Genomic DNA, 107,396 nt, shown 5'->3' with positions numbered 1-107,396 from the left:
CGACGCCACCAAGGAGGCGATCATCTCCGAGGCGGCGCGAGTGCTGCGCCCCGGCGGCCGGTACGCAATCCACGAATTGGCGCTGACGCCGAACACCATCGACGAGGCCACCAAGACCGACATCAAGCAGACGCTGGCCACCACCTTGAAGGTCAACGCACGCCCGCTGACGGTGTCGGAGTGGATGGGGCTGCTGGCCAAGCACGAACTGGTGGTGGATGCGGTCAACACCACCCCGATGGCCCTGCTGGAGCGCAAACGCCTCATCGCCGACGAGGGGTTCTTCGGGGCGCTGCGGTTCGCCAAGAACCTGCTGCTGCATCCCGAGGGACGCCGACGGGTGCTGTCGATGCGCCGGATGTTCCGCGAGCACCAGGAGGATCTGGCCGCGGTCGGGATTCTGGCGCACAAGCCAGGCGGCGGGGCGAACCCAGCGGTGTCGAAGGGCAAGGGTTGCTGCTGACCGGTTGATCGACGGCCGGTCACGCTGGCGCTGCGGCGCCGAAAACCGTTCGCACAGCGGCAATGTCGCCCTGGATGTCGACGAGCCCGAGGACGTCGTCAATTGCAAGCATACCCGCTGCCATGCCGAGAATTATTTGAACATCACCGCTGATCACGGCGTCGAGTTCTCGGCCGTCTCGAGGGCCCACCTCGATGCCGGTCGGCGTGGCAAGGACCTGTACGTCGTGTCCCCCACCGCTCACGCCGACGCCCACCGCCGCAGATCGGTCCGCTGACACCCGACCACTGAACAGAGCGGGCAACGCGACCAGGAGCCCACCGGCCGGGAAGACATCGCCTTCAGGCCCGCGGATCATCAGCGGCGTGGACCACCGGATGAGACCCTCGATCGGCTCGCGCAGTTGCGCGCCCCATGGCGTGAGCGCGTACGTGGTGGCCCTGCTCTCGTCGGCTAGTCGCCGTTCGATGACGCCGGCCGCTTCCAGATCACGGAGCCGATCGACAAGGAGATTGGTGGCGACACCGGGGAGTCCGTCACGCAACTCCTGATAGCGGGCTGGCGCAACCAGCAACTGGCGGACGATGAGCAGATTCCACCGGTCGCCGACTACATCGAGCGCACGGGCCAGCCCGCAGTACTGACTGTAGCTTCGACTCACGTTATCCCTTGATATTTTAAAGTCCACTTGATTATATCAAGCGAATGAATTCGAAGGGGGCATGATGACCGTCACCGAACGGCCCGCATGGGTCGACGACAAACTGTTCCCGTTCCAGAGTCGGTTCATCACCGTCGACGGGCACACCATCCACTACATCGATGAGGGTTCGGGGCCTACGCTGCTGTTTCTGCACGGCAACCCGACCTGGTCGTTCGACTATCGCGATGTGATCCGTTCGCTGCGCGGCGATTTTCGTTGCATCGCAGTCGACTACCCCGGCTTCGGATTGTCCTCCGCGGCGCCGGGCTACCGATACCTTCCCGAGGAACACGCCCGGGCAATCGGAGCCTTCGTCGACTCCCTCGACCTGAGCGGGGCCACCCTGGTGGCGCACGACTGGGGCGGCCCCATCGGCCTAGCCGCCGTCGAAGCACGCCCCGCAGCCTTCGACCGATTGGTGCTGACCAATACCTGGGCCTGGCCAATCGACGCTCTGCCCATCCAGGCGCTCTCCCACATTTTGGGTGGACCTGTTGGACGGCTGCTGATCAGACAGTTCAATCTGTTCGTCAACGTGATGATCCCCATCGGGCATCGGTTGAAGAAACCCACCGACGCCGAGATGACGCACTACCGCCAGGCTCTCGCCGGCACCGCACGGCGTGAAGCATCGGCGGTCTTCCCGCGGGAGATCACCGCCAGCCGTGCTTTTCTCGCGCGGGTTGAGGCCGGACTCGCCCGCCTCGCCGACCTGCCGGCGCTCATCATCTGGGGCGACGCCGACTTCGCGTTCGGCACCGCAGAACTGCGGCGCTGGGAACAGATCCTTCCCCACCATCAGACCGTCGTCGTCGAAGGCGCCGGCCACTTCGTGCCGTCCGATGCACCGGAACAGTTCGCGGCGGCGATCCGGGACTGGAACACCGCGCAGGCATAGTGGCCTACGACACCTACCTCGCAGACCGGATTCGGGAGCAGTTGGCCGGCAATCGCGGAGTGCATGAACAGCCGATGTTCGGTGGACTCGACTTCCTGGTAGCCGGACGGATAGCGGTCGCGGCCAGCGGCCAGGGCGGACTGATGGTGCGCGTCGACCCGGCGGATGCCGACCGTCTGCTGGTGACCGGGGCCGCAGAACCCATGCGGATGAAGGGACGTGCAGTGCGAGGATGGCTGCACGTCGAGACGGACCACCTGCGCACCACACGTCAGCTCGCCAAGTGGGTCGCCATCGGAACCGCGACTGCCGAGCGCATCCCCCGGTGAACCCCGTCGATGCACCACAATGTGTATCGTGGTGTCATGTCGCGGACCAACATCGAGATCGACGACGAGCTGATCGCGACCGCACAGCGCATCTATCGCCTGGACTCGAAACGCAGCGCGGTCGAACTAGCGCTTCGACGACTGGTCGGTGAGGCACTCAGTGTCGATGAAGCACTGGCACTGCAGGGCACCGGTTTCGACTTCAGCAATGAACAGATCGAGGCTTTCTCAGCACCGGATCACAACGCTGCAGACGCCGTGGAATGATTGTCGACACCTCTGTTTGGATCGAATTTCTGCAGTCCGCCGACTCAACCGCCAGCCACTGGGTCGCCGACCGCATCGTGGACAAGACACGATTGGTCGTACCCGAAGTCGTTCTGATGGAACTGATGATCGGCACCACCGACGAGCGGGCCGCGGCAACCCGACGGCGATTCCTCCGCCGATTCAGCATCGAACCCTTGGCGCCGGTGCGCGATTCCGAGGACGCGGCGGCGATCCACCGACGTTGTCGCCGCGGCGGAGATACCGTCCGCAGCCTGATCGACTGCCAGATCGCCGCCATGGCGTTGCGAATGAACCTCGCCGTGGCGCATCGCGACCGCGACTTCGAGGTCATCGCAACCCACTGCGGGTTGCAAACGCTGCCGTTGTTCTGACGGATTCGTCACACCGGCCACACCGGCACCGTCTCTGAACCATGAGGGTCTACTGGAAAACGATGTCGCATCCGCTATCACCGATGGGTGATATCGCCGGCGATAGCTATTTCCAGTAGACCCTCATGGTCCAGACCAGGGGCCGAAGTGACGAATGAGACGCCCGGGTCACACCCCGGCGATCGCCTGCTCCTTGGCCCACCGGTAGTCGGCCTTGCCCGACGGTGAACGCTGCAGTTTCGCCCGGAACACCACGTCCTTGGGCAGCTTGTAGCGCGCGACGTGCTTGGCCGCCTCGGCGACGATCGAGTCGCTGTCGGCCTGCGCACCGTCGGCCAACTGCACCACCGCCACGACCTCGTTGCCCCAGCGTTCGCTGGGCCGGCCGACCACGATCACGTCGTACACCGCCGGGTGATGGGCGACCGCGGCCTCGACCTCCTCGGCGAAGATCTTCTCCCCGCCGGAGTTGATCGTCACCGAGTCGCGGCCCAGCAGTTCGATGCCACCGTCGGCGTCCCAGTGCGCGCGGTCACCGGGCACCGAGTGCCGGATGCCCTCGATCACCGGGAAGGTGGCCGCGGTCTTCGCGGCGTCGCCGAGGTAGCCCAGTGGCACGTAACCCTGCTGCGCCAGCCAGCCGATCTCGTCGTCACCGGGCGCCAGCACCCGGGTCAGGTCCTCGCTGACCACCACTGCACCCGGGTTGGGGGCGAACCGGCCGCTGGCCGCCTGGCTCTTGCTGGACGCCTGCCCCATCTGCGCGCCGGCCTCCGACGAGCCGGCCCCGTCGAGGATGGTCAGGTGCGGCAGCAGTTCGTGGAACCGCTCCTTGAGCGGCGCGGTGAGCGCGGCGCCGCCGTTGGCCAGCACGAACAGCCCGGACAGGTCGTAATCCCCGGCCTCCAACTCGTCGGCCAGCGGCCGGCCGAACGCGTCGCCGACGATCGACAGTGAGATCGCCCGCTCCCGGGCACACAGCGTCCACGTCTCGGCCGCGTCGAACCGGTCGGTGGTGGCCGACATGATGAACGGCCGGCCGGCCAGCAGCGAGGTGAACGCCGCCCACTGCGCAGCACCGTGCATCAGCGGCGCCACCGTCATCGAACCGGGCCCGCCGTACTGCGCCCGGGTGACCACCTCGTCGAGCGTGGTCGGCACCTCGGTGGTGCCGAACGCCCGGCCGCCCATCGCATTGATGAAGATGTCGTGCTGACGCCAGAGCACGCCCTTGGGCATGCCGGTGGTGCCGCCGGTGTAGAGCACGTACAGGTCGTCCGGCGACAGGGGCAGTCCGAGCGGTTCGGCGGACGCCGCGGCCAGCAGTTCCTCGTAGCGCACCGCGCCAGGCAGCGGCTCGTTGCCGGAGGCGTCGTCGACGTGGATCAGCTTCGGCGACGGCAGCTTGTCACCGGCCAACTCCAGCGCCTCGGCCAGCGTCGGCGCGTAGCGGGCGTGGTACATGATCGCCTCGGTACCGGCGTTGGTCAGCAAGTAGACCAGTTCGTCGGCGACGTAGCGGTAGTTGACGTTGAATGGCGCGACCCGGGCGTTGTAGGCGCCGAGCATGCCCTCCAGGTATTCGTTGCCGTTGGCCAGGTACAGCGCCAGCAGGCTCTGCCCCGACTCGTGGCCGGCCAGCTCGGACCGCTCCCGGCGCACCCCCAGACCCCAGTCGTGCAGCGCCCGCGCCAATCGCTGGGCGCGGTCCTCGGTTTGCGCATAGGTGAATCGCTGGTCACCGAAGACAATGCATTCGCGGTCCGGGTAGGCCGCTGCCATCGCCGAGAACACCTGGGCGAGGTTGAATTCCACGAGATCTCCTTACCGGCTCTGCCCCCGGTACGGTACCCGGCCGATATCCGGCGGGCAGCGGGTGGCTCCGGGCACCGGTCGGGCATGCTTGAGCGCATGTCAGTGGACGTCCTGCTCCAATCGATCCCACCCGTCCTGGTCTACCTGATGGTCGGCGGTGTGATCGGGCTGGAGAGCCTGGGCATCCCGCTGCCCGGGGAGATCATGCTCGTCGGCGCAGCACTGATGTCGTCGCGGCACGACCTCGCGGTCAATCCGGTCGGGGTCGGTGCGGCGGCGGTGGTCGGCGCGGTGATCGGCGACTCGATCGGGTACTCCATCGGCCGCCGGTTCGGCATGCCGCTGTTCGACCGGTTGGGCCAGCGATTCCCGCGGCACTTCGGCCCGGGGCATGTCGCGTACGCCGAGCACCTGTTCACCCGCTGGGGCACGCTCGCGGTGTTCTTCGGCCGGTTCATCGCGCTGCTGCGCATCCTGGCCGGGCCGCTGGCAGGGGCGCTGAAGATGCCCTACCCCCAGTTCCTGGCGGCCAATGTGACCGGCGCGGTGTGCTGGGCCGGCGGCACCACGGCGCTGGTGTACTACGCCGGGATGGCCGCCGAGCACTGGCTGGCCCGGTTCTCCTGGGTGGCGCTGCTGGTCGCGGTGCTCGGCGGGGTGATCGGCACCATCGCGCTGCGCGGACGGATCTCCAATCAGATCGCCGAACTGGCGGCCCAGCACGACCGGGAACCCGACCCCGTCACCGAGTGACGGAGTTTGAACCTAACCGGCCGGTAACCGTTGTGGTCGGCGCGGCATCGGAGCATCGTGGAAGGTATCCGGTGGCGCCGCCGGGGCGTCGCCCCCGATCTTGACGGAGGCCGACATGTTCGCGCGCTCATTCACCATCCACGCCCACCCGTCGTTCCTCGACGAGGGCATCACCCACGTCCGCGACGTCCTCATGCCCACCCTGGCCGACATGGACGGCTGCGCCGGACTGTCCATGCTGGTCGACCGGGACGCCGGCCGCTGCATCGTCACGTCATCCTGGCTGGACGAGGACACGCTGCGCGCCAGCGAGGAGCGCACAGCGCCGCTGCGTGACCACGTCACCGAGATCTTCCATGCCACCACCGACACCGCGCACTGGGAGATCGCCGCGGTGCGGCGCGACCGCCGCTCCCGCCGGCATGCCGGGGTACGCGCCACCTGGCTGCGCACCGACCCGGCCGGCGTCGACCGAATGATCGACACCTACAAGCTGGCGCTGATGCCGGAGATGGCGGACCTCGACGGGTTCTGCAGCACCACGCTGCTGGTGGACCGGGACTCCGGACGTGCCGTGTCCTCGATCAGCTTCGACGACCGGGCAGCGATGGTCGCCAGCCGGCAGGCCGAGCAGGTCCTCTGGGCCAAGGCGGTCAACGACGCCGCTGCCAAGGTGCTGGAGACCAGGGAGTTCGACCTGGCGATCGCACACCTGAACGCCCCCGAGATGGTCTGAGGCGGCTCAGCGCGCCACCAGCGCGTCAGCCTGTTCATACGGCACGTCGGCACACAGCAGGTGCCGGCCGTCGTGCAGGAGTGCGGGGCGGCGCTGTTGGGTACCGAGGTAGACCTGCACGTGTTCGGCGGGCTGACCGGATTCCAGCAGCACTGGGTCGTTGTGGCGGGTACGGCAGTAGGTGTTCGGGTGGCGTTCCCAGTCGTCCATGACCGCCAGTTGGTGCTCGGTCAGCCCGAGGATCGGGTGGACCTCGACACGGCCGGGGGCCGGCACCAGTGTGGCGACGACGCTGCCCTCGTCGCGGCGAGCGTCGCACCAGGCGGCGGCCCACCCGATGATCGCCGCCCGTAGCGCGATGACGCTGTCGCCACCGAGGAATCCGTCCTTCTCCAGCAACTTCAGCGGGTCGGCGTTCGATCCGTACGCCAGCACCCAGATGCGATCCGCCGTCTCGACCGACTCACCTGTCGTGCGGTTTTGCCAGCCCGACTCGACTGCGTCCAGACCGTGCACTTGCCGGTCCGGGGTCAGCAGCCACGAACCGGTGGGCCGCAGTCCCGGGTAGGGGGCATCAGCACCCGCCGCCCAGTCGTAGTGCAGCCAGTCGGCCGGCGGGAACAACTGAACGGACCGCTCGGCGCCGAGACTGGTCACGATCGGTGCCCGTCGGAGTCCGCCCCGGCCGCGATCTCGACTACCTCGACGTCAACGCCGGCTTCGCGAGCCCGGTCGACCTCCGCATCGGTCAGCACGCATCCCGGGTAACGCAGCACGGTCACCCGACGGCCCGTCCACTCCGCGAAACCCTCCCCGGTGTCCGAATCAGCCAGTGACAGGCCTGTGGCCAGCGCGTTCTCCGACGCCAAGAGCACCGCCGACACGCGACGCCCCGCCCGTCGTCCCAGCCAATACGGGCGGAAATGCTCCACCAGTTCCAGCACTGCTCCCCCGTGGCCGCAGTCCTTCGGCCACACGATCATCGTTGCGGTTTGTTCGGCAGGCATGGCCCGACCTCGATCCTCGGCACCGCTGTGGTACCGACGAATCCAGTCTCTCAACGGGCTACGACAGAAAGGGACCGAGACATACCGGACCGGTGGGCGAATAGCCCTGAAACGAGAAAAGCCACCCGTTTCCAGGTGGCTTCCTTGTGGTCCCGGCTGGGATCGAACTAGCCGGGTATAATCTCCCCACGGTCGCCGCTACCAGCGGATATGGCGCTAAACTTGCTGGTAGACCCGGTGATCGGTCTCTAGCGTCCGTTAGGTTCCGTTAGGGTCTGTAAGGTTCTATTCGGCCCGCATTCGGCCCGAAATGATTCCGTGAGGAGACCCGCTGATGCCCCCGACCAAGACCACCGACACCGCCCGGACCCGGCGAGGGTTCGGCCAGCTCCGCAAGCGCGACTCGGGGCGATGGGCCGTCAACTACACGCACAACGGGCAGCTGTGGCGGGCACCGGCCACGTTCCCGAACAAAGACAGCGCGACGGCGTGGCTGGCCGGTGAACGCAAGCTGATCGACCTCGGGACGTGGACCCCGCCCGCCGACCGGGTGGCGAAGGCGACGGCGAAGAAGCTCACCCTGCGGGACTACGCGGTGCGGTGGCTGGAGCAGCGCACCAACATCGCGCCGCGCACCAGGGAGACCTACTACTGGCACCTGGAGGACAACATTCTGCCGGTGCTGGGCGACACTCCCGTGACCGAGCTGACGACCGACGACGTGCGCGCCTGGTTCGCCGGGCTGGGCACCGAACGCGAGACCCGGAACGCGAGGGCGTACGGGGTGCTGACGGCGGTGCTGAACACCGCCGTCGATGACGGGCTGATCGACCGCTCCCCCGCCCGCATCAAGGGTGCAAGCACGGTCAAGCACCGCCGTACGGTGGTGCTGCTGGAGCCGGGAGAGCTGTCGGCCCTCGCCGACAAGATGCCCGGCCCGCTGCGGCTGGCGGTGCTGCTGGCGGGCTGGTGCGGGCTGCGGCGGGGTGAGCTGCTGGCGCTGACCCGTGCCGACATCGCCGCCGACGGGTCGACGCTGCGGATCAACAAGGGCGTGACCGTGGTGGCCCGGAAGATGGTCGTCGGCCCTCCCAAGACCAAGGAGTCGAACCGGACGGTGACCGTCCCGACGCATCTGCGCCCGGTGGTCATCGAGCACCTGGCGCAGTACGTCGGCCCGGCCAAGACCGCGCTGCTGTTCCCCGACCCGGTGACCGGCAGCCACTACACCGAGGGTCGGTTCCGGGTGCCGTTCTTCGCCGCCCGCGCAGCCATCGGCAAGGAGGAGCTGCATTTCCACGACCTGCGGCACTTCGGCGGGGTGATGGCGGCGGTGGCCGGGGCGACCACGAAGGAAGTCATGGACCGCCTCGGGCACACGACCAGTACCGCCGCGATGCGCTACCAGCACGTGGCGGCTGGGCGGGCCGACCTGCTGGCTGATCGGCTGTCGGCGTTGGCACACCCTCCGGCGGGCGGCGCGCCGACGGAACATTGAAATCGGCTGGACGGCAACGACTCTCGGCTACCCAACGAGACTCTAACGCGCCTATAGCGGCCATCGGCTAAACTAGCGGTCGGTCGCAGCCCCCGGACCAACTCACACTCACACTCGCCGCCGCCTCCGCACTCGCACTCTCACCCCCTCCACATTTCGCGGGGAACGTCTTCTACGACGGAGAGAACCGTGAGTGCGAAGAAATCCATTACACCCCAGTACGTCGGCCTCACCGACGCCGCCGCCTACAGCGGGTACTCGGTATTCACCCTGCGGGAGAAGGTCGCCAGCGGCGAGCTGCCCGCCTATCGGATCAGCGACAAGCCCGGCAGCCGTATCAAGGTCAAGCTGTCCGACATCGACGCGCTGATGAAGCCGGTCATCCCGGCGGAGATCGCAGCGTCCAAGGCGGTGCTGGCATGAGCACCGCCGCCCAGCTCGTTGATGCGGTGGTTCTCGACCAGCCGCCCCGGTCGATGCCGCCGTGGCGGGCCGTCGTTGCGTTCTGGATGGAAAACGAGGGCAAGTGGTTGAAGTCCTGGTACATCGGTTGGGGGGAGCCGTTCTGCTTCCGGTGCGGATGGCTGGCCCCGGTCAGTGACCACGGCATCCCCCACGATGACCCCACCACCTACGTCTATGCGATGTGGGACAGGGCATCGTGCTGGCTCGACCGCGCACACCTGCGGGACCGGGTGTACGGAGGCCCGGACACAGCCGACAACATGGTCGCCCTGTGCCACCTGTGCCACGACCAGATGACGCGAGGGTGGGACGCACCGACCCGCGATAAGGGCCTGGAGTTCGTGCAGGCCGGGGAGCCTTGCGACATGCTCTGGCAGGTCTACACCGACGACCGCCTGATGGGTAAGCGCGCCAGCCGCTCAACGCTGTTCAAGGCGCGGACGCAGTTCGTGGAACTGATGCTCCGCGCCCATACCGCCGGGCCGACGGAAGGCGGTGCGGCATGACCGTTATCTCGCAACAACTCACCGATGATGTGCCGCCGATGGCCGAGGCCGATGCCCGGAAATTGGACATGCGTATCCGCAATCTGGCGACTCAGGTCGGCGGGCAGCTCGTCACCATCGGGCGTCTGCTCGATGAAGCGCGAGCCGGGCAGATTCACCGCACGCTCGGATACCCGTCGTGGCCCGCCTATGTTGCCGACGCCCTGGGCGGTCACTTGGAGCTGTCCTCCGATGCCCGGCTCGACGTGGTGGAGCTGATGGCTGGTGCCGGAATGTCGGTGCGCGCCATCGCGGAGGCAACAGGGGCGTCGAAGTCGACGGTCCAGCGCGATATGCAGGTGTCCCGCAATGGGACGCCTGCAACAGCCGACGTGGTGCGCGATGCCCCCGAGCAGATGGCGACGACCGGAGTCGACGGCAAGACCTACCCCCGCAAGCCGAAGGCACCGAAGAAGCCGCCGCCCAGCGACACCAAGCGCCGCAGACGGTACCGCGAGGACATGACTCGCAAGGCATTCGCCGCTGCCGATGCGGTGGAGAAACTCAGTCGGCACGCTAGCGGCGACCAGTTCACCGACTACGCCAGCCGCCCGACGGTAGCCGCCCGCAACGTACGGAAGCGTCTGCAACGGAGCGTCGACTACTTGCAAGAGCTGCTTGCCCGGCTGCCCGAAACTCGCCACGCCGACAATCCCGACTAGGGCGGAAACACCTTGCGCCGCAAGCGATTCTGCACCCGACACCCGTAACGTATTGGCATAGCCCGTGAAAGGGGTAAACATGACCACCACCGCCCCCGACGTGCAGCTGTGGGACGAGCACCGCACCGCCGACGAGACGGGTATCCCGGTCGGCACGCTGCGACAGGACCGCCACCGTGGCACCGGATTGCCGTACGTCCGTCTTGGGCGGCGCATCCGCTATCGGCCCGCCGACGTGGCCGCGTGGCTCGACGCGCACACCGTAATGCCTGGAGCTGGCCCGTAATCGGCAGCGCCGCCGGGTGAATGGCCTCGACCCGGCGGCGCTCTACCGACTCAACCCAAGAACCCCGAGGGCTGATCCACCAGCCCCACCAAGAAAGGCTGACATGAGCCACGTTACCAAGACGGACGGCACCGAGGCCCGTGCTGCTGCGCTGAGTGCGCTGCTGGCCGAAGCCCCCGACAACACCGATCACGAAGCCGTGCGGAAGTTCATGCACCGGCTCGCCGAGGCCGGGTGCGCGGTGCTGATGATCTACCCGGACTCGAAGCTGCCCGCCGACATGCGGACGCCCCGCAAGCGCAGCGCCGATGACAAGGCTGCCCGTGAGGCGGCGGAAGCGGCGGGTAATCGGCTGTGGGCCAAAGTCAAGAGTGCGGCAGGGGTGGCGCTGGCGACCACGGACACCGCCGTACTGGACGGGTACCTGGACAAGTACCTGACCGACCTCGCCGACCAGTGGACCGACGGGGTGCCGGTGAACCTCGCCGTGGCCGCTGGCTCGTCGCGGCTGGTGGTGGTCGACGCCGACACCCCGGAACAGGTCGCGGCGTTCGGGGCCGACGGCCCGCCGACCGTCGCCACGCCCGGCCAGCTCGACCCGGCGACCGGCGAGATGGCGCACCGCGACGGCGGGCATTGGTGGTTCACCGTGCCGGACGGTGTGGAGCTGCCCGCCGCCGCCGGGGCGGGCTTCACGTCGGGCGGCGATGACGCCTACGCGGTCAAGTACGGCAACGGCTACGTGCTCATCCCGCCGTCGACCCGGCCCGAAGGCGCGTACACCGTCACCGGCACCGTCGCACCGCTGCCCAACTGGCTGGCTGAGGCGATCACCGCCCACGGACGGGCACGGGCGCAGCGGGCACAACGCACGGTCTCCGGCCTGAACGGCGACGTGGTGGCGGCGTGGGGCGCGTCGACCAGCTGGGCCGAGATTCTGGCCGGTGTGCCGGGGTGGCAGCCCACCGGCAAGGCCGACACCTGCGGCTGTGCGACGTGGACCGCGCCGGGCGTTCACGCCAGCCCGAAATCGGCCACCGCGCATGAGGCCGGGTGTCCCGAGTACCCCGGCTCGCCTGACCCGTGCCTGCACATCTGGACCGACGGCGAAATTGAGCCGTTCGGGCCGAAGGTGGCCGAGTTCGGGCCTCACCTGACCCGGCTGCGGGCGGTCGCGGCCATCTACTACGACAACGACGAAGGGGCCGCGATGACCGAGCTGCGGGACACCGAGCACGGCGAAGCGGAGTTCGCAGCGCTGGTCGCCGAGGGCATGGAGGACTTCGACGCCGAAGGCCACCCCGCCCAGCGGGCCGACGGTGCCCGCTCCGTGCCCCGCGACGTTACGTTGCCCTCGTCGTTCTGGGAGGCCCGCGAGTCGCTTAGGCACGTGCGCGACGCCGCGCTCAAGGACCGGGCTGCGCCCGACGCGACGCTGGCGGCGGCGCTGGCCCGCATCTCCGCGTGGACACCGCCCCGCGTCACTGTCGACACCGGCATCATGTCGCCGGTCTCGCTGAACTTCTACGCGGCGGCGGTGTCGTGGTCGGGTAAGGGCAAGACTTCGGCGACCGAGGCCGCAGACCGGGTGCTCCGGCTGGTCCCGAGCTGGTCGACCGACCCGATGGACAGCCACGACGAGGAGCACTGCCCCGTCATGGTTCCCGACGGTGAGCCGTTCCCTCGGGTCGGGAAAATCCGGTCGGGTGAGGGTATCGCCGAGGCGTTCTGGGGCGACGCGACTGTGCCCGACCTCAAGGGCAAGCCGGTCAAGGTGCGGCGGCGCATCCGTTCCAACGTGCTCATGCACACCGACGAAGCATCGAGCCTGGTCAAGTACATCCTCGACGCGAAGCAGACCGTTGGCGAGACGTTGCGCGAAGGGTGGTCCGGTCAGCACATCGGGCAGAGCAACGGCGAGGCTGCCCGGTACAGGTTCGTGGAGCGCGGCAGCTACCGGCTGGCGCTGAGCGTCGGGTTTCACCTGTCGGTGCTGGCGGAGATTCTGACCGCCGAGCAGGTTCTCGTCGGAACCCCGCAACGGTTCTATGCGGCGTGGTCGAAGCCCGACCCGAAACAGGTGTCTCGGGAGATGCTGAAGGCTCTCCCCGACCGCGACCCGCTCACGGTGAGCGTTCCCGCCGTCGGTATGCGGCTGTGCGCTTCGCTGCGGGAGAAGGTGGACGAGGAGCGGATTACTGAGTGGCTGCGTGACGACGACGCCGACGACGAACCCGACCTGAAATCGCAGCGCGTCGCGATGGTCGCCCGGCTGGCGGGGCTGCTGGCGATCCTCGATGGCCGCACCGAGACCGACGATACGGGGCTGTTGGTGCTCAACGAGGACGACTGGCAGCTGGCCGAGGTCATGTTCTCCACGTCGGTCGCTATCGCCCAGCTCGCCGCCGCCGACCACCGCCGCCGGGGGACCAAGGCCAAACGGGAAGAACGCAGGCGGCTGCTCGGTGAGGCCATTGAGGACGAGGACGCCCGCGCCACCCCCGTCGGTCGCGCCAAGGCCCGGATCGTCGGCTACCTGACCGAACTCGGGGCGGGCGAGCACAGGTGGTCGGGAGAGAAGGGAATCGTGCGCCGTTTCAACCAGACTGACGCCGAGCACGCCGCCGTCGCGCTGGAGGAACTGGCCCGCGAGTCGCGGGTGAGGCTGCGCGACGGTGCCCGCAAGTCGAAGTTCGTGGAGCTGATCGACTGAGACGGAGCAGTCGGTGAGTCACCGACGACCCACCGACTCACCGACTCACCGACTGCCCGGACCCACCGACTCTGGGTTAGACGGACCCCGCCGTCGTCTAAAACCCTTAATAATCGTTTGTTTTACCAGGTAGACGAGTTCCCCGACGTTAGTAGGGATTCTCTCGGGGACCGATTCCGGGCCGTCGGCGTAGTCGGTGAGTCGGTGGGTCGGTGGATGGCGCGGTCGGAGGAAAGTGAGCGGTGGAGCCGTGTGGCAGGCGGCGTAATCCCCAGCAGCGCAGTCACTTACCCGACAAAGGGCATGTTTCTCGATCACATTGGAATGTACGCATAATGGGCGCATGGCACCGACGATGAACCGTCAGCTGACCCGGCACCGCGCCGAGCAGGCCGAGCGGATGCACGCGACCGGGGCGAGCTGGCAGGAGATCGCCGACGCGCTCGGCTTCGCCAGCCGGGGCGGTGCCATCAAGGCGGTGCAGCGGCTCCGCAACACCACCCCGCCCGAGACCGTCGAACAGGCGCGGGCCAAGCACGACAGCACCCTTCGCCTGCTGCAGCAGCGGATGTTCTCGGGGTTCCTCCGGGCGGACCAGGCCCGCGACGACGAGACGGCGATCAAGTACGCGAAGGAGATTCGGGGCATCGTCGGCGAGCGCGCCAAGCTGCACGGCTCGTATGCGCCGCAGCGCGCCGAGGTCGACGTGACCGTGACCGAGACCCCGGCGGCGTTGCTGGCCGAGACGCGGCAGCGGCTCATGGCTGCCATCGACGCCGAAGTGATCGAGACGAGGGAGATCGAGCAGTGACCACGATGACGAAGCGCGACGCCGCCGACGCGGCGCTGTCGGTGGCCGAGGACATCGCCGCCGGGCGGCTGGACCCCGCCGACCTCGAAGCCGAGCTTGTCGCCGAGCTGTCGGCACTGATCGACGCCGACCACGAACCCGGCTCACCGTTGGCCGACCTCCAGGTGGCCGTCGCCCGGCGGGTGCTGGCTCGCGGCGACCTGCCCGCCGACGAGATCGCAGAATGGCTCTCCGTGGCCCGCTCCCGCGTTGGGGGCACCGACGCCCCGGCCCCGGCCTGATCGTCGGCCCTGCGGCCAGCGAGGCGGCGCAGCGGCGGCGTCCCGCTGACCCACGGCGTCACCGTCCGTTCGGCCACCCCGACCAGGCCAGCCATAACCGTCTCGAAACTAAAGATTAGAGACGACCCCTGTCGCCTACGCAGCTCACAGTGTCGCCGCCGGTCGTGAGTCTCGTTAGTTGTCTCGTATCGGAATAGCGATACGCGACGTTTCGAGATAGGGTTAGGCATAAGGCGGGACCGGCCCGCCGGGAGAGGTCAAGATGAGCAACCCATTCGCCGCCAACGCCGACCACCTTCGCCTCGATGCCGAGAGCCACCGTCGGCGCGCCGATGAGCTGCGCGTGGACGCCGCCGAGCTGGACGACCTCGCCGCCGACCTGGACCGCCAGGCGGCGCGGCTCGACCTCGACGCCGTGCTGGCCGACGCCCGGCGGAAGCACGACGCCCAGCGCGGCATCCTGCCGCGTGCCTGGTAAGCACGACCTACGAGACGGGAGACCCCACGATGACCGCGAACGCCGACCACGACGCCGGAGGCCAACCCGCCACCCCGCCCGGCGGCGGTGCCCTGCTCGGGTACGCCCGCGTGTCGACCGGCCACCAGAGCCTTGACGCCCAGGCCGACGCGCTGACCGTCGCCGGGGTCGACCCGGCCCGCGTCTACAGCGACAAGCTCACCGGCACGTCGACCAAAGAGCAGCGCCCCGGCCTGGCCGCGCTACTGGACTACGCCCGGCCCGGCGACGTGATCGTGGTCGCCGGTATCGACCGGCTGGGCCGCAACGCCGCCGAGGTCATGCTGACGATCCGCGACCTGATCGCCGAGGGCATCGTCATTCGGTCGCTGCGCGAGGGAGTCGACACGTCGACCGCGACCGGGCGCATGGTCGCCGGGGTCATGGCGTCGCTTGCCGAGCTGGAGCTGGAGCTGGGCCGCGAGCGCCGGGCAGCGGCCAAGGCAGCCCGCAAGGCCCGCGACCTGCCCATCGGTCGGCCCCGCAAGCTCACCAAAGAGCAGGTGCGCCAAGCCGAGACGCTGCACGCCAACGGCGAGCCGGTGCCATCCATCGCCGCGACGCTGGGCGTCAGCCGGGCCGTGATGTACCGCTACCTCAACGGCGAGCACGACGCGGGCGCCAAGTAACCGGCTCGACGGACTTCGCCTGTCGGGAGGATCGTGCATCATCACCTGATCGACGCCCGTCGCAACGCAGGGAGACCACCACCATGAGGCATCGCACCATCGGGATCATCGCCACCGTGGCGGCGTCCGCGGCGACCATCGCCGCCCTGTCTGCCGCACCAGTGGCCGTCGCCTACCCCGGCGACCCCAACCCCGGCTGTGAGTCGGGCGGGTTCATGAACGCGACCCTGTACTGCGATGGGCCGATCCGCCCCGACGGCACCTGGCAGCGGTGCTGGCAGTGGCAGGCCAACTACGTGCCCGGCGTCGGCGGCAACCCCGGCGGCTACTCGCCCGGCGGCAACATGTGCGCGGTCATCAGCGAGGACAACATCCAGCCCGCCATCAGCCCGCGCTACCACATCGGCGACTGACCCGCCCCGACATCCACACCCGCCCCGGTTCGCCCCGTCGACCGGGGCGGGGTGGCCTTCGGCGTCGTTTCACGGGCTCGCTGGGCCGCTCCAGGCCTATCGGCCCGTCGTCGGCTAATCGGGCCACCCCAACGGGTCTCGCCCCATCTACGGGCCGCAGGGCCGCGACCTCGCCCTACCCGCCCGACGCCCCAACGGCTCTCGCCCGAAGTTCGCCCGCGACTGTCGGGGAACTCAGTTCCACGTGAAACGTCGACTGTCTGAAACACCTTGCTATTCCCCGACTTTGACGGGATTTAAGACTCGCCGATAGCGCCGCTGCGCCGCTGCGTTTGCACGGTCGCCCATTAACGTCGGGGCCATGCCTCAAGCACCTGTGGTCGACCCGGCCAGCCGCACCGCGTCATCGTGGTCGGCTCGCCTGGCCGCGCTCAAGTCCCGTCACGTACCCGACGACGACCCTCGGATCATCGAGTGCCGCGAAGGTCTCGCGTATTGGCGCGTGCGGCGCTCCATCGACGCCGAGCGCGGCCAGCTGAGCCGGGCCGGGGTCGATCGTCTGCGGGGCCAGCTGTCGGGGGCGGTGGCGTCCTGATGGCACTTCCCGTCTACTACGGCCCGAAGGGCGCCCCGCCGCCGCCCGGCCCGAAGTTCAAGAAGCCGTCGCCGAAGGCCCCGCAGGGCGAGCAGCGCGACCGGCGGCGCGGTCAGCTGGCGCTGCACTACGGCGGCACGTTCAGCCTCGTTCAGGAGATCGCCGACATCTGCACGCCCTTGGCCGCAAAGGTCGCCGCCGCACCCGAACCGACGCCGTGCCGGTGCCGCGACGACGTGCAAGCCCTCGCCGAGGCGGTGCATGAGCTGGTCGGCTCGGTCGTCGGCTGGCTTGCCGAGGCCCAGGCGCAGAAGAAGGCAGCCAACGTCGCCCCCGGTGCCCGTGAGCGGTCGATCCGGCTCATGGTCGACCTGGCCGAACGGCCCAAGCTCCCCGAGATCACTGACACGGCGCTGGCGTCGGGTAGCTGGGCGACGGTGCTAGTCGAGATGGCCCGCCCGTACTCCGACCCGCTCGCTAAGCACCTTGGCCGCGCCAAACCGCCGGGTGTAGCAGAGCCGAACAGGTCGGCGTCTGAGCTGCTGGAGGCGGCGCTGCGCGAGGTCGACCACGCTGCGTTAGAGCTGACGCAGCGGCTCAAGTGGAACGCAGTCTGCGCCGAGGAATACCAGCACGTCCTTGCCGCACGGGCGGCGCGTGACCCCAAGGCGCAGGCCCGCGCCGAACTGGCACAGATGGGAATTGACGCATGACCGTTACCACCGAATCCTCGTTGCTCCCCGTGAGTTTCGAGGCCCCGCTGGTCAACCCCAGCCCCGGCGGGCTGTACGCGGCGACCAGCTGGACTGAGACCCCGCCGGATGAGCCGAGCCGGTTCATCACCAGCGGCGTGCAGATCAGGCCGCACAACTACGGCGGCGGGTCGGCGTTCGGCATCTGGACCGCCGACTGGTGCGCCCAGCCCGACGACCTCACCGAGGACGACCTGAAAGCCGGCACCCGGCCCACGGGCCTGGAAGCGTTCGACCCGGTGACGGTGTGGGCCTACGACGAGTGCGACATGACCTCGCCGTCGCAAGCCGAGGTCCAGACCCGCGTGCAGCAGAACTTGCGGCTGCTCGAATCGGTGGCGGTGGAGCGGGAGTTCAGCGCACGGATGAAGGCCGACGCGGGCACCGTGACCTCGGTAGTTGACGTGACTGCGGCTGTGGCGGCGCTCGAAGCGGAGTTCGCGGTGACGAACACCGTGGGCTTCATCCACGCCAACCCGGTGCTGGCGTCGGCGGCGGCTGCGGCGAACCTCATCACCAGAACCGGGGCTGCGCTGCGGACCCCGTTGGGGCATCTCTGGGTGTTCGGCGGCGGGTACGTGGACGGGCTGGGTCAGACCTTGGTGGCGACCAGCCCGACGTACGGGTGGCGCGATCAGCCGACCGTGCGCCCCGCATTCGAGACCAAGCACAACACCTACGCCGCCATCGCCGAGCGGTCGGTAGTCGTCGGCTACGAGGCAGCGGTGGCGGCGGTGAAGATCGGCACCCCGTGACCGTCCACCCCGACGACTGGACCGGGCCGGAGGGAATGCCGCGTTGCCCGATCTGCGATCAGCCGTGCGTCCACTGGAAGGGCACCGTTCACGGCTACACCTGCTCGAAGTGCATCCGCGCCTACCTGGCCGACGGGGCGACGCGTCACGACGCCCGCGAGGCCAAGGATCGTGAGCGGCGGTCGAAGCAATTCAAATCGCAATCCGCGCAACATAAATCGTCGTCTCCTGTCGGCGAAGGTAACCGTCGGGACGGTGGGGGTCTGGCTCCGGGCCGCTCCACCGTCCCGGCGGTCACCGCACATCGTGATGTCGCCCGGCGTCACGGCAACCAACCCGCGAGAACGAGAGCGTGAACAGCATGACCAAAATCGACCCCGCCAAGATCAGGGCAGCGGTAGCTGCGCGTCGCCGTCGTGCGCCACTACGTGCGGCGGCGCTACCTCCGGCGCTACCCGCCACCACGTCGATGTCGCTGCGGGCCGACGCTGACCGGGCCGTGACGGCATCGAAGCTCACGGGGCTGCGAGACCGGCTGGCGCTCACCGTGGCCGAGCTGACCGCAGAACGCTTCGCCCTGGCCGGGAACCTGACTCACGAAGCGGCGCACGCCGTCGTCGGCACGATCTACGGCGGCGAGGTCCGCACCGCGACGGCAAACCCCGCCCGTGCCACCGAGATCGGCGGCGAGCACTTCGAGGCTGAACTGAACGGCGTGGTCGCGTTCGCGGTTCAGCCCACCCGGCCCGAGCTGATGCACTTGGCCGGCCCTGTCGCTCACGCCCGGTTCAACGCGGGCGGGCGGCGGATGCCCACCGGGCGCGAGGTCGACAGAATCTTGGAGGGCAGCGGCGGTCACGACCTCGACGCCATCACCGCGAGCGGTGCGACGGTGACCAACGTGTTCGCCGAGGTCAACGCACTCGTTGACCGCTGCTGGGGGTCAATCGTCGCCCTGGCGCAGCGGATTCACGCTGACGGCGAGGTCGGCCACACGACCGTGCTGGACGTGCTCGGCGTGCCCGAGACCGGCGGCGAGATGGCACTGTCGCTGATCCGGGGCGGCGCGAGACCCGGAACCTTCACCGTCACCCCGGCGGCGGTGTGACCGATGACCAGTACCGATGAGCTGCGATTCGCGGCGTTCGTGGCGGCGTTCGAGGAGGACTCGCCCAGCCCGACCGCCGAACAGCGCGCCGAGCTGGAGCGGTGCATCCTGTCGGCCATCGCCGCTGATGGCCGGGAGGTCGTCGCCTGGTCCCGCATCGTGCGGTCGATCCCGCCTGAGCTGCGCGACCTCGCTCCCGATGTGGTGACCGCGATGTGGACCGACGGCACGCTGTGGATGTGCTCGGTCAAGGGCCAGTGGATGCTCGCCAAGGGTGACGCCGCCGACCGGGCACGGGCCGACCGCGACCGTTTCCACCGCTCGGTGACCGCTCCGCTGGCGGTCTGACGATGGCCCGTCGCATAGCCCGCACCGCAGGGAGTGGTCCCCTCCTCCCTGCGGTGCGCCTACTGACGGCAGCGCGCGGTGCTGGTGCTGTTGCCCGGCGTCGCCGCCCGGCCTCGCCCGCCGACCTCGCCCGGCGGCTGATCCCCGGCTACCGGGTGACCCCGGCCATCGCGCTCATCTCCGATGCGCTGCGGCGTGCGGTGACCGAACCGGACCAGCGCATCATCATCAGCTGCCCACCACGCACCGGGAAGTCGGTGCTGGTGTCGCAGATCGGCCCCGTGTTCGCCCTCGCCGATGACCCCGACCTCAAGATCATCTTGGCGAGCTACGCAGACTCGTTGGCCGAGGAACACTCCAGGGAGGCCCGGCGGCACATCACCGAACGCGCCGACGTGCTCGGATTCGCGCTGAGCGCCGAGAAGCAGGCCGTGGGGCGGTGGCGGGTCGCCGACCGCGACGGCGGGCTGCTGGCGGCGGGCATCCTGAGCGGGATCACCGGCCACGGGGCCGGGCTGCTGCTGCTCGATGATGTCGTGAAGAACCAGCAGGAGGCAGACTCCACCGCGCACCGCCGCCGCATCCTCGGTGAGTTCCGCTCGACCCTGATGACGCGGTTACACCCGAACGGGTCCGTCGTCGTCATCGGCACCCGCTGGCACGAACAGGACTTGATCGGAACCCTGCTCGAAGAAGGCGGCTGGGAGCACATCAATATTCCGGCCATCGCCGAGGCCGGAATACCCGACGCGCTGGACCGGCCCGTCGGCGTCGCCATGACATCGGCGCTCGGACGCACCGCCGAGGGGTTCGCCGACATCAAGAAGTCCATCGGGTCGCGCAGCTGGTACGCGCTGTTCCAGGGAGTGCCGACCTCACCCGAAGGCGGTCTCATCAAGCGCGATTGGCTCGACGGGCACCGGCTCATCGCCGCCCCGCGTGGCCCGACGCTGACAGTGGTCGGGGTCGACCCGGCAGACAGCGGCGAGGGCGATCAGACCGGCATCGTGGCGGGGTCGCTGGGCCGCGACGGGCGGATCGTCCTCACCCACGATGTCTCCGCGCACCTGACCTCGGACCAGTGGTCGAATCGCGCCGTGGAGCTGGCGGTGACCATCGGCGCGAGCCGGATCGTGGTGGAGGGCTACAGCGCCGCCGAGACCTACCGCCGCCTGCTGGTGGAGGCGGTGGAGCGAGCCGCGCCGCCGTACCCGATTGCCGTGTCCACCTGGCCCCCGAAAGGCTCGCCCCGGCTGGGTGATTCGCTGGCCCGGTCGCAAGGACTCATCGCGGCGCTGGAAACGGGCAAGTGCCGCATCGCCGGTCGCCTCGACAACCTGGAGGCCGACATGGCGACCTGGCAGGCCGGGCAGCACCAGCCCGACTCGGTTGCCGCCGCCACCATCGCTTTCGAGACGCTGGCCGCTGCGGCGGGTGCCCGCATCACGTTCGGCATCCCCGGCGTCGGCGACAGCGCCAGCGTCGTCAGCATCGCCGCGTACCTGGGCAGGAGGATCGGATGACGAACTTCACCCGCCCGCTGGTGGACGCGATGGTGGCGGAAGCCGCCGCCCGCCGTCGCGCCACCGAACGCGGCGACGACCCGGAGACCTGCCCCGAGGTCGCCGCACTCAAGGCACAGCTCAAGGTCCAGCGGCAGCTCGCCCAGCGCGTCAACGGGCCGCGCCGCGACGGGTACGACCCGCTGCGCGGTCTCCAGCACACGCGGGTGCTCTACCCGTGAGCACCGGGACTGTCGCTGCGCCACCCGAGTGCCCCGGAGCCGCGCATTCTCCCCGTGGAGGGGCATTGGCCCGCACAGGTCGGCGACGGCTGCGGGAGGAGCTGACGACACCCGCCCCGGCGACGACGACCGACGGCTGCGACTGCGGCAAGTGCGCCCCGGCGGCACCGCTCACCGACATCGAGGCGCAGCGCGCCGTGCGTCACGTGACGAGTCAGCAGGCCGTCGCCTACGCGACCGGGCGGGTGGAGTTCGTGAGTTGCATCGACTGCCAGAGCTGCGGGGCATGGATGCCGCAGTTCGTGGAGACCGACCCCTGACCCTCAGCGAGCGGCAGCACGCGGCCAGCGCGGCGGTGTCTAGTCGTCGTCAGTCTCGGTGCGCTGTCGGTATGCGAGGGCCTTCTGAAAACCATCGGCGTGCGGCTCTGCTCCGTTGGGGCGGTCGGCCAGCCACTCATTTACCTCAACGACGGCATTACATATCTGGTCCTCTGACGCCACGATCATGTAGGTCTCGCGGTCGTCGTCGGTGACGTAGCCAGGTGCTGGTTCAACGGGCGCTTTGATGCGGCCATTGAGCGCGTCGCCGAGGCCATGGACCTCGGGGTGGGCGAGACCCCACTTCAGCTCACTGGATCGCCAGCGCACCGCCACGGGAGGAACATTTGCGCCGTCAGTCATGGCCGGTCTACCACCCTCCGGTCGCGCCGCCGGGCCAGGCTCCGGGGCGATACTTCACGGCATAGCGGCCACCCACCAGGAAGGAGATCGTGACCTCAACGCAGCGTCGGGCGCTGTCCGCCAACAGGAAAGGTAGATCAGGCTCGTAATGCCAAGTCTCGGGGCCTCCGGTGATGGAGTCTCCCGTCGCCTTCGCGTACTCGCCGTTGTCGGTCATGGCTGTGAAGTACTGGCGTCCGCCCGCTACGTTGTCGCGACGCGGATTGATCCGACCGAACCCCGGCATGTCGATCCAGCCGGTTCCCTCCACGACCTGCTCGTTGTTGTCGTCCATCCCGCTCCTTCGCTCGGTTAGTGCGATGGCCCATCATTCGCAGGATCGTAGCGATTGGCAGCGACACAGAGCGCAGGGTTCGTGCGTCGAGATGCGCTGCACTGGAGCCGATTCCGATGTGACCGCGCAGGTCAACCGCCCGCGCCTATCCGGCCCGTATTCGGCCCGCCGATCTAAAAACCATCATCTACCAGGTGGTCCCGGCTGGGATCGAACCAGCGACCTTCCGCGTGTGAGGCGGACGCTCTCCCCCTGAGCTACGAGACCGGGTGGACGAGGACGAACACTAGCACGCCCACTGGCGGGAGCCTCAATGCCAGGCCGGTTTTCGCGCGAATCGCCCGTCTGACAGGCCAAGTTGTGTCGTCTCACATGTTTGGGCTAATGTTCTGTCTCGCACCGGATGACGATCTCATCCGTTGCACGCGGATGTAGCGCAGTTGGTAGCGCATCACCTTGCCAAGGTGAGGGTCGCGGGTTCGAATCCCGTCATCCGCTCGAGGGTGTCAAGTGGCATCAACCCCTTGCGGTGGAGTGGCCGAGTGGTGAGGCAACGGCCTGCAAAGCCGTGCACACGGGTTCGATTCCCGTCTCCACCTCCATACAGCAGCATCAAGCGCGGTTAGCTCAGCGGGAGAGCGCTTCCCTGACACGGAAGAGGTCGCTGGTTCAATCCCAGTACTGCGCACAACAGTTTCACCAGGTACGACTCGGTAGCTAGATCAACTAGCAATCGCCTCCGCCGGAGCCCGGCCGAGACCGCCGTCGTTACCCCAACGCATCGATCAACGTCGGGCGACACCCCGCGGCGGTCCAAGGCGACAGGCCCGGGCTGCAGCACCGCAAGCGTGGTGCAGAGTGGTCCGCATGGTTTTCGCGGAACCGACGCTGGGGCGGAGAAATGCCCCACAGGTCGAAAAGGTGTCGGCGCAGATTCTGCAGGACTGTTTGATCAGCGACGGGTCCCTGCTGACACCGGGTGCATCCATCTGGAATCTGGACACCGCCACCGAACTCCAACTCTTCTTCGCCAAGACACCGGATGCCCCGGTTTCAGTATCCGAAGCCAGGGTGCAGGAACTTCCAGCTGCATCACCTGCCGCCCGGCAGCTCTACGCGGAGATCGACATCCTGTACCTGCTGCCGCACACCCTCGACCGGGCGGCAAAAATCCAGGAGGTCGAGAAGCTGCTGGACCAGCTCGACACGCCGGTCGATCTGACCTCGGACGTGCTGGACGCGTTCGCCGAAGGGGTGCTGTACAAGGGCCAGGGCCTGCACCGGCAGCGTTGGCAGTACCTGTCATTCCTCGTCGAGTTCGTCACACACGTCAAGCAGCAGGACACCGATGTCCGCTGCAGATCCGCCAGCGACCACCACGCGCTCAGTTCCCTGGTACGCGACGCACCCGGACCGAAGGCGCAAGTGCAGCGCCACGCCCTGCTGTACCTGTTCCAGCCGCGGCACTTTCCCCCGATCGTCAGTGACGACCACCGGAGCCGACTACGTAATCGACTGTCGGAATACCTGTTTCGCGACGATGTTGACGCCGGAATCCGGGAGATCATCCTCAGCATCGAGGCGCAGGCCGGTGGCCCGGTCGACCTCTACGACGCGACATGGCGCCCGCGTTGGCTGGATGAACCACTCAGCGATGGCGAGGACTCCGATCCCGTTGAGTCCTCCCGGTATTCGATCGATGACATCGTCGGCGACGGTTGCTTCCACGATCGGAATCGGCTGCAGGACATCCTGACCCGCTGGCAGGAGAAGAAGAATCTGGTTCTTCAAGGGGCGCCGGGCACCGGGAAGACGTGGCTCGCCAAACGACTGGCACAGGCCCTGATCGGCTCTCCGTCGACCGAGGCGATCCGCATCGTCCAGTTCCACCCGAACACCTCCTACGAGGACTTCGTGCGGGGCTGGCGACCAGACGCAGACGGGCGGTTGAAACTCATCGACGGCGCACTCATCGAGCATGCCGGCCTCGCCGAGAAGTCCGCTGGCGTTCCGCATGTGCTGATCATCGAGGAGATCAACCGGGGTAACCCGGCACAGGCGTTCGGCGAGATGCTGACCCTGATCGAGGCGAGCAAACGATCCGCACGCGACGCGCTGACCCTGAGCTACCGGCACTTCGACGACGAGCAGTTCCACCTCCCCGAGAATCTCTACATCATCGGGACGATGAACGTCGCCGACCGATCCCTGGCCCTGGTTGATTTCGCACTGCGACGACGGTTCGCGTTCGAGACTCTGGAACCCGCTCTGACCGACGCGTGGGCGACGCACACCGCCGAGAAACTCGGTAACGATGCGGTGGCCACAAATGAGATCCGATTGCGGATAGAGACACTGAACCGCACCATCGCCGATGACCCGATGCTGGGCCCGCACTTTGCGGTCGGACACAGTTTCGTCACCCCGGTGACCCGGCACGACGACGCACGCGGCTGGTTCGACGGAGTTGTGCAGACGCAGATTGCACCCTTACTCGCCGAGTACTGGTTCGACAACCCCGACAAGGCGAAAGCCGAAGTCGGCAAGCTGCGACTCTGAGGAGGGACACCGTGACCCTGGTCGCCGGTGCGGGCAAGACGCGGATTCCCGTTCGCAGCCTGTGGTTTCTCCTTGTGTACGCATCGGACCTGCTCCCCCGGCTGCGCACCGCGCAGCAGGAGACGATCACCCAGGGCGAGCGTGACGACGATCTTGCCGACCTGATCGCCGAGGTACTCGCCGACGAGGTCGAAGCCCGACTGCGACGTGATCTCACGCTGCACTACCAGCCCCGGCGAGCCGATCTGTCGCGGGTCAGGGGTCGGATCGACCACCTTCGAACAGCCAGTCAGCGACTGTCCGAACGGGGACGCATCGCATGCCGGTTCGAAGAACTCACCATCGACTCTCCCCGCAATCGGTTCATCGCGGACTCGCTGCTGTTCGCGGTTCCAGCGGTCGGCACCGACATCGGGCAGCGGTGCCGTGCGGCGGCATTCCGGATGCACCGGCTCGGGGTCGGCCAGCAGCCGCCGTCGAGGGCAGCACTGGCGGCTGATCGCCTGAGCCGCAACGACATCGCCGACCAACGGATGCTGGATGCGGCTCGGCTGCTGCGGCAGATGACGCTTCCCGAGCACCGGGCGGGGTTGCCCCGAGCACCGTTGCTCAGCGATGACCCGCACCTGCACCGCCGGCTCTTCGAGCACGCGATGCGCGGGTTCTTCGCGCACACCCTGCACGGGCACGGCTGGCAAGTGTCCCGGCGGCAGCTGCACTGGACTCCGGACGGCCGGTCGGAGCCGCGCTTCGTGCCGCGGATGCAGACGGACCTCACCCTCGATCACGAAGTGCTGCAACGGCGCATCGTGATCGAGACCAAGTTCACCGACGCACTGGTCGAGCATCACGGCAGTACGACGATCAAGCCTGCGTACCTCTACCAGCTCTACGCCTACCTCGCCTCACAGTCCGGCCGTGGTGACCACCGAGCCGACACCGCCGAAGGCGTCCTGCTGTTCGTGCGGACAGACGGCCGTGACGTCTTCGACGGTGCGGTGACCGTCCAGGGGCATCGAATTCGCTTCCTGTCGATCGACCTCGCAGAAGCACCGAGCAGCATCCGGCAACGGTTGCTGAACTGCGTCGACGATCGGCCCTGACCCGCCGGCAGCTCACCGCGCCGGTTGCGTGTAGTATCCGCACACCCGGCCGTGCCTAGACCAGTCCGGCTCCGGCTGCTCACCGTCGATCCGGGCGGTGAAACCACGACGCATCACCACCACCAGCCGCCCCTGAGCGGGCAGGTCGCCCATCGTCGCACCGGCGGTGTTGACCCACTGCCAGCCCAGCGCCGTCATCAGCGAGCGCATCTGATGCCCGTTGATGTGCACCTGGCCGAACCGCTCGACCAGCAGCCGTCGTACGTCCGGCGCGTCTCGCTGCAGCGCGTAGACCAATGCCTGTAGTCCACACTCCCGTTGAACTGTCTCACTCATCATCAAAGGCTACGGGCGCAGCAGCCGGTGACCAGGCCAGGCGGCTCCATCCGCTCGCCGGCGATTCACCCATACGTCACACCGCACCGGAATGTCGACATAGCCTTGACCCAGGGCAAGACTTGCGAAGAAGACGTCGTCGACGCCCGTGAACGGATTGCGAAAGGTCACCCATGAATCGTTCTGTCGTCGCCCTGTCCGTGCTCGCCCTGCTGTCCGCCGGCCCGGCGGCGGCGTGCTCGAAGAACAGCGCCCCGACGGCCGAATCGGCGTCCAGCACGGCGCCGGCCGCCTCCAGCGCGCCACAGACTGCTGCGGCGGCGAAGCCGAAGGGGCACACCGGCGACAGTCTGACCCTGACCCGCGCGGACGGCAGCACGATCACCGTCACCCTGGAGCAGATCATCAGCCCGGCGACCGTCACCGGCGGCGGCGGTGACCCGACCAAGACGTATCTGGCGACCAAACTCAAGATCACCGACCCGGGGACCGCCGCCATCGACGGTGACGTCAACATCAACGTCTCGGTCGTCGGCTCCGACGATCAGAGCTACACGGCGGATCTCAACGACGTCTCCGAGTGCACGAACTTCGAATCGGGGGCGTTCCACCTGAGCCCGGGCGAGTCGGCCACCGGCTGCGTCGTCTTCGCACTGCCGCACGGGGTCAGCCCGGCCCGGGTCAAGTACCTGCCGTCGGCCGGCTTCGCCGACGACTTCGGCGAATGGGTGCTCTCTTAAGCCGGAGGGCATCTCACGAAACAGCCCGCCGCGCCGTCTACCTGATATGGGATCGGTGAAACCGCCGTTCGAGGCCTTCGAGGCCTTCGAGGCCGTGGTGGCCGAACACGGTGCGACGGTACTGCGGGTCTGCCGGGCGGTCCTGGGCGCCCAAAACACCCAGGACGCCGAAGACGCCTGGTCGGAGACCTTCCTGTCGGCGCTGCGGGCCTACCCGCGACTGCCGGCGGACGCCAATGTGCAGGCCTGGCTGGTGACGATCGCCCACCGCCGCGCGCTGGACGCCGCCCGGTCCCGGACGCGGCGGCCCGTCCCCACCCCGGACATCGCCGATCAACCGGCACCGCACACCGACCCGGCGACGACGGACGTGTGGGACGCGCTGGCCCGGCTGCCCGACAAGCAGCGTCGCGCACTGGCTTATCACCACATCGCCGGGCTGCCGTACGCCGACATCGCCGAACTGCTGGGCAACTCCCCCGAGGCCGCTCGCCGGGCCGCCGCCGACGGACTCAAAACACTGCGCAGGATCTACCGGAAAGCCAAAACACCATGAGTTTCAACATCTTCCCTGCCAACCCCGACGATTCCGACACCCTGGACCGGTTGCACGCCCGACTGGAACGCGCCGCCGACACCGGCGGGCTGCTCGACGTCGCCTACCGCACCGTCGACACCCCGGTCGGTGCGCTGCTGCTGGCGGCCACCCCGATCGGGCTGGTACGGGTCGCGTTCGGCGCCGAGGACTCCGCCGACGGGCAGGCCGCGCTCGCCGAGCTGGCCGCATCGGTCAGCCCGCGCATCCTGCGCTCCCCGGCCCGGCTCGATGAGACCGCCCACCAGCTCGACGAGTACTTCCAGCACCGGCGGCAGCGGTTTAGCGTCCCGGTCGATCTGCGGCTGGCGCACGGCTTCCGCCGGGCCGTCGTCGAACACCTGCAGCACATCGGCTACGGGCAGCGGGAGAGCTACGCGACGGTGGCCGCCGCGGTCGGCAGTCCCCGGGCGGTGCGCGCCGTCGGCACCGCGTGCGCCCGCAACCCGCTGCCGGTCGTCATCGGCTGCCACCGGGTGGTCCGCTCGGACGGCTCGATCGGCCAGTATGCCGGCGGTCCCGAGGCCAAGTCGGCGCTGCTGCGCCTGGAGGCGGCGTGACGGCGGGAGCGGGTGACCCGGCTGCACCCGCAGCACCGGTGTGTAATCATGCCCACAGGCAATCGAAGAAGGACATGATGCACCGCTGGCTTCTCGCTCTGATCACTTCCATCACCTCCGTGCTGGCCGTTCTGACGGTCCCGGTGGCGCACGCCACGCCCACCACCACCCCGGAGGCGCCGATCGGGCGGATCGGCGACACGCTGCGGATCCAGTACGAGGACGAGGCGTTCGGCAAGATCGTCGCCGACGTGACCCTGCACGATGTGGTGCCCAGCGAGATCCCGCCAGGCTGGGGCTGGAACGGCGCACCGCGCTGGCGTGCCCAGGGCGCACCGTGGCGGGCGAACATCACCGTCCACCCGATCTCGGTGCCCAACCCGTACATCATGGCGGCCTCGGTCACCTTCGACGGCGTCACGCCCGGTGCCGACGCCTACGTCTCCAAGCACACCGACGACCCGACTTCGCTGGATGCCGCGCTGACCAACGCCCCGCAGGGCTCCACCGTCAGCGGCCCGGTGTACTGGGACGTCTACCGCGGGCTGGTCACCCATGTCGTCATGCTGAGCCGCACCACCGGCCTGCACCTGGCCCAGTGGAACCTCTGAGCTAACCGGCGGCGCTGAGCGCCAGCAGTCGCGACGTGGCCCGCAGGTACTTCTTGCGGTACCCGCCGGCCAGCATGTCCGCGCCGAAGAGGTCGTCCAGCTTCACCCCGGACGCCACCACCGGGACGCCGGCGTCGTAGAGCCGGTCGACCAGCGCCACCAGGCGCAGCGCCACGTTCTGATCGTCGATGCGGTGCGCCCCGGTGAGGAACACCTCGCTCACCCCTTCGATCAGGGTCAGGTACCGCGACGGGTGCATGGTCGCCAGGTGCGCGCACAGCGCGTCGAAGTCGTCCAGGGTGGCGTTCGGGACGGCGACCGCCTGCGCGGTGACCTGCTCGTCGGACGGCGGCTGCGGCGCGGGCGGCAGATCCCGGTGCCGGTAGTCCGGGCCGTCGACCCGGACGGTGGTGAAAATCGTTGCCAGCGTGTTGATCTCACGCAGAAAGTCCTGGACCGCGAACCGGCCCTCGCCCAGCTGCTCGGGCAGCGTGTTCGAGGTGGCCGCCACCGACACCCCACGGGCCACCAGTTCCGACAGCAGCCGCGACACCAGCGTGATGTTGCCCGGGTCGTCGAGTTCGAACTCGTCGATGCAGACCACGGTGTAGTCGCCCAGCAGATCGACGCACTCGGTGAACCCGAACACCCCGGCGAGCTGGGTGAGCTCCATGAACGTCGCGAACGCCCGCGGATGCTCAGCCGAGTCCGGCAGGTCGCGGTACACCGATGCCAGCAGGTGTGTCTTGCCGACCCCGAAACCGCCGTCCAGGTACAGACCCACCCCGGGCAGCACCTCGCGTTTGCCCAGCAGCTTGCGCCGGCCCGCGCGCCGCTCGGCGGCCTGCCGGCAGAAGTTCGTGCAGGCCACCACCGCGGCGGCCTGGGTGGGTTGCGCGGGATCGGGCCGGTAACTGGCGAAACTCGCGTCGGCGAACGTCGGCGGCGGCTTGAGCTGCGCGATCAATCGCTCCGGGGAGACCGCCGGCTGCCGGTCCACCAGATGGGCCACCGCCGGATTACCGTCGCCGTCTGGGTTATGCACTCAGGAACTGTAGCCAGATGGTGCAATCGTGGTCATGCCCGAACTGCCTGCTGAGACACGATTCACGCTGCTGAACCCGGCGGGCCGCGCCGACGACGACGAACTGGCCCGGCTCTACGCCTACCCGGAGACCGGCACCTGGGTGCGGGCCAACTTCATCGGCAGCGTCGACGGCGGCGCGACGGTGGCCGGCCGGTCCGGCGGACTCGCGGGGCCCGGCGACCGGAGCCTGTTCATGCTGCTGCGCGCGCTCGCCGACGTCGTCGTGGTCGGAGCCGGCACGGTGCGCGCCGAGAACTACGGCGGCGCCCACCTGGGCGTCGCGGCCCGCCAGCAGCGGCGCGAGGCCGGGCAGACCGAGGTGCCACCGCTGGCGATCGTCACCCGGTCGGGCCGGCTGGATCCGGGCCTGCGGGTGTTCACCGAGACCGAACTGCCGCCGCTGGTGCTGACCTGCCGGGCCTCCGCCGACGACACCCGCCGGCGGCTGGCCGGGCTCGCCGAGGTCCTCGACTGCTCCGGCGACGCCCCCGATCAGGTCGACGAGGCCGCGGCCCTGGCCGCACTCGCCGGCCGCGGGCTGCACCGGGTGCTCACCGAAGGCGGCCCGTCACTGCTGGGATCGTTCATCGAGGCCGGCCTGCTCGACGAGTTGTGCCTGACCATCGCGCCGTACCTGGTCGCCGGCGACGCCCGGCGGATCGCCACCGGCACCGGCAGCGCCCGCACCCCGATGCGCTGCGCGCACCTGCTCACCGACGAATCCGGCTATCTCTACACCCGCTACGTCCGGGACGTCTGAGGCACCGCGGTCACGGTGGTCGCTTAAGGTGGGGGCCATGCGCCGGCCCACGATTCTGCTTGCGGTGGCCTTCGCCACGATGCTGGCCGGCTGCGCGCCCGGCCTGGCGGCGAACCCGCGGTTCGCCACCGATTCCGGTGCCGGGCCGCAGGGGCAACCGGTTTCCACCGCGGATGCGGCCGGACCGCCGCCGATCGAGACACCGCACGGCGACCTGCCCTGGCATGACTGCACCGCGCGGGTGTTCAGCGACGCCGCGGTGCCCGCCACCCCGGGCGTGCGCCTGGACTGCGGCAGCTATGACGCCGACCTGGACCCGCTGGGCGGCGGCTCCACGTCGGTGAGCATCGGGGTGGTGCGCGCCCGGTCGGTGCAGACCCCGGCCGACGCGGGTCCGGTGGTGTTCACCACCGGCTGGGACATGCCGTCGTCGCTGCAGTTGCCGGTCTGGTTGTCGCGGGCCGGGGCCGATGTGCTCAAGAGCCACCCGATCGTCGCGGTGGACCGGCGCGGCACCGGGCTGTCCAGCGCGATCGACTGCCGGGATCGCACCCAGCGCGACCAGATCTGGAACCAGGCGCAGTTCACCCCCGGCGACGACCCGGTGGCCAAGCTCGGCACGGTCGTCACGAACGCCACCACCGACTGCACCGACTCCATCTCCCCCGGCGAGTCGTCCTACGACAACACGCACGCCGCCACCGACCTGGAGCGGCTGCGCAGCATCTGGGACGTGCCGGCGCTGGCCCTGATCGGGATCGGCAACGGCGCCCAGATCGCGATGGCCTACGCCGGATCGCATCCCGGCAAGGTCGCCCGGCTGGCGCTGGACTCGCCGATCCCGCTGGGGGTGGCCGCCGAGACCGCGGCCGAACAGCGGGTGAAGGGGCAGCAGGACGCCTTCAACGCGTTCGTCGCGCAGTGCGTCGCGGTGAACTGCCCGCTGGGTCCCGACCCGAAGGCCGCCGTCGACGACCTGCTGGCCGCTGCCCGCGGCGGGCGCGGGCCGGGCGGCGCCTCGGTGGCCGCGGTGACCCGTGCCATCGTCACCGCCCTGGGCTACCCCACCGCCGACCGGGTCAGCAACACCAACGCGCTGGCCGGGGCACTGGCGGCGGCGCGCACCGGCGACACCAACCTCCTGACCAACCTGATCAACCGGTCCCAGACCATCACGGGCAGCGACGGTCGCTTCATCAACTCGTGCGCCGACGCCCTGAATCGCCCGACGCCGGACCGGATCCGGGAGTTGGTGGTGGCCTGGGGCAAGCTGTACCCGGAGTTCGGCACCGTCGCGGCGCTGGACATGGCGCAGTGCCTGAGCTGGCCGAGCAGTGCCACACCGGAACCGCCGAAGGACCTCAAGATCGAGGTGCTGCTGTTCGGTGTGCAGAACGACCCGATCGTCGGCGAGGAGGGCGTGGCCGCGACCGCCGCCGCCGTCATCAACGCCGACTCGGCCAGCAAGCGGGTGATGTGGCAGGGCATCGGCCACGGCGCCACGATCTACTCGGCGTGCGCGGTGCCGCCACTGGTGGGTTATCTGGACAGCGGCGAACTGCCCGACACCGACGTCTACTGCCCGGCCTGACCCGGCCCCGGTGTACGGTTCGCACGTGACGGCAGCCGACTCCATCCGCACCGCCCTGCTGGCCGCGTTCCGGCCACCCACCAGCCCGCCCAGCACCGCGACCGTGCTGCGGTCGGTGCTCTGGCCGGTGGCGATCATGTCGATGATCCACCGCGTCGTGGTGCTTCCGCTGAACGGCAACATCACCGACGACTTCAAACCGGTGTACCGCGCGGTGCTGAACTTCCGTCACCACCTGGACCTGTACAACGAGCACTTCGACTACGTCGACCCGCACTACCTGTACCCGCCCGGCGGCACGCTGCTGCTGTCCCCGTTCGGGTATCTGTCGGAGCAACTGTCACGGTTGGCGTTCATCAGCGCCAACGCGATCGCGATCGTGCTCGCCGCCTACCTGCTGCTGCGCCTGTTCGACTTCACCCTGTCCTCGGTGGCGGCGCCGGCACTGCTGGCGACCATGTTCTTGACCGAAAGCGTTTCCAGCACCCTGGTTTTCACCAACATCAACGGCGTCATCCTGCTGGCCGAGGTGGCGTTCTTCCGGTGGTTGCTGGACGGCCGGGAGAGCCGGCAGTGGTGGGCCGGCGTCGCGATCGGGCTGACGCTGGTGGTCAAACCGGTGCTGGGAGTGCTGCTTCTGCTGCCACTGCTGAGCCGGCAGTGGCGCACGCTGGTCACCGCGTTCGCGGTGCCGGTCGTCTTCAACCTCGCCGCCCTGCCCCTGGTCGCCGACCCGAAGGACTTCTTCACCGGCACCCTGCCCTACATGCTGGGCACCCGCGACTACTTCAACTCCTCGATCCTCGGCAACGGGGTGTTCTTCGGCCTGCCGCCCGCACTGATCCTGTTCATGCGGGTGGGGTTCACCGCGCTCGCGGCGATCAGCCTGTGGCTGCTGTACCGCTACTACCGGGAGCGCGACCCCCGGTTCTGGATGCTGACATCCTCGGGTGCGCTGCTGCTGGCGTCGTTCCTGGTGCTGTCGCTGGGCCAGGGCTACTACTCCATCGTGCTGTTCCCGTTCCTGATGACGGTGGTACTGCCGAACTCGGTGCTGCGCAACTGGCCGGCCTGGTTGGGCATCTACGGCTTCATGACCCTGGACAAGTGGCTGATCTTCCGGTGGATGGTGGTCGGACGACCGCTGGACTACCTGAAGATCACCTACGGCTGGTCGCTGGTGCTGATCGTCACCACCACCGTGCTGATCTACCGCTACCTGGACGCCCGCGAGGAGAACCGGCTGGCCGACGGCATCGATCCGGCCTGGCTGCCGAGCGAACCGCGGCGCGCTAGCGTGGAGGCATGACGTCTCCGCAGGTCTCACGCACCGACGACGAATGGCGACAGCAGCTCACCCCGCAGGAGTTCGCGGTGCTGCGTCGTGCCGGCACCGAACCGCCGCACACCGGTGAGTACACCGACACCACCACCGAGGGCGTCTACTGCTGCCGGGCGTGCGGCGCCGAATTGTTCCGCAGCACCGAGAAGTTCCACTCGCACTGCGGGTGGCCGTCGTTCTTCGACCCGGCCTCGACGGACGCGGTGATCCTGCGCCACGACGACTCGCTGGGGATGCGCCGCACCGAGGTGCTGTGCGCGGCCTGCCACAGCCACCTGGGCCACGTGTTCGAAGGCGAGGGCTACCCCACCCCGACCGATCAGCGGTACTGCATCAACTCGATCTGCCTGCGGCTGACGCCGGCGACGTAATCGGCCCGCCTCGGACCACTGAGATCAACGCCACCGTGCTGCCCTCTCGCGGTTTTCCGCGCTGCCGTCGATCTGGGCTGCTGTCTGGGCGAACCTAGTCCACCCGGGTGGCATGCACTTCCCAGAACGGGGCGTGCACCAGCTGACCGTCCAGGAACGGCTCGACCGCGCCGAGCCGCTCCGCGATCTGTCGGATCCGCGGCGGCGCAGCCGGATTCGCCTCGATCATCGCCTCGAAACCGGCGGCGCTGACGTTGACCAGATAGCTGGTCGGCCCCAGGTAGCTGATCTCCCAGCCGGCCGCCGGCAGCCCGCGCCGGAAGTCCTCGACCGACATCTTCGGCGGCATGAAGAAGCCGTTGATGTTGTAGTCGCCGGCCTCGATCAGATACAGCCGCGCCCCCGGCTTCGTGGCCCGATGCAGCGCCTGCAGGTAGGCGTGCTGGGCGTCGTGCTCACCGGCGAACGTGTTGTAGAACGCGACGTCGACGACGGTGTCGAAGCGGTCGACAAAACCGTCGAGCGTCTTGGCGTTGCCGACCTCGAAGTTCACCGACACTCCGGCCGCCGCGGCGTTCTCCTTCGCCCGTTCGATCGCCGCACCGGAGATGTCGACGCCGGTCGCGGCGAACCCGTGCTCGGCGTAGTGGATCGCGTGGTATCCCGGCCCGGTGCCCGGGTCCAGCACCTCGCCGCGGATCGCGCCGAGTGCGACCAGCCGTCGCACCGCCGGCTGCGGGCCGCCGATGTCCCACGGGGTGGACGACGGCAGCCCGCGCATGGCCGCGTCGTCGCGGTAGACCTTCTCGAAGCGCTCCGCGTCACCGGTCACGGCAGCGACGCCACCAGCTGCTCGACGCTGACCCGCGGACCGGTGAAGAACGGGGTCTCCTCGCGGGTGTGCAACCGCGCCTGGGTGTTGCGCAGTTCGCGCATCAGGTCGACGATCTCCTCGAGTTCCGGGCCTTCGAAGCCCAGCAGCCACTCGTAGTCGCCGAGCGCGAACCCGTACACCGTGTTGGGTTTGACGCCCGGGAACTGCCGGGCCTTGCTGCCGTGTTCAGCGAGCATCTTGCGGCGGTCCGCCTCCGGCAGCAGGTACCACTCGTGGGAGCGCACGAACGGGTAGACGCACAGGTAGGCCAGCGGCTCCTCACCGAGGATGAACGCCGGGATGCGGCTCTTGTTGAATTCGGCGGGCCGGTGCAGCCCGATGGTGCTCCACACCGGTTCGCTGGCGCGGCCCAGCACCGTGGTGCGCCGAAAATCCGAGTAGGTGGCCTGCAGCTGCTCGGCGGTCTCGGCGTGGGTGAACACCAGGAAGTCCGCGTCGGCCCGGAAGCCGGCCAGGTCGTAGAGCCCACGGACCGTCACACCGCGGTCCGCCTGCTGTTTGAAGAAGGTCGCCGCCTCGGCGGTCACCTCCTCGCGGGTCTGCCCGTCGTCGAGGGCGCCCGGCTCGACCGAGAACACCGAGTACATCAAGTACTGCTTGGTGGCATTGAGTGCTTCGTAGTCGAGTTTGGCCATGGCGCACATCGTGCCACGGAACCGCACAGTCCGCTCTAGCCGGTGACGGTGGCGCTGATCACCTTGGCGACCGCCGAATCGGCGGCGGCGAGGCAGGCCGGCACGCCGATCCCGTCCAGGAAGTTCCCGGCGACGGCCGCGGTCGCCGGCAGCCCGGCGCGCAGCTCCGCGGCCACCTCGGCGTGCCCCGGCCGGTACTGCGGCAGCGCCGCGTCCCAGCGCTGCACCCGCACGTCCACCGGCTCGACCGCCACGCCGAAGACGGTCTTCAGATCGGCCAGCGCCCAGGCGGTCAGTTCGGCGTCGGAGACCCCGGCCAGCGACTCCCCGAACCGGCCGAACGACAGCCGCAGCAGTTCCGGCCCGCCGGCCCAGCCCCATTTGCGCGACGACAGCGTGATCGCCTTGGCGTGCAGCCGCTCACCACCGGCCACCAGCACCCCGGAGTTATCGGGGAACGCCGCACCGGCGGGCACCGCCAGCGCCACCACCACCGACGATGCGCTGGGGATCCGGGCGGCGGCGCCCGCACAGCGGGGTGCGAAGCCGCGGGTCAGCTCGACCAGCCGGGCCGGCGGCAGCGCCAGCACCAGGCCGTCGGCGGCATGCCGCCCACCGGCGGCGTCCGTCAGCACCCAGCCGCCTCGGTCGGGCTCGATGCCGGTGATCGCGGTCTGATGCCAGCGCAGCCCGCTGCTGCCGACCAGCGCGTCGAGCAGCACCGCGTACCCGCCGCTGATCGCCCCGAACACCGGTGCGTCGGTGGCCGTCGGCAGCGCCCGGCGCACCGCGTCGGTGAGGCTGGTGGCCCCGGCGTCCAGGGCGGCGGCCAGACCCGGCACCGCCGCGCGCACCCCGACCGACCCCGCCGACCCGGCGTACACCCCGCCGATCAGCGGATCCACCGAGCGGGCCACCACCTGCTCACCGAACCGGTCGACGACGAGTGCGCCCAGGGTCGGGTCGTCGCCCGGCGTCCAAGACAGCGGGCGATCGGGTTCGGCGGCGATCCGGGCCAGGGTCGCCTCGTCGACCAGGCCGCGCAGCGATTCCGGCGCCGCCGGGATACCGGCCAGGGTGCCGGCCGGCAGCGGGTGCAGCCGCCCGTCGCTGTAGATCAGCGGCCGCACCCCGGTCGGCGTGCACTGCCGATCGGCCAGGCCCAGTTCGGCCAGCAGCGCCGGCACCTCCGGCCGGCGGGCGATGAACGCCTCGGCGCCGACGTCCGCCGGGACACCGGCGATGGTCTCGGTGCGCAGCACCCCGCCGAGCCGGTCCGCCGGGTCGAACAGCGTGATGTCGGCGGTGTCGCCGAGCGTCGCCCGCAGTCGGTGGGCGGCGGCCAGACCGGAGATCCCGCCCCCGACGACGCAGTACGACAGTGTCACAGCGAGTGGACCAGCGAAACCAGGTCGGTGAGTATCCCCGGGTCGGTCTCGGGCAGCACCCCGTGGCCGAGGTTGAACACGTGCCCGGTCGCCCCGGCGGCCAGCGCCCGGCGACCGTCGTCGACCACGGCGCGGGCGGCGCGTTCCACCACCGGCCAGCCGGCCAGCAACACCGTCGGGTCCAGGTTGCCCTGCAGTGCCTTGCCGGCGCCGACCCGGCCTGCGGCGTCGGTCAGCGAGGTGCGCCAGTCCACCCCCACCACGGTGGCTCCGGCTTCACCCATCGCGCCGAGCAGTTCCGCGGTCCCCACCCCGAAGTGCGTCATCGGCACGCCGCGATCGGCCAGCGTCGCGAACACCCGGGAACTGTGCGGCAGCACATGGCTGCGGTAGGTGGCCAGCGACAGTGTCCCGGCCCACGAGTCGAACAGCTGGACGGCGTCCACCCCGGCGTCGAGCTGCACGGTCAGGAACGCGATGGTCAGGTCGGTCAGCGTGGCCATCAGGGCATGCCAGCTGTCCGGGTCGGCCAGCATCATCGCCTTGGTGCGGGCGTGGGTGCGGCTCGGCCCGCCCTCCACCAGGTAGGAGGCCAGCGTGAACGGGGCGCCGGCGAAACCGATCAGCGGCACCTCACCGAGCGCGCCGACCAGCAGTTTCACCGCCTCGGCAACCGGGGCGACCCGGTCCGGGTCCAGCGCGGGCAGGGCGGCGACGTCGGCGGCGGTGCGCACCGGATTCGCGATCACCGGCCCGACGTCGGGAACGATGTCCAGGTCCACCCCGGCGCCGCGCAGCGGCACCACGATGTCGGAGAACAGGATCGCCGCGTCGACGTCGTGGCGGCGGACCGGCTGCAGGGTGATCTCGCAGACCAGTTTGGGGTCGAAGCAGGCCGCCAGCATGCTGTGCTGGGCGCGTAGTTCCCGGTATTCCGGTAGCGAGCGGCCGGCCTGGCGCATGAACCACACCGGGGTGCGGCTGGGGGTGCGACCGCAGGCGGCGGCCAGGTAGGGCGAATCGGGCAGTTCACGACGGGCGTTCATCGCGGTCAATGCTGCCATGACCGGTTCGGCGCGCCTGTCGCCACCGGCGGCCCGGGCGGGTTAGCGTGGCATCCTGCGACCCGCACCGCAGCGGCGCACAACAGCAATCGGGGGGCCCGTCAGCTGCGACGCGACGCGAAGCGATGAGTTAAAGGAGCGGCATCCGTGACATCAGCCGAGCCTGCCCCGTTCCGGGAAGCGGTGGCGACCATGCACACCGCAGCCGTGCGATCCGAGATCGAGCTGGGGCCGATCCGCCCGCCGCAGCGGCTGGCGCCGTACAGCTACGCGCTGGGCGCGGAGGTCAAGCACCCCGAGACCGACATCATCCCGGAGGATTCCGACGGCGACGCGTTCGGCCGGCTGATCCTGCTCTACGACCCGGACGGCACCGACGCCTGGGACGGCACCATGCGACTGGTGGCGTTCATCCAGGCCGACCTGGACTCCCATGAGGCGATCGATCCGCTGCTGCCGGAGGTGGCGTGGAGTTGGCTGGTGGAGGCGCTGAACTCCCGCACCGAGCACGTCACCGCGCTGGGCGGCACCGTCACCGCCACCACGTCGGTCCGCTACGGCGACATCTCCGGGCCGCCCCGCGGCCATCAGCTGGAGCTGCGGGCGTCCTGGACGGCGACCACCCCGGAGCTCGGCGCACACGTCCAGGCGTTCTGCGAGGTACTCGAACACGCCGCCGGACTGCCGCCCGTCGGGATCACCGACCTGAGTTCGCGAACCCGCGTCTGAGATGACATCCGACGCACCCGACCAGCCCGACCCGCAGGCCGGCGAACTCGCCGACGACCAGGCGGAACCGACCCCACTGACGCACCCGGCCGACGGTGTCCCGGAGGTGTCGGTCAGCCGCGGGCAGATCGACGCCGCGGCCGCACTACTCGCAGCGGGGCACGGTCCGTTCGCGGTCGACGCCGAGCGGGCGTCCGGTTTCCGCTACTCCAACCGCGCCTATCTGATCCAGATCCGGCGGGCCGGGGCCGGCACGGTGCTGCTCGACCCGGTCGGCGCCGGCGAGGACCCGGCAGCGCTGCTGCGCCCGGTCGCCGAGGTGCTCGACGACGACGAGTGGATCCTGCACGCCGCCGACCAGGACCTGGCCTGCCTGGCCGAGGTCGGTATGTGGCCGAAGACGCTGTACGACACCGAACTCGCCGGGCGGCTGGCCGGCTTCGACCGGGTCAACCTGGCTGCGATGGTGCAGCGGCTGCTGGGCCTGGGGCTGGCCAAGGGCCACGGTGCGGCCGACTGGTCGAAACGGCCGCTGCCCCCGGACTGGTTGAACTACGCCGCACTGGACGTCGAGGTACTGATCGAACTGCGCCACGCGATCGCCGGGGTCCTGGCTGAGCAGGGCAAAAGCGATTGGGCGGCACAGGAATTCAACCATGTGCGGGTCACCGATTTCACCACCTCGACCCGCCGGGACCGGTGGCGCCGGGTGTCGGGCATTCACAAGGTGAAGGACCGGCGCGGCCTGGCGGCGGTGCGGGAACTGTGGCTGATGCGCGACCAGATCGCCCAGCGACGCGACATCGCGCCGGGGCGGATCCTGCCGGATTCGGCGATCATCGCCGCCGCGATCGCCGACCCGCGCACCGTCGACGACCTTGTGGCACTGCCGGTGTTCGGCGGGCCGAGGCAGCGGCGCAGCGCGCAGACGTGGCTCGGCGCGCTGGCCGCCGCCCGGGAGAACCCGAATCCGCCGGACGCCGCCGAATCCAACGGCGGCCCGCCGCCGCCGGCCCGCTGGGCGCGGCGCAAACCGGAGGCCGCCGCCCGACTGGAGGCCGCGCGCGCCGCGCTCGGTGAAGTGTCGCAACGAGTTTCGGTGCCGACGGAGAACCTGCTGACACCGGATCTGCTGCGCCGGTTGTGCTGGGACTGGGCGGGTGCCACCGACGCCGGTGCGGCCATCGAGGAATTCCTGACCGCCGGCGCCGCACGGCCGTGGCAACGGGAGCTGACGGTGCCGGCACTGGCCATAGCACTGACGCGGTCTTGACCGCCGAGATCGACGTCAGCGCGAGGTTTTCCAAGTAGGGTTCGCGCTCACGTCGATCTCGCGTCTAGTCCAGTGTCTCGCTGACCTCGGTCATGCAGTCGCAACTGTTCATCGCCGCGACCCAGCCGGTGATCTGGCGGGCCACATTCTGGTCGGTCAACCCCACCTCGGCCAGCACCTGACCGCGCGAGGCGTGATCGTAAAACCGTTGCGGCACACCGACGTCACGGCACGGCACGTCGATCTCGGCGGACCGCAGCGCCGCCGACACCGCGGAGCCGACTCCCCCGTTCACCCCGTTGTCCTCGCAGGTGACCACCAGCTTGTGGGTGCGCGCCAGCTCACCGATGAGCGGGTTGACCGGCAGCACCCAGCGCGGGTCGATCACCGTCACGCCGATGCCCTGGTTGTGCAACCGATCAGCGACCGCCAGCGCCATGCCCGCGAACGCACCGACCGCGACCAGCAGCACGTCGTCTCCCAGCCCCTCGGCCGGGACCGCCAGCACGTCCACGCCGGAACGCCGCTCGATCGCCGGAATATCTTCGCCGACATCGCCCTTGGGGAACCGGATCGCGGTCGGGCCGTCGTCGACGCCCAGCGCCTCGCCCAGTTCCTCGCGCAGCCGGGCGCCATCCCGCGGGGCAGCCACCCGCATTCCCGGCACGATCCCCAGCACCGACAGATCCCACATGCCGTTGTGGCTGGCACCATCGGGCCCGGTGATCCCGGAGCGGTCCAGCACCAGCGTCACCGGCAGCTTGTGCAGGGCGACGTCCATCAGCACCTGGTCGAACGCGCGGTTGAGGAACGTCGAGTAGATCGCCACCACCGGGTGCAGGCCGCCCATCGCCAGACCGGCCGCCGAGGTCACCGCATGCTGCTCGGCGATGCCGACGTCGAACATCCGGTCCGGGTAGCGCTCCCCGAAAGCCTTGAGCCCGGTCGGGCCCGGCATCGCGGCGGTGATCGCCACCACGTCCCGGCGGGCCGCGCCGTACTCGATCAGCACGTCGGAGAACGTCGCCGTCCAGCCCCGCCCGCCGGTCTCGGCCGCACACCCGGTGACCGGATCGATCACCCCGCAGGCGTGCATCTGCTCCGCCTCGTCGTTCTCGGCCGGGTCGTAGCCCTTCCCCTTGCGGGTGACCACGTGCACGATCACCGGGGCGCCGAAGCCGCGGGCCCGGCGCAGCGCGGACTCCACCGCGGCCTCGTCGTGACCGTCGATCGGCCCGAGATATTTCAGCCCCAGGTCGGTGAAGAGCGGCTGCGGGGCCAGCGCGTCCTTGATACCGACCTTGATGCCGTGGATGACCTGGTAGCCGAGTTCGCCGATGACCGGCATCCCGCGCACCGCGCTGCGCCCGCGCTCCAGCAGTCGCTCGTAGGCGGGCTGCAACCGCAGCGCCGCCAGGTGGTCGGCGAACCCGCCGATGGTCGGCGCGTAGCTGCGGCCGTTGTCGTTGACGACGATGATCACCGGCCGGTTCGCCGCGGCGATGTTGTTCAGCGCCTCCCAGCACATGCCGCCGGTCAGCGCACCGTCACCGACGACGGCGACCACGTGCCGGTTGCGGTGCCCGGTCAACTCGAACGCCTTCGCCAGCCCGTCGGCGTAGGACAGCGCAGCACTGGCGTGGCTGGACTCCACCCAGTCGTGCTGACTCTCGGCGCGCGACGGATACCCCGACAGCCCGCCCTTGCTCCGCAGCGTGTCGAAGTCCGGGGCCCGCCCGGTCAGCATCTTGTGCACGTACGCCTGGTGGCCGGTGTCGAAGATGATCGGGTCGTGCGGCGAGTCGAAGACCCGGTGCAGCGCCAGCGTCAACTCCACCACGCCCAGGTTGGGTCCCAGGTGGCCGCCGGTGGCGGCGACCTTGTGGATGAGGAACTCCCGGATCTCGGCGGCCAAGTCGGTCAACTGCCGCTGGGAGAGGCGCTGCAGATCGGCGGGGCCGCGGATCCCTTCAAGCATCCGGCCAGTCTACGCACCCGGGTACCGCCGTCCCCGGCGTTGCCGACGTAGGGTCATGCGCATGCACGCCGAGGAGATCGCCGAAGAGTTTCCGGTGGTGACGATCGACTCCGATGCACTGGACGCGGCCCGGATGGTGGCCGACAACCGGTTGCCCGGGATCGTCGTCACCGACGGGTCGGGCAGGCCGTACGCGGTACTGCCGGCCTCCGAGGTGGTGCGGTTCATCGTGCCGGGCTACATCCAGGACGACCCGTCACTGGCCGGGGTGCTGGGCGAGGCCACCGCGGACCGGGCGGCGGAGAAGTTGCGTGGCAAGACGGTTCGCGACGTGCTGCCCGAACGGCTGCAGAACGTCCCGGCCGCCGACGCCTCCGACACGATCATCGAGGTGGCCGCCGCGATGGCCCGGCTGCGCACCTCGCTGATCGCGGTCGTCAAAGACGGTGAGCTGCACGGGGTGATCACCGCATCGCGGTTGCTGGCTGCGGCGCTGAAGGTCTGAGCGGCATGCTGACATTCCTCGCGGTCGCGATCTTCGTGATCGCCTACCTGTTCATCGCCGCCGACCGGATCAACAAGACACTGGTGGCGCTGACCGGCGCCGCGGTGGTCGCGTGCCTGCCGGTGATCAGCTCCGACGACATGTTCTACTCCCGCGAGACCGGGATCGACTGGGACGTCATCTTCCTGCTGCTCGGCATGATGATCATCGTCAGCGTGCTGCGCCAGACCGGCGTGTTCGAGTACGTGGCGATCTGGGCGGCCAAGCGCGCCAACGGTTCCCCGCTGCGCATCATGATCCTGCTGGTGCTGGTCACGGCGGTCGCCTCGGCGCTGCTGGACAACGTCACCACCGTGCTGCTGATCGCACCGGTCACCCTGCTGGTCTGCGACCGGCTGGCGATCAACGCGGCGCCGTTCCTGATGGCGGAGGTGTTCGCCTCCAACATCGGCGGCGCGGCCACCCTGGTCGGCGACCCGCCGAACATCATCATCGCCAGCCGGGCGGGGTTGTCGTTCAACGCTTTCCTGGTGCACATGACACCGATCGTCGTCATCGTGATGGCGGTGTTCGTGGTGCTGCTGCCCCGGCTGTTCCCCGGATCGTTTCACGTCGACGCCGACCGGGTCGCCGAGGTGATGTCGCTGGAGGAGGGCGAGGCGATCCGCGACCGCGGACTGCTGATCAAGTGCGGGGCGGTGCTGGCCGCGGTGTTCACCGCGTTCGTCTCGCATTCGGTACTGCACATCGAGCCGTCGACGGTGGCGCTCCTCGGCGCCGGGCTGCTGATCGTGATCTCACGGTTGGAGCGCTCCGATTACCTGTCCGGGGTGGAGTGGGAGACGCTGCTGTTCTTCGCCGGGCTGTTCATCATGGTCGGCGCGCTGGTCAAGACCGGGGTCATCGCCGACCTGGCGAAGGCGGCCACCGAGGCCACCGGCGGTAACGCGCTGCTGGCGACGATGGCGATCCTCGGGGCGTCCGCGCCGGTGTCGGGGATCATCGACAACATCCCCTACGTGGCGACGATGACGCCGATCGTGGCGGAACTCTCCGCGTCGATCCCCGGCCAGCACCACCCGGACACGCTGTGGTGGGCGCTGGCGCTAGGTGCGGACTTCGGCGGGAACCTGACCGCGGTCGGGGCGTCGGCGAACGTGGTGATGCTCGGGATCGCCCGCCGCGCCGGCAATCCGATCTCGTTCTGGGAGTTCACCCGTAAGGGCATCGTGGTGACGACGGTGTCGGTGGCACTGTCGGCGGTGTATCTGTGGCTGCGGTATTTCGTGCTGGGCTGATCTGCGGCGACGATGATGACGACAGCTTCCCGTCGATGGTACCGTGAGATGGTACCACTTAAGGATTGGAGCCGTCGGTGTCGATCACTGCCAGCGAAGCTCGTCGAAACCTCTTTCCCCTCATCGAGCAGGTCAACGACGACCGCATTGCGGTCGAGATCGTCTCCCGGCGCGGCAACGCCGTCCTGATCTCGGCCGACGATTACGCGGCACTGCAGGAGACCGCCCATCTGCTCCGCGCCCCGGCGAACGCACGTCGCCTGCTCACGGCGTACACCGACGCGCTTGCCGACCGCAACCTCATCGAACACACGCTTTCAGAACTCCAGGCGATGGTCGACCCAGAGTGAGGCGACTCGCCTTCCACGCACAGGGTTGGGAAGACGTCACCCACTGGCTCCTGAATGATCGGACGACGGCCAAGCGGATACTCCGACTGCTCTCCGAGATTCAGCGCGATCCGTTCGTCGGAATCGGGAAGCCCGAACCTCTGAGGCATTCCCTGCCGGGAACCTGGTCACGGCGAATCACCGACGAACACCGCCTCGTCTACCTGGTTACCGACGAGCCGATCGTCGTGCTGCAGGCGCGCTACCACTACTGACGGCCGTCGGCACGTCGGCGGAGTGTGGAGCGCCTACCGCGTCAGCAGTGCCACGCACTCCACGTGGTGGGTGAGCGGGAACGCGTCGAACACCCGGATCGCCTCGACGGTGTAGCCCTGCCGCCGGTACAGCCCGATGTCGCGCGCGAACGACGCTGCCTCGCAACCGATGTGCACCACTCGCGGCACCTCGGCACTGCCGAGCGCCTCGATCACGTCGCGGCCGGCGCCGGTGCGCGGCGGGTCCAGCACCGCCACGTCGGCGGCGCCGGACTGCGCGGCCAGCACCCGGCGCACCGAGTCGGTCACCACCTTCACCTGCGGCAGATCGGCCAGCGCCACTCGCGCCGCACCGGAAGCGGCCCGTGAGGTGTCGGCGGTCAGCACCCGACCGGACTCCCCCACCGCCGCCGCCAGCGCCGCGGCGAACACCCCGGCGCCGCCGTAGAGGTCCCACGCGGTCCCGCCGGACTCCACTGCGGCCCACTCGGTCACCAGATCGCTGTAGAACGCGGCCGCACCGCGGTGCGCCTGCCAGAACGCGGTCACCGGAATCTGCCAGCGCCGCCGGTTGACCCACTGGGTGGCGTGGTAGTCGCCCTCGACGATGTAGGGCCGGTGTTCCCGCCCGGTGCTCACCACGTGGCGCACGCCGTCGTCGTCGAGCACCACGTGCACGTGGTCGCCGGCCCGGAACTCCTCGGGCAGCCCCTTGGTCATCCCGGTCGGCAACTGCCCGCAGCTCAGGTCGGTGACCAGCGCGTCGGAATGGTAGCGATGGAACCCGGCCCGCCCGTCAGCGCCGACGTCCAGCCGGATCCGGCTGCGCCAACCGGTGGCACCACCGTCGGGCAGCGGCTCGGCCGCACCCTCCCAGGCGAAATCCCCCAGCCGGGCAAGCTGATTGGCCACCACCTCACCCTTCAAAGCGCGCGCCGCAGCCGGGTCGGCGAACGCCAGATCGCAGCAGCCCGCGCCGTCGACCCCGGCGATCGGGCACAGTGAATCCACCCGGTCCGCCGAGGCGGTGAGCACCTCGACGCACTCCGCCTGCCAGTAGGAGTCGCGCTGCGCGGTCACCCGGGCCCGTACCCGCTCCCCGGGCAGCGCGTAGCGCACGAACACCACCCGGCCGTCATGCCGGGCGATGCAGCTGCCGCCGTTGGCGGGCGGGCCGACGTCCAGAATCAGTTCGGTCATTCCATGAATCCCCGTCGTGTGTCGCCAGGCGCATGGTGCGGTGCCAGCACCTTGCGCCGCTCTGCCGAATTGAGCTGCCACGGAACCGAAGTCACCATCACCCCGGGCATGAACAGCAGCCGGGTCTTCAGACGCAGCGCACTCTGGTTGTGCAGCAACTGCTCCCACCAGTGACCCACCACGTATTCGGGGATGTAGACGGTCACCACGGCTCGCGGCGACTCCTTGCTGATCCGTTTGACGTAGTCCAGTACCGGCCGGGTGACCTCCCGGTACGGGGAGGCGATCACCTTCAGCGGCACCGTGATATCGCTGTCCTCCCATTCCCGGACCAGGGTTCGGGTCTCGGCATCGTCGACGCTGACAGTGATCGCCTCCAGGGAGTCCGGCCGGGTCGCCCGCGCGTAGGCCAGCGCGCGCCGGGTCGGCAGGTGCAGCTTGGACACCAGGATCACCGCATGGTTGCGGCTGGGCAGCACCATCTGGTCCTCCTCCGCCGCGGACTGCTCGTCCAACTCGCGGGTGACCGCGTCGTAGTGCCGGCGGATCAGCTTCATCAGGGCGAACAGCGCTCCCATCGCCACGATCGCGATCCACGCGCCGAGCAGGAACTTGGTGACGATCACCACGATCAGCACGGTCCCGGTGCAGATGAACCCGACGGTGTTGACCGCCCGGGAGCGCATCATCGTGATCCGCGCCGCCCGGTCGGTTTCGGTGCGCAGCAACCGGTTCCAGTGCCGCACCATGCCGATCTGACTCAGCGTGAACGAGACGAACACCCCGACGATGTAGAGCTGGATCAGCGCGGTGACCTCGGCGCGGAACGCCACGATGAACGCGATCGCCACCACCGCCAGGAACACGATGCCGTTGGAGAACGCCAGCCGATCACCACGGGTGTGCAACTGGCGCGGCAGATACGAGTCCTGGGCCAGAATCGATCCGAGCACCGGGAAGCCGTTGAACGCGGTGTTGGCGGCCAACGCCAGGATCAGCGCGGTCACCCCGGCGATCAGCCACAGGCCGGGCGGAAACCCGTGGAACACCGTCTCGGCCAGCTGCGCCAGCAGTGTCTTCTGGTCGTAGTCGGCCGGGGCGCCGATCAGCTGGTCGGCCGGGCGGGCGGCCATCTTCACCCCGGTCTGCCGGGCCAGCACGATGATCCCCATCATCAGCGTCACCGCGATCACCCCGAGCATCAGCAGCGTGGTGGCGGCGTTCTTCGACTTCGGTTTGCGAAACGCCGGAACGCCGTTGCTGATCGCCTCCACCCCGGTCAGCGCCGCACAGCCCGAGGAGAACGATCGGGCCACCAGGAACACCAGTGCGAAGCCGACCAGTTCGCCGTTGGTCGAGGAGATCTTGAACTCCGCCGACTCCGCGCGCAGCGGATGGCCCAGCACGAAGATCTGGAACAGCCCCCAGCCCAGCATGATGTAGATGCCGACCATGAACGCGTACGTCGGGAACGCGAACGCCGTGCCGGACTCCCGGATGCCGCGCAGGTTGATGGCGGCGACGACGATGACGGTGCCGACCGCGAACACCACCTTGTGCGCGGAGATGAACGGCACCGCCGAGCCGATGTTGGCGATCCCCGACGAGATCGAAACCGCAACCGTGAGCACGTAATCCACCATCAGCGCGCTGGCCACGGTCAGCCCCGCGGTGGAACCGAGGTTGGTGGTGACCACCTCGTAGTCGCCGCCGCCCGATGGGTAGGCGTGCACGTTCTGCCGGTAGCTGGCCACCACGGTGACGAACACGAACGCCACCGCGACGCCGACCCAGGGTGTCAGCCGGTAGGCCGCGATCCCCGCCACCGACAGGACCAGAAAGATCTCCTCCGGCCCGTAGGCCACCGAGGACAGTGCGTCGGAGGCGAACACCGGCAGCGCGATCCGTTTCGGCAGCAGGGTGTGGCTCAGCCGATCGCTGCGAAACGGCCGGCCCAGGACGAGCCGCCGCGCAGCGGTGGAAAGTTTCGACACGAGAGCCAAGGGTAAGCCCAACCGGCGTTGGCGGTAGCGTGCACCGAAGACGAGCACGACGCCGGTCGAAGGGAACCTCAACGTGCGGGTAGTGGTGATGGGCTGCGGCCGGGTGGGCGCCTCGGTGGCCGACGGGCTGTCCCGGATCGGTCATGAGGTTGCGATCATCGACCGCGACGGCACCGCGTTCAACCGGCTCAGCCCGGAATTCACCGGCGAGCGGGTGCTGGGGATGGGTTTCGACCGGGACGTGCTGCTGCGGGCCGGCATCGAGGAGGCCGGAGCGTTCGCGGCGGTGTCCTCCGGCGACAACTCCAACATCATCGCGGCCCGGCTGGCCCGGGAGACCTTCGGTGTGTCGCGGGTGGTGGCCCGCATCTACGACGCCAAGCGCGCCGCGGTCTACGAGCGGCTCGGCATCCCCACCATCGCCACCGTGCCGTGGACCACCGACCGACTGCTGGACGCGCTGACCCGCGAGGGCGAGATCACCAAGTGGCGGGACCCCACCGGCACCGTCGCCGTGGTCGAGGTCATCCTGCACGAGGGCTGGATCGGTCACCGCGTCACCGACCTGGAAACCGCCACCGGTGCCCGGGTGGCGTTCCTGACCCGATTCGGCACCGGGGTGCTGCCCGAACCGAAGACGATCATCCAGGCCAGCGATCAGGTGTACATCATCGCGGTGTCCGGCCGGGTCGGCGAGGCGATAGCGATCGCCGCGCTGCCGCCGAGCGAGGATCTGGACAAATGAAGGTCGCGGTAGCCGGCGCCGGTGCCGTCGGGCGGTCCATCGCCCGCGAACTGCTCGACAGCAACCATCAGGTCGCCCTGATCGAACGCAACCCCGAGCACATCGACTTCGACGCCATCCCCGCCGCCCAATGGCACCTCGGGGACGCCTGCGAGCTGAGTCTGCTGGAGTCGGTGCGGCTCGAGGACTTCGACGTGGTGATCGCCGCGACCGGTGACGACAAGGCCAACGTGGTGCTGTCGCTGCTGGCCAAGACGGAGTTCGCGGTGCCGCGGGTGGTGGCCCGGGTCAACGATCCGCGCAACGAATGGCTGTTCACCGACGCCTGGGGGGTGGACGTGGCGGTGTCCACCCCGCGGATGCTGGCCTCCATGGTCGAGGAGGCCGTCGCGGTCGGCGACCTGGTGCGGCTGATGGAGTTCCGCAAGGGCGAGGCCAACCTGCTGGAGATCACACTGCCCGACGACACGCCGTGGGGCGGCAAGCCGGTGCGCAAGCTGGCGCTGCCCAAAGACGCCGCGCTGGTGACGATCCTGCGCGGACCGCGGGTGATCGTGCCGCAGGACGACGAACCGCTGGAGGGCGGTGACGAACTGCTGTTCGTCGCGGTCGCCGGCGTCGAGGACGCGCTGCGCGAACTGCTGCTACCGACGCGCTGACCCCGGTTCGGCGACCTCGTCGGATGCGGGGTCGACCGGTGCGTCGGCCGAGGCCTGCAGGGTGCGCTGCACGTACTTGACCGCCAGGTAGGTCACCACCGCCGCCACCGCCGTCAGCGGCCAGCCCATCCCGATGCGCGCCACCCCGAGCCAGCCGGTCCGGTCGGCGTTGTACAGCAGGCCCTGCACGACGAACCGCGAGCCGAACACCAGCACCCAGGTCAGCGTCGCGAGGTCGTAGGCGTACACCGCCGCCCGGACGTCCCGCCAACTCCGATCCTGGCCGCTCGACCAGCTCCAGATGTAGCCGACCGCCGGACGCCGGATCACCATCGATGCCGCGAACACCACCGCCCAGGCCAGTGACGTCCAGATGCCGAGCAGGAAATAGCCTTTGGACTCCCCCATCAGGTAGGCGATCAGCGCGCAGACCGCCACCCCGAAGAAGCCGGAGAACGCCGGCTGGGTGGACTCTCGGCGGATCAGCCGCCAGACCAGCACCGCCGCGGCGACACTCAGTGCGGACAGGATCGCTGCGCGCAGCCCCCAGACCGTGGAGACCGGAACGAACACGACGATCGGCAGCGAGGAGTAGACCAGGCCGGCCACTCCGCCGATCTGTTCCAGCAGACGCTGGGCGCTGTAGTCACCGGACATGATTCACCGGCGAGGATAGCCGAAATCGGTCACTGCTGAATTTCGTAGTGCGGGTTGTAGATCGCCTTGGCGCCGCTCTCCAGCTTGCCGAGCCGGCCGTGCACTCGCAGCGTGCGACCGGATTCGATGCCGGGAATCCGGCGTTGCCCCATCCAGACCAGCGTGACGGTGTCGGTGCCGTCGAACAATTCGGCGCGGACGCCGCCCGAGCAGCCCTTCGCGCAGGCCTCCACGCTGCGCAGCACACCGACCATCGTGACCTCCTGGCCGCGCTCGCAGTCGATGACGCGCTGTGCACCGGTGTTGACGGCTTCGTCGGACAATTCCTCGACATCGCGCAGCTCGGGATCTTCGGTCAGCCGCTGAGTCAGCCGACGCAGATACCCTTTCGCTACCGCCATCACATCTCCCACTTCACATAACCCATCAGTGGCAACAACCCAGCTGTGGGATCTAGTCCGTTGTGTGCGCCCGCTACGCTAGACCTGTTGATTGCCTAATGCCACACGACCGGCCTCCGGGGTGCCCGTCGAGTTGCTGACAACACCCGGCACGATCATGTGGTGGCATTCGAATCACGCGGGCGCACCGCGGTCCTGCTGCCCGGGACCGGATCCGACGACGACTACGTCCACCGGGCTTTCGCCGAGCCGCTGGACCGTGCCGGCGTCCGGTTGATCACGCACCGGCCGCAGCCGGCACGCCTGATCGACGGGTATCTGGCCGCATTGGACGCAGCGGCCGAATCGGAGCCGATCATCGTCGGCGGCGTGTCGATCGGTGCCGCGGTGGCGACCGCATGGGCGCTGCACCACCCGGACCGGACCGTCGCCGTGCTGGCAGCTCTGCCGGCTTGGCTGGGGTCGCCGGACACCGCCCCGGCAGCACTGGCGGCCCGACACAGCGCCGCCGAACTGCGCCGTGACGGCCTGCCGGCGGTGGTGGCCCGGCTGCACGCGTCCAGCCCGACGTGGCTGGCCGCGGAGTTGACCCGGTCCTGGACCGCACAGTGGCCGCAGCTGCCCGACGCGCTGGAGCAGGCCGCGCAGTACGTGGCGCCGACCCGGGCCCAGTTGCAGAGCCTGACCCCACCGCTGGCCGTGGTGGCGGCCGTGGACGACGCGGTGCACCCACTGCAGGCGGCCGCCGACTGGGTGGCCGCCGCGCCGCGGGCCGCGCTGCACACGGTGACACTGGATCAGATCGGCGCCGATCCGGCCGCGCTCGGCGCCGCCTGCGTGGCGGCGCTGGCCGAGGCCGTTAACCGCCGGGTCTGATGCGGCGGTCCAGCTTCGCCTCTCCTCCGTCGAGGCTCGCTAACCGCCGGTGATAGTCCGCAACTGCTGCATCGCCGACCCATCCACGCTGCGACGTGCGGCGGGCTGCGGCGGCGGGACCTCACCGCCGTACGGCGCAGTGCCACCGCCCTCCTGGGCGGCGTTCTGCCGGGCGGCCTCCTGCGCCGCGGCGGCGGCGCGCAGCTGCTCGGCCATCGGCTCGGGCAGCCGCACCGGCAGCGGTGTGCGCACCGGCAGCGGGGTGTCGCCACGGCGAACCACGGTGTCGGCCAGCGCCTCCCGCGCTTGTTCGGTCAGGGCGTCCATCGTCTCGTGGGCGCCGTTGACGACGCAGCGCACCATCCAGCGGTACCCGTCGACACCGATGAACCGGACCGCCCCGGTCGCCGAGCCGACCACCTCACGACCCCAGGGGCCGTCGATGATGGCGACGTTCGCCGAGTCCTTGCGCAACGCGTCAGCCAGTTCACCGGCCACCTCGCGCCACAACCCGGCCGACTTCGGCGCCGCGTAGGCGGCGATGTTGAACCGGCCGTTCGAGGTGACCAGCCACACCGCGCTGGGCACACCGGCGTCGGTGAGCTCGACCTGGACCTGCGCCCCCTCGGGCATCGGCACCAGCACCGACCCGAGGTCGAGTCGTGCCAGCGTCGCCTGTGCGGGGTCGTCGAAGTCCTCGATGTCGAACGGGCCCTCCAACTCCTCGTCCGAACCCGGCTCGTCGTAGTCGTCCACCATCACAATCGCCGCCCTTCGTCATCGCACCGCTTCGGCACCGTCACCGGTGCCCTCCCGGCACCATCATCTTCACAAACTCGCATGCCCACCGGAGGACCCGTGCCCGCCGGCACCCCGGGTCGTGTCGGCCAGCCCCGCCTCCTCGAACGACGCCACCTCGACCAGGTCGGGAAGTTCGACCCGCTGCACCACCAGCTGGGCGATGCGGTCGCCGCGGTGGATGATGATCGCCATCGCCGGGTCCAGGTTGATCAGCGCGACCTTGATCTCGCCGCGGTAGCCGGCGTCCACGGTCCCCGGACTGTTGACGATCGCCAGTCCCACCCGCGTCGCCAGGCCGGAGCGGGGATGGATCAGACCGACCATGCCGAACGGGATCGCCACGGCGATGCCGGTCGGCACCAGCGCCCGCTGTCCGGGCTCGAGTTCCAGGTCGACCGCGCTGTAGAGGTCCACACCCGCATCACCGGCGTGAGCTCGGGTGGGCAGCGGCAGGTCAGGGTCCAGGCGGACTACCGGGAGGCTGGTCGACACGAGCCAGAAGACTACTCTTAGCCGCGTGTCGGGACTGCGTGTGAACCACCGGGCATCGCAAACCGTGCGCTACCGCGAGCAGCTTCGGGTGCCGTGGTGGTGGTGGCCGCTGGGGTTCTTCGGGATGGGGCTACTGGCCTACGAGGTCCGGTTGGGCTTGCGGATGCTGCCGCCGTGGCTGCCGTTCGCGGTGGTGTTCGCGATCACGGTGGCGGCACTGCTGTGGCTGGGCCGGGTCCGGGTGCAGGTCACGTCGGGTGACAGTGGAGCCGAACTGTGGGCCGGGGACGCGCACCTGCCGGCGTCGGTGATCGCCCGCGCCGCGGAGGTGCCGCAGTCGGCCAAGTCGGCGGCACTGGGGCGTCAGCTCGACCCGGCCGCGTTCGTGGTGCATCGCGGTTGGGTGGGGCCGATGGTGCTGCTGGTTCTCGACGACCCCGACGACCCGACGCCCTACTGGCTGGTGAGCTGCCGGCACCCGGAGCGACTGCTGGCGGCCCTGCAGGACTGAGCGGCCGTCAGGCCGCGCAGTCCGTGCAGATCATCACGCCGTTCTTCTCACTGGCCAGCCGGCTCCGGTGCTGGACCAGGAAGCAGCTGGAGCAGGTGAACTCATCGGCCTGCTTGGGGATGACACGTACCGACAGCTCTTCGCCGGACAGGTCGGCGCCGGGCAGTTCGAAGGACTCCGCGGATTCCGATTCGTCGACGTCGACCACCGCCGACTGGGCCTCATTGCGCCGCGCCTTCAATTCCTCCAGCGAGTCCTCCGAAACGTCGTCCGTCTCGGTGCGCCGTGGAGCGTCATAGTCAGTAGCCATCGCGTTCTCCCCTCAACTCCCCTCGTAACCCTGCGCGAGCTTTGTACCAGCGTCGAACGCATCCACCAAATGATTCGTGCCCGCTTCGCAGCCAGATTAACTGTGATATGCGCCACATTTCATGTCTGACCACGGTTATCCGTGGCACGCGCGCCCTTTAGAGTGCCTACGTGGTCGCGCAAATCACTCAAGGCAGCGAGTTCGACAAGCATGGTCGGCCGTTCCGGAGACGCAACTTTCGACCCGCCGGTTACGCCCTCGCGTGCCTGGCATTGCTGACCGGCGCGGTGTGGGTGGTGGCACTCACCCGACCACCGGATGTCCATGAGATCGCCGCGTGCAACCCGCCGCCGGCGCCGACCGGACCGGACCAGCCACGACTCGGTGCCCAGGTGCCGCGCACGGCACTGGCCAGCACCACGCCGGCCAAACTGGCCGAGGTCAAAGCAACCGTGCTCAACGCCACCGGACGGGCCGGACAGGCCGCGGACGTCGCCGACGCGATGCGCGACGACGGCTTCGCCCAACCGGCCGCCGCCAACGACCCGGTCTACGACGGCGCCCGGTTGGACTGCCAGGGCCAGATCCGGTTCGGTGAGGCCGGGCGGGCGGCAGCGGCCGCCGTCTGGCTGGTGGCGCCGTGCACCGAACTGTTCCGCGACGACCGCACCGACGACTCCGTCGACCTGGCCATCGGAACCGATTTCACGTCGCTGGCCCACAGCAACGACATTCAGGCGGCCCTGGCCGGGTTGCGCCCGGACGCCACCGGGCTGCCCGACCCGGCGCTGCTGACCAAGATCCACTCCGGCACCTGCTGACCGCCAGCCGACCGCCAGGTTCCCCGGCTAGGGTGTGACGAGCATCCCGAGCCCGAGGAGACCCGATGACCGGCAGTACGGAATCGCCACACCGGAGTTTCGGCATCGACGTCGGCGGCAGCGGCATCAAGGGCGGCGTCGTCGATCTGGATACCGGCGCACTGGTCGGTGATCGGTACAAGCTGCCCACCCCGAGTCCGGCGACCCCCGCCGCGGTCGCCAAGACCGTCGCCGAGGTGGTCCGCCACTTCGACTGGACCGGCCCGCTGGGGGTGACCTACCCCGGCGTCGTGGTCGACGGCGTCGTCCGCACCGCCGCCAACGTCGACGACTCGTGGATCGGCGTCAACGCCCAGGAGGCGATCGCCGCCGAACTCGGCGGACAGCCCGTTGTCGTCCTCAACGACGCCGACGCCGCTGGACTCGCCGAAGAGCGCTACGGGGCCGGCCGGGACAAGACGGGCCTGGTGGTGCTGCTCACGTTCGGCACCGGGATCGGCTCCGCGGTGATCCACAACGGAAAGCTGCTGCCCAACACCGAACTCGGCCACCTCGAGGTCGACGGCAAGGAGGCCGAGCACCGGGCCGCCGCATCGGTCAAGGAGCGCAAGGGCTGGTCGATGAAGAAATGGGCCAAGCAGGTGACCAAGGTACTGGTGGCCATCGAGAATGCGCTCTGCCCGGACCTGATCGTCGCCGGCGGCGGGATCAGCCGCAAAGCCGACCAGTGGGTGCCGCTGCTGGACAACCGGACCCCGGTGGTCGCGGCGACGCTGCAGAACAGCGCGGGCATCGTCGGCGCGGCGATGGCGGCCGCCGCCGACGTCACGCGCTGAAATCCCCCGCTTGGCAGGAACACTCCCCGACTGTCGTTACAATGGTCCGCGGCGGCCGCCTGACCGATAGCGGCGACTATCCCAGCTGACTTCTCGGCTGATATAGAGCCGATATTCGACATACCCGACACTTGCGGTTGCGCACGACCCTGCGAACCGGAAGTAAGTCCGACCGAAGGGGTGGCCGTGGCAGCGACCAAGGCAAAGCCGGAGACCGACGAGCCGAAGAAGCGCACCGCCGCCAAAGCACCCGCCAAGGCCGCCGCCAAAGCACCCGCCAAGGCTGCCGCGAAGTCCGCCGCCAAGGCGCCGGCGAAGAAGGCCGCCAAGACCACCGCGAAGTCGGCCGCCAAGGCGCCGGCGAAGAAGGCCGCGGCCCGGGGCACCAAGGCCTCGGCGAAGAACACCGACCCCGATCTGGCCGGCGACGACCTGGACACCGACGTCGAACTCGACGGTGAGCCCGGCGACGACGACATCGACGACACCGACCTCGCCCTCGACGACGACACCGACGAGGCCGACGACGCCGCGCCCGGCCCCGCCGCCGTAGCCGCCGGCACCGCCGCCGACGAGGAAGACGAGGAGATCGCCGAGCCGTCCGAAAAGGACAAGGCCTCAGGTGATTTCGTCTGGGACGAGGAAGAGTCCGAGGCGCTGCGGCAGGCCCGCAAGGACGCCGAACTGACCGCCTCGGCGGACTCGGTGCGCGCCTACCTGAAGCAGATCGGCAAGGTGGCGCTGCTCAACGCCGAAGAGGAAGTCGAGCTGGCCAAGCGCATCGAAGCGGGCCTGTACGCCACCCAGAAGATGACCGAGCACACCGACAAGGGTGAGAAGCTGGCCGTCGCCTACCGGCGTGACATGGTGTGGATCTGCCGGGACGGCGACCGTGCCAAGAACCACCTGCTGGAGGCGAACCTGCGCCTGGTGGTGTCGCTGGCCAAGCGCTACACCGGCCGCGGCATGGCGTTCCTGGACCTGATCCAGGAGGGCAACCTGGGCTTGATCCGCGCGGTGGAGAAGTTCGACTACACCAAGGGTTACAAGTTCTCCACCTACGCCACCTGGTGGATCCGCCAGGCCATCACCCGAGCGATGGCCGACCAGGCCCGCACCATCCGCATCCCGGTGCACATGGTCGAGGTGATCAACAAGCTGGGCCGCATCCAGCGCGAGCTGTTGCAGGACCTGGGTCGCGAGCCCACGCCCGAGGAGCTCGCCAAGGAGATGGACATCACCCCGGAGAAGGTGCTGGAGATCCAGCAGTACGCCCGGGAGCCGATCTCGCTGGACCAGACCATCGGCGACGAGGGCGACTCGCAGCTCGGTGACTTCATCGAGGACTCCGAGGCCGTCGTGGCCGTCGACGCCGTCTCGTTCACCCTGCTGCAGGATCAGCTGCAGTCGGTGCTGGAGACGCTGTCCGAGCGCGAAGCCGGCGTGGTCCGGCTGCGGTTCGGACTCACCGACGGTCAGCCGCGGACTTTAGACGAGATCGGTCAGGTCTACGGGGTCACCCGCGAGCGGATCCGTCAGATCGAGTCGAAGACGATGAGCAAGCTGCGCCACCCCAGCCGCTCGCAGGTGCTGCGCGACTACCTGGACTAGGTAGTCGGCCCCCGACACCGTGTTCGCTACCGGCTGATCGCACCGAAAACACCGTCGGCGTCCGGGCGGTATTCGGTGACGGCGACCACCGCGGCGACCGGCAACGGGCCGTACAGGTGCGGAAACGTCATTCCGTCCGGGTCGGAGTCGGTCCCCGGCTCCCAGCGCAGCGGCGCGTCGACTCGGTCGGCGGCGATGTGCAGGAGCAGAACGTCGTCGCGCCCCCGGTAGAATCGGTTGGCGGGCAGGTGCACTTGCTGCGGTGTGGACAGGTGAACGAATCCGACCTCCGGATCCGGATCCACCCGGCCACCGCGCTGGGCTTCGGACCAGTCGCGGGCGCCGCACAGGTGCACCAGTGTCTGCGCATCGTCGGTCATCGGCTACACCCTGCCCGATGCCGGCGGTGCCGCGAAAGGCGGTGAGACACGACACACCGATGCGGGGAACATCGCGATACCCCTCGACGTCTGAGACAGTCGAGGTACACGTCGAAAAGAGGAGCCATGAACGCAACCCTGACCGGTCCGGAACTGACCAGGGCTGACCGCTGCGACCGCTGCGGTGCGGCCGCTCGCGTGCGGGCAACCCTCCCGTCGGGAGCTGAGTTGCTGTTCTGCCAGCATCACGCCAACGAGCACGAGGCGCGACTGGTCGAGATCGCGGCCGTCCTCGAAGTCGGCGAACCGCTGGAGTCGTAGGAGCGAGACGCACCGCCGCGCGCCACGGGGAGGCAGCGCGGCCGGTCGTCGGAACTCATCGCACACCGCATGCCGGATCAGCCCGCCAAGCCGTCGCGCCACCACCTGTGGCATCTCACCCGCCGCACCCTGTCGAAAAGCTGGGACGACTCCATCTTCTCCGAGGCCGCGCAGGCCGCGTTCTGGTCCGCGCTGTCGATGCCGCCGCTGCTGCTCGGCTTGCTGGGCAGTCTGGCCTACGTGGCGCCGATGTTCGGCGCGGACACCATGGCCGTCGTCGAAGAGCGCCTGGTGTCGATGGCACACAGTTTCTTCTCGCCGAGTGTCGTCAACGAGATCATCGAGCCGACGATCGCCGACATCGACAAGGGCGCCCGCGGTGAGGTGGTGTCCCTGGGGTTCGTCATCTCGCTGTGGGCCGGCTCGTCGGCGGTCTCGGCGTTCGTCGACTCGGTTGTCGAGGCGCACGGACAGACACCGCTGCGTCACCCGGTCCGGCAGCGGTTCTTCGCCTTGTTCCTCTACGTCGTGGGCCTGGTCTTCGTGATCGCGACGGCGCCGTTCGTCGCGCTCGGACCGCGCAAGATAGCCGAGTACATCCCCGAGAGCTGGGGCCGGGCATTGCATCTGGGCTACTACCCCGCGCTGGTCATCGGCCTGCTGCTGGCGATCACCGTGCTGTACCGGGTGGCACTGCCGCGGCCGCTGCCGTCGCACCGGCTCATCTACGGCGCGGTACTGGCCACCACGGTCTTCTTGATCACGACGCTGGGCCTTCGGATCTACCTGACCTGGATCACCAGCACCGGCTACACCTACGGCGCCCTCGCAACGCCGATCGCGTTCCTGCTGTTCGCGTTCTTCGGCGGCTTCGCGATCATGCTGGGCGCCGAACTCAACGCCGCTGTCCAGGAGCAGTGGCCGGTGCGGCACACCCATGCCGCCCTGCTGCGGGAGTGGCTGCAGGCCCGGTTGCGCGCCCGCGCCGAGCGGATCAGGCCTTCTTGAGGGTTTCGTAGATCCGCTTGCAGTCCGGGCAGACCGGTGAGCCGGGCTTGGCGCTCTTCGTCACCGGAAATACCTCACCGCACAGCGCCACCACGTGCGTGCCCATCACCGCGCTCTCGGCGATCTTGTCCTTCTTGACATAGTGGAAATACTTCGGGGTGTCGCCGTCGGTCCCGTCGTCGACGCGCTCATCGGTGTCAGTGCGTTCGAGGGTGTCGGTCTGCATGCCCATGCCTCACATTGTGCCCAGAACCGGTGACGATCCCCAAACCTTTCTGCGCGAAAACCCCCTGTGCCACCGACGGGGCGGTGTGGGACAGTGGAGCCATGGAGCAGGGCCCCCAGCTGGGTTTCGACGACGACGGCCAGCCCGTGCTCATCACCACGGCCGCGCCATCGTATGAGCAGCAGCACCGTGAACGGGTTCGCAAGTACCTCACGATGATGGCGTTCCGCGTTCCGGCACTACTGCTGGCGGCCCTCGCGTACGGCGCCTGGCACAACGGACTGATCTCGCTGGCGATCCTGGCGGCGTCGATCCCACTGCCGTGGATGGCGGTGCTGATCGCCAACGACCGTCCGCCGCGCCGGCCCGACGAGCCGCGGCGCTACGACGCCGAGCCGCGCAACATCCCGCTGTTCCCCGGTCCGGCCCATCTCGCGCTGGAGGAATCCTGGCGTCAGCAGCCGCCGTCGGCGCGACCGGAGTCGCCGGAACCCCCGGAAACGGACGGTTCTTAGCACATTCTCAAGGCTACCGACGCATCTGCGCACGTCAGCGAGGATGACGGCCGGATCGCGCGGGGAACTCCAGACCCGGGTTGGGCGTTAACAGGAGTGATAGTTGACGCCGATCTTTGGGGAGGCCGCAATGGCAAACGCAACCACCACTCGTCGAGTCGACCGCGATCTGGACGCCCAGAGCCCGGCAGCCGATTTGGTGCGGGTATATCTCAACGGCATCGGCAAGACCGCGTTGCTCAATGCCGCCGATGAGGTGGAGCTTGCCAAGCGCATCGAGGCCGGTCTGTACGCGCAGCATCTGCTGGACACCCGTAAGCGGTTCGGCGAGAAGCGCCGGGCCGAACTCGCGACGGTGGCCCACGACGGTGAGGCCGCCCGCCGGCATCTGCTGGAGGCCAACCTGCGCCTGGTGGTGTCGCTGGCCAAGCGCTACACCGGCCGCGGGATGCCGCTGCTGGATCTGATCCAGGAAGGCAACCTGGGCCTGATCCGCGCGATGGAGAAGTTCGACTACGCCAAGGGCTTCAAGTTCTCCACCTACGCGACCTGGTGGATCCGCCAGGCCATCACCCGCGGCATGGCCGACCAGAGCCGGACCATCCGGCTGCCGGTCCACCTGGTGGAGCAGGTCAACAAGCTGGCCCGGATCAAGCGTGAAATGCATCAGCGGCTCGGCCGGGAGGCCACCGACGAGGAACTCGCCGCCGAATCCGGCATCCCGGCCGAGAAGATCGGCGACCTGCTGGAGCACAGCCGGGACCCGGTCAGCCTGGACATGCCGGTCGGATCCGACGAGGAAGCCCCCCTGGGTGACTTCATCGAGGACTCCGAAGCCATGTCGGCGGAGAACGCCGTCATCGCCGAGTTGCTGCACACCGATATCCGCAGCGTGCTCGCCACCCTGGACGAACGCGAGCACCAGGTGATCCGGCTCCGGTTCGGCCTCGACGACGGCCAGCCCCGCACCCTCGATCAGATCGGCAAGCTGTTCGGCCTGTCCCGGGAGCGGGTCCGTCAGATCGAGCGCGAGGTGATGACCAAGCTGCGGCACGGCGAGCGTGCCGACCGGCTGCGTTCCTACGCGAGCTGACAATCGAATCCGGGGAGGTCACCGCGCACCGCGCGGTGGCCTCCTCGCATATGTGCTGTGACGCCCTCTGATTGAGGTATTGCTAACTAACCATTCACTCAGCTGCCAAGTAGACTCGGCGAAGACGGAGGGTGCCGAATGAATGATCTGGTTGATACCACCGAGATGTACTTGAGGACGATCTACGACCTCGAGGAGGAAGGTGTCACCCCGCTGCGCGCGCGTATCGCCGAGCGGCTTGAGCAGAGTGGGCCGACCGTCAGCCAGACCGTGTCCCGGATGGAACGCGACGGACTGCTGCGGGTGGCCGGCGATCGCCACCTCGAACTCACCGAGAAGGGCCGTGCGCTGGCGGTGGCGGTGATGCGCAAGCACCGGTTGGCCGAACGGCTGCTGGTCGACGTCATCGGTCTGCCGCTGGAAGACGTGCACGCCGAGGCGTGCCGGTGGGAGCACGTGATGAGCGAGGAGGTGGAGCGCCGCCTTGTGCAGGTGCTCGACAACCCGACGACGTCGCCGTTCGGCAACCCCATCCCGGGGCTGCTGGATCTGGGCTTCGGCGCCGGCGCGGGTATCTCCGACGCGCATCTGGTTCGGCTGACCGAACTGCCGGCCGGTTCGCCGGTCGCGGTGGTGGTGCGTCAGCTGACCGAGCACGTCCAGGGCGACGTCGACCTGATCACCCGGCTCAAGGAAGCGGGTGTGGTGCCGAACGCGCGGGTGACGGTGGAAGCCGATGCAGCTGACGGCGTGACGATCGTGATGCCCGGCCACGCCGACGTGAGCCTGCCATACGAGATGGCGCACGCCGTCAAGGTCGAAAAGGTCTGAGCCGGCGGTTCACCCGGCGCGTCGGCCGAACCGCCGGCGCTGCGGCAGCACGACACCGAGTTCGCGCGCCAGCCGGTAGCCGGTCTCGGCGAGCCCGCGGATCCGGTCGGGCCGCAGCCCTGACTGCAGGGCCGTGTCGAGCAGACCGGCCATCCGGTGCTCCGGCGTGGCGCGCAGCGCCGCCTCCAGCGACAACCCGGCCAGCGGCCCGTCGCCACGGGCGTACGCGCTGAACGCCAGCAGGACCAGTGCCTCGCTCCGCCACGGCTGCGGCAGGCTGCGGACCAGCAGCGCCCACAGGTTCTCCGCCTCGGCGGAGTTCTCGCCGATCGCCAGTGCGCAGACCGTGTCCCGGACCGTCAGGTCGGACAGCGTGCAGCCCAGCACCGCCAGTTCAGAATCGGTCGGCGGTCGGCCGTCTGCGAAATCCATTGCGGCCGTCAGGAGTTGCTCGACGTCCTGCCGCGCCTGCCCGCGCGGGTCCGCCCGGCGGGCCGCAGTGTGCGTCGTCGCGCACTCCTCGATGGCGGCGGCGACGGCCGCGCTGCGCTCTGGGGCGTCGGGGTCGATCAGGGCCAGCAGGTCCGCCCGGTGCGCGTACAGCCTTCTGCCCTCCAGCACGGCGGCGACCGCCAGCGGCGACGCCTCCGGATCGTCGACGACACCGGATGCACCGCAGCCGTCGGCGCAGTGCCAGCGCCCGCCCGCCGCCACCCGGTCCACCACGTGCGCGGCAAGCAGTTCGATGCCGTGCTCCGCCAATCCGTCGGTGAGCACCGTGCACAATTCGCGGTGCTCCTCGGTGCAGACCGGGCAGCCCGCCCCGTCGGCGTCGACGACGACCGCAATCGCCGAGGCCGGCGCCGCCGCGGCGGCGATCTCGGCGAGCCGGCCCACACCGTCGGCCAAGTCCGCGGACAGGTCGACCCGCATGACGGCGCCGAGCTCCCCGCCGTCGACCGAGACCAGGATCAGCGACTTCTCGGGAACGAAGCCGAGGATCGCCGGCAACGCCGCGATCAGGGCACCGGGGCGGTTCAACGTGAAATCCGGTTGCTTTTTCGTCATGCCGCAACGGTGCCTCCCGGCACCGTCATCGGACTGCACCCGGGCGCCGCTAATCGGGCGGGCTGTGGATGAATCGGCGACTGTGGATCACCGCTCCCCCGATCACCGCCGCGTTCGCCCCGAGCGAATCCGCCCACCCGACCGGAATGTCGACCACCGGGCGAGACGTTGCCCGACGCATACGCCGTCGGTTTCGCTGAGCCGCCGGCCTTGAGGGAGACTGGAAACAGCGGTGCGGCACGGCACCGCAACGAGGAGGCGAAACCGATGGCCGACAGTGGGCGTCCCGACAGCGGACCGAGTTCGAACCAACGTCACCAGCCCGAGCAGAGCGGCATGTACGAGCTGGAATTCCCGGCGCCGCAACTGACCTCACCCGATGGCGAGGGTCCGGTGCTGATCCACGCGCTGGAGGGCTTCTCCGACGCCGGCCACGCCATCCGGTTGGCCACCACGCACCTCAAGGACACGCTCGACACCGAACTGGTCGCGTCGTTCGCGATCGATGAGCTGTTGGACTACCGGTCCCGCCGCCCGCTGATGACGTTCAAGACCGACCACTTCACCGATTACCGGGAACCCGAGCTCAGCCTGTACGCACTGCATGACAGTGCCGGCACCCCGTTCCTGCTGCTGGCCGGGATGGAGCCGGACCTGAAGTGGGAGCGGTTCATCACCGCGGTGCGGCTGCTGGTCGAACGGCTCGAGGTGCGTCAGACCATCGGGCTGGGCACCATCCCGATGGCCGTTCCGCACACCCGGCCGGTGACCCTGACCGCGCATTCGAACAATCGCGAGCTGATCAGTGACTTCACCCCGTGGATCACCGAGGTGCAGGTTCCCGGCAGTGCGTCGAATCTGCTGGAGTACCGGCTGGCTCAGCACGGCCACGAGGTGGTCGGATTCACCGTCCACGTGCCGCACTACCTGTCCCAAACCGATTATCCGGAGGCCGCGCAGGCGTTGCTGGAGCAGGCCGCCAAGGCCGGGTCCCTGCAGTTACCGCTCACCGCCCTCACCGAGGCGGGCACCGAGATCCGGGCGAAGATCGACGACCAGGTGGAGGCGAGCACCGAGGTGCAGCAGGTGGTGACGGCGCTGGAACGCCAGTACGACGCCTACGTGGCCGCGCAGGCCAACCGCTCCCTGCTGGCCCGCGATGAGGACCTGCCCAGCGCCGACGAGCTCGGCGCCGAGTTCGAACGGTTCCTGGCGCAGGAGGCGAAGAAAACCTCCGGCGACGACGAGATCTGAGACGGGGCCTGATCAGCCGGCGCGGTGCAGCGTCGCGGTGAGGTGGTTCTGCGCGGGCTGGCCGACCGCACCCATGTCAAGCGTGTACGACAGCTCGTCGCCGGTGAAACGGTAGCGGCGGCTCAGCGCGACAACCTCTTTCGCGGTGGGTGTCAATCCGATCGTCGTCGCGGCCAGGTCGAGTTCGATGACGTCTCCGGCCACCGTGACACCACCGACCTCGATCTCGCTGATGCCGCTGGGATGGGCGAGAACCCACTCCACCCGGCCCGGTTCCGGCACCCGCAGGTAGCCGGTCTCGGCGTGCAGTGGCGCCCCGTCGACCGCCGACCGGGTCCGCTGCCCGTACACCAGGAACGGCTTGCCAACGTGTGCGAACGTCACCTCTTCGAGATAGTCGAACGACGCGATGGTCGGGTACACCCCGGTGCCACGGCCGGACCAGGTGCCGAGCAGCGGGGCGAGCCCGACGAGGTTCGGGTGCAGTTCGGGTGTCATGGCGATCAGACTATCCAGCGGTCGAGTCTGGCACCCGGCGGTGATCGCGCAGCGACTCGATCTCCCGCTCGAAGTCGGCCGCCGACTCGAACGACCGGTACACCGAGGCGAACCGCAGGTAGGCCACCTCGTCGAGTTCTCGCAGCGGCCCCAGAATGGCCAGTCCAACCTCGTGGCTGGGAATCTCCGGCGACCCCGCGGCCCGCACCGCATCCTCCACCTGCTGCGCCAGCAGGTTCAGGGCGTCGTCGTCAACCTGCCGACCCTGGCAGGATCGCCGAACCCCGCTGATCACCTTCTCGCGGCTGAACGGCTCGGTGACCCCGCTGCGTTTGACGACCGACAGCACCGCGGTCTCCACGGTGGTGAAGCGGCGACCGCACTCCGGGCAGGACCGCCGTCGGCGGATCGCCTGTCCCTCATCGGTCTCGCGCGAATCCACCACCCGGGAATCGGGATGGCGACAAAACGGGCAGTGCATGGCCGCTCCTTCGCCGTACCGAGAACCGGGTTCCTCCACCAGCGGAGGCGGCTCGGACACCTGCGAGCGTACCTGCGCGGCAATACCGCAGCGCCCCACAGTGTCCGGTGCCGCCGGTGGCGGGTACGGCATCCGCGCTCAGCCGATCGGTGCGATCAGGGTCTGGCCCGCGTCGAGGGCCACCGACTCCAGGCCGTTGAGCTCTCGGATCCGGTCGACAACCGCCGCGGTGGGTGCATCGGGCGCCACCCGGGCCGCCAGGTGCTGCAGGTTCTCCCCGCTCTGGACGCGGACGACCCCGAGTTGGTCGGGAACCGCCGGCGCGGCTCCCGTCATCGTCGCGCCGAACTGCGCGACCAGACCGAGCCAGACGGTGATCGCCGCGGCTACCAGGGCGAGCAGGACCGTCGTCAGCGGTGTGATCGGGCGCGGCCGGTGCACCGCCTGGGACATCGCCACCCCGGTGCCGCGATGACGCAGCGGCGCGCCGGCGGGCCGGCGCCGGACGGGGGCGGTCCGGACCGGGCGGGCCCGATACGCCGACGGGCGCGCCGGAGACGCCGGCCGTACCGCAACCGGCTCAGCCGTCCATCCGGTCCCGATCACCTCGATGAGCATCATGGGGGTCCTCCCTCACTCGTTGTCTTCCGATCCAATTCGCTCGGTTGTTCGAACCGTAATCGATAACACGTTCGAATACGAACATTTGAGCGAGCGTGTCGGACTCTAACGGCGACCACCGACGACCCGGGTCCGTACGCGACACACCTCGAACACATGTTTGATTAATGGTCGTCACGCGACTACATTCGCCCGCATGGGCGATAGCAGCAGAACCACGGCGGCCACGACACCCGACGGAGCGCTGACCGCGCGGCAGCGGACCATCCTCGACGTCATCCGCGCCTCGGTGACCGAACGGGGCTATCCGCCCAGCATCCGGGAGATCGGCGACGCCGTCGGCCTAACCTCGACGTCATCGGTGGCCCACCAGTTGCGCACCCTGGAGCGCAAGGGCTACCTCCGGCGCGACCCCAACCGGCCCCGCGCCGTCGACGTCCGCGGCTCGGATGAGGCCGGCGCGGCACAGGCGACCGCCGCGCCGACCGACGTCGCCGGGTCGGACTCACTGCCCGAACCGACATTCGTGCCGGTCCTCGGGCGGATCGCGGCCGGTGGGCCGATCCTCGCCGAGCAGGCGGTGGAGGACGTGTTCCCGCTCCCCCGCGAACTGGTCGGCGAGGGTGAGCTGTTCCTGCTGAAGGTGGTCGGTGAGTCGATGGTCGACGCGGCCATCTGCGACGGCGACTGGGTGGTGGTGCGCCAGCAGCACGTCGCCGAGAACGGCGACATCGTGGCCGCGATGATCGACGGCGAGGCGACCGTGAAGACGTTCAAACGCACCGCCGGTCAGATCTGGCTGATGCCGCACAACCCCGCGTTCGACCCGATCCCGGGTAACGACGCGGTCGTGCTGGGCAAGATCGTCACCGTCATCCGCAAGATCTGACGGGAACGCGCAAAGGGGGCGCCGCCGAAGCGGCGCCCCCTTTGCGATGCCCGGCCGGCCCGGCTCAGCGGCAGTCGCCCATCCCGGTCAGCGAGAAGAACTCCTGGCGCGAGGCCGGATCGGTGCGCAGCGTCCCCAGCAGTGTGGAAGTGACGGTGCTCGACCCGACGGCCTGCACGCCGCGCAGCGTCATGCAGGTGTGCTCCGCACGGATCACCACACCGACCGCCCGCGGCTGCAACTGCTCGGTGAGCCAGTCGGCGATCTGCTTGGTGAGCCGCTCCTGCACCTGCGGACGCGAAGCGAAGTGCTCGACGACCCGGGCCAGCTTGGACAGCCCCAGGATCCGGTCACCGGGCAGGTATGCGACGCAGGCAGTTCCGGTGAACGGCAGCAGATGGTGCTCGCACACCGACCGCAGCGGGATGTCGCGGGCGAGCACCAACTCGTCGTAACCCTCATCGTTGGGGAACGTGGTCGGCTCGAAGGGCCGCGGGGTGAACATCTCGGCGTAGGCGCGCGCCATCCGGCCCGGGGTGTCGCGCATGTGCTCCTGAGCCGTCGAGACGCCGAGCGCCTCGAGGAATGCAGCCGCAGCCTCCTCGGCGGCGGCCAGATCCGGAACCGGACGATCGACCACCCGCAGATCGGCGTGCATGGCAACCGACATATCACCCTCCCGTATCGACAATCGCTATTGTGTTTAGAGTGGCGGTCTCCGGCTCTGTTTGTCAAGTTTTTTTGGTGTTACATTGAATTGGTGAGCACTCCCACCTGCGGCGGCCTGGACCCGCTAGCCGGGTTGAGCAGCTTGGACGACCCGGTGCGACGCCGCCTCTACCAGTACATCGCCTCGTGCGACGAGCCGGTCGCGCGTGACGACGCCGCCCTCGCCGCCGGCATCAGCCGCACCCTGGCCGCCTACCATCTGGACAAACTAGCCGACGCCGGCATCCTCTCGGTGAGTTACGCCAGACCGGCCGGGCGCTCCGGCCCGGGCGCCGGCCGGCCCGCCAAGCGCTACGCCCGCACCCGCGAAGAACTGTCGGTGAGCGTGCCGCCGCGCAACTACAGCCTGCTGGCCGATCTGCTGGTCACCGCGATGGCCGACGACGAGACCGCCACAGTGCGCACCACAGTGGCCGCCGCGGCGCGCCGGGCCGGACAGGCCAGCGCCGCCGAACACGGCATCATCGGCGCGCTGCGGGAGTGCGGTTACGAGCCGATCCTGACCGCCGACGGGCAGATCGAACTGCGCAACTGCCCCTTCGATCGACTCGCCCGCCGGCACACCGCCGAGGTGTGCGGACTGAACCTGGACCTGATCCAGGGCATGTTGGAGGGGGCCGGCGAGTCGCCGCAACGTGCCGTGCTGGCGCCCTGCGACGGCCGGTGCTGCGTGGTGGTGCAGCCGTCGGAGCGGTCCGGCCGGGGCGTCTTCTGGCGCGGCACCCGCCATCACACCGACTGACTCCACCCGACCCGCGAGGTGAATGTGAACCTGCTGGAATCGTTAGGACTGCAGACCCCGGTCGTTCAAGCCGGGATGGGCGGCGGGGTGGCCGGCGGCGAACTGGCCGGCGCGGTGTCCGCTGCCGGTGGGCTCGGCACGGTGGGGATCGCCGCGCCGGATCGCTTCGCCGCCGAACTGCAACGGGCGGTCGCGGCGGCGGGCAAGCGGCCGGTCGCGGCCAACCTGCTGGTGCCGTTCACCCACCGGGCACACATCGATGCGTGCATTACCGGCGGGGCCGCGCTGGTGGTGTTCCACGACGGTTTCCCTAAGCACTGGATCACCCGGTTGCGCACCGCCGGCATCCCGGTGTTCTGCTCCGTCGGCAGCGCAGCGCACACCCGCCGGGCCCTGGCCGCCGGCGCGAGCGGCCTGGTGGCGCAGGGCGTCGAGGCCGGCGGGCACCTGGTTGCGGATCGGCCGCTGGCCGTGGTGCTGCCGGAGGTGCTCGACGCCGCCGGCGGGGCGCCGGTGCTGGCGGCGGGCGGCGTCGCCGACGCCACCGACGTGCGGGCGCTGCTGTCGGCCGGCGCGGCCGGTGCGGTGGCCGGAACCCGGTTCCTGCTCACCGAGGAGTCCGGGGCGCACCCGGAGTACAAGCAGCGGGTGCTGGGCGCCGAGCGGACGCTGCGCACCATGCTGTTCGGGATGGGCTGGCCGCTGGCGCATCGGGTGATCCCGAACGCGCTCACCGACCGGTGGTGCCGCGGAAGCGATCTCGGTCCGTGGCCGGTGCGCGGTGTCAACCGGCTCGGCGCCCCGCTGAGTCGGCTGATGCCGCTGGGCGCCGTGGACACCTTCGTCGGCCTGCAGCGCGCCACCGTGCCGATGTACACCCCGGCACTGCCGGTGGCCGGGATGGATCCGGCGATGGTGGACCGGTCGGCGCTGTACGCCGGCGAGACGATCCACCGCATCCACCGGGCGATCATCCCGGCCGCCGAAGCGGTGGCCCGGCTGACCCCCTGACGCACCCGAGGAGAACGCCATGACCGACAGCACCCCGCTGCACCCGTGCCCGCCGTTCGACGAGGATTCCGCCCGGCGGAAGGTGCAGGCCGGCGAGGACGGCTGGAACACCCGCGATCCGGAGCGCGTCGCCGGCGCCTACACACCGGATTCGGTGTGGCGCAACCGCGATGAGTTCGTCACCGGCCGCGATGAGATCGTGGCGTTCCTGCGCCGCAAGTGGGATCGCGAACGCGACTACGCACTGCGCAAGGAGCTCTGGTGCTACCAGGGCAACCGGATCGCGGTCCGCTACCAGTACGAGAGCCGCGACGCCGACGGGCAGTGGTGGCGCAGCTACGGCAACGAACTGTGGGAGTTCGCACCGGACGGCCGGATGAGCCGCCGCGAGTCCAGCATCGACGACGTCGCGATCACCGAAGACCAGCGCCGGATCTTCGGGCCCCGAACGCAGTCCGAGCGGGACCAGCCGCCGCCGCTGCGGTGACCGGTCTCAGCTGGCCCGGACGAACCCGTTGAGTCGGGCGGCTTCCTCGGTGGCGAACCAGATCTCGGCGAGGGTGTCGTCGTAGAGGGCGTTGTCCGGGGTGTAGTACAGCCCCGAACCGATGTTCGCCTTGATCGGATAGCCACCCGGCTGCTGGTAGGGGTCGTTCAGCGGCAGATGCATCACCGGATGCACCGACTCGTCGGCCTGGAAGTGCGCTGCCGCCGGCGGAGCAGCAGGCGGGGTCGCAGGCGGCGTGACGACGGCGTGGCGCCCGGTGCCGAAGTCCTCCTCCACCACCACCCGGGTGGGGGTGGTGTCGGAGTCGTCGTCGTCATCGATCCGGTCCTCGTCATGCGACTCGGTCTCGCCGTACCGCGTCCAGGGCGAATCCGATCCCTGATCGGCCAGTTCGGCGCCGAACGCCGGCTCGGTGGGCAGCGTTCCGTAGCGCCGCGGCAGGCGCACCGTCCCCTCGTCGTGGTGTGCCGCGGGTTCGGCGTCGTGGTGGGCGGTCGATGACCAGCGCTCGTCGGTGTCGTAGTCGTCTTGACCGCTCGACCGGGGCACGGCCACCGAAGCGCTGCGCGGCGCGGACACCCGCGCCGGGGCGGGTGCCGGTGCGGGCTTGCGCCGCTGCCACCACAGCGCGGCGATTGCCAGTGTCCCCAGCACCGCCAGGACGCCGATCGGGATCAGCACCCACAGCAGGTTGAAGTGCGACTCCTCGCCGCCGCCCGTCGCCACGGTGCTCCCGTTCGGCAGGTTCATGCCCGGAATCTGCAGCCCCGACAGGGATTTCGCCAGGTCCGCCGGTTCGGTGCTGAAGGTGTTCTGCACCCGGTTCCAGGAGATCTTGCCGCCGGTGAACTTCTGCGACACCAGGTCGCCGTCGACGGTCTGGTCGCCGACCGGGGCTCCGAGTTGACCGGAGGCGCCGTCGAGCTTGTCCCAGGCCGCTTTCATCGCGCTGCGCACCACGAACGCACCGTTGTCGGGGCTGGCGAAGATGACCGGGTCGTCGTCGGCGCCGAACGAGTTGAATCGGCTGCCGGCGATCGGGCCGTCGGCGGTGCTGGTGATCGGGAACCCGAGGTCGCTGCCTTCCGGGCCGCCCAGCGACTCGTACTTGGACAGCACGTCGCCGTCGACGGCGCTGGCCCCGGTGGTCGGCGTGCAGTACACCTTGCCGCCGGCGAAGTTCTGCCCCACCCCGGCGGTGCCGACCGGGTACAGCTCGCCCTGCTTGACGCCGAGGATCCCCGACGCCCCGCCGGCCGCCCGCCACACCTGGTCGATGGCCGCGGCGGGGTCGGGCTGCACCTGCAGATCCGCCAGTTGGCCCGCCAACTCCGGCGGCACCGTGGTGAACGTCCGGGTGGCGCTGTCGAAGGACAGCTCACCGGAGCTGAACTTCTGCGTGACGACGGCGCCGTCGTAGCTCTCGTCCTCGACCGGCACGCCCACCGGACTGGTCGAGCTGCCCAGCTTGTCCCACGCCGCGTTGATCGGCCCGCGCACCACATGCGCGCCGTGCTCCGGGGTCCAGAAGATCACCGGGTTGTCGGGGGCGGCGAACGTCACCATCCGGCTGTCCGGACTGACCAGCCCGGGCACCTCGTCGATGTTGGGGAAGCCCAGACCGCTGGCCGCGCCGCCCATCGACTCGTACTTGTCGAGGATCGCGCCGACCAGCGCCTTGGCGCCGGTGTCGGGGGTGAAGAACATCTTGCCGCCGGCGAAGTCCTGCACGAATCCGGGGCCGGCGCCGTAGACGTCGCCGTGCGGTGCGCCCAGCGGTGAGTTGTCCCCGCCGGCCGCCTGCCAGGCCGCCGTGATGGCGTCGTGCGCGTCGCTCTCTGGCGTCGCCGCTGCCGTCTGCATCGACACCAGCACGGCGACCGTCGCCGCCAGTGCCAGTGAGATACGTGCTGCCGCCCTACCGAATCGACCTCGTCGACCAGCCACCGGAGTCCTCCCAGCCACAACCCTTGACGCATGCATTTCCGGCATAGACTTTCCCCCAACCGACGGAAATTACGAAGCTTAGCCGCCGATATTACGAAAACGGATACCTAGCCGATACGAAATCGATGCCTTACCGGATGGCCGGTTTGCCGGCGCCGGACGATCGAACGCTCAGGTCACGGCGGCTCACGGCGGCTAAACGCCCAGGCTGCGGCCGATGATCTCCTTCATGATCTCGGTGGTGCCGCCGTAAATCGTCTGCACCCGGGAATCCAGGTAAGCCCGCGCCACCGGGTATTCCCGCATGTAGCCGTAGCCGCCGTGCAACTGCAGGCAGCGGTCGATCAGGTACACCTGCTTCTCGGTCGAGTACCACTTGGCCATCGCCGCCTGCTCGACGGTGAGCTTGCGGTCCAGGTGCAACCGGATGAACTCGTCGACCATCAGCCGCACCACGGTCGCCTCGGTGGCCAGCTCGGCGAGCAGGAACCGGCTGTTCTGGAAGTTTCCGATCGACCGGCCGAAAGCCTTGCGCTCCTTGGTGTACTGCAGGGTCTGCTCAAGCACCGCCTCCATTGCGGCGGCGGCCATGATCGCGATCGAGATCCGCTCCTGCGGCAGGTTCTGCATCAGGTAGATGAAGCCCAGGCCCTCCTGGCCGAGCAGGTTCGCCACCGGAACCTTGACGTCGACGAAGGACAGTTCCGCAGTGTCCTGGGCGTCCAGACCGATCTTGTCCAGGTGCCGACCGCGTTCGAATCCTTCCATCCCCCGCTCGACGACCAGCAGGGAAAAGCCCTGCGCGCCCTTCTCCGGGTGGGTCTGGGCGACGACGATCACCAGGTCGGAGTGAATGCCGTTGGTGATGAACGTCTTCGATCCGTTGAGGATGTAGTGGTCGCCGTCGCGGACCGCGCGGGTCTTGATGCCCTGCAGGTCGCTGCCGGTGCCCGGTTCGGTCATCGCGATCGCGGTGATCAGCTCACCGGTGCAGAACCCGGGCAGCCAGCGCTGCTTCTGCTCCTCGTTGCACAGCTCCAGCAGGTACGGCGCGCAGACGTCGTTGTGCAGCCCGAACCCGAGTCCGTTGTACCGGCCGGCGACGGTCTCCTCGGTGATGATCGTGTTGTAGCGGAAGTCCGGGTTGCCGCCGCCGCCGTACTCCTCCGGCACGGCCATGCCCAGGAAGCCCTGCTTGCCGGCTTCCAGCCAGATGCCGCGGTCGACGATCTTCGCCTTCTCCCACTCCTCGTGGTGGGGCGCGACGTGCCGGTCCAGGAACGCCCGGTAGGACTCGCGGAACAGTTCGTGCTCCGGCTCGAACAGGGTGCGCTGGTATTTGACGGCTGCGCTCACGGTGACCTCCGAAAAGTGATCCAGGGAACTTTTCGACGAGGATAGACCAACCGGATGGTTGGTGGGACCGGCGGTCCGCCCTACCGGGCGCCCTCCTGCGGACGCCGGGCACGACGGCGCGGCTGGGCGTCTCGCGCCGGGGCCTGCTGACGCTGCTGGGGCCGCTGACGCTGCTGCGCCTGCTGGCGCTGCTCACCCCCGGCGCCACCACCGGAGGCACCGCCTCCGCGTCGCCGCCGGGCACCGCCGGGACGGCCGCCCTGCGAGCGGGCGGACTGCGCGGGTTGCACCGGCGGCTTCGGGGCCGGCATCTGCAGCGGGGCCACCTCCGGCACCAGCGCGTGCACCGGCGCGGAGTCGGCGGCCACCTGCTGCGGCGCCACCGTGATACCGGCCTTGCGCAGCAGCACCTGGGTGTCCTTGCGCTGCTCGGGCAGCACCACCGTCACCACGTCACCGGCGCTGCCGGCCCGCGCCGTGCGGCCGGATCGGTGCAGGTAGGCCTTGTGCTCAGCCGGCGGGTCGACATGCACGACGAGTTCGACGTCGTCCACGTGCACCCCGCGGGCGGCGATGTCGGTCGCCACCAGCACCCGGGCGGTGCCGTCGCTGAACGCCGCGAGGTTGCGGTCCCGGGCCGGCTGCGACAGGTTGCCGTGCAGATCCACCGACGGCACCCCGGCCTCGGTGAGCTGCTTGGCCAGTTTGCGCGCCTGGTGCTTGGTGCGCATGAACAGGATCCGACGGCCTGGGCCGGACGCCAACCGGTGCACCAGGTCTTTCTTGTCCTGCGCCCCTGCGACGTGGAAGACGTGGTGGGTCATGGCCACCGGCGGCGCGTCGACGGGGTCGACCGAGTGCGACACCGGGTCGTGCAGGAAGCGCTTGACCAGTTTGTCGATGCCGTTGTCCAGGGTGGCCGAGAAGAACAGTCGCTGGCCGTCGGCCGGGGTGGCCGCCAGGATCCGGGTGACACCGGGCAGGAAGCCCAGGTCGGCCATGTGGTCGGCCTCGTCGAGCACGCAGATCCGCACGGCGTCCAGGCTGATCAGCTTCTGCTTCATCAGGTCTTCCAGCCGGCCGGGGCAGGCCACCACGATGTCGACGCCGGCCCGCAGCGCGGCCTCCTGGCGAACCTGGGAGACACCGCCGAAGATCGTGGTGACCTTCAGCCCGCCGGCCTGAGCCAGCGGCTCCAGGGTTGCGGTGATCTGGGTGGCCAGTTCGCGGGTCGGGGCCAGGACCAGGCCGGTGGGCCGGTTCGGCTGCCGTTTGACGCCGGCCAGGCGTGCGGCCAGTGGCAGGGAGAACGCCAGGGTCTTACCGCTGCCGGTCTTGCCGCGGCCGAGCACGTCGCGTCCGGCCAGGGTGTCGGGCAGGGTGTGGGTCTGGATCGGGAACGGCGCTTCCTTACCTTGCGCGGCAAGGGTTTTCACCAGAGTTTCAGGCACGCCGAGGTCGGCGAATGAGGGGGTCATGGTTCTAGGTGCCTTTCGGGCATCGGTGGTGCCGGACAGCCGTCCATGCCTTCCATGGCTGCGCAGGGCACGAGGTGGCGAGATTGCCGGTGGGCAAAATCGATCGCCGTGAGAAAGAGTTTGCGCGTTACCGCACTGCTCACACGTGGTGAATGAACATTCCACGACGTAGTCGGCATCAACGGACGCCAACGTCGCAAGTCAGCTTACCGTATCGGCGTGTCCAGCCCAGCGGATGGCTACAATCGGATTAGAGATAATCGCCACATCAACGGGAGGTCGGTCATGGAGGTCGGCGTTCGCGAACTGCGTGACCAGTTGAGCCGCCACCTGGCGGAGGTTCGCGAGGGACGAACCGTGACCGTCACCGACCACGGGCACCCGATCGCGCGCATTGTTCCGGTGCTGCGGCCGACGAAGCTGGAACAGTTGCGCGCCGAAGGCCGCGTCCAACACGCACGAACCCGCAAACAGCCCGCACCTGCCCCGCTGACCACCACCGGGACGGTCAGCGACCTCATCAGCGAGCAGCGTGGGTGATCGGCTACCTGGACACCTCGGCCTTCGTGCCGTTACTGGTGGACGAACCGACCAGTCCGGCATGCCGGCGGTTCTGGGACGATGCCGACGTGATCGTGTCATCGAGACTGCTGTATGTGGAGGCCGTCGCAGCGGTGGCGCAGGCACAGCGAATGGGCCGTCTCATCGAGGCTGACTATCTGGAATGCCGTGGACGTCTGGACGAAATGTGGTCGCAGATGGACGTCATCGAGGTCGACGAGCAGGCCGTATTACGGGCCGCCGACATGGCGCACCGCTGCGGCCTGCGCGGCTACGACGCCGTGCACTGCGCAGCGGCCCACGACCTCAACGACGACGACGTCGTCGCGGCCTCCGGCGACCAGCGACTGCTGGCCGCATGGGGTGACCTCGGCGTGGCGACGTTCGACATCGGCCAGCGTCTGCACTGATCCGGCCACGCCCGGCGTCAGCGACCGTTCACCACGAACTCGCGCAGGCTGGCGGCCAGCGCCTGCGGCACCCGCGCGGTGATCCGGGTACCGGCCTCGGTGTGCTCGGTGCTGTGCACCCGCCCGTCGGCGTGCACCCGGGCCACCAGGTCGCCCCGGTCATAGGGGATCACCACGTCGACGGCGGCGTCGGTCGGCGCCACCAGCCGGGCCAGCTGGGCGCGCAGTTCGTCGAGCCCCTCCCCGGTGTGCGCCGAGACGAACACCGCCCCCGGCAGTGCACTGCGCAGCTGCGCCAGCGCCAGTTCGTCGGCGGCGTCGATCTTGTTGACCACCAACAACTCCGGCGCCGATTCGCCGTCATGCTCGGCGATCACCTCGCGCAGCACCTGGCGCACGGCGTTGATCTGGGCCAGCGGGTTCGCGTCGGCCCCGTCGACGACGTGCACCAGCAGGTCGGCGTCGGCGACCTCCTCCAGCGTGGAGCGGAACGCCTCCACCAGCTGAGTGGGCAGGTGACGGACGAACCCGACGGTGTCGGTGAGCACGAAATCCCTACCGTCATCGAATGTTCCGCGCCGGGTGGTGGGATCCAGGGTGGCGAACAACGCGTTCTCGACGAGCACCCCGGCGCCGGTCAGCGCGTTGAGCAGGCTGGACTTGCCGGCGTTGGTGTAGCCGACGATCGCGACCGACGGCACGTCGCTGCCGAGGCGCCGGCTGCGCTGGGTGTCGCGGACCTTCTTCATCTCCTTGATCTCCCGGCGCAGCTTGGCCATCCGCTCCCGGATGCGACGCCGGTCGGTCTCGATCTTGGTCTCGCCGGGGCCGCGGGTGCCGACCCCGCCACCCGCGCCACCGGCCCGGCCGCCGGCCTGCCGGGACATCGACTCACCCCAGCCGCGCAGCCGCGGCAACATGTATTGCATCTGTGCCAGCGCCACCTGCGCCTTGCCCTCGGCGCTGGTGGCGTGCTGGGCGAAGATGTCCAGGATCAGCGCGGTGCGGTCGATCACCTTGACCTTGACCGCCTTCTCCAGCGCGGTCAGCTGCGCCGGCGAGAGCTCGCCGTCGCAGATCACAGTGTCGGCGCCGGTGGCCAGCACCGTTTCCCGCAGCTCGATGGTCTTGCCGGAGCCGATGTACGTCGACGGGTCCGGTTTGTCGCGGCGCTGGATCAGCCCGTCGAGCACCTCGGAGCCGGCGGTCTCGGCGAGTGCGGCCAACTCGGCCATGCTGTTGTCCGCGTCGGCGGCGCTGCCGTCGGTCCACACCCCGACCAGCACCACCCGTTCCAGGCGTAGCTGGCGGTATTCGACCTCGGTGATGTCGGCGAGTTCGGTGGACAGCCCCGCCACCCGGCGCAGCGCGGAGCGGTCCTCCAGCGCGAGTTCGCCGGTACTGGGGATCTGCGGGTCGCTCACCGCTGCGCCGACCACCACTGCTCGGCGATCTCCCCGCGGGCGACCAGCACCGACGGCCCGCGCAGATAGCTGGTGGTGTCAGTGACGTCGACGGTGACCTCACCACCGGGAATCCGCACCCGGACGGTTCCGGCCGTCTCCCCCGCGTGCGCCAGCGCGGCGACTGCGGCGGCGACGGTTCCGGTTCCGCAGGACCGGGTTTCGCCGACGCCGCGCTCATGGACCCGCATCGACACCTCCCCGTCGCGCGGCGCGGTCAGCACCTCGATGTTGACGCCGTCGGGGAACTGCCCGGCGTCGAACAGCACCGGCCCGCCCACGTCGAGGGCGGCCAGGTCGGCGTCGGACAGGGTGGCGTCCACGCAGGCCAGGTGCGGGTTGCCGACGTCGACCGCCAGCCCGTGGAAGCTCCGTCCACCGACGGTGGCCACACCGCTGCCCAGCCGGCTGGGTTTGCCCATGTCCACGGTGACCTCGGCGGTCACCTGATCGGCGTGGTGCAGGACCACCGGCCGCGGCCCCGCCAGCGAGCCGACCGTGAACTCGTCACGGGACTCCAGCCCGGCCGCCCGCAGGTAGTGCGCGAACACCCGCACCCCGTTGCCGCACATCTCGGCGATCGACCCGTCGGCGTTGCGGTAGTCCATGAACCAGTCGGCGCCGGTCACCCCCTCCGGCAGCCGCTGCAGCACCCCGGCCGCCAGCGCGGCGCCCGCGGTGGTCACCCGCAGCAGCCCGTCGGCGCCGATTCCGCGGCGGCGGTCGCACAGCGCCGCGACCGCGGCCGGCGTCAGGGTCAACTCGGCGTCCGGATCGGGCAGCACCACGAAATCGTTCTGGGTGCCGTGCCCCTTGGCGAACATCACCAGCTCAGGATACGTGCCGCCAGGCGCGCACCGCGTCATCGACCAGCCCGGTCCCGGCACCGTCGAGCCAGTGGATCCGGTGATCACGGCGGAACCACGACCGCTGCCGCCGCACGTACCGGCGGGTGCCGATGAACGTGGGTCCGCGGGCGCCCTCACCGGCACCGCCGGCGTCCAGGTCGGCGATCACCTGGGCGTAGCCGAGCGCGCGGGCCGCGGTCACCCCCTCGCGCAGACCGCGGCTCAGCAGCGTCGTCACCTCGTCAACCAGGCCGGCGGCGAACATCGTGTCGGTGCGCCGCTGCAGCCGCTCGTCGAGCACCGCGGTGTCCCAGTCCAGGCCGATGATCACCGTGCCCCAACGGGGTTCGCCGATCACCGGCGCGGAGGCCGCGAACGGTTGCCCGGTCAGCTCCCCCACCTCCAGCGCCCGCACGATGCGCCGCCCGTCGGTGGGCAGGATCGCCGCGGCGGCGGCCGGGTCGCGGACGGCGAGTTCGGCGTGCAGGGCGGCCACCCCCACCTCGGCCAGCCGCTGCTCCCAGGCGGCGCGCACCGCCGGGTCGGTGGCCGGGAACGACCAGTCGTCCAGCAGCGCCTGCAGGTACAGCATCGAACCGCCGACCACGATCGGCACCGCACCGCGCGCCGCGATCGCGGCCACATCGGCGGCGGCCGCCGCCTGGTAGCGGGCGACGGTCGCAGTCTCGGACACGTCAAGCACGTCGAGTTGGTGGTGCGGTACGCCGCGACGGTCCGCAACCGCGAGCTTGGCGGTGCCGATGTCCATGCCGCGGTAGAACTGCATGGCGTCGGCGTTGACGATCTCCCCGCCCAGCCGTTCGGCCAGCGCCAGCGCCAGGTCGGATTTTCCGGTGCCGGTGGGCCCGACGACCGCGATCGGCCTCACGGCTGCCACACCCCGGCGAAGTACCCGACGCCGTACGGGGCGTCGCGGTACAGCACGGTGACCGAGCGCGGGCCGGGTTCGGTCAGGCCGGCCAGCACCGCCCAGGCGGCCCGGCCGACGACCTGCTCGGGTTGGCGAGCCAGGGCCGCGGTGTCACCGGCGGCCAGTGCCGCATCCAGTGCGTCCTGCACCGCGACGTCGTCCGGGTGGTGGCCGCCGGGGGCGGCCGGGGTCAGCGTGTTGGCGCCGTCGGCAATCACCAGCACCCCGACCGGCTCCGGCGCGGCGTCGATCTCGGCGCGCAACCGCTGTCCGGCGTCAGCGTCGGTGTCGGGGCCGTAGACGCGGACCTCGACCGTCGCATCCGGCCGGGTCAGGCCGCGCAGCCAGCCGGCCAGCAGCGCGCAGAGCGGCAGGTCCGTCGCGCGACCGGCGTCCGGCGCCAGCCGCACCGGCACGTCGACGCCGAACCCGGCGAACGTGCCCGCCGCATCCGGTCCGAACACCGCATCGGCCGCACCGGCGCCGACTGCCACCCAGCGCGCCGGCAGCGCCCCGGCCGCCGCGCATACCGCAGACCGCAGGTCGCTCAGTTCAGCGGCGGCACCGGCACCCGTCAGCTCCGGGACGAGCACCGGCGCGGACGGCACGATCGCGATCGCCCCCAGCACGCGGGCGTGGTCAGCTGTTCACCGGCGACACCGCCGGTGGGCGGGCCGTGTCGCTGCCACCGGATTCGGCGGCGAGGCTGGCGGCCTCGCCGCGGGCCAGCGCGGCGGTCGCGATGATCACCAGGATCACACCGATCACCACGGTGAGGTCCTCGAGACCGCCGGCGTCGATCCGCTCGTTGAGCAGCACCACGCCGAGCGCGGTCGCCACCAGCGGTTTCGCCACGACCATGGTCGGCATCGACGCGGTGAGCGCACCGGCGCGGAACGCCGACTGCTGGAAGATCATCCCGGCCAGCGTCGCCGCCAGCCAGGGCAGCAGCGCCGGCGAATGCAGCACCGCCGCCCAGCCGTGGTGCTTCAGCAGTTCGACGAGCACCTTGGTCAGCAGCGCGAACACCGCCAGCGAGGTGCCGGCGACCACCGCGAGCAGCACCGCGGCGGCCGGTCCGCCGCTGAAGAACCGGGCGGCCAGCGCGCAGCCCACCAGCAGCGCCCCCACCACCAGGCTCACCAGCACCCAGGTGCGGGTCGGCGCGGAGTGCGTGCCCTCGGTCGGGTCACCGACCACCACGACCACCGCCAGCGCCGCGGCCAGCACGGCCGCCCACGTCCACTCCCAGCTGCTCACCCGGCGCTTGATCACCCAGGCGTAGATCGGCAGGGCGAACAGCAGCGCCGTCACCTGCAAGCCGGTCACCAGCATCACCGAGCCGGCCGCCAGGGCCGCGGCCTGCAGCACGTAGTTGGCGACCGCGGCCCCGCCACCGGCCCACCACCGCGCGTCGCGCAGCGACAGCCAGAACAGTTCGAGGTGGCCGACTTCCTTGTCGGTGATCTCCTGGGCGGAGCGCTGCCGCACCACGTCCCCGATCGCGGACGCCAGCGCGGCGCAGAGCGCGAGCAGCGCCGCTATGACATTCGCAGTCGACATGTTGACCTCCTCAAGCGGGCAACGATACCTGTCCGCCCTCCACAACCGCCTCATCGCGGGACAGCACCACCACCGCGGCGATCAGCACACCGACGGCGGCGATGAGGGTGAACCAGCCGTCCCGGTGCGGTCGCAGCACCTCGCCGAGCAGTGCCACACCGAGCGCCGCGGCCACCATCGGCTCCAGCCCGTCATCGTCGGCAGCGAGGCCGTCAGCGCGCCTTCCCGGAACGACGACTGCTGGAACACCGTCCCGGCCACCGACACCGCCGCCCACGCGTAGAGCTCCGGCGCGGTCAGCAGCGGCCACAGCCCGTGACCGAGCAGATCCACCACGCCCTTGGTGAGCACCGCGAAGACCCCCCAGCACAGCGCGGAGAGTCCCGCCAGCAGTACCGCCGCCGGCCGCCCCGGCCACCGCCGGGCCCCGATCAGGCACAGCAGCACCAGCGGGGCCAGCACCGCGAGCACCCAGATCCAGGTGCGCAGTTCGGCGCGCTCCAGTCCGGCTGTGGGACGGCCGACGGTGATGATGACCGCCTCGGCCGCCACCAGCAGCGCCGACCACAGCCACACCGAACGGCCCAGCCGGCGGCCGGCCTGCCGGGCGCTGATCGGCAGGGCGAACAGCAGCGACGTCACCAGTAGTGATTCGACCAACAGGATCGAGCCCAGGCCCAGTGCGGCGGCCTGCAGGGTGAAGCCCACCGCGGCGACCAGGCTCCCCATCCACCAGCGGCGATCGGCCAGCAGCCGGGTGAACAGTTCCACGTGGCCGATGGACTCGTCGGTAACCTCGTGTGCGCTGCGCTGATGGATCACGTCGCTGATCGCGATGAACAGCGCCGCACCCAGCGCCAGCAGCGCGGCGAGGGTCTCCTTCGCCATTGCCGGCCTCCTGAGGATTCGGGTTTCACTGCGCCAGCCGAGTGGCGATCGGTCAGGTTACCGCCGAGGTGGCGACGCGCTGCGGGGGGCAACTGCTTCAATAGGCAGAGCCAGTAGGTGCGCCGCGATGCGCGGCAGAGGTGCGGACGGTCCGACCGGGCGGTCTGCGCGAAGGGTATAGGTGACGACGATATGACCACCAGCAGCGACTCCCCCGGTTCCCTGCCGTCACCGGGGCTTCGTCCTGGGCCTCGGCCCGGTCCGCGCCCCGGGCCCCGGCCCGGTCCCCGGCCGGGTGCCGGTGCGAATGTCCAGGCCGGCCCGCCCGCCGGGACCCCGCCGAACGACCCGCGCAAGTTCGGCCGGGTCGACGACGACGGCACGGTGTGGCTGATCGGCCCGGCCGGCGAACGCAGCATCGGCTCCTGGCAGGCCGGTGACGCCGACGCCGCGTTCGCGCACTTCGGCCGGCGGTTCGACGACCTGAGCACCGAGGTCACCCTGCTCGAGGAGCGGCTGGCGTCGGGCAGCGGTGATGCGCGCAAGATCAAGGCGTCAGCGGCGGCCCTGGCCGAGTCGCTGCCCACCGCGAGTGTGCTCGGCGATGTCGAGGCGCTGACCGCGCGGATCACCGCCATCGTCGGGCAGGCCGAGGCCGCCGTCGCCGAGCAGCGCACCCAGCGCGACGAGCAGCGTGCGGAGCTCACCGCCCGCAAGGAGGCGCTGGCGGTGGAGGCCGAGGAACTGGCCGCGAACTCCACCCAGTGGAAGTCGGCGGGCGAACGGCTGCGGGCGATCCTCGACGAGTGGCGGACGATCACCGGCCTGGACCGCAAGGTCGACGACGCCCTGTGGAAGCGGTACTCGGCGGCGCGCGACGGGTTCAACCGGCGGCGCGGCTCGCACTTCGCCGAACTGGACCGGGAACGGGCCGGTGCACGGGAGGGCAAGGAGCAGCTGTGCCGGCGCGCCGAGGAACTGTCCAACTCCACCGACTGGGCCGCCACCAGCGCCGCGTTCCGCAACCTGCTCACCGAGTGGAAGGCGGCCGGGCGGACCAGCAAGGACACCGACGACGCCCTGTGGAAGCGATTCAAGGCCGCCCAGGACGTGTTCTTCGGCGCCCGCAACGCGCAGAACGCGGAGCGGGACGCCGAACTGGAGGCCAACGCGACCGCCAAGGAGGCACTGCTGGCCGACGCGGAGCGCCTCGACCCGGCCAACCGCGGCGCCACCCGCAACGCCCTGCGGTCGATCCTGACCAAGTGGGATGAGATCGGCCGGGTGCCGCGGGAGCGGTCCCAGGAGTTGGAGCGCCGGCTGCGCGCCGTGGAGAAGAAGGTGCGCGACGCCACCGAGCCCGCCGTCAGCACCGTGGACCCGGAGGCCGCCGCGCGGGCGGCCCAATTCCGCACCCGCGCAGAGCAGTTCGAACGTCAGGCGCAGAAGGCGCAGGCCGCCGGCAAGGACAAGGAGGCCGCGGAGGCCAACGCCAGCGCCGAGCAGTGGCGGCAGTGGGCGCAGGCGGCCGAGCAGGCCGTCACCAAGCGCTGAGGCGTTACTCGACGGGCGGCTTCGGGTCGCCGTCGCCGAGGCCGTCCAGCAGGCCGCGGGTCTGCCGGTGCGCGGAGTGCTCACGGCGCTGCGCCTCCGCGGCGAGGTGGACCGCGGTGCGCGCCCACACCACCCGCGCCCAGTGGAACGTCAGCACGATCACGGTGAGCCAGGACAGGATCAGCCCGATGCCGGGGCCGGGGTGGCCCGCCATCACCGTCTGCCGGGACCACACCGCCAGCAGTCCGACGACACTGGTCACGGCCGTGCCGGCCAGCGCCACCCAGGCCACCGTCCAGCGGCGGGTCAGCAGCGCCAGCAGCGAGAAGCCGACCCCGAACACCAGCGCCATCCACATGAACAGCCGCGACGGCAGCGTCACCAGCGCCTCGCGCGCGCCGTTGTCGGCGAACAGCACATCCCAGCCGCGGACGCTGCCGGTGTGCGGCAGCAGGAACGATCCCAGCAGCACGAACACCCCGATGGCGACGACCAGGGCGCGGCCGCCGGGGTCGATCTCCTGCGCGACGCGGCGTTCGGCGGCCTCGATGTCGGCCCGGTAGGCCTCGAAGTCGGCGTCTCCGGAACCGCCGCTCACCGGGCACCTCCGGGCGGTCCGATCTTCGGCATGCCCAGGCCCACGCCCGGCGCCGGAGCGCCGTGGCTGTTGCCGGCGCGGGTGCGGCGGTGACTGTGCAGCGGGCTGTCGGCGAGCAGGTGGTGCGGCGCGGCGCCGGTCACCGTGGTGGTGACGATGTCGCCGGGGCGCACCTCGTCGGCGCCCGGGGTGAAGTGCACCAGTCGGCCGTCGCGGGCTCGTCCGCTCATCCGCGCGGTCTGCGCGTCTTTGCGACCCTCCCCGACGGCGACCAGCAGTTCCACCTCGCGGCCGATCTGCGCCTTGTTCTCCGACCAGGAGATCTCCTCCTGCAGCGCGATCAGCCGGTCGTAGCGTTCCTGCACGACCTCTTTCGGCAGCTGGCCGGGCAGGTCGGCGGCCGGGGTGCCGGGCCGCTTGGAGTACTGGAAGGTGAACGCCGTCGAGAACCGGGATGCCCGCACCACGTCGAGGGTGTCCTGGAAGTCCTGTTCGGTCTCGCCGGGGAAGCCGACGATCAGGTCGGTGGTGATCGCGGCGTGCGGGATCGCCGCGCGCACCCGGTCCAGGATGCCCAGGTACTTGTCGGCCCGGTAGGACCGGCGCATGGCGCGCAGGACGGTGTCCGACCCGGACTGCAGCGGCATGTGCAACTGCGGGCAGACGTTCGCGGTCTGCGCCATCGCCTCGATGACGTCGTCGGTGAACTCGGCCGGGTGCGGTGAGGTGAACCGGACCCGCTCCAGGCCGTCGATCTCACCGCAGGACCGCAGCAGCGCGGCGAACGCACCGCGGTCGCGTGGCAGCGCCGGGTCGGCGAACGACACCCCGTAGGCGTTGACGTTCTGCCCGAGCAGCGTCACCTCGATCACGCCCTGCTCGGCCAGTGCCCGCACCTCGGCGAGGATGTCGTCGGGGCTGCGGTCCACCTCGCGGCCCCGCAGCGACGGCACGATGCAGAACGTGCAGCTGTTGTTGCAGCCGACGGAGATGGAAACCCATGCCGCGTAAGCGGATTCCCGCGCCACCGGCAGCGACGACGGGAACTCCCGCAGCGATTCCAGGATCTCCACCTGGGCCTCTTTGTTGTGCCGGGCCCGTTCCAGCAGCACCGGCAGCGACGCCAGGTTGTGGGTACCGAAGACGACGTCCACCCACGGCGCCTTGCTCAGCACGCCGTCCTTGTCCTTCTGGGCGAGGCACCCGCCGACCGCGATCTGCATGTCGGGGTTGCTGCGTTTGTTCGGCGCCAGGTGGCTCAGGTTGCCGTACAGCTTGTTGTCGGCGTTCTCCCGGACCGCGCAGGTGTTGAAGACCACCAGGTCGGCGTCGGCCCCCTCGGACGCCCGCCGGTAGCCGGCCTGCTCCAGCATCCCGGCGATCCGCTCGGAGTCATGCACGTTCATCTGACAGCCATAGGTGCGCACCTCGTAGGTGCGCACCCGCTGCTCAACCGCCGTCGAACTCACCCGGACATGGTACGGCGGTTCGGGTCGATCAGCGGAACCGCACCATTTGCGGCACCGGGGCGGCCGGGTCCTCGGTAGGGTCGAACCCCATGACGAACGGCGGGCCCCAGACGCCGTCGAAGGCCCCGGAGTCGGACCCGGTGCCGATGATCACCATCCGGGGCGTCAACAAGCATTTCGGCGACGTGCACGTGCTGCGCGACGTCGACCTCGACGTGGCGCGCGGCGAGGTGGTGACGATCCTCGGCCCGTCCGGGTCCGGCAAGTCCACCCTGTGCCGGACCATCAACCGACTGGAGACCGTCGACTCCGGCGTCATCGCCATCGACGGCCAGCCACTGCCCGCGGAGGGCCGGGACCTGGCCCGGCTGCGGGCGCAGGTCGGCATGGTGTTCCAGTCGTTCAACCTGTTCCCGCACAAGACCGTCCTCGCCAACGTCACACTGGCACCGATGAAGGTGCACGGGACGTCGCGCCGGGACGCCGAACAGCGGGCACTGGCCCTGCTGGAGCGGGTCGGCGTCGCCGATCAGGCCGGCAAGCATCCCGGTCAGCTCTCCGGCGGGCAGCAGCAGCGGGTGGCGATCGCCCGCGCCCTGGCGATGGACCCCAAGGTGATGCTGTTCGACGAGCCGACCAGCGCGCTGGACCCGGAGATGGTCACCGAGGTGCTGTCGGTGATGACGGCGCTGGCCGCCGACGGGATGACGATGGTGGTGGTGACCCACGAGATGGGGTTCGCGCGCCGCGTCGCCGACCGGGTGGTGTTCATGGCCGACGGGGCGATCGTCGAGGACGCCCCGCCCGCGCAGTTCTTCGCAGACCCGACGACGGCCCGCGCCCGGGACTTCCTCGCGAAGGTGCTCGACCACTGATGGTGCCCCGGTGGCTGACGCGTGCGCTGACGGCGGCCGGCACCGCCGTCGCGGTGCTGTCGGCGTTGGCAGGTTGCACGGCGCATGACAGCGGGACGATCACCGTCGGCGTCAAATTCGATCAGCCGGGGCTGAGCATCAAAAAGCCCGACGGGACGCTGAGCGGTTTCGACGTCGACGTGGCCCGCTACGTTGCCGGGCGGCTCGGCTACCCGCCGGATCGGATCACCTGGATCGAGGCGCCGTCGGGGCAGCGCGAGATGCTGCTGCGCAACGGTCAGGTCGACTACATCGTGGCCTCGTATTCGATCACCGACGCTCGCCGGCAGCGCGTCGACTTCGCCGGGCCGTACCTGCGCACCGGGCAGTCGCTGCTGGTGCGCGCCGACCACGACGACATCACCGGCACCGCGTCGCTGCAGAACCACAAGAAGCTGTGTTCGGTGTCGGGTTCCACCCCGGCGCAGCGCATCAAGGACCGTTATCCGGGCGTGCAGTTGCAGCGCTACGACACCTACGCCGCCTGCATCGAGGCGCTGCGCAACGGCGCGATCGACGCCGTCACCACCGATGACGTGATCCTGGCCGGGTTCGCCGCGCAGAGCCCCGGCGCCTTCAAACTGGTCGGCGAGCCGTTCTCCACCGAGCTGTACGGGATCGGTCTGAAGAAGGGCCGCGACGGCCTGCGGGACCGGATCAACTCCGCGATCGCCGAGATGGAGAACGACGGCGCGTGGCGGACGGCGTTCCTGGCGAACTTCGGCGCGGCGGGGATTTCGGTGCCCGCTCCCCCGCCGATCGAGCAGCCGTGAACGCCGTCGCGGACTACCGCTGGCAGATCGTGGAGGCGTTCACCACCACGATCGCGCTGGCGGTGTGCTCCGCCGTCGGGGCGCTGATCCTGGGCACCGTCCTGGCGGCGATGCGCCTGGGCCCGGTGCCGGTGCTGCGGTGGCTCGGCACCGGCTATGTGCACCTGGTGCGCAACACGCCGCTGACCCTGCTGCTCCTGCTGTGTTCGTTCGGCCTCGCGCAGACCCTGGGGGTGACCCTGGTCGACCCGCAGTCGCCGACGTCGATCGACGACAGCAACTTCCGGCTGGCGGTGCTCGGCCTGACCGTCTACACCGCGTCGTTCGTCTGCGAGGCGCTGCGGGCCGGGGTGAACACGGTCGGGATGGGGCAGGCCGAAGCGGCCCGCTCGCTGGGGTTGAGTTTCAGTCAGAATCTACGGATCGTGTTGCTGCCGCAGGCCTTTCGGGCGGTGATCATCCCGTTGGGTTCGGTGCTGATCGCTCTGGCGAAGAACACCACACTGGCGTCGGCGATCGGGGTCGCCGAGGCGGCGCTGCTGATGAAGACGATGATCGAGAACACCGCGGCGCTGCTGGAGGTGGGCACTGTGTTCGCGGCCGGCTTCGTGGTGCTGACACTGCCGCTCGGCTTGTTCTTCGGTTGGCTGGGCCGACGCTGGGCGGCGACCCGATGACCGCCGCCACCGTCGTCTTCGACGCACCCGGTCCCCGGGCTCGGGCCCGACACCGTGCGCTGTCGGTGCTGACCGTGCTGATCGCGGTGCTGCTGGGCTGGGCGGTGTTCTCGCGGCTGTCGGCCAAGGGACAGCTGACTGGGGAGAAATGGGCGCCGTTTCTCACCGCCGACCTGTGGCGGACCTACGTGCTGCCGGGGGTGGCTGGCACGCTGACCGCGGCGGCGTGGTCGATCGGGCTGGCGCTGCTGCTCGGGGTGGCCCTCGGTGTGGGCCGGATGTCGGGGATCCGGCCGGTGCGGTGGTGTTGCGCCGTGCTGGTGGAGTTCTTCCGGGCGATCCCGGTGCTGATCATGATGATCTTCGCCTACTTCCTCTACGGGATGCTGGAGGCGTTTCCGCCGCAGCAGATCGCGCTGGCCGGGGTGATCACCGGGCTGACGCTGTACAACGGCGCCGTCATCGCCGAGATCGTGCGCGCCGGAGTGCACGCACTGCCGGGCGGGCAGTCCGAGGCCGCGGCCGCGCTCGGGTTGAACTGGCGGCAATCGATGCGGCTGATCCTGCTGCCGCAGGCGATCACCACGATGCTGCCGGTGCTGGTGTCGCAACTGGTGGTGGTGCTCAAGGACACCGCGATCGGGTATCAGATCACGTTCGTGGAGATGGTGCGGCAGGGCACCGTGGTCGGCTCCCAGTACAGCAACTACCTGCCCGCGCTGCTGGTGATCGCCGCGCTGATGATCGTCGGCAACCTGGTCCTGTCGGCCGGCGCGATAGGACTGGAGGGCCGGTTGCGCCGTTCGCGTCGCAGTCCGCTGGAGGCGGCGACGATCGAGCCGGAGGGCGCCCCCGGTGCCCCGGTCGTTTAGCCCCTGCCCGCGTGCGGTTCGGCGGGCTAGAGTCTGATCAACCGTCAACGACAGGAGACTTCCATGGCCCTCACCCCCAAGGATGCGTTCAACGCGGTCCGGGACATCGCCGCCCATGCGGTCGACAAGGCCTCGGACATCGTCGAGGACGCCGGTGACATCATCCGCGGCGACATCTCCGGCGGGGTCAGCGCGATCGTGCAGGACTCCATGGAGATCGCCAGCCACGCGGTTGAGCGGACCAAGGAGGTCTTCACTGGGGAGAGCGACGAGAAGGACGCCTGAGGCGCGGTGCGCTGAATCCGTCGGTCCTCCCCTCGGGGTGCTTCGATGCATTCCCGGTGGCAACCCCGGCTGCACCATCCACCGAAATGTCGGCGGTCAGGCCTATTCTCGGGCAACCATGACAACAGCAGAAGATCGAGCCGACTCCCTCCTCGGAGCACTTTCCAAGGCGAAGATTTCCCTGGAGAACCACGGGTTCATCGAGCGTGTAACGACGGCCGTCGGGATCGCCGGGTGCCAGGCGGTGGTAAACGTCGACAAGCCGTATGTCCGTGCCAGACGGCGAGACGGTCTCCCCGATCTCCACATCTACTACGGGTACACCACCGGTTTCGTCTCCGAAGACGAAGTCCTTCGCTTCGCCGGCGCTGGTGCCGACCGCGGACCCAGTTCACGGAAGGGAACGTGGTACGTGGCGCATCCGACGACTCAGGTGCGTCCGGGCAGCACACGGGCTCGCGACGTCCGACGCGAAGCGGCGCTCTGCAGCACCTGCTATGTGGAGTTGCCGCTCACCGGCATCTGCGGCGAGTGTGGCTAGCCCCCGACCGGAGTAGCTGTGACCCTGATGGCAAACAAGCCGCGAACCGCCGAGTTCACCGCCGCCCCCGGCTCGGTGGTGCTGGTCCGCGACGCCGAATGGCTGGTCACCGCGGTCGAGGAAGCCACCGACGGGTTCTTCGTACACGTGCTCCGGCTGTCAGAGTTGGTACGCGACACCGCCGCCACGTTCTGCACCGCCATCGACACCGTCACCGAGGTCGACCCGACGAAGGTCCGCGTCACCGCCGACGGCTCCCGGGCCAGCACCTCGAGATAGCAGACCAGTGCCGACGACCCGACGTACAACGTGCGCCAGATACCGTCGGGGTCATCCCAGCGACCGTCGAATCGGCCGTGATCGGCGTATTCCCACGGCGTCCAACTCCACGGACCGACCGGGTAGCCGACCCTATAAACCCCGGTATCAGAAATGTGGTGGTACCGCAGCGGCCCTGACGCAGTCTGGATCAGGGCAAACGCGTTCATTTACCCGATGGCGGCGAACTGTCGGGCGGCGGCGATGACGCGCGCACCATCGGCCTCCAAATCGCCGTTGCGCAGCACACGGGCCGGCGACTGGTCATCCAGGCTCGGATTGAGCCCCTGAAACCATGCCTGCGCGACTTGTGCGGAGTCACGCTCTGCGATGATTCGCGCCGCCCGATATGCCAAGCGCAGCCGTTCCAGGTCAGCAGGCTTACCAACAGTGCGGGCGCCCTCCGCCCACTGACGGACCGCACGAGTCTCCTTGACGCCGCCAAGGTAGGCGACCAACTTGGCTCCGAGCAGGTCGCGGAGAGCGCCGACGAGCTCCGCACTGGTCATCGTCAGAGCATCACGGTAGGCGGCCAGGTCAGGCCTCGGCGAAGTGATCGTCATCGGATACACCTCTTTCCCGCTCGAAATCCAGTCACATCACACATTACTTCACAGAATAGATCCCACGTCGGATCACAGCGACGATTCGCAGTGCGGGCGGCGAACCAACGTCGCTGCGATCCGGTCACGGGTGGATGCGCGCTCAACCGCTTCACACCTGCCGCCGCTCTCGCTCGCCGGCAATCCCGTCGCGGACCACCTCGTAGGCCATCGACGGGTTGTAGCCGCGGCGGGCCAGCATCGCCACCAGCCGCCGGGTGACCTTCACGTCGTCCTCACCGAGGGATTCGCGGCGCAGTTTGGCGTGCACCAGCTGTTCGGCCCGGTCGCGCTCGGCGTCGGAATCCAGGTCGGCGAGCGCCTCGGCGATCACGTCGTCAGCGACGCCTTTGGTCCGCAGTTCGGCGGCCAGCACCTTGCGGCCCTTGCCGGCGTATTCGTGCCGGGATCGCACCCACTGCTCGGCGAAGTCGGCGTCGTCGATCAGCCCGGCGGTCGTCAGCCGGTTCAGCACCCGCTCGCTGACGTCGTCGGGGTACCCGCGCTTGGTCAGCTGTTCGGCCAGTTCGGCCCGGGTGCGGGCCCGCGCGGTGAGCAGGCGAAGACACACCGTCTTCGCCTGCTCCTCACGCTTGGCCGGATCAGCCTCGACGGACTCAGAAGTCGACGGGAGCGGGCAGAACGTCATCGGAACCCTCGTCGGTCAGCACCGCACCGACCCCCAGCTTCTCCTTAATCCTCTTCTCGATCTCGTTGGCCACATCGGGGTTGGTCAGCAGGTAGTTGCGGGCGTTCTCCTTACCCTGCCCCAGCTGCTCACCGTCGTAGGTGAACCACGAACCGGACTTGCGGATGAAGCCCTGGTCCACGCCCATGTCGATCAGCGACCCCTCACGGCTGATGCCCCGGCCGTAGAGGATGTCGAACTCGGCCTGCTTGAACGGCGGGCTGACCTTGTTCTTGACCACCTTCACGCGGGTGCGGTTGCCCACCGCGTCGGCGCCGTCCTTGAGCGTCTCGATCCGCCGCACGTCCAGGCGCACGGATGCGTAGAACTTCAAAGCCTTTCCACCGGTGGTCGTTTCGGGCGAGTTGTGCACCATCACACCGTCGACGAAGTAGTTGTGGTTGCCCTCCACCTCGATGTCGAAGCGGTGCATCGACTTGGTCGGTGGCTTGACGTGCACGTCGAGCACTCGGGCCGGCACCAGCCGCTCGGTGGGCTCGGCGAACTGCGGGGTGACCGATCCCTGGCCGCGCAGTCGGGGCAGCAGCTTGTACTCCATCGACGGGGCCATGTACGGCGCCACCAATTCCTGAAACTGCGCCGACGCGGCCGTGGAGAAGACCAGCACCGCCTTGCCGGCCGCACCTGCTGACCGAAGCCGCACATCCAGACCGTGCGTGTCGCGCAGGTAGTCGCGCAGCCGGGGCCGGGTCGTCTCGCTCATCGCCTCGACGCAGATCTCGATCCGCCCACTGCCACCGGCGGTACGTTCCTGCAATCCCTTGGAGCGCACGGTGAATGAGCCGTCGTCCATGTACCAGACCGCCAGTGCCAGCGGAGTGAGCGCCTTGAGGTAGTCCTCCGAGAAGAACTTCTTGCCGCCCCCGAGGTACACCGCGCGCTGCAGTTCGGCGAGCTCCGGCAGCGGGGTGAAGTCGGCGAAGTGCGCGCCCCTGGCGTTCTCCCGGGTCAAGTGCCCGATGTTGCCGAGCAGCGCGGTCTTCCACTGCAGGTAGTCCACCTGCTTGGCACCGTGCCCCAGCCGGAAGCGAACCCCGTTGCGGTCGTGGCGATTCGGCGAGAGGTTTCCGTCGCCCATCAGCGACCCGAGCACCACCTGGAACTGCTGGTCGCTGAGCAGCTGCGGCTCGGCGGCCATCACCCGGTCACCGGCGATGATCTCGCCGGCCTCGGTCCAGCCGCCCGGGGTGCGGATGAGGTGGTTGGGGGTGGCGGCGAACTGGGATTTGCCGTTGCCGCCGGACTTCTCGACGGTGAACTGCAGGAACCGCTCGGCGGGCCCGTTGTCGAACCAGTTCACGATCTTGCGCGGCTCAACTCGATCGGTGACGGGGTCGTAGGACAGTACCTCGACGTCCATCTTGTTGTTGACGATCTTGCCGATCTTCTCGGTGCTGCCGTCGGCCAGCGTCACCCGGGTGCTGTAGTTGAAGCACCCGAACATCACTCCGATTTTTTCCCGCAGCTGGTTGATGAAGATCGCGGTGGTGCCGGAGTTGTTCAGCGCACCGGTCATCTTGCGCAGCGCCTGGCTCATCAGCCGGGCCTGCAGGCCGACGTGACTGTCGCCCATCTCGCCCTCGATCTCGGCGCGCGGCACCAGGGCGGCCACCGAGTCGATGACCAGGATGTCCAGCGCCCCGGAGCGCACCAGCATGTCGGCGATCTCCAGTGCCTGCTCACCGGTGTCGGGCTGGGAGACCAGCAGCGCGTCGGTGTCCACGCCGAGTTTCTTGGCGTAGTCGGGGTCCAGGGCGTGCTCGGCGTCGATGAACGCCGCGATCCCGCCGGCCGCCTGGGCGTTGGCCACCGCGTGCAGGGCCACCGTGGTCTTACCCGAGGATTCCGGGCCGTAGATCTCGACGACCCGGCCACGCGGCAGGCCGCCGATGCCCAGCGCCACGTCCAGGGCGATGGAGCCGGTCGGGATGACCGAGATCGGTTGGCGTACCTCGTCACCGAGGCGCATCACCGAGCCTTTGCCGAAACTCTTGTCGATCTGGGCCATCGCCAGTTCGAGTGCCTTCTCGCGATCAGGGGCTTGTGCCATGATGCCTCTCCTGTGGTTCGGTGTTCGGTTGACCGGTTCCCGGTCGATTGGCGGTGACGTTAGCGACAAGGTCCGACAACCCGCCGAACTCCATCCACAGTAGGCGAACGCGTGTTCGAATCAAGTGCGACACGCGGTGTGTCGCCCGAGCACCACGACGTCCGCTGTACACATGGTGGCGACCCGCCGCGCCCGGCTCCGCCGCGCTCGCGATCCCCGCTAGGCCACCCGCAGCACCCGCGCCGACGCGCCGATCGTGGTGTCGTCGCCGCCCATCATGGTTCGCATGAACACCTCCTGTTCGCGTCGCCCGCGGACCGCCGCGCGGGCCGCCCCACCTGGCAGTGTGAGGGCGGCGGCGCTGCGCACCAGGTTGACCGGCATCCGCAGCAGTTGGTACCACGGCGGCACATAGGCTGGCAGGCCCAGCTTGCGCATCGTCCAGGGTCCCAGGAATCCGCTGGTCACCGACAGGTGCTGCGCCCGCGCGATCCGGCGGCGCAGGCGGGTCATGGCGCGGTAGTGCCACTCCATCGGGTCGTCGGCCATCGGGACCGCCAGCTGCCGGGTGGTCTCGTCGGGTTCCGACAGCGCCCCCAGGGTGTGGTACAGGATGCGGACGGCGTCGCGGAAGCTGCGCGGCAGCCATTCGTCGTGAATGCCCATCAGCCAGCCGACGTAGCGGGTCAGGTGCGCGATCGCGTCCAACTCGCCGGGCGACAGCAGGATCCCCATCCCCATCGCGGCCGACGGCGGGGCGATCAGCGCCCCCACCAGTGTCGCCGCCATGTCGGTCTGGTTGACCGGCAGCCCCCACTCGTCGCCGCGCCAGTCCGGCAGCGCCGCCACATGCCGTCGCACGTACTCGTGGATCAGCCGCACCCGGATGGTGGCCTGATAGCCGGCCCCGAGCGGGTCCAGACCGCCTTCGGAAGTGACGTCCATCGCCCACTGCAGGGTCTCGGCGAACCGCTTGTTGGAGCCTTTCTCCAGCACACCGGTGCGCAGCAGGGTCTTGTTGAACGACGCGAACTGGTAGCCGCCGAGGAACGACACGTCGCGGGCGATGTAGGTGCCGTCGGCGCCGCCGCGGACCAGGGCGCGCTGTCCGCGGCGCACCTTGGCCATGTCCACCCAGGCCGGGATCGGCTCGACCGCGGCGAAGAACTCGCGCAGCGGTTCGGGCGCGTCCGGGGCGGCCGCCAGCCCCTCGGCGACGATTCGGTCGAAGATCGGCCGGGTCTGCTTGGTCCCGGTCGCCGACATCCACTCGACCAGTCGGCGCATCGGCTCGTCGCCGACGGTCAGGCCCTCGCCGATCTCGTGCCAGCGCTGCGGGTCCGGTTTGGCGATCGCCAGCGCCCCGGCCAGCAACCGGACCGTGGCCGGGACCGACCCGAACGAATCCGGATGACGGGTGGGGATGGGCGTGCTCATCGGGGCGACCTCCGCGACGACATTCGGATAACAATCGTGTTCCGAATGTAGGGCGCGGGTATGGTGATGTCAATGAAACGCGCGGAAGTGGTGCGTGACTACGGCGGGATCAGCGCCGTCGACCGGCGCGCCGAGCGCCGGGCACGTCTGCTGGCCGCCGGACGACGGCTGTGGGGCGAGTCTGGGATCGGTGAGGTGACCGTCCGCGGCGTGTGCGGCGCGGCCGGACTGATCCCCCGCTACTTCTACGAGCAGTTCCCCAACCGCGACGCGCTGATCTTCGCGGTCTCCGACGACGTCCGCGACGAACTGCTGGCAGCCCTGGTGGCCGCGGGCACCGGCGACCCGGGCACGCTCACCGACAAACTCCGGTCGGCGCTGACCGCGTTCCTCGAACTCGTGGTGGCGGACCCGCACATCCACCGCATCGCCACCAGCGACCTGTCCGGGGTGCCCGGGCTGAGCGAGCACCGCGCCGGCGTGCTCGACATGATCACCGAGCTGATCGTGGCGCTCTCCCCCGCCGTGCTCGACGGCGAGACCCCGGCACCCGCGGCGCTACGCCGCGGCGCGCTGTTCCTGGTCGGCGGCGCCAACCAGGTCATCGAAGCCTGGTTGGCCGACCCGCAGGAGAGCATCGCCGACCTGGCCGCAGTCTGCGCCGACCTGAGCACCGCGGTGGTCCGCAGCATCCTCGGCCCGAGTCCTCACCACTGATCACGCGGCACGTCGAAGTCCGCGCACAGCGCCCACCACACATCCCGGGGTTCGACGCCGTCCTCGATGGCCTGCGCGGCCGTGCGCCCGCCGACTGCGGCCAGCACGTGATCAGCCAGCACCGACCCGCCGTAGGCCGCCCCGAAGCGCCCCGCGACCCGCTCATGGAATTCGGTCAGCCGCACCGATTCAACCTACCCAGCGCAGGCCAGTGCCTCGTGACACACCCGCACCGGATCCGCCACCGTCGCAGCACCGTCCGCCGCCCGGCGCGCGGCCGCCCGGTAATCGGGCGACCCCAACACCGCACCCACGGCGGCCGCCAGCGCTTCGACGGAAAGCGGCCGCACCAGCTCCCCGCTTCCTTGGCGCACAACACGATTGGCGATCTCCCACTGGTCACCGCCGCCGGGCACCACCACCAGCGGTACCCCGGCCAGCAGCGCCTTGGCGACGATCCCGTGTCCGCTGCCGCAGATCAGCACATCGGCGTGTGCCAGCAGTTCGTCCTGCCGCCCCAGCCCGGCCACCGCCCACGGCGGCAGATCCAGGTCCGCCCCACCCAGCCGTGACACCACCACCCGCGCACCGGCCGGCAGCCCGACACCGGGCACCAGGGCCTGCAGCGCCACCTCGGCCAGCCCCGCCATGCCGGTCGACGCCGTGGACGGCGCCACCACCACCACCGGGCCGGCACCCGGCGGCACCGCCAGCACACTGTCGGTGGGCTCGAAGTGCAGCGGCCCGACGACGACGGCCTCCGCCGGCCAGTCCGGCCGCGGCACCTCCAGCGCAGGCAGCGTGGCGATCAGCCGCCGAACCGGCCCCGGGTCGCGCACCGGCAGCCCGATCCCGGACCGAGCCACCGCACGCTGCCGATCCCCGGCCCGCACCGACCGCGCGGTCAGCGTCCGCAACACGGTGTCCCGCAGCCGGCCGCGCACCCCGGTGCCGGGTGCCAGGCCACTGCCGATCGGCGGCAGGCCCTTCGACGGCAGGTACAGCGGATGCGGGCTGAGCTCCACCCACGGCACGCCCAGCAGCTCCGCGGCCAGCCCGCCGCAGACCGTGATCACATCGGAGACCACCAGGTCCGGCGTCAGCGAGCGCAGCAGGTCCAGGTTCTGCACCGCCATCCGCGCGGCCCGCCGGTGGATCTTGGCGCCCGAATCGAAGTCGTCATCGCCGGCTTCGGGATCCAGGCCGAGCAGTTCGGCCGCGTCAACACCCGCGGCGGCCGCGGTGGCCAGCCACTCGACACCGGTCAGCAGTGTCGCGGTGTCGCCGGCCGCGGCCAGCCGCCGGCACAGTGCGATCGCCGGGAACGCGTGACCGGGATCCGGCCCGGCCACCACCACCACTCGCATCGGCCTACCGTGCCACAGCGCTGCGGGCCTAGTCTGACAGGCATGACCGAACCGAGCGTGCAGCCGACTCCGATCGACCCGGAAGACAACGTTCGCCTCGTGGAGGTGTTCTTGGACGCGCTGGCCGACGAGGACCTCGACACCGCGGCCGCGGCCCTCGCCGACGACGTCGTCTATCAGAACGTCGGGCTGCCGACGATCCGCGGGCGCAACGCCACCATCGGGGTGTTCCGCAAGATGGCGGGCCGTGCGGCGTTCCAGGTCAAGATCCACCGGATCGCCGGCGACGGTTCAGCGGTGCTCACCGAGCGGACCGACGCGCTCACCGTGGGCCCGCTGCGGCTGCAGTTCTGGGTGTGCGGCGTGTTCGAGGTCCACCAGGGCCGGATCACGTTGTGGCGGGACTACTTCGACTTCCTCGACATGTTCAAGGCGACACTGCGGGCGCTGGCCGCGACGGTGGTCCCGGCCCTGCGCCCGACGCTGTAGCCGATACCGGTCAGAGCCGGGTCGACCCCGCGAGTTCATCGAACGCCTGCGCCCACCCGAGTAATTTGTCGGTGGCCTCGGTCAACTCGTCACGGTAACGCCGTTGGGACATCGGCGAATTCACCGGAAGACCGGACGGTGTCGCCGACCCGTCATTCGCTGACGACACCAATTGCGCAGCGGCGGTGACCATCTCGTTGTACTGGCGGACACCGGCGCCCAGTTGGGCGGTGAACGCGTTGATCGTCGGCACCAGGTAGGCGCGCGCGTCCGGGCTGTGCTGCACTGCTCGCTCCATCGACACCACCTCGGCGGCGGTGGCCGCCATCGTCGACGCGCTCCGCTTCACCGCCGCGGTGAGGTCACCGATCTCGTCCGCCGGTAGCAGTCGTCCGCGCTCCAGCACACCCAGCAGCGAGAACATCCCCCGCTCGGAGGCGCCCAGCGCCGACATCGCCGGCCGGGCAACGGATCCCGGCGGCGGCAGTCGCCGGTCGGAACCTGGGCGTGCCGTCGGCAGCGGCAGCGAACGCAGCCAGCGATACCGCAGCAGCAGCAACGTGGCCGGCGCCGCCGCCCCGGCCGCGATCAGTCCGGTGATCAGCAGCACCCAGGCCGGGGTCGACCAGGAGGCCAGCAGCATCGTCGTCAATACCCAGAAGCCGCACGCACCGCCGAACAGCAGCCCCAGCCGCAGCGCCCAGCGCCGTTTGCGCAGCAACCGGGCGCGCGGGTCGGCGATCGCGCTCAGCTTGTCGGCCAGCAGATCGGCGAGTTCACTGGCCCGGTCGATCCCGCGTTGGGCCAATCCGGGCCGTCGTGTCCGCACCGCGGGTGCTACTGCCATTCCAATCCCCTACTGCTGCAACGGCTTCTCGGCTGCCGACGGCGGCTTGGCCGGGGCGGCCGCCGTACCACCGGCCGTCCCACCGGTCGGCAGCGCCTCACCGCGCATCGACGCGCGGATCTGCTCCAGCCGGGAGTGCCCGGCCATCTGCACACCGGCCTGCTCGACTTCGAGCATCCGGCCCTGTACCGAGCCCTGCGCCAATTCGGCGGCACCGATCGCGTTGGCGTAGCGCCGTTCGATCTTGTCGCGGACCTCGTCGAGGCTGGGTGTGGTTCCCGGGGCCGCGATCTCGCTCATCGACCGCAGCGACGCGCTGACCTGCTCCTGCATCTTGGCCTGCTCAAGCTGGCTGAGCAGTTTGGTGCGCTCGGCGATCTTCTGCTGCAGCACCATCGCGTTCTGCTCGACGGCCCGCTTGGCCTGCACCGCCGCCGACAGCGCCTGATCGTGCAGGGTCTTGAGGTCTTCCACGCTCTGCTCGGCGGTGACCAGCTGAGCTGCGAACGCCTCCGCGGCGTTGTTGTACTCGGTGGCCTTCGCGGCATCACCGGCCGCGGTGGCCTGGTCAGCCAGGGTCAGCGCCTGACGCACGTTGACCTGGAGCTTCTCGATGTCGGCCAGCTGCCGGTTGAGCCGCATCTCCAGTTGGCGCTGGTTGCCGATCACCTGCGCGGCCTGCTGGGTCAGCGCCTGGTGCTGACGCTGCGCTTCCTCGATCGCCTGCTGAATCTGCACCTTCGGATCGGCGTGCTCGTCGATCTTCGAGTTGAACAGCGCCATCAAGTACTTCCACCCCTTGACGAACGGGTTGGCCATCAGTCAGCTCCGTCTGCTTGTTCGAATGTTGTCGGTCCAGCGGTTACCGCTAGTCAACTTATCGGGTCGCCGTACGTTGGGTGCACATTCAACCCAGCCGCCGGGTGCCGTCAGGCCGACCGGGAGGCCGACGCCAGCGCCGAAACGGGTGGGATGACGACCAGGGTGCCGGCGTCGATGCGGGCGGTACCGGTGCGCTGCGCCACCCGGGCGGGCACCTGCTCGGACCGCGACACCTGCCGGCCTGCGCCGAACAGCACCTCCGACAGCGGCACGTCGAGCGCCGTGCAGATCGCGTTGAGCAGTTCGCTGGACGCCTCTTTCCGGCCGCGCTCGACCTCCGAGAGGTAGCCCAGGCTCACCCGCGCGGCATCCGACACCTCGCGCAGCGTGCGCCCCTGCCCCGTTCTGGCCTGGCGCAGCACGTCACCGACCGCTTCACGCAGCAACGCTGTCATCGCGCATCCCCCTCACGGATCGACCTGGCAATTCGAGAGTCACGTGAGGTCAACGTCGACACCCGCCCTTCCGGTTCCCGGCCGCTCAACTCCGGTCGGATCCCCTGCGCAGATCGGCTGCCGCCGCAACCACGTAGTCGATCCCGGTCCCGACCGTCAGCAGCACCGCGGCGGCCATCACCACCCAGGCCGTGACCAGCCACGGGCCGGCCAACGGCAGCACGAACAGCCCGATCGCGACGGCCTGCACCAGCGTTTTCAGCTTGCCGCCGCGACTGGCGGGGATCACACCGCGGTGCAGCACCGCGAATCGCAGCAGGGTGATGCCGATCTCGCGGGCCAGGATCAGCACCGTCACCCACCACGGCAGGTCGCCGAGCATCGACAGTCCGATCAGCGCGGCGCCGATCAGCGCCTTGTCGGCGATCGGGTCGGCCAGCGCCCCGAACGGGGTGACCATCCCGTAGTTGCGGGCCAACGCACCGTCCAACCGGTCGGTGATGATGGCGACGACGAACACCACGAACGCCGCGATGCGATGGCCCGGCTCGTGGCCGCCGGCGGCGAACAACTCCACCAAGAACACCGGCACCAGCGCCATCCGCAGCACGGTCAGCACGTTCGCAAGGTTCAGTACGGAGACGCGCTTCACCGCGGAACCGGTTTTAGGCTGCCCCGACACGGCAGACAGAATATCGGTTCCCCGGCCCGGAGTCCGAAACAGCTACTGTGCATTCGTGCACGAAGCGGGCGATTCACCGGCGCACCGGCCCCTGGTCCGGCGTGCACGGACCTCCGACGTGCCCGCGATCAAGCGTCTGGTGGACATCTACGCGGGCCGGATCCTGCTGGAGAAGAACCTGGTGACCCTCTACGAGGCGGTCCAGGAGTTCTGGGTGGCCGAGGATCCCGACCAGCCCGGACAGATCCTCGGGTGCGGTGCGCTGCATGTGCTGTGGTCGGATCTGGGCGAGGTGCGCACAATCGCCGTCGACCCCACGCTGACGCACCGCGGCATCGGGCACGCAATCGTCGACCGGCTGCTGCAGGTGGCGCGGGAGCTGCAGTTGCAGCGGCTGTTCGTGCTGACGTTCGAGACGGCGTTCTTCGCTCGGCACGGGTTCACCGAGATCGACGGCGCCCCAGTCACCGCGGAGGTGTTCGAGGAGATGCAGCGCTCCTACGACGTCGGGGTGGCCGAGTTCCTGGACCTGAGCTACGTCAAGCCGAACACCCTCGGCAATACCCGGATGCTGCTGGTGCTCTGAGGAATCAGTGGCCTGCCGCGGAGAACGCGCGGTGCGGTGCGCCGATCAGGAAGCTGAAGTGGCCGTCGGACTCCATCCGGCCCTCCCGCACCACGGCGAGGTCGGCGATGCCCTGTTTGCGCGCCTGCTCCCGCAGCTGATCCTCGGTGATCATCTCCTTGCGCATGTTGCGGAACAGCAGTTCGCCGTCGCGGATCAGCAGCAGCGACCCCGGCCGCAGAATCCGCGCCGCCCACGTCCACCGGTGCGCCATCCAGTTCAGCACGAACGACCAGCCGATGATCACGCCGACCAGCAGCACGCCGTCGCTGATCGACTTGTACCCGCCGGCCATGCCGTTCTGCGCGGCGTCGGCGATCAGCACCACGACGATCAGATCGGTGATGCCGTTGGTGCCGGCTTCCCGTTTGAGCACCACCCGCAGCAGTGCGTAGATCGTTACGTAGATCACCGTGCCGCGCACGAAGATCTCCAGTGGCGGCGTGTCGAAACTGAAGAGTCTGGCCCAATCCACCTGGCGATTATCCCGATGACCAGCGGGCCTGTCACCTTCGTCGGTTTCGCCCCGGGCTCTTGTTGAGGACTTCCGGCCCTGTTGTCGGGACCGCCGAACGGAGGATAGTGATACCGGAAGTTTCAGATAACTGGAGGTCATCATGGCCGACTACCTCACTCCACTGGATGTCGGTTTCCTGCACCTCGAAGACACCGACCCGCATACCAACCTCGGCATGGGCGGCTTGGCGATATTGGACGGGCCGGTCCCCGACTACGACGCACTGCTGTCGACGCTGGGCGAGCGGATCGCCGCCTGCCCACGGTTCGCCCAGCGGCTGCGGCGCAGGTTCCTCGACCTCGGCGCCCCGGAATGGATCGACGACGCCGACTTCCGCCTCACCCACCACGTCCGGCGGGTCGCGGTCCCCGCACCGGGCACCGACGCCGACCTGCACGCGCTGGTCGCCGACGTGATGTCGTGGCGGCTGGACCGCAACCGCCCGCTATGGGAGATCTGGGTGATCGACGGGCTGTCCGACGGACGCTGGGCGATGCTTATGAAGGTCCACCCGTGCGTCGCCGACGCGATCGCTACGGTCCACATCCTCACCGGCCTGTCCGATGCGGGGGTGCACGGTGCCGGCCACCACCGGGGCACCGCCGAACTGCATCAGGTGCCGCCGCCGGTTGAGGGCTGGCGTGCGGCGTTGCGCGGCGCGGCCGCGCTCGCCGGGGCGACGCTGGACGGTGCGCGGTGGGCCGAGCAGACCTTGCGTGGCACGGTCGAGGTCGCCGCCGGCTTGTTGCGCCCGGAGTCGCCGCTGACCGGCCCGGTGGCCGGGCGGCGGCGCTACACGACGGCCCGGGTCGATCTCGCCGACGTGCAACGGATCTGTCGAACCTTCGACGTCACCGTCAATGACGTGGCGCTGGCGGCGCTCGCCGAGAGCTATCGCACCATGCTGATCCGCCGCGGCGGCCAGCCACGCCCGGACTCGCTGCGCACGCTGGTACCGACCCGCAGCACGGTGCTGATGCCGCGACTGCCGGTCGATGAGGAGAATCCGGTGTTGCGGCTGCGGATGGTGCACGCCCGGCTGACACAGGCGAAAGCCGCCGGGGACCAGGGACCGCTGGGTGTGCTCGGTGCCGTCGCCCGCACGGTTCCGTTCCCGGTGACCGCGTGGGCGGCGAACCTGCTGTCCCGGCTGCCGCAGCGCAGTGTGATGACGCTGGCCGTCGACGTTCCCGGCCCGGGTCAGGCGCTGCAGATCATGGGGCGCAACGTGACTCAGGTGCTGCCAATCCCCCCGATCGCCATGCAGCTGCGCACCGGCACCGCGGTGCTGAGCTACGCCGACAGCCTGTACTTCGGCATTCTGACCGACTTCAGTGCGGTGCCCGACGCCGACGAACTGGCCCGCGGTGTCGAAGCGGCGGTGGCCCGGCTGCGGACCTGCAGCGTCCGGCGGCGCAAAGCCCGTGACCGGCACGGCCTTTCGCTGGTGGTCAATTCCTAGCTAGTCCTCGTCGTCGGTGTCGTCGTCCGAATCCGGTTCTCCGCCACCGCGAATCAGCATCAGCGTGCCGGCCAGTTCGTCGGGCTTGACCAGCACCTGCCGGGCCTTCGAGCCCTCGGACGGCCCGACGATGTCGCGGGTCTCCATCAGGTCCATCAGCCGGCCGGCCTTGGCGAAGCCGACCCGCAGCTTGCGCTGCAGCATCGACGTCGAGCCGAACTGGCTGGACACCACCAGCTCGACGGCCTGCAGGAAGACGTCCATGTCGTCGCCGATGTCGGGGTCGACGTCGGTCCGCTCACCGGTGGGTTTCGCGGTGGTGACGCCCTCGGTGTATTCGGGCTCGGCCTGCTCCTTGCAGGCGCTGACGACGGCCTGGATCTCCTCGTCGGTGATGAACGCGCCCTGCAACCGCTGCGGCTTGTTGGCGCCCATCGGCAGGAACAGCCCGTCGCCCATGCCGATCAGCTTCTCCGCGCCGGCCTGGTCGAGGATGACGCGGCTATCGGTCAGCGACGAGGTGGCGAATGCCAGCCGCGACGGCACGTTGGTCTTGATCAGGCCGGTGACGACGTCCACCGAGGGCCGCTGGGTGGCCAGCACCAGGTGGATGCCGGCGGCCCGGGCCTTCTGGGTGATCCGCACGATCGCCTCCTCGACGTCGCGCGGCGCGGTCATCATCAGGTCGGCCAGCTCGTCGACGATCGCCAGGATGTACGGGTAGGGCCGGTAGACCCGTTCGCTGCCCAGCGGGGCGGTGATCTCCCCGGAGCGCACCTTGGCATTGAAGTCGTCGATGTGGCGCACCTTCGAGACCTGCATGTCCTGGTAGCGCTGCTCCATCTCCTCGACCAGCCAGGCCAGCGCGGCGGCCGCCTTCTTCGGCTGGGTGATGATCGGCGTGATCAGGTGCGGGATGCCCTCATACGGGGTGAGCTCCACCATCTTCGGGTCGATCAGGATCATCCTGACCTCCTCCGGGGTGGCTCGGGCCAGCAGCGAGACCAGCATCGAGTTCACGAAGCTGGACTTACCGGAACCGGTGGAGCCGGCCACCAGCAAGTGCGGCATCTTGGCCAGGTTGGCGGAGATGAAGTCGCCCTCGATGTCCTTGCCCAGCCCGATCACCAGCGGATGGTGGTCGCGGCGGGTGGACGGCGCGGTCAGCACGTCGGCCAGGCGCACCAGCTCCCGGTCGGTGTTGGGCACCTCGATACCGACCGCGGACTTGCCGGGGATCGGCGCCAGCATCCGGACGCTCTCGGTGGCCACCGCGTAGGCGATGTTGCGGTGCAGCGCGGTGATCTTCTCGACCTTGACGCCGTGGCCGAGTTCCACCTCGTAGCGGGTGACGGTCGGTCCGCGGGTGCAGCCGGTGACTTTGGCGTCGACCTTGAACTGCTCCAGCACCGAGGTGATCGCATCCGACATCGCCTCGTTGGCGGCGGTCACCAGCTTCGGCGGGTCGCCGGCGGTCAGCAGGTTCAGCGATGGCAGCGTGTAGGGCCCCTCCACCACCCGATCCAGGCTCAGGGTGTCCTGGCTGTCGGCCTTGGCGGGTTTCTCGGCTTTGACCGGCTTGCGGCGGATCGGCTTGGTCGGCTGCATCTCGACCGGGACCGGGGCCGGAGCCTCGTCCAGCGGGTAGTTGTCTTCGGGGGTGCGGGATCGCCAGTCCGACGGCGCGGTGTCGTCGACCCGGTCGGCTACCGGGGCGGCGGGTTCGTCGTCCTCGTCGTCGTACTCGTCATACCCGTCGTCGTATTCGTCGTCGTAGTCGTCGTACTCGTCGTCGTAGTAGCCGCGGGCGGTGAACATCGTGCGCAGCGCCTCGGGGGCATCGCGCAGGGTGGTGCCGGTCAGCAGCAGCACCCCGAAGATCACCGCCATGAACAGCAGCGGCGCCGCGATCCAGGGGGTCAGCCCATCGGAGAGCGGGCCGCCGATGACGAAGCCGACGAATCCCGCGCCGCGCAGGCGGCCGTCGGGGGTCTGCGGCGATCCGGCCCACAGGTGCCACAGGCCCAGGAAGGGCAGCGCCACCATCGCCGAGCCGAGGATCAGCCGCGGTCGGGTCTCCGGGTCGGGTTCGGTGCGCATCAGCACCACCGCGGCGACGGCGGCGAGCACCGGCAGCAGCACCACCGCAGAGCCGACGACCGCCCGCAGACCGGTGTCGATCCAGGCGCCGACCGGCCGGGCGGCGTCCACCCAGCTGCTCGCGGCGGTCACCACCGCCAGCGCCAGCAGTGCCAGGGCGATCCCGTCGCGGCGATGCCCCGGGTCGATGTCGTGGGCGCGGCCCACCGAGCGCGCGGCACCGCCGGCACCCTTGGCGACCATCAGCCATGTCGCACGAGCGGCCCGGCCGCAGGCCAGCCCGGCGGTCGCGAATCCGGACCGCTTGCGGGCTGGGGGTTTGCGGCGCGCCGCAGCCGGCTGCCGGGGCCGCGCCGGCCGCGACTTGGCGCGCGATCCGGCCTTCGACCTGCTGGTTTGACCCCCGGAGCGAGCTTTCGTCGCACCCGACGATCCACTAGCCGTCTTACTAGCCATGGCGGCAAGCGTAGTCGCAACTACCTCATATGCACCACAGGCCACACTGGTAGCCGTCCATCCGAGCGGGCGGCTGGGTAGAGTCGAACGGTCACCACCAGCGAAGGAGATCCCCGTGGTCGTGGTCGCCACATTCACCGTCAAACCTGATTCGGTCGCGACCGTCCGCGGGATCTGCACCGCCGCGGTTCCGCGGGTGCACGACGAACCCGGTTGCCAGCTGTACTCCCTGCACGAGACCGACGGCGCCTTCGTGTTCATCGAGCAGTGGGCCGACGCCGACGCGCTGAAGACACATTCGGCGGCACCAGCCGTCACGGAGTTGCTCGACAGCCTCAAGGAGCACCTGGCCGCCCCGCCGGACATCACAATGCTGCGGCCCGTCCCCGCGGGCGGCGCCGCAAAGGGCCTGCTGCGGGGGTAGCCGATGGCACGCAATCGCGCAGCCGCAACCGCCTACGGCCCGATGGTGCTGGCGGCGATCGAGCAGCATGAGCCGCCCGGGCGCCGACTCGTCGACGACGACCTGGCCGCACAATTCCTGCCGGCTCCGCTGCGGGCCCTGGTGGCGGCGCTGCGACCCGCACCGCTGCGGCGCTGGTTCACCGCCGCCGTGGAACGGTCCGGGCCCGGGCTGTGGGCCAACCTGACCTGCCGGAAACGGTTCATCGCCGACCGCCTGGACGAGGCGGGTGACGACGTCGACGCGGTCGTCGTCCTCGGCGCCGGCCTCGACACGCTCGCCTACCGGCTGACCCGGCGCGCTCGCATCCCGGTCTTCGAGGTGGATCAACCGGTCAACATCGCCCGAAAAGCCGCCATCGTGCGCCGGGTGCTGGGCGCGCTGCCACTGGCGGTCCGACTGGTGGCGCTGGACTTCGAACGCGACGACCTGCTGACGATCCTGGCCGAGCACGGCTACCGGCCCGGCTGGCGCACCTTCTTCGTCTGGGAGGGGGTCACCCAGTACCTCACCGAGGCCGCGGTGCGTACGACGCTGGAGGGGCTGCGGCCGGTACCGCCAGGCAGCCGGCTGGTGTTCACCTACGTGCGCAGTGAGTTCCTCGACGGCACCAACCGGTACGGGTCGGCGCGGCTGTACCGGACGGCCGTCACCAAGCGGCTGTGGCATTTCGGGCTGCGCACCGGGCAGGTCGCGGATTTCCTCGCCGAATACGGGTGGCGACTGGTCGATCAGGCCGGCCCCGACGAGTTCCTGCGACGCTACGTCGAACCGGCCGGGCGCAACCTGCGCGCCTCCGAGCTGGAATGGTCGGTGTACGCGGAGAAGGTCTGAGGTCTCAGACCTCGATCACCGTCGGCACGATCATCGGCTGGCGGCGGTACTTCTCCCCCACCCACTTGCCGACGGTGCGGCGCACCGCCTGCGCGATCCGGACTGGGTCGGTGATCCGTTCCACGGCAAGGGATTCCAATTCCGCCTCCACCTTGCGGGCCACCGGCTCAAGCGCCTTGGGGTCCTCGGAGAAGCCGCGCGAGTGCAGGTGCGGCGGCGCGGCTGGCTTGCCGGTGCCGCGGCGCACGACGACCGTCACCGCGACGAAACCCGACGACAGGATCAGCCGCTCGCCCAGTGTCGCGTCGCCGACATCCCCGTCGACGAGCCCGTCGACGAACATCTTTCCGACCGGGACCGCCCCGGCGATGCTCGCCTTGCCGGCGATCAGGTCGACGCTGACCCCGTTCTCGGCCAGCAGGATCGACTCCTCCGGCACCCCGGTGCGGGCGGCCAGCGCGGCGTTGGCGCGCATCATCCGCCAGGTGCCGTGCACCGGCATCACGTTGCGGGGCTTGACGCCGCGGTACAGGAACAGCAGCTCTCCCGCGTAGGCGTGCCCGGAGACGTGCACCCGCGCCGAGGCGTTGGTGATCACCCGGACACCGATCTTGGCCAGCGCATCCATCACCCCGTAGACGGCTTCCTCATTGCCCGGGATCAGCGACGACGACAGCACGATCAGGTCACCGGAGGTCAGCGTGATCGACCGGTGCTCACCGCGCGACATCCGCGACAGCGCCGCCATCGGCTCGCCCTGGGTGCCGGTGGTGATCAGCACCACCTTCTCGGGCCGCATCTCCTCGGCCGCCGAGATGTCGACGACGTCTCGGTCGCCGACCTTCAGGAACCCGAGGTCCTTGGCGATGCCCATGTTGCGGACCATCGACCGTCCGACGAACGCCACCCGTCGACCCTGCGAGACCGCGGCGTCGATGATCTGCTGCACCCGGTCCACGTTGGAGGCGAAGCACGCGACGATGACGCGTCCCTCGGCGCCCCGGATCAGCCGGTGCAGGGTCGGGCCGACCTCGCTCTCGCTGGGCCCGACACCGGGCACGTCGGCGTTGGTGGAGTCGCACAGGAACAGGTCCACCCCGGCGTCGCCGAGTCGCGACATGCCGGGCAGGTCGGTGGGCCGTCCGTCCGGGGGCAGCTGGTCGAGTTTGATGTCGCCGGTGTGCAGGACGGTGCCGGCGCCGGTGTGCACCGCGATCGCCAGCGCGTCGGGGATGGAGTGGTTGACGGCGAAGTATTCGCATTCGAACACGCCGTGGGTGCTGCTCTGCCCCTCGGCGACCTGAACGAACACCGGCTTGATCCGGTGCTCCCGGCACTTGGCCGCGACCAGTGCCAGGGTGAACTTGCTGCCGACGATCGGGATGTCGCCGCGCATCTTGAGCAGGAACGGGATCGCGCCGATGTGGTCCTCGTGGGCGTGGGTCAGCACCAGCGCCTCGACGTCGTCCAGCCGGTCCTGGATGTGCCGGATGTCCGGCAGGATCAGGTCGACGCCGGGCTCGTCGTGACCGGGGAACAGCACCCCGCAGTCGATGATCAGCAACCGGCCGAGATGTTCGAAAACGGTCATGTTCCGGCCGATTTCGCTGATGCCGCCGAGTGCGGTGACGCGCAGTGCGCCTTCTTTCAGCGGCCCCGGCGGGGTGAGTTCGTCACTCACCCGAGCACTGCCGCCGCACGCATGTCGAGAGCGAGCTCCTCGACCTGGGCCGATGTCGCGGCCACCTGGGGCAGTCGCGGGTCGCCGGCCTCGAAGCCCTGCAGCCGCAGTCCCGCCTTGACGAAGGTGACGCCGCCGGTGCGGGCCATCGCGTTGCAGAGCGGGGCGATCGAAACGTTGATCTTGCGGGCCGTCTCCACGTCGCCGGCCTGGTAGGCGGCGAGCATGTCGCGCAGCTGCCCGGCGGCGAAGTGCGAGATGACGCTGACGAACCCGGTGGCGCCCATCGCCAGCCACGGCAGGTTCAGTGCGTCGTCGCCGGAGTAGTAGGCCAGGTCGGTTTCGGCCATGATCTGGGCGGCGGCGTGCAGATCGCCCTTGGCGTCTTTGATCGCGACGATTCTGGGGTGCTCGGCCAGTTCGAAGATCGTGTCGGGGGCGATCGGCACCACGGAGCGCGCCGGGATGTCGTAGAGCATCACCGGCACCGTGCTGGCGTCGGCGACGGCGGTGAAGTGCGCCAGCAGGCCGGCCTGCGACGGCCGCGAGTAGTACGGGGTCACCACCAGCAGGCCGTGCGCGCCCACCCCGGCGCACGCCTCGGCCAGCCGGACGCTGTGCTCGGTGTCGTTGCTGCCGGCGCCGGCGATGATCCGGGCCCGGTCCCCGACCGCCTCCACCACGGCACGCAGCAGCGTCAGCTTCTCGTAGTCCGCGGTGGTCGGTGACTCCCCGGTGGTGCCGGAGACCACCAGGCCGTCGCACCCGGCGTCCACCAGACGGTGCGCCAACCGCACGGCGGCGTCGGTGTCCACCGAGCCGTCCGCACCGAATGGGGTCACCATCGCGGTCAGCACGGTGCCCAGCTGGGCTATGGCGTCGAATCCGCTGCTGCTCACGGCGCCAAGATTACCTGGCCTCGCCCCCACCCCTCGCCGAGCGTGCAGAGTTCACCGGCGAACCGCCAGTTGGCGGGCTGTTGCGGAATTGGTTTGGTCGGTGGGGTTG

125 protein-coding genes, 4 tRNA genes and 2 pseudogenes (1 of these 131 running past the window's edge) are annotated in these 107,396 nt (G+C 69.5%); 77 read left to right on the top strand and 54 right to left on the bottom strand.

Features of this window, described 5'->3' with window-relative positions; translation table 11 throughout:
• Positions 1-463, top strand: the 3' portion of a protein-coding gene (locus KIH27_RS00655) for a class I SAM-dependent methyltransferase (RefSeq protein ID WP_214090974.1). The gene continues 389 nt to the left of window position 1, outside the view; 463 of the gene's 852 nt are visible here — the last part of the coding sequence; its start codon lies beyond the left edge, outside the window; its stop codon occupies positions 461-463.
• A gap of 19 nt (positions 464-482) precedes the next feature.
• Here KIH27_RS00655 and KIH27_RS00650 read toward each other — a convergent pair whose 3' ends face one another.
• Complete coding sequence (locus KIH27_RS00650) at positions 483-1,124, bottom strand: winged helix-turn-helix transcriptional regulator (RefSeq protein ID WP_214090973.1); 642 nt, start codon at positions 1,122-1,124, stop codon at positions 483-485.
• A 64-nt stretch (positions 1,125-1,188) separates the two neighbouring features.
• On the opposite strand from KIH27_RS00650, the gene KIH27_RS00645 reads away from it, so the two are divergent.
• The 4 genes from KIH27_RS00645 to vapC are packed head-to-tail and all read left to right on the top strand — an operon-like array spanning position 1,189 to position 3,055.
• On the top strand, positions 1,189-2,064 hold the full coding sequence (locus KIH27_RS00645; RefSeq protein ID WP_214090972.1) for an alpha/beta fold hydrolase: 876 nt from the start codon (positions 1,189-1,191) through the stop codon (positions 2,062-2,064).
• Positions 2,064-2,393 carry a TfoX/Sxy family protein gene (locus tag KIH27_RS00640; protein ID WP_214090971.1) on the top strand — a complete coding sequence of 110 codons (330 nt, stop codon included), beginning with the start codon at positions 2,064-2,066 and terminating at the stop codon, positions 2,391-2,393. The genes KIH27_RS00645 and KIH27_RS00640 overlap by 1 nt, the downstream gene beginning before the upstream one ends.
• Positions 2,394-2,429: 36 nt before the next feature.
• Positions 2,430-2,660 (top strand): type II toxin-antitoxin system VapB family antitoxin, encoded by a 231-nt coding sequence (locus KIH27_RS00635; RefSeq protein WP_214090970.1) that lies wholly within the window; start codon positions 2,430-2,432, stop codon positions 2,658-2,660.
• Positions 2,657-3,055 (top strand): type II toxin-antitoxin system VapC family toxin, encoded by a 399-nt coding sequence (gene vapC, locus KIH27_RS00630; RefSeq protein WP_214090969.1) that lies wholly within the window; start codon positions 2,657-2,659, stop codon positions 3,053-3,055. The genes KIH27_RS00635 and vapC overlap by 4 nt, the downstream gene beginning before the upstream one ends.
• A gap of 168 nt (positions 3,056-3,223) precedes the next feature.
• Here vapC and KIH27_RS00625 read toward each other — a convergent pair whose 3' ends face one another.
• A complete protein-coding gene (locus tag KIH27_RS00625; protein WP_214090968.1) occupies positions 3,224-4,870 on the bottom strand; it encodes an acyl-CoA synthetase in 1,647 nt (548 codons plus the stop codon).
• Between the two features lie 96 nt (positions 4,871-4,966).
• Between KIH27_RS00625 and KIH27_RS00620 the strand changes: the two genes are divergently transcribed.
• On the top strand, positions 4,967-5,623 hold the full coding sequence (locus KIH27_RS00620; protein ID WP_214090967.1) for a DedA family protein: 657 nt from the start codon (positions 4,967-4,969) through the stop codon (positions 5,621-5,623).
• Between the two features lie 115 nt (positions 5,624-5,738).
• Positions 5,739-6,359 carry a hypothetical protein gene (locus KIH27_RS00615; RefSeq protein WP_214090966.1) on the top strand — a complete coding sequence of 207 codons (621 nt, stop codon included), beginning with the start codon at positions 5,739-5,741 and terminating at the stop codon, positions 6,357-6,359.
• Between the two features lie 6 nt (positions 6,360-6,365).
• On the opposite strand, the gene KIH27_RS00610 is transcribed toward KIH27_RS00615, so the two are convergent.
• Complete coding sequence (locus KIH27_RS00610) at positions 6,366-7,016, bottom strand: gamma-glutamylcyclotransferase family protein (protein WP_214090965.1); 651 nt, start codon at positions 7,014-7,016, stop codon at positions 6,366-6,368.
• Positions 7,013-7,366: a hypothetical protein gene (locus KIH27_RS00605; protein WP_214090964.1), complete on the bottom strand. Its 354-nt coding sequence runs from the start codon at positions 7,364-7,366 to the stop codon at positions 7,013-7,015. Before KIH27_RS00605 ends, KIH27_RS00610 begins: the two co-directional genes overlap by 4 nt.
• Before the next feature lie 334 nt (positions 7,367-7,700).
• On the opposite strand from KIH27_RS00605, the gene KIH27_RS00600 reads away from it, so the two are divergent.
• From KIH27_RS00600 to KIH27_RS00510, 19 genes are all read left to right on the top strand, one after another.
• Complete coding sequence (locus KIH27_RS00600; protein ID WP_214090963.1) at positions 7,701-8,864, top strand: tyrosine-type recombinase/integrase; 1,164 nt, start codon at positions 7,701-7,703, stop codon at positions 8,862-8,864.
• A 189-nt stretch (positions 8,865-9,053) separates the two neighbouring features.
• Positions 9,054-9,287, top strand: coding sequence for a helix-turn-helix transcriptional regulator (locus KIH27_RS00595; protein ID WP_214090962.1), 234 nt, complete (start codon positions 9,054-9,056; stop codon positions 9,285-9,287).
• On the top strand, positions 9,284-9,835 hold the full coding sequence (locus tag KIH27_RS00590; RefSeq protein ID WP_214090961.1) for an HNH endonuclease: 552 nt from the start codon (positions 9,284-9,286) through the stop codon (positions 9,833-9,835). Before KIH27_RS00595 ends, KIH27_RS00590 begins: the two co-directional genes overlap by 4 nt.
• Complete coding sequence (locus KIH27_RS00585) at positions 9,832-10,536, top strand: ECF-type sigma factor (RefSeq protein WP_214090960.1); 705 nt, start codon at positions 9,832-9,834, stop codon at positions 10,534-10,536. The genes KIH27_RS00590 and KIH27_RS00585 overlap by 4 nt, the downstream gene beginning before the upstream one ends.
• Positions 10,537-10,615: 79 nt before the next feature.
• Positions 10,616-10,822 carry a helix-turn-helix transcriptional regulator gene (locus KIH27_RS00580; protein ID WP_214090959.1) on the top strand — a complete coding sequence of 69 codons (207 nt, stop codon included), beginning with the start codon at positions 10,616-10,618 and terminating at the stop codon, positions 10,820-10,822.
• Positions 10,823-10,925: 103 nt separating this feature from the next.
• A complete protein-coding gene (locus KIH27_RS00575; RefSeq protein ID WP_214090958.1) occupies positions 10,926-13,535 on the top strand; it encodes a bifunctional DNA primase/polymerase in 2,610 nt (869 codons plus the stop codon).
• A 343-nt stretch (positions 13,536-13,878) separates the two neighbouring features.
• A complete protein-coding gene (locus tag KIH27_RS00570; protein WP_214090957.1) occupies positions 13,879-14,346 on the top strand; it encodes a hypothetical protein in 468 nt (155 codons plus the stop codon).
• Positions 14,343-14,627 carry a flagellar hook-length control protein gene (locus KIH27_RS00565; RefSeq protein WP_372451277.1) on the top strand — a complete coding sequence of 95 codons (285 nt, stop codon included), beginning with the start codon at positions 14,343-14,345 and terminating at the stop codon, positions 14,625-14,627. The genes KIH27_RS00570 and KIH27_RS00565 overlap by 4 nt, the downstream gene beginning before the upstream one ends.
• A 262-nt stretch (positions 14,628-14,889) precedes the next feature.
• Positions 14,890-15,105: a hypothetical protein gene (locus KIH27_RS00560; protein ID WP_214090956.1), complete on the top strand. Its 216-nt coding sequence runs from the start codon at positions 14,890-14,892 to the stop codon at positions 15,103-15,105.
• 29 nt (positions 15,106-15,134) lie between these two features.
• Positions 15,135-15,773 carry a recombinase family protein gene (locus tag KIH27_RS00555; RefSeq protein WP_214090955.1) on the top strand — a complete coding sequence of 213 codons (639 nt, stop codon included), beginning with the start codon at positions 15,135-15,137 and terminating at the stop codon, positions 15,771-15,773.
• A gap of 83 nt (positions 15,774-15,856) precedes the next feature.
• Positions 15,857-16,186: a CDGP domain-containing protein gene (locus KIH27_RS00550; RefSeq protein WP_214090954.1), complete on the top strand. Its 330-nt coding sequence runs from the start codon at positions 15,857-15,859 to the stop codon at positions 16,184-16,186.
• 361 nt (positions 16,187-16,547) lie between these two features.
• Positions 16,548-16,781, top strand: coding sequence for a hypothetical protein (locus KIH27_RS00545; RefSeq protein WP_046286035.1), 234 nt, complete (start codon positions 16,548-16,550; stop codon positions 16,779-16,781).
• On the top strand, positions 16,781-17,494 hold the full coding sequence (locus KIH27_RS00540; RefSeq protein ID WP_214090953.1) for a hypothetical protein: 714 nt from the start codon (positions 16,781-16,783) through the stop codon (positions 17,492-17,494). The genes KIH27_RS00545 and KIH27_RS00540 overlap by 1 nt, the downstream gene beginning before the upstream one ends.
• Positions 17,491-18,288 (top strand): hypothetical protein, encoded by a 798-nt coding sequence (locus KIH27_RS00535; RefSeq protein ID WP_214090952.1) that lies wholly within the window; start codon positions 17,491-17,493, stop codon positions 18,286-18,288. Before KIH27_RS00540 ends, KIH27_RS00535 begins: the two co-directional genes overlap by 4 nt.
• A 361-nt stretch (positions 18,289-18,649) precedes the next feature.
• On the top strand, positions 18,650-19,396 hold the full coding sequence (locus KIH27_RS00530; protein WP_214090951.1) for a hypothetical protein: 747 nt from the start codon (positions 18,650-18,652) through the stop codon (positions 19,394-19,396).
• Between the two features lie 3 nt (positions 19,397-19,399).
• Positions 19,400-19,744 (top strand): hypothetical protein, encoded by a 345-nt coding sequence (locus KIH27_RS00525; RefSeq protein WP_214090950.1) that lies wholly within the window; start codon positions 19,400-19,402, stop codon positions 19,742-19,744.
• Positions 19,745-19,797: 53 nt separating this feature from the next.
• Complete coding sequence (locus KIH27_RS00520) at positions 19,798-21,267, top strand: terminase large subunit domain-containing protein (protein ID WP_307856751.1); 1,470 nt, start codon at positions 19,798-19,800, stop codon at positions 21,265-21,267.
• Complete coding sequence (locus KIH27_RS00515) at positions 21,264-21,488, top strand: hypothetical protein (RefSeq protein ID WP_214090948.1); 225 nt, start codon at positions 21,264-21,266, stop codon at positions 21,486-21,488. The genes KIH27_RS00520 and KIH27_RS00515 overlap by 4 nt, the downstream gene beginning before the upstream one ends.
• A 65-nt stretch (positions 21,489-21,553) precedes the next feature.
• Positions 21,554-21,808, top strand: coding sequence for a hypothetical protein (locus KIH27_RS00510; protein WP_214090947.1), 255 nt, complete (start codon positions 21,554-21,556; stop codon positions 21,806-21,808).
• A gap of 39 nt (positions 21,809-21,847) precedes the next feature.
• Here KIH27_RS00510 and KIH27_RS00505 read toward each other — a convergent pair whose 3' ends face one another.
• The 3 genes from KIH27_RS00505 to KIH27_RS00495 all read right to left on the bottom strand — a co-directional run bounded on the left by KIH27_RS00505 (position 21,848) and on the right by KIH27_RS00495 (position 22,772).
• Complete coding sequence (locus KIH27_RS00505; RefSeq protein WP_214090946.1) at positions 21,848-22,171, bottom strand: hypothetical protein; 324 nt, start codon at positions 22,169-22,171, stop codon at positions 21,848-21,850.
• 7 nt (positions 22,172-22,178) lie between these two features.
• Complete coding sequence (locus KIH27_RS00500) at positions 22,179-22,505, bottom strand: hypothetical protein (protein ID WP_214090945.1); 327 nt, start codon at positions 22,503-22,505, stop codon at positions 22,179-22,181.
• A 195-nt stretch (positions 22,506-22,700) separates the two neighbouring features.
• Positions 22,701-22,772, bottom strand: a tRNA-Val gene (locus tag KIH27_RS00495).
• A gap of 158 nt (positions 22,773-22,930) precedes the next feature.
• On the opposite strand from KIH27_RS00495, the gene KIH27_RS00490 reads away from it, so the two are divergent.
• The 5 genes from KIH27_RS00490 to KIH27_RS00470 all read left to right on the top strand — a co-directional run bounded on the left by KIH27_RS00490 (position 22,931) and on the right by KIH27_RS00470 (position 26,167).
• Positions 22,931-23,003: transfer RNA gene (locus KIH27_RS00490), tRNA-Gly, on the top strand.
• 30 nt (positions 23,004-23,033) lie between these two features.
• Positions 23,034-23,107, top strand: a tRNA-Cys gene (locus tag KIH27_RS00485).
• Positions 23,108-23,121: 14 nt separating this feature from the next.
• Positions 23,122-23,193 (top strand) — tRNA-Val (locus KIH27_RS00480).
• Positions 23,194-23,372: 179 nt separating this feature from the next.
• Entirely contained in the window at positions 23,373-25,064 is a 1,692-nt protein-coding gene (locus tag KIH27_RS00475; protein ID WP_214090944.1) for an McrB family protein, read from the top strand.
• 11 nt (positions 25,065-25,075) lie between these two features.
• Positions 25,076-26,167 (top strand): 5-methylcytosine restriction system specificity protein McrC, encoded by a 1,092-nt coding sequence (locus KIH27_RS00470; protein ID WP_214090943.1) that lies wholly within the window; start codon positions 25,076-25,078, stop codon positions 26,165-26,167.
• A 12-nt stretch (positions 26,168-26,179) separates the two neighbouring features.
• Here the strand turns inward: KIH27_RS00470 and KIH27_RS00465 are convergent, their stop codons facing one another.
• Positions 26,180-26,503, bottom strand: coding sequence for a hypothetical protein (locus tag KIH27_RS00465; protein ID WP_214090942.1), 324 nt, complete (start codon positions 26,501-26,503; stop codon positions 26,180-26,182).
• A 173-nt stretch (positions 26,504-26,676) separates the two neighbouring features.
• Here KIH27_RS00465 and KIH27_RS00460 point away from each other — a divergent pair, with 173 nt between their 5' ends.
• From KIH27_RS00460 to KIH27_RS00445, 4 genes are all read left to right on the top strand, one after another.
• A complete protein-coding gene (locus KIH27_RS00460) occupies positions 26,677-27,243 on the top strand; it encodes a DUF4352 domain-containing protein (protein ID WP_214090941.1) in 567 nt (188 codons plus the stop codon).
• 46 nt (positions 27,244-27,289) lie between these two features.
• Positions 27,290-27,799: an RNA polymerase sigma factor gene (locus tag KIH27_RS00455; RefSeq protein WP_214090940.1), complete on the top strand. Its 510-nt coding sequence runs from the start codon at positions 27,290-27,292 to the stop codon at positions 27,797-27,799.
• Positions 27,796-28,398, top strand: a complete 603-nt coding sequence (locus KIH27_RS00450; RefSeq protein ID WP_214090939.1) for a methylated-DNA--[protein]-cysteine S-methyltransferase — start codon at positions 27,796-27,798, stop codon at positions 28,396-28,398. The genes KIH27_RS00455 and KIH27_RS00450 overlap by 4 nt, the downstream gene beginning before the upstream one ends.
• 77 nt (positions 28,399-28,475) lie before the next feature.
• Complete coding sequence (locus KIH27_RS00445; RefSeq protein WP_214090938.1) at positions 28,476-29,009, top strand: hypothetical protein; 534 nt, start codon at positions 28,476-28,478, stop codon at positions 29,007-29,009.
• A gap of 1 nt (position 29,010) precedes the next feature.
• Here the strand turns inward: KIH27_RS00445 and zapE are convergent, their stop codons facing one another.
• Complete coding sequence (gene zapE / locus KIH27_RS00440) at positions 29,011-30,054, bottom strand: cell division protein ZapE (protein ID WP_214090937.1); 1,044 nt, start codon at positions 30,052-30,054, stop codon at positions 29,011-29,013.
• Between the two features lie 34 nt (positions 30,055-30,088).
• Between zapE and KIH27_RS00435 the strand changes: the two genes are divergently transcribed.
• Genes KIH27_RS00435 through msrB form a run of 4 tightly spaced genes read left to right on the top strand, consistent with a single transcriptional unit; the run spans position 30,089 to position 34,160 of the window.
• On the top strand, positions 30,089-30,856 hold the full coding sequence (locus tag KIH27_RS00435; protein ID WP_214090936.1) for a pyrimidine reductase family protein: 768 nt from the start codon (positions 30,089-30,091) through the stop codon (positions 30,854-30,856).
• Between the two features lie 37 nt (positions 30,857-30,893).
• On the top strand, positions 30,894-32,447 hold the full coding sequence (locus KIH27_RS00430) for an alpha/beta fold hydrolase (protein ID WP_214090935.1): 1,554 nt from the start codon (positions 30,894-30,896) through the stop codon (positions 32,445-32,447).
• Between the two features lie 10 nt (positions 32,448-32,457).
• Positions 32,458-33,756, top strand: a complete 1,299-nt coding sequence (gene aftC, locus KIH27_RS00425) for an arabinofuranan 3-O-arabinosyltransferase (protein WP_214090934.1) — start codon at positions 32,458-32,460, stop codon at positions 33,754-33,756.
• Positions 33,753-34,160 carry a peptide-methionine (R)-S-oxide reductase MsrB gene (gene msrB / locus KIH27_RS00420; RefSeq protein ID WP_214090933.1) on the top strand — a complete coding sequence of 136 codons (408 nt, stop codon included), beginning with the start codon at positions 33,753-33,755 and terminating at the stop codon, positions 34,158-34,160. Before aftC ends, msrB begins: the two co-directional genes overlap by 4 nt.
• Positions 34,161-34,254: 94 nt before the next feature.
• On the opposite strand, the gene KIH27_RS00415 is transcribed toward msrB, so the two are convergent.
• From KIH27_RS00415 to hemE, 4 genes are read right to left on the bottom strand one after another with little or no spacing between them, the layout of a single operon-like run.
• Positions 34,255-34,941: a class I SAM-dependent methyltransferase gene (locus tag KIH27_RS00415; protein WP_214091165.1), complete on the bottom strand. Its 687-nt coding sequence runs from the start codon at positions 34,939-34,941 to the stop codon at positions 34,255-34,257.
• 47 nt (positions 34,942-34,988) lie between these two features.
• Complete coding sequence (gene hemQ, locus KIH27_RS00410) at positions 34,989-35,690, bottom strand: hydrogen peroxide-dependent heme synthase (RefSeq protein ID WP_214090932.1); 702 nt, start codon at positions 35,688-35,690, stop codon at positions 34,989-34,991.
• Between the two features lie 35 nt (positions 35,691-35,725).
• Positions 35,726-37,078 carry a protoporphyrinogen oxidase gene (locus KIH27_RS00405; RefSeq protein WP_214090931.1) on the bottom strand — a complete coding sequence of 451 codons (1,353 nt, stop codon included), beginning with the start codon at positions 37,076-37,078 and terminating at the stop codon, positions 35,726-35,728.
• Positions 37,075-38,124, bottom strand: coding sequence for a uroporphyrinogen decarboxylase (gene hemE, locus KIH27_RS00400; RefSeq protein WP_214091164.1), 1,050 nt, complete (start codon positions 38,122-38,124; stop codon positions 37,075-37,077). Before hemE ends, KIH27_RS00405 begins: the two co-directional genes overlap by 4 nt.
• A 106-nt stretch (positions 38,125-38,230) precedes the next feature.
• Here hemE and KIH27_RS00395 point away from each other — a divergent pair.
• Together KIH27_RS00395 and KIH27_RS00390 are read left to right on the top strand one after the other, a co-directional pair.
• Positions 38,231-38,871, top strand: a pseudogene (locus KIH27_RS00395) (DUF3000 domain-containing protein).
• 1 nt (position 38,872) lies between these two features.
• On the top strand, positions 38,873-40,144 hold the full coding sequence (locus tag KIH27_RS00390; RefSeq protein WP_214090929.1) for an HRDC domain-containing protein: 1,272 nt from the start codon (positions 38,873-38,875) through the stop codon (positions 40,142-40,144).
• 64 nt (positions 40,145-40,208) lie between these two features.
• Here KIH27_RS00390 and dxs read toward each other — a convergent pair whose 3' ends face one another.
• Positions 40,209-42,122, bottom strand: coding sequence for a 1-deoxy-D-xylulose-5-phosphate synthase (dxs, locus tag KIH27_RS00385; RefSeq protein ID WP_214090928.1), 1,914 nt, complete (start codon positions 42,120-42,122; stop codon positions 40,209-40,211).
• A 61-nt stretch (positions 42,123-42,183) separates the two neighbouring features.
• On the opposite strand from dxs, the gene KIH27_RS00380 reads away from it, so the two are divergent.
• The 4 genes from KIH27_RS00380 to KIH27_RS00365 all read left to right on the top strand — a co-directional run bounded on the left by KIH27_RS00380 (position 42,184) and on the right by KIH27_RS00365 (position 44,529).
• Positions 42,184-42,627, top strand: a complete 444-nt coding sequence (locus tag KIH27_RS00380; protein ID WP_214090927.1) for a CBS domain-containing protein — start codon at positions 42,184-42,186, stop codon at positions 42,625-42,627.
• A 5-nt stretch (positions 42,628-42,632) separates the two neighbouring features.
• On the top strand, positions 42,633-43,925 hold the full coding sequence (locus tag KIH27_RS00375) for an ArsB/NhaD family transporter (protein ID WP_372451276.1): 1,293 nt from the start codon (positions 42,633-42,635) through the stop codon (positions 43,923-43,925).
• Positions 43,926-44,002: 77 nt separating this feature from the next.
• Positions 44,003-44,275 carry a type II toxin-antitoxin system Phd/YefM family antitoxin gene (locus KIH27_RS00370; protein ID WP_214090926.1) on the top strand — a complete coding sequence of 91 codons (273 nt, stop codon included), beginning with the start codon at positions 44,003-44,005 and terminating at the stop codon, positions 44,273-44,275.
• Positions 44,272-44,529: a Txe/YoeB family addiction module toxin gene (locus KIH27_RS00365; RefSeq protein ID WP_214090925.1), complete on the top strand. Its 258-nt coding sequence runs from the start codon at positions 44,272-44,274 to the stop codon at positions 44,527-44,529. The genes KIH27_RS00370 and KIH27_RS00365 overlap by 4 nt, the downstream gene beginning before the upstream one ends.
• Positions 44,530-44,562: 33 nt before the next feature.
• On the opposite strand, the gene KIH27_RS00360 is transcribed toward KIH27_RS00365, so the two are convergent.
• A complete protein-coding gene (locus KIH27_RS00360) occupies positions 44,563-45,729 on the bottom strand; it encodes a class I SAM-dependent RNA methyltransferase (protein ID WP_214090924.1) in 1,167 nt (388 codons plus the stop codon).
• Positions 45,726-47,723: an APC family permease gene (locus tag KIH27_RS00355; RefSeq protein WP_214090923.1), complete on the bottom strand. Its 1,998-nt coding sequence runs from the start codon at positions 47,721-47,723 to the stop codon at positions 45,726-45,728. Before KIH27_RS00355 ends, KIH27_RS00360 begins: the two co-directional genes overlap by 4 nt.
• Before the next feature lie 82 nt (positions 47,724-47,805).
• Here KIH27_RS00355 and KIH27_RS00350 point away from each other — a divergent pair, with 82 nt between their 5' ends.
• Together KIH27_RS00350 and KIH27_RS00345 are read left to right on the top strand one after the other, a co-directional pair.
• Positions 47,806-48,477, top strand: a complete 672-nt coding sequence (locus KIH27_RS00350) for a potassium channel family protein (RefSeq protein ID WP_214090922.1) — start codon at positions 47,806-47,808, stop codon at positions 48,475-48,477.
• Complete coding sequence (locus KIH27_RS00345; protein WP_214090921.1) at positions 48,474-49,136, top strand: potassium channel family protein; 663 nt, start codon at positions 48,474-48,476, stop codon at positions 49,134-49,136. The genes KIH27_RS00350 and KIH27_RS00345 overlap by 4 nt, the downstream gene beginning before the upstream one ends.
• Here KIH27_RS00345 and KIH27_RS00340 read toward each other — a convergent pair.
• A complete protein-coding gene (locus tag KIH27_RS00340; RefSeq protein WP_214090920.1) occupies positions 49,122-49,793 on the bottom strand; it encodes a DUF3159 domain-containing protein in 672 nt (223 codons plus the stop codon). The two genes, KIH27_RS00345 and KIH27_RS00340, sit on opposite strands and share 15 nt — an antisense overlap.
• Before the next feature lie 29 nt (positions 49,794-49,822).
• Positions 49,823-50,194, bottom strand: a complete 372-nt coding sequence (locus KIH27_RS00335; protein WP_214090919.1) for an OB-fold nucleic acid binding domain-containing protein — start codon at positions 50,192-50,194, stop codon at positions 49,823-49,825.
• 162 nt (positions 50,195-50,356) lie between these two features.
• Here KIH27_RS00335 and KIH27_RS00330 point away from each other — a divergent pair, with 162 nt between their 5' ends.
• Complete coding sequence (locus KIH27_RS00330; RefSeq protein WP_214090918.1) at positions 50,357-51,070, top strand: alpha/beta fold hydrolase; 714 nt, start codon at positions 50,357-50,359, stop codon at positions 51,068-51,070.
• A 39-nt stretch (positions 51,071-51,109) separates the two neighbouring features.
• Here KIH27_RS00330 and KIH27_RS00325 read toward each other — a convergent pair whose 3' ends face one another.
• A complete protein-coding gene (locus KIH27_RS00325) occupies positions 51,110-51,829 on the bottom strand; it encodes a DUF3710 domain-containing protein (RefSeq protein ID WP_214090917.1) in 720 nt (239 codons plus the stop codon).
• Positions 51,830-51,898: 69 nt separating this feature from the next.
• On the bottom strand, positions 51,899-52,363 hold the full coding sequence (gene dut / locus KIH27_RS00320) for a dUTP diphosphatase (RefSeq protein WP_214090916.1): 465 nt from the start codon (positions 52,361-52,363) through the stop codon (positions 51,899-51,901).
• Between the two features lie 25 nt (positions 52,364-52,388).
• On the opposite strand from dut, the gene KIH27_RS00315 reads away from it, so the two are divergent.
• Complete coding sequence (locus tag KIH27_RS00315; RefSeq protein ID WP_214090915.1) at positions 52,389-52,874, top strand: DUF3093 domain-containing protein; 486 nt, start codon at positions 52,389-52,391, stop codon at positions 52,872-52,874.
• Between the two features lie 7 nt (positions 52,875-52,881).
• On the opposite strand, the gene KIH27_RS00310 is transcribed toward KIH27_RS00315, so the two are convergent.
• Positions 52,882-53,184 carry a DUF4193 domain-containing protein gene (locus KIH27_RS00310; RefSeq protein ID WP_019738982.1) on the bottom strand — a complete coding sequence of 101 codons (303 nt, stop codon included), beginning with the start codon at positions 53,182-53,184 and terminating at the stop codon, positions 52,882-52,884.
• 170 nt (positions 53,185-53,354) lie between these two features.
• Here KIH27_RS00310 and cei point away from each other — a divergent pair, with 170 nt between their 5' ends.
• The 3 genes from cei (at position 53,355) to KIH27_RS00295 (ending at position 56,452) form a co-directional block, all read left to right on the top strand.
• Positions 53,355-54,005 (top strand): envelope integrity protein Cei, encoded by a 651-nt coding sequence (cei, locus tag KIH27_RS00305; protein ID WP_214090914.1) that lies wholly within the window; start codon positions 53,355-53,357, stop codon positions 54,003-54,005.
• Between the two features lie 65 nt (positions 54,006-54,070).
• Positions 54,071-54,841 (top strand): polyphosphate--glucose phosphotransferase, encoded by a 771-nt coding sequence (gene ppgK / locus KIH27_RS00300; protein WP_214090913.1) that lies wholly within the window; start codon positions 54,071-54,073, stop codon positions 54,839-54,841.
• 186 nt (positions 54,842-55,027) lie between these two features.
• A complete protein-coding gene (locus tag KIH27_RS00295; RefSeq protein ID WP_214090912.1) occupies positions 55,028-56,452 on the top strand; it encodes an RNA polymerase sigma factor in 1,425 nt (474 codons plus the stop codon).
• 26 nt (positions 56,453-56,478) lie between these two features.
• On the opposite strand, the gene KIH27_RS00290 is transcribed toward KIH27_RS00295, so the two are convergent.
• The gene (locus tag KIH27_RS00290) at positions 56,479-56,832 is read right to left on the bottom strand and encodes a DUF952 domain-containing protein (protein WP_214090911.1); all 354 of its coding nucleotides are present in this window, start codon (positions 56,830-56,832) and stop codon (positions 56,479-56,481) included.
• A gap of 126 nt (positions 56,833-56,958) precedes the next feature.
• Here KIH27_RS00290 and KIH27_RS00285 point away from each other — a divergent pair, with 126 nt between their 5' ends.
• On the top strand, positions 56,959-57,153 hold the full coding sequence (locus tag KIH27_RS00285; protein WP_214090910.1) for a DUF7455 domain-containing protein: 195 nt from the start codon (positions 56,959-56,961) through the stop codon (positions 57,151-57,153).
• Positions 57,154-57,222: 69 nt separating this feature from the next.
• Complete coding sequence (locus KIH27_RS00280) at positions 57,223-58,161, top strand: YihY/virulence factor BrkB family protein (protein WP_214090909.1); 939 nt, start codon at positions 57,223-57,225, stop codon at positions 58,159-58,161.
• Here KIH27_RS00280 and KIH27_RS00275 read toward each other — a convergent pair.
• Positions 58,148-58,387, bottom strand: coding sequence for a DUF3039 domain-containing protein (locus KIH27_RS00275; RefSeq protein WP_214091162.1), 240 nt, complete (start codon positions 58,385-58,387; stop codon positions 58,148-58,150). The two genes, KIH27_RS00280 and KIH27_RS00275, sit on opposite strands and share 14 nt — an antisense overlap.
• 83 nt (positions 58,388-58,470) lie before the next feature.
• On the opposite strand from KIH27_RS00275, the gene KIH27_RS00270 reads away from it, so the two are divergent.
• The 3 genes from KIH27_RS00270 to KIH27_RS00260 all read left to right on the top strand — a co-directional run bounded on the left by KIH27_RS00270 (position 58,471) and on the right by KIH27_RS00260 (position 60,826).
• Positions 58,471-58,902, top strand: coding sequence for a DUF3099 domain-containing protein (locus tag KIH27_RS00270; RefSeq protein WP_214090908.1), 432 nt, complete (start codon positions 58,471-58,473; stop codon positions 58,900-58,902).
• Between the two features lie 130 nt (positions 58,903-59,032).
• Positions 59,033-59,995: a sigma-70 family RNA polymerase sigma factor gene (locus tag KIH27_RS00265; protein ID WP_214090907.1), complete on the top strand. Its 963-nt coding sequence runs from the start codon at positions 59,033-59,035 to the stop codon at positions 59,993-59,995.
• 138 nt (positions 59,996-60,133) lie between these two features.
• Positions 60,134-60,826 carry an iron-dependent transcriptional repressor DtxR gene (locus KIH27_RS00260; protein WP_214090906.1) on the top strand — a complete coding sequence of 231 codons (693 nt, stop codon included), beginning with the start codon at positions 60,134-60,136 and terminating at the stop codon, positions 60,824-60,826.
• A 9-nt stretch (positions 60,827-60,835) separates the two neighbouring features.
• Here the strand turns inward: KIH27_RS00260 and KIH27_RS00255 are convergent, their stop codons facing one another.
• Positions 60,836-61,894, bottom strand: a complete 1,059-nt coding sequence (locus KIH27_RS00255) for a DUF4192 domain-containing protein (protein WP_214090905.1) — start codon at positions 61,892-61,894, stop codon at positions 60,836-60,838.
• Positions 61,895-62,161: 267 nt separating this feature from the next.
• Between KIH27_RS00255 and KIH27_RS00250 the strand changes: the two genes are divergently transcribed.
• On the top strand, positions 62,162-63,148 hold the full coding sequence (locus KIH27_RS00250) for a proteasome assembly chaperone family protein (protein WP_214091161.1): 987 nt from the start codon (positions 62,162-62,164) through the stop codon (positions 63,146-63,148).
• Positions 63,149-63,160: 12 nt separating this feature from the next.
• Here KIH27_RS00250 and KIH27_RS00245 read toward each other — a convergent pair whose 3' ends face one another.
• The 3 genes from KIH27_RS00245 to KIH27_RS00235 form a co-directional block, all read right to left on the bottom strand.
• On the bottom strand, positions 63,161-63,646 hold the full coding sequence (locus tag KIH27_RS00245) for a peroxynitrite isomerase (RefSeq protein ID WP_214090904.1): 486 nt from the start codon (positions 63,644-63,646) through the stop codon (positions 63,161-63,163).
• Between the two features lie 10 nt (positions 63,647-63,656).
• Complete coding sequence (gene nrdR, locus KIH27_RS00240; protein ID WP_214090903.1) at positions 63,657-64,127, bottom strand: transcriptional regulator NrdR; 471 nt, start codon at positions 64,125-64,127, stop codon at positions 63,657-63,659.
• Between the two features lie 138 nt (positions 64,128-64,265).
• A complete protein-coding gene (locus tag KIH27_RS00235) occupies positions 64,266-64,748 on the bottom strand; it encodes a LysM peptidoglycan-binding domain-containing protein (protein WP_214090902.1) in 483 nt (160 codons plus the stop codon).
• A 196-nt stretch (positions 64,749-64,944) separates the two neighbouring features.
• On the opposite strand from KIH27_RS00235, the gene lexA reads away from it, so the two are divergent.
• A complete protein-coding gene (gene lexA / locus KIH27_RS00230) occupies positions 64,945-65,637 on the top strand; it encodes a transcriptional repressor LexA (protein WP_214090901.1) in 693 nt (230 codons plus the stop codon).
• A gap of 64 nt (positions 65,638-65,701) precedes the next feature.
• Here the strand turns inward: lexA and folE are convergent, their stop codons facing one another.
• Positions 65,702-66,307, bottom strand: a complete 606-nt coding sequence (folE, locus tag KIH27_RS00225) for a GTP cyclohydrolase I FolE (protein WP_214090900.1) — start codon at positions 66,305-66,307, stop codon at positions 65,702-65,704.
• A gap of 90 nt (positions 66,308-66,397) precedes the next feature.
• On the opposite strand from folE, the gene KIH27_RS00220 reads away from it, so the two are divergent.
• From KIH27_RS00220 to KIH27_RS00210, 3 genes are read left to right on the top strand one after another with little or no spacing between them, the layout of a single operon-like run.
• Positions 66,398-67,108 (top strand): helix-turn-helix transcriptional regulator, encoded by a 711-nt coding sequence (locus KIH27_RS00220; protein WP_307856750.1) that lies wholly within the window; start codon positions 66,398-66,400, stop codon positions 67,106-67,108.
• 24 nt (positions 67,109-67,132) lie between these two features.
• On the top strand, positions 67,133-68,119 hold the full coding sequence (locus tag KIH27_RS00215; RefSeq protein WP_214090899.1) for an NAD(P)H-dependent flavin oxidoreductase: 987 nt from the start codon (positions 67,133-67,135) through the stop codon (positions 68,117-68,119).
• Between the two features lie 19 nt (positions 68,120-68,138).
• On the top strand, positions 68,139-68,606 hold the full coding sequence (locus KIH27_RS00210; protein WP_214090898.1) for a nuclear transport factor 2 family protein: 468 nt from the start codon (positions 68,139-68,141) through the stop codon (positions 68,604-68,606).
• 6 nt (positions 68,607-68,612) lie between these two features.
• Here the strand turns inward: KIH27_RS00210 and KIH27_RS00205 are convergent, their stop codons facing one another.
• From KIH27_RS00205 to KIH27_RS00195, 3 genes are all read right to left on the bottom strand, one after another.
• The gene (locus KIH27_RS00205; RefSeq protein ID WP_250149377.1) at positions 68,613-70,490 is read right to left on the bottom strand and encodes an LGFP repeat-containing protein; all 1,878 of its coding nucleotides are present in this window, start codon (positions 70,488-70,490) and stop codon (positions 68,613-68,615) included.
• Positions 70,491-70,769: 279 nt separating this feature from the next.
• Positions 70,770-71,930, bottom strand: coding sequence for an acyl-CoA dehydrogenase family protein (locus KIH27_RS00200; protein ID WP_214090896.1), 1,161 nt, complete (start codon positions 71,928-71,930; stop codon positions 70,770-70,772).
• 80 nt (positions 71,931-72,010) lie between these two features.
• On the bottom strand, positions 72,011-73,408 hold the full coding sequence (locus tag KIH27_RS00195; protein ID WP_214090895.1) for a DEAD/DEAH box helicase: 1,398 nt from the start codon (positions 73,406-73,408) through the stop codon (positions 72,011-72,013).
• 219 nt (positions 73,409-73,627) lie between these two features.
• On the opposite strand from KIH27_RS00195, the gene KIH27_RS00190 reads away from it, so the two are divergent.
• Positions 73,628-73,948, top strand: a complete 321-nt coding sequence (locus tag KIH27_RS00190; RefSeq protein WP_307856749.1) for a type II toxin-antitoxin system Phd/YefM family antitoxin — start codon at positions 73,628-73,630, stop codon at positions 73,946-73,948.
• The gene (locus tag KIH27_RS00185) at positions 73,945-74,379 is read left to right on the top strand and encodes a type II toxin-antitoxin system VapC family toxin (protein ID WP_214090894.1); all 435 of its coding nucleotides are present in this window, start codon (positions 73,945-73,947) and stop codon (positions 74,377-74,379) included. The genes KIH27_RS00190 and KIH27_RS00185 overlap by 4 nt, the downstream gene beginning before the upstream one ends.
• Positions 74,380-74,396: 17 nt before the next feature.
• Here the strand turns inward: KIH27_RS00185 and hflX are convergent, their stop codons facing one another.
• The 6 genes and pseudogenes from hflX to KIH27_RS00155 all read right to left on the bottom strand — a co-directional run bounded on the left by hflX (position 74,397) and on the right by KIH27_RS00155 (position 80,072).
• A complete protein-coding gene (hflX, locus tag KIH27_RS00180; RefSeq protein ID WP_372451275.1) occupies positions 74,397-75,821 on the bottom strand; it encodes a GTPase HflX in 1,425 nt (474 codons plus the stop codon).
• Entirely contained in the window at positions 75,800-76,669 is an 870-nt protein-coding gene (gene dapF, locus KIH27_RS00175) for a diaminopimelate epimerase (protein WP_214090893.1), read from the bottom strand. The genes hflX and dapF overlap by 22 nt, the downstream gene beginning before the upstream one ends.
• A 4-nt stretch (positions 76,670-76,673) precedes the next feature.
• Complete coding sequence (miaA, locus tag KIH27_RS00170; protein WP_214090892.1) at positions 76,674-77,579, bottom strand: tRNA (adenosine(37)-N6)-dimethylallyltransferase MiaA; 906 nt, start codon at positions 77,577-77,579, stop codon at positions 76,674-76,676.
• Complete coding sequence (locus KIH27_RS00165) at positions 77,576-78,250, bottom strand: class III extradiol ring-cleavage dioxygenase family protein (protein WP_214090891.1); 675 nt, start codon at positions 78,248-78,250, stop codon at positions 77,576-77,578. The genes miaA and KIH27_RS00165 overlap by 4 nt, the downstream gene beginning before the upstream one ends.
• Before the next feature lie 10 nt (positions 78,251-78,260).
• Positions 78,261-79,184, bottom strand: a complete 924-nt coding sequence (locus tag KIH27_RS00160; RefSeq protein ID WP_214090890.1) for a DMT family transporter — start codon at positions 79,182-79,184, stop codon at positions 78,261-78,263.
• A gap of 10 nt (positions 79,185-79,194) precedes the next feature.
• A pseudogene (locus KIH27_RS00155) lies at positions 79,195-80,072 on the bottom strand (DMT family transporter).
• A 192-nt stretch (positions 80,073-80,264) separates the two neighbouring features.
• Here KIH27_RS00155 and KIH27_RS00150 point away from each other — a divergent pair.
• Positions 80,265-81,626 carry a DUF349 domain-containing protein gene (locus KIH27_RS00150; RefSeq protein ID WP_214090889.1) on the top strand — a complete coding sequence of 454 codons (1,362 nt, stop codon included), beginning with the start codon at positions 80,265-80,267 and terminating at the stop codon, positions 81,624-81,626.
• A gap of 4 nt (positions 81,627-81,630) precedes the next feature.
• On the opposite strand, the gene KIH27_RS00145 is transcribed toward KIH27_RS00150, so the two are convergent.
• Together KIH27_RS00145 and miaB are read right to left on the bottom strand one after the other, a co-directional pair.
• Complete coding sequence (locus KIH27_RS00145) at positions 81,631-82,224, bottom strand: Rv2732c family membrane protein (RefSeq protein WP_214090888.1); 594 nt, start codon at positions 82,222-82,224, stop codon at positions 81,631-81,633.
• Positions 82,221-83,693 (bottom strand): tRNA (N6-isopentenyl adenosine(37)-C2)-methylthiotransferase MiaB, encoded by a 1,473-nt coding sequence (gene miaB, locus KIH27_RS00140; RefSeq protein ID WP_214090887.1) that lies wholly within the window; start codon positions 83,691-83,693, stop codon positions 82,221-82,223. The genes KIH27_RS00145 and miaB overlap by 4 nt, the downstream gene beginning before the upstream one ends.
• Before the next feature lie 89 nt (positions 83,694-83,782).
• Here miaB and KIH27_RS00135 point away from each other — a divergent pair, with 89 nt between their 5' ends.
• From KIH27_RS00135 to KIH27_RS00110, 6 genes are all read left to right on the top strand, one after another.
• On the top strand, positions 83,783-84,568 hold the full coding sequence (locus tag KIH27_RS00135) for an amino acid ABC transporter ATP-binding protein (RefSeq protein ID WP_284144664.1): 786 nt from the start codon (positions 83,783-83,785) through the stop codon (positions 84,566-84,568).
• Positions 84,568-85,380: a glutamate ABC transporter substrate-binding protein gene (locus KIH27_RS00130; protein WP_214090886.1), complete on the top strand. Its 813-nt coding sequence runs from the start codon at positions 84,568-84,570 to the stop codon at positions 85,378-85,380. Before KIH27_RS00135 ends, KIH27_RS00130 begins: the two co-directional genes overlap by 1 nt.
• A complete protein-coding gene (locus KIH27_RS00125; protein ID WP_214090885.1) occupies positions 85,377-86,057 on the top strand; it encodes an amino acid ABC transporter permease in 681 nt (226 codons plus the stop codon). The genes KIH27_RS00130 and KIH27_RS00125 overlap by 4 nt, the downstream gene beginning before the upstream one ends.
• Entirely contained in the window at positions 86,054-86,929 is an 876-nt protein-coding gene (locus KIH27_RS00120) for an amino acid ABC transporter permease (RefSeq protein WP_214091156.1), read from the top strand. Before KIH27_RS00125 ends, KIH27_RS00120 begins: the two co-directional genes overlap by 4 nt.
• A 63-nt stretch (positions 86,930-86,992) precedes the next feature.
• Positions 86,993-87,214, top strand: coding sequence for an Rv1893 family protein (locus KIH27_RS00115; protein WP_214090884.1), 222 nt, complete (start codon positions 86,993-86,995; stop codon positions 87,212-87,214).
• 118 nt (positions 87,215-87,332) lie between these two features.
• On the top strand, positions 87,333-87,755 hold the full coding sequence (locus KIH27_RS00110) for a hypothetical protein (protein ID WP_214090883.1): 423 nt from the start codon (positions 87,333-87,335) through the stop codon (positions 87,753-87,755).
• Here the strand turns inward: KIH27_RS00110 and KIH27_RS23245 are convergent.
• The 5 genes from KIH27_RS23245 to KIH27_RS00085 all read right to left on the bottom strand — a co-directional run bounded on the left by KIH27_RS23245 (position 87,752) and on the right by KIH27_RS00085 (position 92,871).
• Positions 87,752-88,243, bottom strand: a complete 492-nt coding sequence (locus tag KIH27_RS23245; protein WP_214090882.1) for an RES domain-containing protein — start codon at positions 88,241-88,243, stop codon at positions 87,752-87,754. The two genes, KIH27_RS00110 and KIH27_RS23245, sit on opposite strands and share 4 nt — an antisense overlap.
• Positions 88,244-88,636, bottom strand: a complete 393-nt coding sequence (locus KIH27_RS00100; RefSeq protein ID WP_214090881.1) for a hypothetical protein — start codon at positions 88,634-88,636, stop codon at positions 88,244-88,246. It lies immediately after the preceding gene.
• A gap of 151 nt (positions 88,637-88,787) precedes the next feature.
• Positions 88,788-89,324, bottom strand: coding sequence for a recombination regulator RecX (gene recX, locus KIH27_RS00095; RefSeq protein WP_214090880.1), 537 nt, complete (start codon positions 89,322-89,324; stop codon positions 88,788-88,790).
• Positions 89,293-91,434, bottom strand: a complete 2,142-nt coding sequence (gene recA, locus KIH27_RS00090; RefSeq protein ID WP_214090879.1) for an intein-containing recombinase RecA — start codon at positions 91,432-91,434, stop codon at positions 89,293-89,295. Before recA ends, recX begins: the two co-directional genes overlap by 32 nt.
• A 219-nt stretch (positions 91,435-91,653) precedes the next feature.
• Positions 91,654-92,871, bottom strand: coding sequence for an oxygenase MpaB family protein (locus KIH27_RS00085; RefSeq protein WP_214090878.1), 1,218 nt, complete (start codon positions 92,869-92,871; stop codon positions 91,654-91,656).
• Positions 92,872-92,943: 72 nt separating this feature from the next.
• Here KIH27_RS00085 and KIH27_RS00080 point away from each other — a divergent pair, with 72 nt between their 5' ends.
• Complete coding sequence (locus tag KIH27_RS00080) at positions 92,944-93,588, top strand: TetR/AcrR family transcriptional regulator (RefSeq protein WP_214090877.1); 645 nt, start codon at positions 92,944-92,946, stop codon at positions 93,586-93,588.
• Here the strand turns inward: KIH27_RS00080 and KIH27_RS00075 are convergent.
• Positions 93,579-93,773: a DUF3046 domain-containing protein gene (locus KIH27_RS00075; protein ID WP_214090876.1), complete on the bottom strand. Its 195-nt coding sequence runs from the start codon at positions 93,771-93,773 to the stop codon at positions 93,579-93,581. The two genes, KIH27_RS00080 and KIH27_RS00075, sit on opposite strands and share 10 nt — an antisense overlap.
• Before the next feature lie 9 nt (positions 93,774-93,782).
• Positions 93,783-94,955 carry a glycosyltransferase gene (locus tag KIH27_RS00070; protein ID WP_214090875.1) on the bottom strand — a complete coding sequence of 391 codons (1,173 nt, stop codon included), beginning with the start codon at positions 94,953-94,955 and terminating at the stop codon, positions 93,783-93,785.
• Positions 94,956-94,997: 42 nt separating this feature from the next.
• Between KIH27_RS00070 and KIH27_RS00065 the strand changes: the two genes are divergently transcribed.
• Positions 94,998-95,444 carry a limonene-1,2-epoxide hydrolase family protein gene (locus tag KIH27_RS00065; protein ID WP_214090874.1) on the top strand — a complete coding sequence of 149 codons (447 nt, stop codon included), beginning with the start codon at positions 94,998-95,000 and terminating at the stop codon, positions 95,442-95,444.
• 10 nt (positions 95,445-95,454) lie between these two features.
• Here KIH27_RS00065 and pspM read toward each other — a convergent pair whose 3' ends face one another.
• From pspM to pgsA, 4 genes are all read right to left on the bottom strand, one after another.
• On the bottom strand, positions 95,455-96,291 hold the full coding sequence (pspM, locus tag KIH27_RS00060; RefSeq protein ID WP_214090873.1) for a phage shock envelope stress response protein PspM: 837 nt from the start codon (positions 96,289-96,291) through the stop codon (positions 95,455-95,457).
• A gap of 9 nt (positions 96,292-96,300) precedes the next feature.
• Positions 96,301-97,110: a phage shock protein PspA gene (gene pspA / locus KIH27_RS00055; protein ID WP_214090872.1), complete on the bottom strand. Its 810-nt coding sequence runs from the start codon at positions 97,108-97,110 to the stop codon at positions 96,301-96,303.
• Between the two features lie 110 nt (positions 97,111-97,220).
• Positions 97,221-97,568, bottom strand: a complete 348-nt coding sequence (clgR, locus tag KIH27_RS00050; RefSeq protein WP_214090871.1) for a transcriptional regulator ClgR — start codon at positions 97,566-97,568, stop codon at positions 97,221-97,223.
• Positions 97,569-97,653: 85 nt separating this feature from the next.
• On the bottom strand, positions 97,654-98,250 hold the full coding sequence (gene pgsA / locus KIH27_RS00045) for a CDP-diacylglycerol--glycerol-3-phosphate 3-phosphatidyltransferase (protein ID WP_214090870.1): 597 nt from the start codon (positions 98,248-98,250) through the stop codon (positions 97,654-97,656).
• A gap of 55 nt (positions 98,251-98,305) precedes the next feature.
• Between pgsA and KIH27_RS00040 the strand changes: the two genes are divergently transcribed.
• The gene (locus KIH27_RS00040; RefSeq protein WP_214090869.1) at positions 98,306-98,836 is read left to right on the top strand and encodes an amino-acid N-acetyltransferase; all 531 of its coding nucleotides are present in this window, start codon (positions 98,306-98,308) and stop codon (positions 98,834-98,836) included.
• A gap of 4 nt (positions 98,837-98,840) precedes the next feature.
• On the opposite strand, the gene KIH27_RS00035 is transcribed toward KIH27_RS00040, so the two are convergent.
• The gene (locus KIH27_RS00035; RefSeq protein ID WP_214090868.1) at positions 98,841-99,350 is read right to left on the bottom strand and encodes a DUF421 domain-containing protein; all 510 of its coding nucleotides are present in this window, start codon (positions 99,348-99,350) and stop codon (positions 98,841-98,843) included.
• A gap of 142 nt (positions 99,351-99,492) precedes the next feature.
• Here KIH27_RS00035 and KIH27_RS00030 point away from each other — a divergent pair, with 142 nt between their 5' ends.
• On the top strand, positions 99,493-100,854 hold the full coding sequence (locus KIH27_RS00030; protein WP_214090867.1) for a wax ester/triacylglycerol synthase family O-acyltransferase: 1,362 nt from the start codon (positions 99,493-99,495) through the stop codon (positions 100,852-100,854).
• Here KIH27_RS00030 and KIH27_RS00025 read toward each other — a convergent pair whose 3' ends face one another.
• The gene (locus tag KIH27_RS00025) at positions 100,855-103,410 is read right to left on the bottom strand and encodes a DNA translocase FtsK (RefSeq protein WP_214090866.1); all 2,556 of its coding nucleotides are present in this window, start codon (positions 103,408-103,410) and stop codon (positions 100,855-100,857) included.
• Here KIH27_RS00025 and KIH27_RS00020 point away from each other — a divergent pair.
• Positions 103,409-103,834, top strand: a complete 426-nt coding sequence (locus tag KIH27_RS00020) for a putative quinol monooxygenase (protein WP_504739462.1) — start codon at positions 103,409-103,411, stop codon at positions 103,832-103,834. The two genes, KIH27_RS00025 and KIH27_RS00020, sit on opposite strands and share 2 nt — an antisense overlap.
• 3 nt (positions 103,835-103,837) lie before the next feature.
• The gene (locus tag KIH27_RS00015) at positions 103,838-104,707 is read left to right on the top strand and encodes an SAM-dependent methyltransferase (RefSeq protein WP_214090865.1); all 870 of its coding nucleotides are present in this window, start codon (positions 103,838-103,840) and stop codon (positions 104,705-104,707) included.
• A 4-nt stretch (positions 104,708-104,711) separates the two neighbouring features.
• On the opposite strand, the gene KIH27_RS00010 is transcribed toward KIH27_RS00015, so the two are convergent.
• Entirely contained in the window at positions 104,712-106,388 is a 1,677-nt protein-coding gene (locus tag KIH27_RS00010; protein ID WP_214090864.1) for a ribonuclease J, read from the bottom strand.
• On the bottom strand, positions 106,385-107,287 hold the full coding sequence (gene dapA, locus KIH27_RS00005) for a 4-hydroxy-tetrahydrodipicolinate synthase (protein WP_214090863.1): 903 nt from the start codon (positions 107,285-107,287) through the stop codon (positions 106,385-106,387). The genes KIH27_RS00010 and dapA overlap by 4 nt, the downstream gene beginning before the upstream one ends.
• Positions 107,288-107,396 lie beyond the last annotated feature (109 nt).

The sequence above is a fragment of the Mycolicibacter acidiphilus genome, from assembly GCF_018455725.1.
Lineage (GTDB): Bacteria > Actinomycetota > Actinomycetes > Mycobacteriales > Mycobacteriaceae > Mycobacterium > Mycobacterium acidiphilum.
Note: the sequence above shows the minus strand (reverse complement) of the source record. Positions and strands in the feature narration are given on the sequence as shown.

What these genes read in the sequence shown, in the direction of transcription:
- lexA (WP_214090901.1), top strand. Translation starts at nt 64,945, where the DNA reads ATGGGCGATAGCAGCAGAACCACGGCGGCCACGACACCCGACGGAGCG.
- KIH27_RS00430 (WP_214090935.1), top strand. Translation starts at nt 30,894, where the DNA reads ATGCGCCGGCCCACGATTCTGCTTGCGGTGGCCTTCGCCACGATGCTG.
- KIH27_RS00020 (WP_504739462.1), top strand. Translation starts at nt 103,409, where the DNA reads ATGGCGGCAAGCGTAGTCGCAACTACCTCATATGCACCACAGGCCACA.
- KIH27_RS00210 (WP_214090898.1), top strand. Translation starts at nt 68,139, where the DNA reads ATGACCGACAGCACCCCGCTGCACCCGTGCCCGCCGTTCGACGAGGAT.
- KIH27_RS00255 (WP_214090905.1), bottom strand. Translation starts at nt 61,894, where the DNA reads ATGACGAAAAAGCAACCGGATTTCACGTTGAACCGCCCCGGTGCCCTG.
- KIH27_RS00585 (WP_214090960.1), top strand. Translation starts at nt 9,832, where the DNA reads ATGACCGTTATCTCGCAACAACTCACCGATGATGTGCCGCCGATGGCC.
- KIH27_RS00575 (WP_214090958.1), top strand. Translation starts at nt 10,926, where the DNA reads ATGAGCCACGTTACCAAGACGGACGGCACCGAGGCCCGTGCTGCTGCG.
- KIH27_RS00550 (WP_214090954.1), top strand. Translation starts at nt 15,857, where the DNA reads ATGAGGCATCGCACCATCGGGATCATCGCCACCGTGGCGGCGTCCGCG.
- KIH27_RS00505 (WP_214090946.1), bottom strand. Translation starts at nt 22,171, where the DNA reads ATGACTGACGGCGCAAATGTTCCTCCCGTGGCGGTGCGCTGGCGATCC.
- KIH27_RS00605 (WP_214090964.1), bottom strand. Translation starts at nt 7,366, where the DNA reads ATGCCTGCCGAACAAACCGCAACGATGATCGTGTGGCCGAAGGACTGC.
- KIH27_RS00380 (WP_214090927.1), top strand. Translation starts at nt 42,184, where the DNA reads ATGCACGCCGAGGAGATCGCCGAAGAGTTTCCGGTGGTGACGATCGAC.
- KIH27_RS00540 (WP_214090953.1), top strand. Translation starts at nt 16,781, where the DNA reads ATGGCACTTCCCGTCTACTACGGCCCGAAGGGCGCCCCGCCGCCGCCC.
- KIH27_RS00120 (WP_214091156.1), top strand. Translation starts at nt 86,054, where the DNA reads ATGACCGCCGCCACCGTCGTCTTCGACGCACCCGGTCCCCGGGCTCGG.
- KIH27_RS00545 (WP_046286035.1), top strand. Translation starts at nt 16,548, where the DNA reads ATGCCTCAAGCACCTGTGGTCGACCCGGCCAGCCGCACCGCGTCATCG.
- KIH27_RS00135 (WP_284144664.1), top strand. Translation starts at nt 83,783, where the DNA reads ATGACGAACGGCGGGCCCCAGACGCCGTCGAAGGCCCCGGAGTCGGAC.
- KIH27_RS00205 (WP_250149377.1), bottom strand. Translation starts at nt 70,490, where the DNA reads ATGCAGACGGCAGCGGCGACGCCAGAGAGCGACGCGCACGACGCCATC.
- hemQ (WP_214090932.1), bottom strand. Translation starts at nt 35,690, where the DNA reads ATGGCCAAACTCGACTACGAAGCACTCAATGCCACCAAGCAGTACTTG.
- KIH27_RS00275 (WP_214091162.1), bottom strand. Translation starts at nt 58,387, where the DNA reads ATGCAGACCGACACCCTCGAACGCACTGACACCGATGAGCGCGTCGAC.
- ppgK (WP_214090913.1), top strand. Translation starts at nt 54,071, where the DNA reads ATGACCGGCAGTACGGAATCGCCACACCGGAGTTTCGGCATCGACGTC.
- KIH27_RS00445 (WP_214090938.1), top strand. Translation starts at nt 28,476, where the DNA reads ATGCACCGCTGGCTTCTCGCTCTGATCACTTCCATCACCTCCGTGCTG.
- KIH27_RS00500 (WP_214090945.1), bottom strand. Translation starts at nt 22,505, where the DNA reads ATGGACGACAACAACGAGCAGGTCGTGGAGGGAACCGGCTGGATCGAC.
- KIH27_RS00615 (WP_214090966.1), top strand. Translation starts at nt 5,739, where the DNA reads ATGTTCGCGCGCTCATTCACCATCCACGCCCACCCGTCGTTCCTCGAC.
- KIH27_RS00195 (WP_214090895.1), bottom strand. Translation starts at nt 73,408, where the DNA reads ATGACCCCCTCATTCGCCGACCTCGGCGTGCCTGAAACTCTGGTGAAA.
- vapC (WP_214090969.1), top strand. Translation starts at nt 2,657, where the DNA reads ATGATTGTCGACACCTCTGTTTGGATCGAATTTCTGCAGTCCGCCGAC.
- KIH27_RS00070 (WP_214090875.1), bottom strand. Translation starts at nt 94,955, where the DNA reads ATGCGAGTGGTGGTGGTGGCCGGGCCGGATCCCGGTCACGCGTTCCCG.
- pspM (WP_214090873.1), bottom strand. Translation starts at nt 96,291, where the DNA reads ATGGCAGTAGCACCCGCGGTGCGGACACGACGGCCCGGATTGGCCCAA.
- KIH27_RS00455 (WP_214090940.1), top strand. Translation starts at nt 27,290, where the DNA reads ATGGGATCGGTGAAACCGCCGTTCGAGGCCTTCGAGGCCTTCGAGGCC.
- KIH27_RS00375 (WP_372451276.1), top strand. Translation starts at nt 42,633, where the DNA reads ATGCTGACATTCCTCGCGGTCGCGATCTTCGTGATCGCCTACCTGTTC.
- KIH27_RS00150 (WP_214090889.1), top strand. Translation starts at nt 80,265, where the DNA reads ATGACCACCAGCAGCGACTCCCCCGGTTCCCTGCCGTCACCGGGGCTT.
- folE (WP_214090900.1), bottom strand. Translation starts at nt 66,307, where the DNA reads ATGTCGGTTGCCATGCACGCCGATCTGCGGGTGGTCGATCGTCCGGTT.
- msrB (WP_214090933.1), top strand. Translation starts at nt 33,753, where the DNA reads ATGACGTCTCCGCAGGTCTCACGCACCGACGACGAATGGCGACAGCAG.
- KIH27_RS00245 (WP_214090904.1), bottom strand. Translation starts at nt 63,646, where the DNA reads ATGACACCCGAACTGCACCCGAACCTCGTCGGGCTCGCCCCGCTGCTC.
- KIH27_RS00030 (WP_214090867.1), top strand. Translation starts at nt 99,493, where the DNA reads ATGGCCGACTACCTCACTCCACTGGATGTCGGTTTCCTGCACCTCGAA.
- KIH27_RS00580 (WP_214090959.1), top strand. Translation starts at nt 10,616, where the DNA reads ATGACCACCACCGCCCCCGACGTGCAGCTGTGGGACGAGCACCGCACC.
- KIH27_RS00130 (WP_214090886.1), top strand. Translation starts at nt 84,568, where the DNA reads ATGGTGCCCCGGTGGCTGACGCGTGCGCTGACGGCGGCCGGCACCGCC.
- KIH27_RS00015 (WP_214090865.1), top strand. Translation starts at nt 103,838, where the DNA reads ATGGCACGCAATCGCGCAGCCGCAACCGCCTACGGCCCGATGGTGCTG.
- recX (WP_214090880.1), bottom strand. Translation starts at nt 89,324, where the DNA reads ATGACGTTCTGCCCGCTCCCGTCGACTTCTGAGTCCGTCGAGGCTGAT.
- KIH27_RS00260 (WP_214090906.1), top strand. Translation starts at nt 60,134, where the DNA reads ATGAATGATCTGGTTGATACCACCGAGATGTACTTGAGGACGATCTAC.
- KIH27_RS00590 (WP_214090961.1), top strand. Translation starts at nt 9,284, where the DNA reads ATGAGCACCGCCGCCCAGCTCGTTGATGCGGTGGTTCTCGACCAGCCG.
- recA (WP_214090879.1), bottom strand. Translation starts at nt 91,434, where the DNA reads ATGGCACAAGCCCCTGATCGCGAGAAGGCACTCGAACTGGCGATGGCC.
- KIH27_RS00635 (WP_214090970.1), top strand. Translation starts at nt 2,430, where the DNA reads ATGTCGCGGACCAACATCGAGATCGACGACGAGCTGATCGCGACCGCA.
- pspA (WP_214090872.1), bottom strand. Translation starts at nt 97,110, where the DNA reads ATGGCCAACCCGTTCGTCAAGGGGTGGAAGTACTTGATGGCGCTGTTC.
- KIH27_RS00100 (WP_214090881.1), bottom strand. Translation starts at nt 88,636, where the DNA reads ATGACGATCACTTCGCCGAGGCCTGACCTGGCCGCCTACCGTGATGCT.
- KIH27_RS00460 (WP_214090941.1), top strand. Translation starts at nt 26,677, where the DNA reads ATGAATCGTTCTGTCGTCGCCCTGTCCGTGCTCGCCCTGCTGTCCGCC.
- KIH27_RS00250 (WP_214091161.1), top strand. Translation starts at nt 62,162, where the DNA reads ATGGCCGACAGTGGGCGTCCCGACAGCGGACCGAGTTCGAACCAACGT.
- KIH27_RS00360 (WP_214090924.1), bottom strand. Translation starts at nt 45,729, where the DNA reads ATGACCGAACTGATTCTGGACGTCGGCCCGCCCGCCAACGGCGGCAGC.
- KIH27_RS00160 (WP_214090890.1), bottom strand. Translation starts at nt 79,184, where the DNA reads ATGTCGACTGCGAATGTCATAGCGGCGCTGCTCGCGCTCTGCGCCGCG.
- clgR (WP_214090871.1), bottom strand. Translation starts at nt 97,568, where the DNA reads ATGACAGCGTTGCTGCGTGAAGCGGTCGGTGACGTGCTGCGCCAGGCC.
- KIH27_RS00555 (WP_214090955.1), top strand. Translation starts at nt 15,135, where the DNA reads ATGACCGCGAACGCCGACCACGACGCCGGAGGCCAACCCGCCACCCCG.
- KIH27_RS00600 (WP_214090963.1), top strand. Translation starts at nt 7,701, where the DNA reads ATGCCCCCGACCAAGACCACCGACACCGCCCGGACCCGGCGAGGGTTC.
- KIH27_RS00450 (WP_214090939.1), top strand. Translation starts at nt 27,796, where the DNA reads ATGAGTTTCAACATCTTCCCTGCCAACCCCGACGATTCCGACACCCTG.
- KIH27_RS23245 (WP_214090882.1), bottom strand. Translation starts at nt 88,243, where the DNA reads ATGAACGCGTTTGCCCTGATCCAGACTGCGTCAGGGCCGCTGCGGTAC.
- KIH27_RS00620 (WP_214090967.1), top strand. Translation starts at nt 4,967, where the DNA reads ATGTCAGTGGACGTCCTGCTCCAATCGATCCCACCCGTCCTGGTCTAC.
- KIH27_RS00645 (WP_214090972.1), top strand. Translation starts at nt 1,189, where the DNA reads ATGACCGTCACCGAACGGCCCGCATGGGTCGACGACAAACTGTTCCCG.
- KIH27_RS00415 (WP_214091165.1), bottom strand. Translation starts at nt 34,941, where the DNA reads ATGCGCGGGCTGCCGTCGTCCACCCCGTGGGACATCGGCGGCCCGCAG.
- KIH27_RS00345 (WP_214090921.1), top strand. Translation starts at nt 48,474, where the DNA reads ATGAAGGTCGCGGTAGCCGGCGCCGGTGCCGTCGGGCGGTCCATCGCC.
- KIH27_RS00435 (WP_214090936.1), top strand. Translation starts at nt 30,089, where the DNA reads ATGCCCGAACTGCCTGCTGAGACACGATTCACGCTGCTGAACCCGGCG.
- KIH27_RS00535 (WP_214090952.1), top strand. Translation starts at nt 17,491, where the DNA reads ATGACCGTTACCACCGAATCCTCGTTGCTCCCCGTGAGTTTCGAGGCC.
- KIH27_RS00325 (WP_214090917.1), bottom strand. Translation starts at nt 51,829, where the DNA reads ATGGTGGACGACTACGACGAGCCGGGTTCGGACGAGGAGTTGGAGGGC.
- KIH27_RS00025 (WP_214090866.1), bottom strand. Translation starts at nt 103,410, where the DNA reads ATGGCTAGTAAGACGGCTAGTGGATCGTCGGGTGCGACGAAAGCTCGC.
- KIH27_RS00065 (WP_214090874.1), top strand. Translation starts at nt 94,998, where the DNA reads ATGACCGAACCGAGCGTGCAGCCGACTCCGATCGACCCGGAAGACAAC.
- KIH27_RS00080 (WP_214090877.1), top strand. Translation starts at nt 92,944, where the DNA reads ATGAAACGCGCGGAAGTGGTGCGTGACTACGGCGGGATCAGCGCCGTC.
- KIH27_RS00570 (WP_214090957.1), top strand. Translation starts at nt 13,879, where the DNA reads ATGGCACCGACGATGAACCGTCAGCTGACCCGGCACCGCGCCGAGCAG.
- KIH27_RS00530 (WP_214090951.1), top strand. Translation starts at nt 18,650, where the DNA reads ATGACCAAAATCGACCCCGCCAAGATCAGGGCAGCGGTAGCTGCGCGT.
- KIH27_RS00390 (WP_214090929.1), top strand. Translation starts at nt 38,873, where the DNA reads ATGACATCCGACGCACCCGACCAGCCCGACCCGCAGGCCGGCGAACTC.
- KIH27_RS00235 (WP_214090902.1), bottom strand. Translation starts at nt 64,748, where the DNA reads ATGATGCTCATCGAGGTGATCGGGACCGGATGGACGGCTGAGCCGGTT.
- KIH27_RS00465 (WP_214090942.1), bottom strand. Translation starts at nt 26,503, where the DNA reads ATGAGTGAGACAGTTCAACGGGAGTGTGGACTACAGGCATTGGTCTAC.
- KIH27_RS00115 (WP_214090884.1), top strand. Translation starts at nt 86,993, where the DNA reads ATGGCCCTCACCCCCAAGGATGCGTTCAACGCGGTCCGGGACATCGCC.
- KIH27_RS00265 (WP_214090907.1), top strand. Translation starts at nt 59,033, where the DNA reads ATGGCAAACGCAACCACCACTCGTCGAGTCGACCGCGATCTGGACGCC.
- hemE (WP_214091164.1), bottom strand. Translation starts at nt 38,124, where the DNA reads ATGAACGCCCGTCGTGAACTGCCCGATTCGCCCTACCTGGCCGCCGCC.
- KIH27_RS00340 (WP_214090920.1), bottom strand. Translation starts at nt 49,793, where the DNA reads ATGTCCGGTGACTACAGCGCCCAGCGTCTGCTGGAACAGATCGGCGGA.
- KIH27_RS00285 (WP_214090910.1), top strand. Translation starts at nt 56,959, where the DNA reads ATGAACGCAACCCTGACCGGTCCGGAACTGACCAGGGCTGACCGCTGC.
- KIH27_RS00475 (WP_214090944.1), top strand. Translation starts at nt 23,373, where the DNA reads ATGGTTTTCGCGGAACCGACGCTGGGGCGGAGAAATGCCCCACAGGTC.
- dxs (WP_214090928.1), bottom strand. Translation starts at nt 42,122, where the DNA reads ATGCTTGAAGGGATCCGCGGCCCCGCCGATCTGCAGCGCCTCTCCCAG.
- KIH27_RS00525 (WP_214090950.1), top strand. Translation starts at nt 19,400, where the DNA reads ATGACCAGTACCGATGAGCTGCGATTCGCGGCGTTCGTGGCGGCGTTC.
- KIH27_RS00085 (WP_214090878.1), bottom strand. Translation starts at nt 92,871, where the DNA reads ATGAGCACGCCCATCCCCACCCGTCATCCGGATTCGTTCGGGTCGGTC.
- KIH27_RS00110 (WP_214090883.1), top strand. Translation starts at nt 87,333, where the DNA reads ATGACAACAGCAGAAGATCGAGCCGACTCCCTCCTCGGAGCACTTTCC.
- KIH27_RS00310 (WP_019738982.1), bottom strand. Translation starts at nt 53,184, where the DNA reads ATGGCTACTGACTATGACGCTCCACGGCGCACCGAGACGGACGACGTT.
- nrdR (WP_214090903.1), bottom strand. Translation starts at nt 64,127, where the DNA reads ATGCACTGCCCGTTTTGTCGCCATCCCGATTCCCGGGTGGTGGATTCG.
- KIH27_RS00560 (WP_214090956.1), top strand. Translation starts at nt 14,890, where the DNA reads ATGAGCAACCCATTCGCCGCCAACGCCGACCACCTTCGCCTCGATGCC.
- KIH27_RS00280 (WP_214090909.1), top strand. Translation starts at nt 57,223, where the DNA reads ATGCCGGATCAGCCCGCCAAGCCGTCGCGCCACCACCTGTGGCATCTC.
- KIH27_RS00290 (WP_214090911.1), bottom strand. Translation starts at nt 56,832, where the DNA reads ATGACCGACGATGCGCAGACACTGGTGCACCTGTGCGGCGCCCGCGAC.
- KIH27_RS00335 (WP_214090919.1), bottom strand. Translation starts at nt 50,194, where the DNA reads ATGGCGGTAGCGAAAGGGTATCTGCGTCGGCTGACTCAGCGGCTGACC.
- KIH27_RS00515 (WP_214090948.1), top strand. Translation starts at nt 21,264, where the DNA reads ATGACGAACTTCACCCGCCCGCTGGTGGACGCGATGGTGGCGGAAGCC.